At 75.2% G+C, this 115,343-nt stretch carries 99 protein-coding genes and 2 pseudogenes (1 of these 101 running past the window's edge); 53 read left to right on the top strand and 48 right to left on the bottom strand.

The window, feature by feature from the left end; all coding sequences use genetic code 11:
• On the top strand, positions 1–542 hold the 3' portion of the coding sequence (locus ND486_RS00505) for a glycosyltransferase (RefSeq protein ID WP_251782284.1). Its footprint begins 346 nt before the window's first position; only the last 542 of its 888 coding nucleotides appear in the window; its start codon lies off the left edge, out of view; it ends in the stop codon at positions 540–542.
• Here ND486_RS00505 and ND486_RS00500 read toward each other — a convergent pair.
• Positions 530–1,990, bottom strand: coding sequence for a hypothetical protein (locus ND486_RS00500; protein ID WP_251782283.1), 1,461 nt, complete (start codon positions 1,988–1,990; stop codon positions 530–532). The genes ND486_RS00505 and ND486_RS00500 overlap by 13 nt on opposite strands.
• A gap of 228 nt (positions 1,991–2,218) precedes the next feature.
• Between ND486_RS00500 and ND486_RS00495 the strand changes: the two genes are divergently transcribed.
• Positions 2,219–2,389: a hypothetical protein gene (locus ND486_RS00495; RefSeq protein ID WP_251782282.1), complete on the top strand. Its 171-nt coding sequence runs from the start codon at positions 2,219–2,221 to the stop codon at positions 2,387–2,389.
• A gap of 114 nt (positions 2,390–2,503) precedes the next feature.
• Here the strand turns inward: ND486_RS00495 and ND486_RS00490 are convergent, their stop codons facing one another.
• On the bottom strand, positions 2,504–3,106 hold the full coding sequence (locus ND486_RS00490) for a TetR/AcrR family transcriptional regulator (RefSeq protein ID WP_251782281.1): 603 nt from the start codon (positions 3,104–3,106) through the stop codon (positions 2,504–2,506).
• 91 nt (positions 3,107–3,197) lie between these two features.
• Between ND486_RS00490 and ND486_RS00485 the strand changes: the two genes are divergently transcribed.
• The 3 genes from ND486_RS00485 (at position 3,198) to ND486_RS00475 (ending at position 6,084) form a co-directional block, all read left to right on the top strand.
• Complete coding sequence (locus ND486_RS00485; protein WP_251782280.1) at positions 3,198–3,638, top strand: hypothetical protein; 441 nt, start codon at positions 3,198–3,200, stop codon at positions 3,636–3,638.
• A gap of 11 nt (positions 3,639–3,649) precedes the next feature.
• Positions 3,650–5,308 carry a GMC oxidoreductase gene (locus tag ND486_RS00480; RefSeq protein WP_251782279.1) on the top strand — a complete coding sequence of 553 codons (1,659 nt, stop codon included), beginning with the start codon at positions 3,650–3,652 and terminating at the stop codon, positions 5,306–5,308.
• 143 nt (positions 5,309–5,451) lie between these two features.
• Entirely contained in the window at positions 5,452–6,084 is a 633-nt protein-coding gene (locus ND486_RS00475; RefSeq protein WP_251782278.1) for an MmpS family transport accessory protein, read from the top strand.
• An 86-nt stretch (positions 6,085–6,170) separates the two neighbouring features.
• On the opposite strand, the gene ND486_RS00470 is transcribed toward ND486_RS00475, so the two are convergent.
• Positions 6,171–7,382 carry a cytochrome P450 gene (locus ND486_RS00470; RefSeq protein WP_251782277.1) on the bottom strand — a complete coding sequence of 404 codons (1,212 nt, stop codon included), beginning with the start codon at positions 7,380–7,382 and terminating at the stop codon, positions 6,171–6,173.
• A gap of 128 nt (positions 7,383–7,510) precedes the next feature.
• On the opposite strand from ND486_RS00470, the gene ND486_RS00465 reads away from it, so the two are divergent.
• The gene (locus ND486_RS00465; protein WP_251782276.1) at positions 7,511–8,563 is read left to right on the top strand and encodes a YncE family protein; all 1,053 of its coding nucleotides are present in this window, start codon (positions 7,511–7,513) and stop codon (positions 8,561–8,563) included.
• A 13-nt stretch (positions 8,564–8,576) separates the two neighbouring features.
• Here the strand turns inward: ND486_RS00465 and ND486_RS00460 are convergent, their stop codons facing one another.
• The 4 genes from ND486_RS00460 to ND486_RS00445 all read right to left on the bottom strand — a co-directional run bounded on the left by ND486_RS00460 (position 8,577) and on the right by ND486_RS00445 (position 11,636).
• A complete protein-coding gene (locus ND486_RS00460; RefSeq protein ID WP_251782275.1) occupies positions 8,577–9,152 on the bottom strand; it encodes a TetR/AcrR family transcriptional regulator in 576 nt (191 codons plus the stop codon).
• On the bottom strand, positions 9,149–9,694 hold the full coding sequence (locus tag ND486_RS00455) for a DUF4334 domain-containing protein (protein WP_178373588.1): 546 nt from the start codon (positions 9,692–9,694) through the stop codon (positions 9,149–9,151). Before ND486_RS00455 ends, ND486_RS00460 begins: the two co-directional genes overlap by 4 nt.
• 45 nt (positions 9,695–9,739) lie before the next feature.
• Positions 9,740–11,032, bottom strand: coding sequence for an MFS transporter (locus ND486_RS00450; RefSeq protein ID WP_251782274.1), 1,293 nt, complete (start codon positions 11,030–11,032; stop codon positions 9,740–9,742).
• Positions 11,033–11,105: 73 nt separating this feature from the next.
• Positions 11,106–11,636, bottom strand: a complete 531-nt coding sequence (locus tag ND486_RS00445; protein ID WP_251782273.1) for a hypothetical protein — start codon at positions 11,634–11,636, stop codon at positions 11,106–11,108.
• Positions 11,637–11,728: 92 nt separating this feature from the next.
• On the opposite strand from ND486_RS00445, the gene ND486_RS00440 reads away from it, so the two are divergent.
• The 5 genes from ND486_RS00440 (at position 11,729) to ND486_RS00420 (ending at position 15,364) form a co-directional block, all read left to right on the top strand.
• Positions 11,729–12,598: an alpha/beta fold hydrolase gene (locus ND486_RS00440; protein WP_251782272.1), complete on the top strand. Its 870-nt coding sequence runs from the start codon at positions 11,729–11,731 to the stop codon at positions 12,596–12,598.
• A 31-nt stretch (positions 12,599–12,629) separates the two neighbouring features.
• Entirely contained in the window at positions 12,630–13,163 is a 534-nt protein-coding gene (locus ND486_RS00435; RefSeq protein WP_251782271.1) for a hypothetical protein, read from the top strand.
• A complete protein-coding gene (locus ND486_RS00430) occupies positions 13,163–13,906 on the top strand; it encodes an enoyl-CoA hydratase/isomerase family protein (protein WP_208819147.1) in 744 nt (247 codons plus the stop codon). Before ND486_RS00435 ends, ND486_RS00430 begins: the two co-directional genes overlap by 1 nt.
• Positions 13,907–13,915: 9 nt before the next feature.
• Positions 13,916–14,941, top strand: a complete 1,026-nt coding sequence (locus ND486_RS00425) for a DUF4185 domain-containing protein (protein ID WP_251782270.1) — start codon at positions 13,916–13,918, stop codon at positions 14,939–14,941.
• Between the two features lie 81 nt (positions 14,942–15,022).
• Positions 15,023–15,364, top strand: coding sequence for a hypothetical protein (locus ND486_RS00420; RefSeq protein WP_251782269.1), 342 nt, complete (start codon positions 15,023–15,025; stop codon positions 15,362–15,364).
• Here the strand turns inward: ND486_RS00420 and ND486_RS00415 are convergent.
• On the bottom strand, positions 15,327–15,722 hold the full coding sequence (locus ND486_RS00415; protein ID WP_251782268.1) for a hypothetical protein: 396 nt from the start codon (positions 15,720–15,722) through the stop codon (positions 15,327–15,329). The two genes, ND486_RS00420 and ND486_RS00415, sit on opposite strands and share 38 nt — an antisense overlap.
• Before the next feature lie 130 nt (positions 15,723–15,852).
• Between ND486_RS00415 and ND486_RS00410 the strand changes: the two genes are divergently transcribed.
• The gene (locus tag ND486_RS00410; RefSeq protein ID WP_251782267.1) at positions 15,853–16,515 is read left to right on the top strand and encodes a VTT domain-containing protein; all 663 of its coding nucleotides are present in this window, start codon (positions 15,853–15,855) and stop codon (positions 16,513–16,515) included.
• Between the two features lie 82 nt (positions 16,516–16,597).
• Here the strand turns inward: ND486_RS00410 and ND486_RS00405 are convergent, their stop codons facing one another.
• From ND486_RS00405 to ND486_RS00380, 6 genes are all read right to left on the bottom strand, one after another.
• Entirely contained in the window at positions 16,598–17,395 is a 798-nt protein-coding gene (locus tag ND486_RS00405) for a molybdenum storage protein subunit alpha (protein ID WP_251782266.1), read from the bottom strand.
• Entirely contained in the window at positions 17,392–18,219 is an 828-nt protein-coding gene (locus ND486_RS00400; protein WP_251782265.1) for a uridine kinase, read from the bottom strand. The genes ND486_RS00405 and ND486_RS00400 overlap by 4 nt, the downstream gene beginning before the upstream one ends.
• A 377-nt stretch (positions 18,220–18,596) precedes the next feature.
• Positions 18,597–19,394 (bottom strand): ABC transporter ATP-binding protein, encoded by a 798-nt coding sequence (locus ND486_RS00395; protein WP_251782264.1) that lies wholly within the window; start codon positions 19,392–19,394, stop codon positions 18,597–18,599.
• Positions 19,391–20,512: an iron ABC transporter permease gene (locus ND486_RS00390; RefSeq protein ID WP_251782263.1), complete on the bottom strand. Its 1,122-nt coding sequence runs from the start codon at positions 20,510–20,512 to the stop codon at positions 19,391–19,393. Before ND486_RS00390 ends, ND486_RS00395 begins: the two co-directional genes overlap by 4 nt.
• The gene (locus tag ND486_RS00385) at positions 20,509–21,705 is read right to left on the bottom strand and encodes an ABC transporter substrate-binding protein (RefSeq protein WP_251782262.1); all 1,197 of its coding nucleotides are present in this window, start codon (positions 21,703–21,705) and stop codon (positions 20,509–20,511) included. The genes ND486_RS00390 and ND486_RS00385 overlap by 4 nt, the downstream gene beginning before the upstream one ends.
• 23 nt (positions 21,706–21,728) lie before the next feature.
• Positions 21,729–22,928 carry a cysteine desulfurase-like protein gene (locus tag ND486_RS00380; protein ID WP_062395801.1) on the bottom strand — a complete coding sequence of 400 codons (1,200 nt, stop codon included), beginning with the start codon at positions 22,926–22,928 and terminating at the stop codon, positions 21,729–21,731.
• Positions 22,929–23,036: 108 nt separating this feature from the next.
• Here ND486_RS00380 and ND486_RS00375 point away from each other — a divergent pair, with 108 nt between their 5' ends.
• The 4 genes from ND486_RS00375 (at position 23,037) to ND486_RS00360 (ending at position 27,108) form a co-directional block, all read left to right on the top strand.
• Complete coding sequence (locus ND486_RS00375; RefSeq protein ID WP_251782261.1) at positions 23,037–24,365, top strand: Ig-like domain-containing protein; 1,329 nt, start codon at positions 23,037–23,039, stop codon at positions 24,363–24,365.
• Between the two features lie 129 nt (positions 24,366–24,494).
• The gene (locus ND486_RS00370; RefSeq protein ID WP_251782260.1) at positions 24,495–24,935 is read left to right on the top strand and encodes a tautomerase family protein; all 441 of its coding nucleotides are present in this window, start codon (positions 24,495–24,497) and stop codon (positions 24,933–24,935) included.
• A gap of 77 nt (positions 24,936–25,012) precedes the next feature.
• Positions 25,013–25,594 (top strand): TetR/AcrR family transcriptional regulator, encoded by a 582-nt coding sequence (locus ND486_RS00365; RefSeq protein ID WP_251782259.1) that lies wholly within the window; start codon positions 25,013–25,015, stop codon positions 25,592–25,594.
• Positions 25,595–25,665: 71 nt separating this feature from the next.
• Positions 25,666–27,108, top strand: coding sequence for an MFS transporter (locus ND486_RS00360; RefSeq protein ID WP_251782258.1), 1,443 nt, complete (start codon positions 25,666–25,668; stop codon positions 27,106–27,108).
• Between the two features lie 18 nt (positions 27,109–27,126).
• Here ND486_RS00360 and ND486_RS00355 read toward each other — a convergent pair whose 3' ends face one another.
• Positions 27,127–28,731, bottom strand: a complete 1,605-nt coding sequence (locus ND486_RS00355; RefSeq protein WP_251782257.1) for an AMP-binding protein — start codon at positions 28,729–28,731, stop codon at positions 27,127–27,129.
• 575 nt (positions 28,732–29,306) lie between these two features.
• On the opposite strand from ND486_RS00355, the gene ND486_RS00350 reads away from it, so the two are divergent.
• The gene (locus ND486_RS00350; protein WP_251782256.1) at positions 29,307–30,593 is read left to right on the top strand and encodes an acyl-CoA dehydrogenase family protein; all 1,287 of its coding nucleotides are present in this window, start codon (positions 29,307–29,309) and stop codon (positions 30,591–30,593) included.
• 3 nt (positions 30,594–30,596) lie between these two features.
• Here the strand turns inward: ND486_RS00350 and ND486_RS00345 are convergent, their stop codons facing one another.
• Entirely contained in the window at positions 30,597–31,088 is a 492-nt protein-coding gene (locus ND486_RS00345) for a MarR family winged helix-turn-helix transcriptional regulator (RefSeq protein ID WP_062395807.1), read from the bottom strand.
• Positions 31,089–31,130: 42 nt separating this feature from the next.
• Entirely contained in the window at positions 31,131–31,901 is a 771-nt protein-coding gene (locus ND486_RS00340) for an enoyl-CoA hydratase-related protein (RefSeq protein WP_251782255.1), read from the bottom strand.
• Positions 31,902–31,952: 51 nt separating this feature from the next.
• On the opposite strand from ND486_RS00340, the gene ND486_RS00335 reads away from it, so the two are divergent.
• The 3 genes from ND486_RS00335 (at position 31,953) to ND486_RS00325 (ending at position 35,287) form a co-directional block, all read left to right on the top strand.
• Positions 31,953–33,092, top strand: a complete 1,140-nt coding sequence (locus ND486_RS00335; protein WP_251782254.1) for an MBL fold metallo-hydrolase — start codon at positions 31,953–31,955, stop codon at positions 33,090–33,092.
• Between the two features lie 218 nt (positions 33,093–33,310).
• On the top strand, positions 33,311–33,655 hold the full coding sequence (locus ND486_RS00330; protein WP_251782253.1) for an Lsr2 family protein: 345 nt from the start codon (positions 33,311–33,313) through the stop codon (positions 33,653–33,655).
• Between the two features lie 96 nt (positions 33,656–33,751).
• Positions 33,752–35,287, top strand: coding sequence for an acyl-CoA synthetase (locus ND486_RS00325; RefSeq protein WP_251782252.1), 1,536 nt, complete (start codon positions 33,752–33,754; stop codon positions 35,285–35,287).
• Between the two features lie 76 nt (positions 35,288–35,363).
• On the opposite strand, the gene ND486_RS00320 is transcribed toward ND486_RS00325, so the two are convergent.
• On the bottom strand, positions 35,364–36,605 hold the full coding sequence (locus ND486_RS00320; RefSeq protein ID WP_251782251.1) for an MFS transporter: 1,242 nt from the start codon (positions 36,603–36,605) through the stop codon (positions 35,364–35,366).
• Positions 36,606–36,720: 115 nt separating this feature from the next.
• On the opposite strand from ND486_RS00320, the gene ND486_RS00315 reads away from it, so the two are divergent.
• The gene (locus ND486_RS00315) at positions 36,721–38,232 is read left to right on the top strand and encodes a long-chain-fatty-acid--CoA ligase (protein ID WP_251782963.1); all 1,512 of its coding nucleotides are present in this window, start codon (positions 36,721–36,723) and stop codon (positions 38,230–38,232) included.
• Between the two features lie 48 nt (positions 38,233–38,280).
• Positions 38,281–38,925 carry an MOSC domain-containing protein gene (locus ND486_RS00310; protein ID WP_251782250.1) on the top strand — a complete coding sequence of 215 codons (645 nt, stop codon included), beginning with the start codon at positions 38,281–38,283 and terminating at the stop codon, positions 38,923–38,925.
• Here the strand turns inward: ND486_RS00310 and trpS are convergent.
• Positions 38,897–39,964, bottom strand: coding sequence for a tryptophan--tRNA ligase (trpS, locus tag ND486_RS00305; RefSeq protein ID WP_178373567.1), 1,068 nt, complete (start codon positions 39,962–39,964; stop codon positions 38,897–38,899). The genes ND486_RS00310 and trpS overlap by 29 nt on opposite strands.
• Before the next feature lie 184 nt (positions 39,965–40,148).
• Here trpS and ND486_RS00300 point away from each other — a divergent pair, with 184 nt between their 5' ends.
• The 6 genes from ND486_RS00300 to ND486_RS00275 all read left to right on the top strand — a co-directional run bounded on the left by ND486_RS00300 (position 40,149) and on the right by ND486_RS00275 (position 49,153).
• A complete protein-coding gene (locus tag ND486_RS00300; RefSeq protein ID WP_251782249.1) occupies positions 40,149–41,306 on the top strand; it encodes a GTP-binding protein in 1,158 nt (385 codons plus the stop codon).
• An 11-nt stretch (positions 41,307–41,317) separates the two neighbouring features.
• Entirely contained in the window at positions 41,318–42,754 is a 1,437-nt protein-coding gene (locus ND486_RS00295) for an aspartate aminotransferase family protein (protein WP_251782248.1), read from the top strand.
• Between the two features lie 106 nt (positions 42,755–42,860).
• The gene (locus tag ND486_RS00290; RefSeq protein WP_251782247.1) at positions 42,861–43,850 is read left to right on the top strand and encodes an ABC transporter substrate-binding protein; all 990 of its coding nucleotides are present in this window, start codon (positions 42,861–42,863) and stop codon (positions 43,848–43,850) included.
• 128 nt (positions 43,851–43,978) lie between these two features.
• The gene (locus ND486_RS00285; RefSeq protein WP_251782246.1) at positions 43,979–45,385 is read left to right on the top strand and encodes a uracil-xanthine permease family protein; all 1,407 of its coding nucleotides are present in this window, start codon (positions 43,979–43,981) and stop codon (positions 45,383–45,385) included.
• A 217-nt stretch (positions 45,386–45,602) separates the two neighbouring features.
• Positions 45,603–47,345, top strand: coding sequence for an ABC transporter ATP-binding protein (locus tag ND486_RS00280; protein WP_251782245.1), 1,743 nt, complete (start codon positions 45,603–45,605; stop codon positions 47,343–47,345).
• Positions 47,342–49,153, top strand: coding sequence for an ABC transporter ATP-binding protein (locus ND486_RS00275; protein WP_251782244.1), 1,812 nt, complete (start codon positions 47,342–47,344; stop codon positions 49,151–49,153). Before ND486_RS00280 ends, ND486_RS00275 begins: the two co-directional genes overlap by 4 nt.
• Positions 49,154–49,385: 232 nt before the next feature.
• Here the strand turns inward: ND486_RS00275 and ND486_RS00270 are convergent.
• Positions 49,386–49,490 (bottom strand): annotated as a pseudogene (locus tag ND486_RS00270) (MbtH family NRPS accessory protein); the annotation flags it as partial.
• A 38-nt stretch (positions 49,491–49,528) separates the two neighbouring features.
• The gene (locus tag ND486_RS00265; protein ID WP_251782243.1) at positions 49,529–50,911 is read right to left on the bottom strand and encodes a lysine N(6)-hydroxylase/L-ornithine N(5)-oxygenase family protein; all 1,383 of its coding nucleotides are present in this window, start codon (positions 50,909–50,911) and stop codon (positions 49,529–49,531) included.
• A 662-nt stretch (positions 50,912–51,573) separates the two neighbouring features.
• Here ND486_RS00265 and ND486_RS00260 point away from each other — a divergent pair.
• Positions 51,574–52,923, top strand: coding sequence for a GGDEF domain-containing protein (locus ND486_RS00260; protein WP_251782242.1), 1,350 nt, complete (start codon positions 51,574–51,576; stop codon positions 52,921–52,923).
• 9 nt (positions 52,924–52,932) lie between these two features.
• Here ND486_RS00260 and ND486_RS00255 read toward each other — a convergent pair whose 3' ends face one another.
• From ND486_RS00255 to ND486_RS00225, 7 genes are all read right to left on the bottom strand, one after another.
• Positions 52,933–53,562: a TetR/AcrR family transcriptional regulator gene (locus tag ND486_RS00255; protein WP_251782241.1), complete on the bottom strand. Its 630-nt coding sequence runs from the start codon at positions 53,560–53,562 to the stop codon at positions 52,933–52,935.
• A gap of 32 nt (positions 53,563–53,594) precedes the next feature.
• A complete protein-coding gene (locus ND486_RS00250; protein WP_251782240.1) occupies positions 53,595–54,746 on the bottom strand; it encodes an acyl-CoA dehydrogenase family protein in 1,152 nt (383 codons plus the stop codon).
• Between the two features lie 28 nt (positions 54,747–54,774).
• Complete coding sequence (locus ND486_RS00245) at positions 54,775–55,536, bottom strand: 3-hydroxyacyl-CoA dehydrogenase (protein WP_251782239.1); 762 nt, start codon at positions 55,534–55,536, stop codon at positions 54,775–54,777.
• Positions 55,537–55,571: 35 nt separating this feature from the next.
• Positions 55,572–56,720, bottom strand: a complete 1,149-nt coding sequence (locus ND486_RS00240; protein WP_251782238.1) for an acetyl-CoA C-acyltransferase — start codon at positions 56,718–56,720, stop codon at positions 55,572–55,574.
• Positions 56,721–56,969: 249 nt separating this feature from the next.
• Entirely contained in the window at positions 56,970–58,343 is a 1,374-nt protein-coding gene (locus ND486_RS00235; RefSeq protein WP_251782237.1) for a dicarboxylate/amino acid:cation symporter, read from the bottom strand.
• A gap of 203 nt (positions 58,344–58,546) precedes the next feature.
• Complete coding sequence (locus tag ND486_RS00230) at positions 58,547–59,872, bottom strand: MFS transporter (RefSeq protein WP_251782236.1); 1,326 nt, start codon at positions 59,870–59,872, stop codon at positions 58,547–58,549.
• Entirely contained in the window at positions 59,869–61,089 is a 1,221-nt protein-coding gene (locus ND486_RS00225) for a M20 family metallopeptidase (protein ID WP_100877496.1), read from the bottom strand. Before ND486_RS00225 ends, ND486_RS00230 begins: the two co-directional genes overlap by 4 nt.
• 119 nt (positions 61,090–61,208) lie before the next feature.
• Between ND486_RS00225 and ND486_RS00220 the strand changes: the two genes are divergently transcribed.
• Positions 61,209–62,237 (top strand): Lrp/AsnC family transcriptional regulator, encoded by a 1,029-nt coding sequence (locus tag ND486_RS00220; RefSeq protein ID WP_251782235.1) that lies wholly within the window; start codon positions 61,209–61,211, stop codon positions 62,235–62,237.
• Between the two features lie 6 nt (positions 62,238–62,243).
• Here ND486_RS00220 and ND486_RS00215 read toward each other — a convergent pair whose 3' ends face one another.
• The 8 genes from ND486_RS00215 to ND486_RS00180 are packed head-to-tail and all read right to left on the bottom strand — an operon-like array spanning position 62,244 to position 75,755.
• Positions 62,244–64,025, bottom strand: a complete 1,782-nt coding sequence (locus ND486_RS00215) for an acyl-CoA dehydrogenase (RefSeq protein ID WP_251782234.1) — start codon at positions 64,023–64,025, stop codon at positions 62,244–62,246.
• Positions 64,026–64,071: 46 nt separating this feature from the next.
• On the bottom strand, positions 64,072–65,172 hold the full coding sequence (locus tag ND486_RS00210; RefSeq protein ID WP_251782233.1) for an FAD-dependent oxidoreductase: 1,101 nt from the start codon (positions 65,170–65,172) through the stop codon (positions 64,072–64,074).
• Positions 65,169–67,400 (bottom strand): hypothetical protein, encoded by a 2,232-nt coding sequence (locus ND486_RS00205; protein WP_251782232.1) that lies wholly within the window; start codon positions 67,398–67,400, stop codon positions 65,169–65,171. Before ND486_RS00205 ends, ND486_RS00210 begins: the two co-directional genes overlap by 4 nt.
• The gene (gene sbnA / locus ND486_RS00200; protein ID WP_251782231.1) at positions 67,400–68,455 is read right to left on the bottom strand and encodes a 2,3-diaminopropionate biosynthesis protein SbnA; all 1,056 of its coding nucleotides are present in this window, start codon (positions 68,453–68,455) and stop codon (positions 67,400–67,402) included. The genes ND486_RS00205 and sbnA overlap by 1 nt, the downstream gene beginning before the upstream one ends.
• Positions 68,456–68,486: 31 nt before the next feature.
• A complete protein-coding gene (gene sbnB, locus ND486_RS00195) occupies positions 68,487–69,530 on the bottom strand; it encodes a 2,3-diaminopropionate biosynthesis protein SbnB (protein WP_251782230.1) in 1,044 nt (347 codons plus the stop codon).
• Positions 69,527–70,504 (bottom strand): TauD/TfdA family dioxygenase, encoded by a 978-nt coding sequence (locus ND486_RS00190; RefSeq protein WP_062395838.1) that lies wholly within the window; start codon positions 70,502–70,504, stop codon positions 69,527–69,529. Before ND486_RS00190 ends, sbnB begins: the two co-directional genes overlap by 4 nt.
• Before the next feature lie 17 nt (positions 70,505–70,521).
• Positions 70,522–73,065, bottom strand: coding sequence for a non-ribosomal peptide synthetase (locus ND486_RS00185; RefSeq protein ID WP_251782229.1), 2,544 nt, complete (start codon positions 73,063–73,065; stop codon positions 70,522–70,524).
• Positions 73,062–75,755: a Pls/PosA family non-ribosomal peptide synthetase gene (locus tag ND486_RS00180; RefSeq protein ID WP_251782228.1), complete on the bottom strand. Its 2,694-nt coding sequence runs from the start codon at positions 75,753–75,755 to the stop codon at positions 73,062–73,064. Before ND486_RS00180 ends, ND486_RS00185 begins: the two co-directional genes overlap by 4 nt.
• Positions 75,756–76,244: 489 nt before the next feature.
• Between ND486_RS00180 and ND486_RS00175 the strand changes: the two genes are divergently transcribed.
• Positions 76,245–77,726: an alkaline phosphatase D family protein gene (locus tag ND486_RS00175; protein WP_285898046.1), complete on the top strand. Its 1,482-nt coding sequence runs from the start codon at positions 76,245–76,247 to the stop codon at positions 77,724–77,726.
• Between the two features lie 15 nt (positions 77,727–77,741).
• Here ND486_RS00175 and ND486_RS29480 read toward each other — a convergent pair whose 3' ends face one another.
• Both ND486_RS29480 and ND486_RS00165 read right to left on the bottom strand, forming a co-directional pair.
• Positions 77,742–78,908: an acyl-CoA dehydrogenase family protein gene (locus ND486_RS29480; protein ID WP_251782226.1), complete on the bottom strand. Its 1,167-nt coding sequence runs from the start codon at positions 78,906–78,908 to the stop codon at positions 77,742–77,744.
• On the bottom strand, positions 78,901–80,112 hold the full coding sequence (locus tag ND486_RS00165; protein ID WP_251782225.1) for an acyl-CoA dehydrogenase family protein: 1,212 nt from the start codon (positions 80,110–80,112) through the stop codon (positions 78,901–78,903). The genes ND486_RS29480 and ND486_RS00165 overlap by 8 nt, the downstream gene beginning before the upstream one ends.
• A 149-nt stretch (positions 80,113–80,261) precedes the next feature.
• Here ND486_RS00165 and ND486_RS00160 point away from each other — a divergent pair, with 149 nt between their 5' ends.
• Positions 80,262–80,411, top strand: a complete 150-nt coding sequence (locus tag ND486_RS00160) for a hypothetical protein (protein ID WP_208825523.1) — start codon at positions 80,262–80,264, stop codon at positions 80,409–80,411.
• 16 nt (positions 80,412–80,427) lie between these two features.
• Positions 80,428–83,052 carry an ATP-dependent RNA helicase gene (locus tag ND486_RS00155; RefSeq protein WP_251782224.1) on the top strand — a complete coding sequence of 875 codons (2,625 nt, stop codon included), beginning with the start codon at positions 80,428–80,430 and terminating at the stop codon, positions 83,050–83,052.
• A gap of 175 nt (positions 83,053–83,227) precedes the next feature.
• On the opposite strand, the gene ND486_RS00150 is transcribed toward ND486_RS00155, so the two are convergent.
• Positions 83,228–83,836 carry a class F sortase gene (locus ND486_RS00150; protein ID WP_251782223.1) on the bottom strand — a complete coding sequence of 203 codons (609 nt, stop codon included), beginning with the start codon at positions 83,834–83,836 and terminating at the stop codon, positions 83,228–83,230.
• 226 nt (positions 83,837–84,062) lie between these two features.
• Complete coding sequence (locus ND486_RS00145) at positions 84,063–84,452, bottom strand: excalibur calcium-binding domain-containing protein (protein ID WP_251782222.1); 390 nt, start codon at positions 84,450–84,452, stop codon at positions 84,063–84,065.
• Between the two features lie 134 nt (positions 84,453–84,586).
• Here ND486_RS00145 and ND486_RS00140 point away from each other — a divergent pair, with 134 nt between their 5' ends.
• Positions 84,587–85,561, top strand: coding sequence for a threo-3-hydroxy-L-aspartate ammonia-lyase (locus ND486_RS00140; RefSeq protein ID WP_251782221.1), 975 nt, complete (start codon positions 84,587–84,589; stop codon positions 85,559–85,561).
• Between the two features lie 81 nt (positions 85,562–85,642).
• Here ND486_RS00140 and ND486_RS00135 read toward each other — a convergent pair whose 3' ends face one another.
• Both ND486_RS00135 and ND486_RS00130 read right to left on the bottom strand, forming a co-directional pair.
• Positions 85,643–86,950 carry an MFS transporter gene (locus ND486_RS00135; RefSeq protein WP_251782220.1) on the bottom strand — a complete coding sequence of 436 codons (1,308 nt, stop codon included), beginning with the start codon at positions 86,948–86,950 and terminating at the stop codon, positions 85,643–85,645.
• Between the two features lie 208 nt (positions 86,951–87,158).
• A complete protein-coding gene (locus ND486_RS00130) occupies positions 87,159–88,175 on the bottom strand; it encodes an alcohol dehydrogenase catalytic domain-containing protein (protein ID WP_251782219.1) in 1,017 nt (338 codons plus the stop codon).
• Between the two features lie 70 nt (positions 88,176–88,245).
• Here ND486_RS00130 and ND486_RS00125 point away from each other — a divergent pair, with 70 nt between their 5' ends.
• Entirely contained in the window at positions 88,246–88,893 is a 648-nt protein-coding gene (locus ND486_RS00125) for a TMEM175 family protein (RefSeq protein WP_251782218.1), read from the top strand.
• Positions 88,894–88,896: 3 nt separating this feature from the next.
• Here the strand turns inward: ND486_RS00125 and ND486_RS00120 are convergent, their stop codons facing one another.
• Positions 88,897–89,277 carry a VOC family protein gene (locus ND486_RS00120; RefSeq protein WP_251782217.1) on the bottom strand — a complete coding sequence of 127 codons (381 nt, stop codon included), beginning with the start codon at positions 89,275–89,277 and terminating at the stop codon, positions 88,897–88,899.
• 195 nt (positions 89,278–89,472) lie between these two features.
• Between ND486_RS00120 and ND486_RS00115 the strand changes: the two genes are divergently transcribed.
• Complete coding sequence (locus ND486_RS00115) at positions 89,473–89,859, top strand: DUF6319 family protein (protein WP_307799818.1); 387 nt, start codon at positions 89,473–89,475, stop codon at positions 89,857–89,859.
• Positions 89,860–89,886: 27 nt separating this feature from the next.
• Here ND486_RS00115 and ND486_RS00110 read toward each other — a convergent pair whose 3' ends face one another.
• Positions 89,887–90,591, bottom strand: coding sequence for an IclR family transcriptional regulator (locus tag ND486_RS00110; protein ID WP_238590040.1), 705 nt, complete (start codon positions 90,589–90,591; stop codon positions 89,887–89,889).
• A 41-nt stretch (positions 90,592–90,632) separates the two neighbouring features.
• Positions 90,633–92,057, bottom strand: a complete 1,425-nt coding sequence (locus ND486_RS00105; protein ID WP_251782216.1) for an APC family permease — start codon at positions 92,055–92,057, stop codon at positions 90,633–90,635.
• 210 nt (positions 92,058–92,267) lie between these two features.
• On the opposite strand from ND486_RS00105, the gene ND486_RS00100 reads away from it, so the two are divergent.
• The 9 genes from ND486_RS00100 to recD all read left to right on the top strand — a co-directional run bounded on the left by ND486_RS00100 (position 92,268) and on the right by recD (position 108,497).
• Positions 92,268–93,794, top strand: a complete 1,527-nt coding sequence (locus ND486_RS00100; protein WP_251782215.1) for an APC family permease — start codon at positions 92,268–92,270, stop codon at positions 93,792–93,794.
• Positions 93,791–95,692, top strand: a complete 1,902-nt coding sequence (locus ND486_RS00095) for a primary-amine oxidase (protein ID WP_251782214.1) — start codon at positions 93,791–93,793, stop codon at positions 95,690–95,692. The genes ND486_RS00100 and ND486_RS00095 overlap by 4 nt, the downstream gene beginning before the upstream one ends.
• 516 nt (positions 95,693–96,208) lie before the next feature.
• The gene (locus ND486_RS00090; protein WP_062395851.1) at positions 96,209–96,694 is read left to right on the top strand and encodes a peroxiredoxin; all 486 of its coding nucleotides are present in this window, start codon (positions 96,209–96,211) and stop codon (positions 96,692–96,694) included.
• Between the two features lie 40 nt (positions 96,695–96,734).
• Positions 96,735–97,334: a TetR/AcrR family transcriptional regulator gene (locus tag ND486_RS00085; RefSeq protein ID WP_251782213.1), complete on the top strand. Its 600-nt coding sequence runs from the start codon at positions 96,735–96,737 to the stop codon at positions 97,332–97,334.
• A gap of 100 nt (positions 97,335–97,434) precedes the next feature.
• Entirely contained in the window at positions 97,435–98,094 is a 660-nt protein-coding gene (locus tag ND486_RS00080; protein WP_251782212.1) for a heme oxygenase (biliverdin-producing), read from the top strand.
• Positions 98,095–98,157: 63 nt separating this feature from the next.
• Positions 98,158–99,579, top strand: coding sequence for an SDR family NAD(P)-dependent oxidoreductase (locus tag ND486_RS00075; protein ID WP_251782211.1), 1,422 nt, complete (start codon positions 98,158–98,160; stop codon positions 99,577–99,579).
• Positions 99,580–99,625: 46 nt separating this feature from the next.
• Positions 99,626–103,003, top strand: coding sequence for an exodeoxyribonuclease V subunit gamma (gene recC, locus ND486_RS00070; protein ID WP_251782210.1), 3,378 nt, complete (start codon positions 99,626–99,628; stop codon positions 103,001–103,003).
• Positions 103,000–106,485, top strand: a complete 3,486-nt coding sequence (locus tag ND486_RS00065) for a UvrD-helicase domain-containing protein (RefSeq protein ID WP_251782209.1) — start codon at positions 103,000–103,002, stop codon at positions 106,483–106,485. Before recC ends, ND486_RS00065 begins: the two co-directional genes overlap by 4 nt.
• On the top strand, positions 106,482–108,497 hold the full coding sequence (gene recD, locus ND486_RS00060; RefSeq protein WP_251782208.1) for an exodeoxyribonuclease V subunit alpha: 2,016 nt from the start codon (positions 106,482–106,484) through the stop codon (positions 108,495–108,497). The genes ND486_RS00065 and recD overlap by 4 nt, the downstream gene beginning before the upstream one ends.
• A gap of 24 nt (positions 108,498–108,521) precedes the next feature.
• Here the strand turns inward: recD and ND486_RS00055 are convergent, their stop codons facing one another.
• Positions 108,522–109,349, bottom strand: coding sequence for a DedA family protein (locus ND486_RS00055; protein ID WP_251782207.1), 828 nt, complete (start codon positions 109,347–109,349; stop codon positions 108,522–108,524).
• A 164-nt stretch (positions 109,350–109,513) separates the two neighbouring features.
• Here ND486_RS00055 and ND486_RS00050 point away from each other — a divergent pair, with 164 nt between their 5' ends.
• From ND486_RS00050 to ND486_RS00025, 6 genes are read left to right on the top strand one after another with little or no spacing between them, the layout of a single operon-like run.
• Positions 109,514–110,104, top strand: a complete 591-nt coding sequence (locus tag ND486_RS00050; protein ID WP_073574529.1) for a GNAT family N-acetyltransferase — start codon at positions 109,514–109,516, stop codon at positions 110,102–110,104.
• A 16-nt stretch (positions 110,105–110,120) separates the two neighbouring features.
• Complete coding sequence (locus ND486_RS00045) at positions 110,121–110,597, top strand: NUDIX domain-containing protein (protein ID WP_374231374.1); 477 nt, start codon at positions 110,121–110,123, stop codon at positions 110,595–110,597.
• A gap of 9 nt (positions 110,598–110,606) precedes the next feature.
• A complete protein-coding gene (locus ND486_RS00040) occupies positions 110,607–110,861 on the top strand; it encodes a Rho termination factor N-terminal domain-containing protein (RefSeq protein ID WP_062395855.1) in 255 nt (84 codons plus the stop codon).
• 12 nt (positions 110,862–110,873) lie between these two features.
• Positions 110,874–111,647 carry a 5-formyltetrahydrofolate cyclo-ligase gene (locus tag ND486_RS00035; RefSeq protein WP_226357582.1) on the top strand — a complete coding sequence of 258 codons (774 nt, stop codon included), beginning with the start codon at positions 110,874–110,876 and terminating at the stop codon, positions 111,645–111,647.
• Positions 111,644–112,159: an O-acetyl-ADP-ribose deacetylase gene (locus ND486_RS00030; RefSeq protein WP_251782205.1), complete on the top strand. Its 516-nt coding sequence runs from the start codon at positions 111,644–111,646 to the stop codon at positions 112,157–112,159. Before ND486_RS00035 ends, ND486_RS00030 begins: the two co-directional genes overlap by 4 nt.
• Before the next feature lie 4 nt (positions 112,160–112,163).
• A complete protein-coding gene (locus tag ND486_RS00025) occupies positions 112,164–112,673 on the top strand; it encodes a gamma carbonic anhydrase family protein (RefSeq protein WP_251782204.1) in 510 nt (169 codons plus the stop codon).
• Between the two features lie 226 nt (positions 112,674–112,899).
• Here ND486_RS00025 and ND486_RS00020 read toward each other — a convergent pair whose 3' ends face one another.
• Positions 112,900–113,556 (bottom strand): maleylpyruvate isomerase family mycothiol-dependent enzyme, encoded by a 657-nt coding sequence (locus tag ND486_RS00020; protein ID WP_251782203.1) that lies wholly within the window; start codon positions 113,554–113,556, stop codon positions 112,900–112,902.
• 10 nt (positions 113,557–113,566) lie between these two features.
• Positions 113,567–114,262: an FCD domain-containing protein gene (locus ND486_RS00015; RefSeq protein WP_251782202.1), complete on the bottom strand. Its 696-nt coding sequence runs from the start codon at positions 114,260–114,262 to the stop codon at positions 113,567–113,569.
• An 86-nt stretch (positions 114,263–114,348) separates the two neighbouring features.
• Between ND486_RS00015 and ND486_RS00010 the strand changes: the two genes are divergently transcribed.
• The gene (locus tag ND486_RS00010; protein WP_251782201.1) at positions 114,349–115,158 is read left to right on the top strand and encodes a (Fe-S)-binding protein; all 810 of its coding nucleotides are present in this window, start codon (positions 114,349–114,351) and stop codon (positions 115,156–115,158) included.
• Positions 115,155–115,343, top strand: a pseudogene (locus ND486_RS00005) ((4Fe-4S)-binding protein); the annotation flags it as partial. The gene ND486_RS00010 and the pseudogene ND486_RS00005, both read left to right, overlap by 4 nt.

Genomic DNA, 115,343 nt, shown 5'->3' with positions numbered 1-115,343 from the left:
ACGCCGTCAGGGTGCTGCGGTCCGCGGCCGGGACTCGGCCGAAGCTCGTGCTCGGCGCCTGCCGGGTGCTACTGCCCGACGGCTCCACCATCGTGCATCGCAGCAAGCCGTTCCTGCAGGACTGGCGGACACTACGCCGCCGGCTTGACGATCCGTTGCTGGGAGCAGTTTTCGCGGTCCACGGAGGGCTGGTGCACCAGTCCCTAGTGGCGGCGGTCGGCGGCTTCGACGAGTCCCTGCGCTACGCCGAGCTCACGGACTTCGTGCTGCGGGTGGTTGGGGGGCTGCGCCCGGACCAGGTGGGGCACGTCGACCGGCCCACCTATGTGTATCGCAGGCGCGCCGGGTCGCACTCAGCCGACAGGGACGCGCTCGAACGGGCCCGCCGGGACGTCCTGCGCCGCTACGGCCTGACCGCAGGCCTTCGGACCCGCGCCGGTTTCCGGGAGCGCTGCACTGCGACCGGCGCCCGGCTCTACGACGTCCGGTTGTCCGACAGCGCCGTCGGCGCACTGCCGGTCGTACCGGCTCAGAGTCCGTGACGGGGCAGCCACCGCACCGTGGATCCGGTCTCGGGCAGGTCGAGGTGGCTGCCGCGGACTAGATCGTCGAACCGGGTGCCCCAGTGCCGCGGTTCGGGCCCGAGATTACGTCGGCGCAGCTCATCGAGCACACGGGCGGTCAGGTACCGGATGTGGTCGACGGCGAGGTCGCGCACCAGCGGCTCTTCGTGATGGGCACCGGCGGGGCCGAGCAGGTCATCGTCGTGGATCGTCACCTCGACGACGTCGGTGTGTTCCCGCAGCCGCCGGGCCAGGGACTCCAGTACCGTGACCGCCTTGCCGATGTCGGAGTCCCACGGGGCGGCTAGCGCCGTGGCCGCGAAGGTCGTCATCCGTGGTCCGTAGGTCACCACCACGACCGGCGCGGCCCCGTCGGCGACCGAGTCGAGCACATCGGCGCGCAGACGCTCCATGACGTCGTAACGCTGGGCTACCGCCCAGACAACCCGGTCAGACCGTTCACGCAGACGCTGCCGGGCGAACGCCTCCTTGGCCTCGGTCGCCCCGGCCTCGGGTAGGCCGATGTAGCGCAGGTCCCAGCTGGCGAAGCGCAGGGCGTCGGCGAGTAGGGCGGCCATGAGCTCGGCGTGTGACCAGGGGGCGCCGAGGACGAGCAGGCGCGGCACGCGGGTGCCTGGTGACGGAGCGGGTGTCCGGACCCCGTCGACCGACCCCGCCCCGGACGACCCCGCCTCTCGGTCATCGTCGATGGTGCGACCACGTTCCTCCACGGGCACCTCGATGAACAACGGCCGGTCGCCCAGGTGTGAGAACTCCGCCGGTAGGCGGTTGCGCCACTTGAGCCCCAGCCGTCGCCACAGCCCCTCCGTGACGACCTCCTCCCGCAGGTAGCGTCGCCGGTCCCCGGGATCGGCGCGCTCCAGAACGCTGGTGGTGAGCCGCCGGGTGCTGTCGATACGTTCAATGGGTTCCAGCACGATCCAGGAATGCAGGTGGATCGGGACGGTCGTTCCGCGCACCACCGGCCACACCGTCATCCGGTAGTCGAGCTGGCGGTGCAGGATCCGGTCGACCACCAGCGCCTCACCTGCGGTGGACAGTCCGTTCTCCGACAACACCTTGCGCATTCGCCGGTAAGCGAGGCGGATGTCGCGGGCGACGGCGCCGAGCGTGGGGGCCAACTGATCATCAGCCGCCAGGACGCCGGCCGCAGCCCACAACGTCCGTTCCTCCACTGCAAGGACCTTCGCGAACGCGGGAATGTACTCCAGCATGGACTGCTTCGGCATTTCCTGGTGGTTGAACCAGGTGTAGAAGGTCGCCCTGCCGACCACCGGATCGATGCCCATAGCGCATGCGGCGACCCGTCGGTATAGATCGTTAACCGAGAACCGGTCGGCCAGTGGATGCCCCTCCGACGTGGCGATCCGCAGTATATGGTCCCGAAGTCGCACCACGTCGGCCATCATCAGACATTAGCATGATCATTCTTTCTGCGGATGTCCGAATTCCTGCAGAGACGTCCGCAGAATCGGACCACAACATGGCGGCGTCCGCCCTGCGGGCGATTGCGTCCGACCCCGCATGCAGATCGGCTCGGCGTCCGGAAATCCGCACACACCGTGCAGCCTCACGGTATGGGCTCCGTCCACGCCACCGGTCATCGTGGACCCACTGAGGAGAGGGGGTCGGTCATGTCGATCGTCCGGGAGGTCGCGGGATTCCTGTTCACACTGGCGCTGATCGCGTTCCTGTGCGGCGTGGTCCTGGGGTTCTATCTCGGGATCAGAGCGGGCATCGGGGCCGGCGAGGCGACCGCCACTGGGTCGGACCTGCTGTGGTCGGTCGCCCTGGTCCACACCTGAGCAGACCGGGGCGCAGCTGGACACCCCGGTTGAGCTCTCCGACATCCGATGGAGAACCCGGTGGGTGAGCGCCCGCTCACCCGTGCCAGACTGCCGTCCGTGGCTCGCTGTGGATCATGGCCCGCCGGGCGGCCCGCCGTCCGCGGCCAGCGCGGCGAGCCCGGTCGCGAGCGCGTGCACCATGCGGCTGTACAGGTCGGGCGGCGCCTCGCCGGGCACACCGAGGCGGTACTCCCGGACGAGGCCGTGGAACAGCGCGATCATCGCGGTCGCCAGCTCGTCGTCCGGTACGCCGAGGTCCACCCCGCCGGCCGCGCGGCCGCGCGCCACCATGGCCGCGGCCTCGTCGCGGACCCTGCGGTGGTGGTCGGCCACGGCCGCGCGCATCGCCGGGGTGCGCATCGCCACCGCCCAGCTCTCGGCGTCGAGCAGGGTCGCCGGGCGCGAGCGGGCGGTCTCCAGCAGCACCGCCTCCAGCTCGGCCAGCCCCTGCTCGGGGCCCGCATCCATACCGGACCGCACCCGGTGCAGGTCGCCCTCCAGGTGGCCGGTCATCAGCGCCCGGAACAGGTCCTGCTTGCTGCCGAAGCGGCTGTAGATCGACCCCACCGACACCCCGGCGGCGCGGGCGATCTCGTCCACCGAGGCGCCGTCGTAGCCCCGCTCGGCGAACACGTCGGCCGCCGCGGCCAGCAGGGCCGCCCGCGTGCGCGCCACGCCGTCGTCCCGTGTCCCCCGGCGCCTGCCCCCGGGCGTCGCTCCCGTCACGTCGTCCCCCCGTCCGCTCCCCCAGGTCCCGGAGGTTCCCATGCGGTCGCGCAGTCTGCTGCTGTCCGTGCTCGTCGGCGTGATCGTCGCCGGAGCGGGGGCGGGTGTCGCGTCCGCCTCCACCTGTGACGACGCCTGCCGGGTCGACGGTGCCCGCGCCTACGTCGCCGCGCTCGCCGACCACGACCCGTCGACCGTGCCGTTCCACCCGGACGCGACCCGGGTCGAGGCGGGGCTGCCGACCGGGTTCTCCGGCGACCAGCTGCGCGCCGACCTGCGGTTCGGCCCGCAGTACCGGATCATCCGCGCCGTCTCCGACGAGACCTACCGCGTGCGCGGGGACGGCGTCGTCGACGCGGAGTTCACCCTGTCCGTCGGGGCGGGTCCGGTGGGCCTCACGACCGCGCGGGTGCACGAGACCTTCCGCTACGACGACGGCCTGATCCGCGAGATCGTCGCCGACATCCGGATCGGGGGCTGAGCCGGATGCGGGTGACCAGCCGCCGGGGGTTCCTGACCGGGGCCGCGCTCGGTGCCGCCGCGCTGGGTGCCGCCGGGACCGCGACCGCCGCGCCGGCCCTGCTGCGCCGCGAGGTCACCGCGATGTCCGCGCCGGCCGTCGTCGTCGGGAGCGGGCTCGGCGGGTCGATCGCCGCGGCCCGGCTCGCCGAGGCGGGCGTGCGCACCCTGGTCCTCGAACGCGGCCGCCGCTGGACCACCCCGGCCGCCGACACGTTCCCGCCGTTCCTGCGCCCGGACCGCCGCTCGTCGTGGCTGACGCCCGCGCCGGTGTTCCCCGGCCAGCCGCCGACCCTCTACCGGCCCTACACCGGCCTGTTCGAGAAGGTGTCCGGGCGCGGGATGAGCGTGCTCTGCGGGGCGGGCGTCGGCGGGTCGACGCTGGTCTACGCCGGGGTGTGGATCCGGCCGGACGCGGCGGTGTTCTCCGCGGCGGTCCCCGGCATCGACCACGACGAGCTCGCCGCCGTCCACTACCCGCGCGCCGCCGCCCGGGTCGGGGTCTCGCCGATCCCCGACGACGTCCTGGCCCACCCCGCGCACGTCGGCACCCGGCTGTTCCTGGAGCAGGCCCGCCGCGCCGGGCTGACCGCGCAGCTGCTGCCCAACGCGACCGACTGGGACGTCGTGCGCGCCGAGTTCGCCGGGCGGGCGACGCCGTCGATGTCGGTCGGCGAGTACTTCACCGGCGTCAACTCCGGGGCGCGGCTGTCGGCGGACAAGAACTACCTGCGCGACGCCGAGGCCTCCGGACTGGTCACCGTCGCCCCGCTGCACCGCGTGGCCGACCTGCACGCGGTCGGCGGCGGCCGCTACCGGCTCGACGTCGAGCGGATCGACACCGACGGCGTCGTGCGGGAACGGATCGCGCTCACCACCGGCGCGCTGTTCCTCGCCGCCGGGTCGACCGGCACCTCCCGGCTGCTCGTGCGGGCCCGCGAGACCGGGACGCTGCCCGACCTCACCGCCGACGCCGGCCGGTTCTGGGGCAACAACGGCGACCGCATCCAGCTGCGCGTCGGCGTCCCCGACCCGGCGGGCGGGCCGCAGGCCGGACCGATGGCGGCCGGCATCCGCCCGCCCACCGACGACCGTGCGGAGGCGGTCACGCTCACCTTCGGCCCCGCGCCGCTGCCGTTCGACGTCCGCGCGATGTCGCTGCCCGGGTTCGGGGCCTGCGACCCGGTGGGCGAGTTCCGCTTCGACGGCACCACCGGCGAGCCCGTGCTGCACTGGCCGGCCGACGGCGACGCCGACGCCCAGCGCACCGTCCGCGACCTCACTCAGCGGTTGATCGCCCCGGATGCCCCGGTCGGCGCCGGCCTCGGACGGGTCGTCTCCGACGTCGCCTCCCGGCTGCCCGCAGGGCTCTCCGGCCTGGTCGCGCGTGCCGCGGACGCACCCTCCGGGGTCCTCGACCTGGGGGCGGCGGACCCGGTCACCTGGCACCCGCTGGGCGGCGCGGTGCTGGGCCGGGTCACCGACGACCGGGGACGCGTGGCCGGGCACCCGGGACTGCACGTCGTCGACGGGGCACTGGTGCCGGGGACGACGGGGAGCACGAACCCGTCGTGGACGATCGCGGCGATCGTGGAGCGGGCGATGGACGGGATCCTGGCCGACGGGCTGTGAGCCCGTCGGACGCGCAGTCCGGCGACCGGCGCCCACCCGCAGGCGTACCCGATTCTGATGATCCACCCCGGGCAGGACGTAACGGACCATCAGGATCGTCCCGACAGACCGACAGTCGGTTCGGTGCAGGGAGGCACAGGGGAATGGGCGGAACGGATCAGCCGGGCGGAGTCGACGAGCGGTGGGCCGCGCTACGCGCCGACGCCCGCTCCGCCATGCCCGCCGCGGCGACGGCAGCCCCGACCCGGGCCGGTGGCGGAGAGAGCCGAGGGCGATGGCAGCGGACGCGGCGCTGGGTCCGGGGCGGGGTCGCGGTGACCGTCGTCGCCGCCGGGGCCTTCGCCGCGGGGTGGGTCACCGGCATCGGCGGCCTCGACGTGCTGTCGTCCTCGATCTCGGCCCAGCGCCCCTCGCCTGCTCCGGCCGCGGCACCGGTGGCGGCCGACGAGCCCGCTGACGCCGAGCCTGCCGCGTCGGAACGGAGCGCCCGCCCGTCGTCGTACACCTACGAGATCACCGGCAACTACCCCGTGAGCATCTCCTATCTGGACGGTCGCGGTGAGGACGTGCACCTCTCACGGACCGATGCACCCTGGACGCTCGAGGTGCCGACGGCCGACTGGGGCGAGGACGCGAAACCCCGCCTCCTGGTCAGGAGCGTGTCCGACCGGGGCGACGCCCGGGTGTCCTGCCGCGTGATCGATTCCTCCAACCAGGTCATCGCCTCCGACGACACGGCCGAGGCGAACGCGGCGGCGTTCTGCTGGATCTTCTGACCGGAGGCGACGCGGCGCCTTCCGACGGTCCGCGGCACCCCGTGCGCGGGTCGCCGCGCGAGGTCACGGGGTGCCGCGGCACCGGCTCACCAGGTGACCGGCAGCGCCCGCACTCCCCCGGTGACCTGCTCGGCCCGCACGTCCAGGTCCTCCGGGGCGACGGCGAGCCGCAGCCCGGGCAGCCGCCGGAACAGCCGCGCGAACACCGTCGCGAGCTCGGTGCGGGCCAGGCTCGCACCGATGCAGAAGTGGCCGCCGTAGCCGAAGGACACGTGCGGGTTGGGCCGGCGGGTCGGGTCGAAGGCGTCGGCGTCGTCGAACACCTCGGTGTCCCGGTTCGCCGACGCCGTCGAGATCATCACCGCGTCACCGCGGCGGATCGTGACGTCCCCGGCCTCGATGTCGGCGTGCGCGTAGCGCAGCAGCCCGAGCCCGCCGGGGGCCGACATGCGCAGGACCTCCTCGACGGTGCCGTGCAACCGGCCGTCGACGTCGGCGACGAAGGCGTCCCGGCGGGCGGTGTCGGTGAGCAGCAGGAGCACACCGAGGTCGATGCGCCCGACGGTGGTCTCGTGCCCGGCGAACAGCAGCCCGGCGGCGAGCCGGGTCAGCTCGGCCTCCCCGAAGCCGGGGTCCTCGGCCTGGGCCCGCACGAGGTCGGTGACGACGTCCTCCCCCGGGGTCTCCCGCTTCGCCGCCGCGAGCCGTCCCATGTAGCCGCGGAACTCGGTCATCGCGGTCTCGGCGTCGCCGCCGGAGCGGATGGTCGCGACCCGCTCGGACAGCCCGCTGAAGTAGCCGCGGTCGGCGAAGGGCACGCCGAGCAGCTCGCAGATGACCAGCACCGGGAGCGGGAACGCGAGGTGGCCGTGCAGGTCCGCGACGCCGTCGGGGGACGTCTCCCTCGCGGCGACGAGGTCGTCGAGGCAGTCGTCGACCAGCTCGCCGACGTGGTCGCCGAGACGCCGCATCCGCTTGGCCGAGAACGCGGGCACCAGCAGCCTGCGCATCCGGTCGTGCTCGGCCTTCTCGGTCTCCACGGTGCCGGTGGGGCCGGCCAGGACCGCCGCCTCGGACACCCGGGCCGCCTGCTCGGGTGCGGGGTGCGAGCGGCCGAGCCGCGGGTCGGCGAACAGGGAGCGCGCCTCGGCGTGCCGGGTGACCAGCCACGCCGGGTCACCGACCGGGGTGCGCACGGGCACGATCGGCCCCTCGCGACGGAGCACCGCGTACAGCGGCGCGACGTCGATGACGTTCGGACGGTCGAAGGGCAGCTGCGGGGCCTCGGTCGTCGTCACGGCGGAACTCCCTCGTCGTCATGATCGGGACAACGGAACGGTAGCCATCTATCGTTTCGCAGCGCAACCGGCAGGCGCACTCCTCGGCCGACGCGCGGGCATCCGACGGGGGCGCGATGCTGGACCCCATGGCGACAGGGAAACGCATGCAGCGGGCGGCCGTCCTGGCCCTGGCCCTGTTCGCGGTGGGCTGCGCCGCACCGCCCGACGGCCCGGCCGCCCCCGGGCGGGCGGGCACCCCCGCCCGGTTCGCCGAGCCGCTGCCGCCACCGGCCGAGCCGGGCGTCGCCCCGGCGGTGACGGCCGCCCCACCCGGCCGGATCGTGCCCGTCGGCGCCGTCCCGGAGGGCATCGTCGCCGACGGGCCGACGCGCCGCGTCGCGGTCGGGGTGCGGCAGCCCGACCGGCTCGTGCTGCTCGACGCCGACTCCGCCGCCGTCGTCGGGCGGGTGCCGCTGCCGGGCGTGCTGCGCCACCTGCAGCTCGCCGGGCCGGGCGGGCCGGTCCTGGTCCCGAGCGAGAGCGCGAACGGCCTGCTGCGCGTCTCGCTGCCCGGTGGCCGGGTGTCGCCGGAGGTGATGACCGGCCCGATGGCGCACGACGCGACCGGGACGGCGGCCGGGACCGTGTTCGTCGCCAACGAGGCGGGTGGCAGCGTGTCCGTGGTCCGCGGGGACCGGGTGGTGCGCCAGCTGACCGACGTCACCCAGCCCGCCGGGCTCGCCCCCGTCGGCGACCGGGTCGGGCTGATCGACGTCCGCGAGAACACCCTCACCGTCTACGACGCCGCCACCGGCGACGGCATCCGCGAGCTCCCGGCCGGCGACGGCCCGACCCACCTGGTCGCCGACCGGCACGGCCGCATGATCGCGACCGACACCCGGGGCGGGCACCTGATCGTCTTCGACCCGGCGGGCACCCCGGCCGAGGTCGGACGGGTGGACCTGCCCGGCGAGCCCTACGGGATCGCCTACGACCCGGTCCGGGACCGCGTGTGGGTCACCGCGACCGGGGCGAACCTGCTCGTCGGCTACGACATGACCGACCCGACGCCGCGGGAGGTCGCCCGGATCCCCACCGTGCGCCAGCCGAACACGGTCGCGGTCGACCCGGACACCGGACGCCTGTTCGTCACCGGCACCGCCGACGGTGTCGTGCAGGTCGTCGACGGGCCCGCCTAGGAGCGCCCGGAGCTCACGCGCGGGCCCCGAGGGCCGGCAGCAGCACGTCGTCGCAGACCGACCGCAGGTACCCGGCGTCGGCGACGGCGGCCGGCCCGTCGAGCAGCGTCGGCGCCACCACCGCGCCCGCCAGCAGGTAGGGCAGGTGCCGGGCGGCGGGCGGGTCGGCCGGCAGCTCCCCGCGGGCGACGGCCCGCGCCACCACCGCGCGCAGCGCCTCGACCTGCGGCAGCAGGCGTGAGGACAACGCGGCCGGCAGGGCGGGGTCGCACTGCCCGGCCCCGGCCAGCCCCAGCACGATCGGCACGTCGACCGCGGCCCGCGCGGCCAGCTGGTCGACGACCGCGGCGAGGTCCCCGGCCAGCGACCCGGTGTCGATCCGGTCGATCGCGAGCGGGCTACCCGCCGAGACGGCCTCCACGACGAGTGCGGCCTTGTCGCCCCACTGCCGGTAGAGCGTGGCCTTGCTGGTGCGGGTCGCCGCGGCGACGGCCTCGACCGTGGTCGAGGAGTAGCCGCGTTCCGCGACGAGGTCACGGGTCGCGGCGAGCACCTCCCGGCGGCGCTCGTCCGGGAAGCGGCTGGTCACTCGCGACGCAGGAAGAACAGGAACGGGTGGGTGAGGCCGCGCATGTCCATGGCACCGAGGACGGTGGCGTCGTCGACGCGCCGGAAGACGTCGTGGATCGGCAGGTCGTCGTAGCACATGGTGGCGCTGGCGACCCCGCGGTACTCGGTGGTGCGCAGCCGCGCCTTCGGGGCCCGGGTGGCGAGCGCGGGCCCCGCGGTGCGGGCGATCCGCGCCAGGGTCGCGTTGCGCAGCGCGGCCGGGTGGCGCAGCAGTGCGGGCAGCGGGACCAGGGCGGGGTTGAGCGAGAACCGGCCGCCGCGGGGGTGGTCCATGACGAGCGGGTGGACGTCGTCGACGCCGTCGAACCGCTTGCCGTGCCAGCCGAAGCGCCCCAGCAGCCCGTCCATCGGGTTGCCGGTGGGGATCTCGCCACCGGACCAGTCGCCCAGCATCTCCTCGACCCCGACGGCGGGCAGCGCGTCGAAGAACCCGAGGCCCTCCTCGAGCGTGGCGCCGTGCGCGAGGTGGCGCAGCGTGTCGGCCGGTGCGGTGCTGGTCATCGCGAGCTCCATCGAAACGGCATCGTTTCGATGGAGCCTACCCGGTCAGCGCAGGGCGGAGCCCTTCGTCTCCGGCAGGGTCAGCACCGCGACGAAGGAGATCACCGCCCCGACGGCGACGTAGACGAAGAACAGGATCGCCAGGTCCGCCTCCTGCAGCGAGGCGATGACCAGCGGCGCGGTCCCGCCGAACACGGCGACGGTCAGGTTGTACCAGGCGCCGATGCCCAGGGCGCGGACCTTGGTCGGGAACAGCTCACTCATGATCGCCGGCGCGACCGAGGTCATCGCCGTGTAGAGCCCCAGCCCGACGACGAACACGACGAACATGTTCCAGAAACCGGGCCCGATCAGGAACGACAGCGGTACGACGAGCACCGCGGTGGCCGCGGACCAGACCAGCATCTGCGGCTTGCGGCCGTACCGGTCGGCGGCGGCCCCCATCGGGTACTGCAGGAGCACGAAGATCGCCGTGGCGATCGACAGCGCGAGGAACACCTCCGTCGCGTCGGCGCCGCGGGAGCGGGTCGCGAACGGGGTCAGCGCGGAGAAGAACGTGTAGTAGCAGAGCGTGTGCAGGATCGTGAAGCCGACGAGCTGCGCGACCGCCTTCGGGTGCTCACGCAGGGTCAGCATCAGCGGGTTGCGGATCCGGGCCGCGGACTCCTTGTTGTCCTCGAACTGCTCGGTCTCGCTCATCTGGCGCCGCATCCAGAGCCCGATGATCCCGAGCACCCCGCCGAGCAGGAACGGGATCCGCCAGCCCCAGGAGGCCAGCTGGTCCTCGGTCAGCGTCGCGGCCAGCACGAAGCCGGTGAGGGAGGCGAACAGCACCGCGGTGCCGGTGGAGATGTAGAAGAACGACGAGTAGCGCCCGCGCCGCTCGCGCGGGGCGATCTCGGCGAGGTAGGCCGAGGCGTTGGAGACCTCGCCGCCCAGCGACATGCCCTGCGCGATGCGCGCGAGCAGGAGCAGTACCGGCGCGAACCAGCCGATCATCGCGAACGTCGGCAGCAGGCCGATGACGAACGACCCGCCCGCCATCAGCAGGATGGTCACCAGCATCGCGGTGCGGCGGCCCCTGAGGTCGGCGAACCGGCCCAGCAGCAGACCGCCCAGCGGCCGGAAGAAGAAGGCGAGCGCGTAGGTCGCGAGCGTCGAGATGAGGGCCAGCGCCGCGTTCTCGGGCGGGAAGATCTGCGTCGCGAAGTAGATCGAGAACGTCGCGTAGATCGTCCAGTCGTACCACTCGACCGCGTTGCCGATGGACGCCGCGACGAGCGTCCGGACCGGGAGACGGTGACGTTCCGTCGTTCCGGTGGTGGGTGCCTGGGACACGGTTCCCCCTGACGTGTCGGCCGAACGGTCGGCGAACGGTAACCGTTACAGCCCGACAAATCGACCGGACTGGTCAGGAGAGGACCAGGCCGACGATCGTCGCGGTCCCGAAGACGAGCGTCACCACGTGCCCGAGCACGGCGAGCCCGCGGCGGCCGCGGCGGGTGCCGAGCACCACCGCCGTCGTCCAGGGCAGGTAGCCGAGCAGGGCGACGCCGAGGAACGGCAGGGTCAGTGCGGCGAGCACCCCGGTCGTCCCGGTGGGCACCGCACGGTCACCGGCAGGGGTCAGCTGCGCCGCGACGACCTCCCCGGCCGACGAGTCCGGCGAGGCGTCGACGGCGATCGGGTCACCGCCGGCGTCGGGGAGGAACAGGCCGTTGCAGTCGTAGCGGCCCTCCCCCAGGTCGGTGCAGTCGGTGACCTCCAGGACCCCGGGCGCGCCGACCGAGCCGGTGGCCAGGCGCAGGTCGTCGACGGCGAACCAGCCGCACGCGAGCGCGAGCAGCAGCCACAGCGCCAGCAGGAACCCCATCCAGCCCGGGGTGGGGGTCTCCGGGTCGTCCCAGTCGACCTCGACGTCGGGGTTCCGGCGCTCACTCACACGCGCGAGTATCGCCGTCGCGCCCCGGGCACCCCATCATCATTTCTCGGTACACCGAGCCGCCCGTCCCACGATCCCGGAGGGTCCCCGCGATGCCCCTGTCCGCCGCCACCGACGGCTTCCGACTGGCCTACGACCGTCACGGCGAGCCCGGCGCGCCGCCGGTCCTGCTGCTGCACGGCTGGCCGGGCGACCGGACGGACATGACCGCCGTCGCCGAGCGGCTGACCCCCGCGCACGACGTCGTCGTCCCGGACCTGCGCGGGTTCGGCGGGTCCGACTCCCACGACCGCGACCCGGCCGAGCAGTACTCGGCGGCCGCGCAGGCGCGCTCGCTGACGGCGCTGCTGGGCGAGCTGGACCTGTCCGAGGTGGTCGTCGCCGGCTACGACGTCGGCAGCCGCGTCGGCCAGCAGGTCGCGAAGGACCGGCCCGACCTGCTGCGCGCGCTCGTGGTCACCCCGCCCGCGCCGGGGGTCGGGCGGCGGATCCTCGCGGAGCGGCCCGTGCGCGAGTTCTGGTACCAGTCCTTCCACCAGCTCGACCTGGCCCGCGAGCTCGTCGACGGCGACGCCCGTGCCGCCCGCGCGTACCTGCGCCACTTCTGGTCGCACTGGTCCGGCCCGGAGTTCACCCCCGACGACGAGCGCCTCGACCACCTCGCCGTCGCGTACGGGGCGCCGGGCGCGTTCGTCGCGTCGATCAACTGGTACCGCTCCGGCGGCGGCGCGGTGGCCCGCTCACTCGCCGAGACCACACCCGACCCGGCCGACCGCGTCACCGTCCCGACGACGTTCCTGTGGCCCGAGCACGACCCGCTGTTCCCGCGCGACTGGTCCGACCGGGTCGGGGAGTTCTTCGCCGACGTGACCGTCACCCCCGTCGACGGCGTCGGGCACTTCGTCCCGGTCGAGGCGCCGCAGGTGTTCGCCGACGCGGTGGCCGCGGCGGCCGCCCGGTAGGACCTGTCGTCGCGGCCGCCGCTGTGGTCCGATGATCGTCGTGGTCCGGGGATGGCGGTGGATCGGCGGAGCGGCGGTCGCGGTGCTGGCGCTCCTGGCGCTGCTGTCCTGGGTGCGCTGGGCCGGGCTGCCCGCGGACGTCGCCGTCCCCGCGACCACCGGCGGTCCCGTCGCGGTCACCGGGCCCGGGACCCGCTGGGTGTACCTGGAGACCCGCAGCGGCTACGGCTCCGCCGACGCGCTCCCGACGGTGACCGGCCCGTCCGGCCCGGTGCCGCTGGTCCCGGCGACGATGGACGAGACCTACTCCGTCGGTGCCCGCTCCGGCTTCCTGATCGGGTCCTTCGAGGTCGACGAGCCGGGCGTCTTCACGCTGTCCGCCGCGCCCGGGGCACGCGGGATCGGGGTCGCGCTGGTCGTCGCCGCGGCCGGGATCGCCCCGCTGATCCTGGCGATCCTGACGACGGTCGCGGCCGGCGTCGGCGCGATCGTGCTGCTGGTGCTGGTCCTGGTGCTGCGGCGACGCCCCCCACGCACCGCCCCGCCGCCGTGGACGGTGCACTGATGGGGACTCCGCGGGTGCACGACGACGGCGCGGTCCGGACGGTCACCCTGGACCGTCCCGAGGCCGCCAACGCACTGCACCTCGACGACGTCGACGCGATCACCGGGGCCGTCACCGACCTCCCGGACCGGGTGCGGGTCGTGGTGGTCACCGGGGCCGGGGACCGCGCGTTCGGCGCCGGGATGCACCTCGACGTGTTCCGCGACGCCGCCCCCGGCGACGGTCGCGCGATCATCACCCGGCTCGCGACCTGCCTGCGTGCGGTGCGCACCGCACCGGTGCCGACGATCGCCCGGCTGAACGGCGCCTGCCTCGGTGCGGCGTTCGAGCTGGCGCTGGCCTGCGACCTGCGCGTCGCCCACGCCGGGGTGCGGGTGGGGCTGCCCGAGGTGCGCCTCGGGATCCCGTCGGTGGTCGACGCGGCGCTGCTGCCCCGCTACGTCGGTGCCGCACTCGCCCAGGAGATGGTCCTGACCGGCAGCGTGCACCGGGTCGACGAGCCCGGGACGGCGCCGCTGGTGAACCGGCTCGTCGACTCCCCCGCCGGGCTCGACGCCGCCGTCGACGACCTCGTCGCGACGCTGCTCGCCCCGACCCGCGAGGTCCTGTCGGCGCAGAAGGAGCTGCTCGAGACCTGGCGCGAGCAGGGCATCACCGGCTCGGTGGAGGCGAGCGTCGACACCTTCGCGGAGGTGTTCGCGCTGCCCGCGACCCGCGACGCGATCGCGCGGTACCGCCCGTAGGGTCGCGCCATGGCCGTCACGACCAAGATCGCCGACCTGACCGGGCCCGGGTACACCGACCGGTTCGGGATCGGCGGCACCGACCTCGGCATCCTCGCCACCGCCCCGGACGGGCGCCTGGTCGCCGTCTTCGGCGACACGTTCGACCGGGCCGGTGTCGGCGGGCCCGGCTGGCGCTCCCCGGTCGTGCTGTTCGCCGACCCCGACGACGTCCGCGGCGGCCTGCGCTGGACCGGCTCCGGCGGCGACACGGCCGACTACGCCTGCCGCCTGGTCAGCAAGCCGGCGACGAACTGGTTCCGGCTGCACCGGCGCGTCACCACGATCCTGCCGGCCGACGTCATCACCGTCGGCGACACGATGTACCTGCACGTCATGGCCAACAAGGGCCTCGGCAACGTGCTGTGGAGCGAGATCGTCGCCTCCCGCGACAACGGCGTCACCTGGCAGCGGACCGGCTGCGACTGGCCCGGCGACCACCACGACGGCCTGTTCCAGCAGCTGACCTGGTGCGACGGCGGCGACGGCTACGTCTACGCCTACACCACCGGCTTCCAGCGCCGCGACGGCCTGCTGCTGCACCGGGTGCCCGCCGACCGGATCAGCGACCGCGACGCGTGGGAGCCGTGGGGCTTCGCCGGGGAGCGCTGGGACTGGGGCAACCCGCCGACGCTGACCCTCCCCGGCGCGTTCGGCGAGCTCAACCTGCGCCGGGTGCCCGGCCCGGACGGTCGCGAGCACCTGCTGCTCACCGTCTTCGACGCCGGGAACTACCGGATCGACACACTGCTGCTCGACCGCCCGAACGCCGACCTGCACCGCGCCCCGCGGACCACGGTGCTCACCGGCTGCGGCTGGGACGACGAGGACCACGCCACCGGCCGCGTCGCACAGCTCTACGGCGGCTACGTCGTCCCCGGCTCGACGCTCGACGACCTGCACCTGGTCGTCAGCCAGTGGAACACCACGACCAACTGGCCCTACCGGGCGATGCAGTTCCGGACGGACGTCACGGAGCTGCTGCGTACGGAGTAACCCCAGGCCCGGCGTCATGAGAAGTGGGTATCTCCCGGCCGTGACCGCATCCGGACGGGGGCTCCGCTCGTAGGGGACTCCATGAGCTCGGAGCACGACGGGACGCGCCCCTTCACCGCGACGGTCGTCGTCGGTGGCTGTCCCCTCACCGCCGAGGAGCTGCGCGTGCTGGCGCGGACGCTGCCCGAGCTGTCCCGGGTGCGGACCGGGCGCCACGAGGGCGGGCTGTTCCTGCAGGCGCGCCTCGACGACGTCGACGGCGCCGCCGCCGTGCGACGGCTGCGCCGCGCGGTGCCGCGGTTGCTGACCGGGTTCCCCGGTGTCGTCGTCGCGGCCGGCCCCGGGCCGGCGCCCCGGTCGCGGACGCCGTGGTGGCGCCCGGTGGTCAGCCCGGTTCCCGCTCCCCGGGCGGCAGGAGGCTGAAGTACCAGCGGCCCGCCTCCTCGGTGACCGACAGCGTCACCAGCACCGGTCCCGAGCGCACCTCGACCCGGTCCGGCCCGGTGGGCAGCACGGCGGGCGCCCCGGCCGCCTGGAGGCGTTCGACGTAGTCGTCGACGAAACCGCGGTCCGGGGCGTCGAGCAGCAGCTCGTGCAGCCGGGCGCCGCCACCGTCGGGGCTCCGCAGCGCGGCCTCGCCCCGCTCGTAGAGCGCGGCCCGGTCGTCGGCACCGCGCTCCCCCGCCGCCGCGATCAGCGTGACGGTCCCGACGATCCAGGCCCCGACGAACGCGACGGCGATCCACCCCAGCAGGGTGCGGGTGCGCGCCGGACGTCTCATCAGGCCGAGACTGTGTCACACCGGACACCGTCGTCCGCCGCGCACCGGTCGCCGTTCACCGGTCCGTGCCGGTGCTCACCCGAACCCCGCGGGTACCCGTACTCGTAGACCCGGGTGGAGGTGGTCGACGGTGGCCCGATGGTGGCGGCCCGTGCTGCTGGTGACGCTGGTGGCCGCGGGCTCCGCGGTACTGCTGGTCACCGGCTGGCCGACGGTCGAGGGCGTCCGTGCGACGACGGCGTCCGCGGGCTGGGCGGCACCGGTCCTGTTCACCCTGCTGTTCGTCGGGTTCACCCTGGTCCCCGCGCCCGCGACCGTGATGGGCATCGCCGCCGGGGTCCTGTTCGGCCTGCCCGTCGGCCTGGCGACGACGATGACCGCCGTCGCCGTGGGCTCGCTGATCGGCTTCGTGCTGTCGCGGACGCTGGGCCGCGAGGTCGTCGCCGGGATCGGCAGCGCCCGCATCCGCCGTCTCGACGCGCGGCTGCGCCGGGGCGGCCTGTGGGCCGTCGCCGGGGGCAGGCTGCTGCCGGTGATCCCGTTCCCGGTGCTGAGCTACGCCTGCGGGCTGACCGCGATCCGGCTGCGTGACTACCTGGCCGGGTCGGTGCTCGGGGTGGCGCCCTCGGCGGTGGCGTTCGTGACGATCGGCGCCTACGGCGGGGACCCGGCCTCGGTGCCGTTCGTGGCGGCCGTCGCCGGGCTGGTGCTCCTGACGGCCGCCGCACTCGTCGCGGGTCGGCGCCGACGCCGCGCCGCGCCCCCTCCGGTTCCGCCGGTCCCGGTGGGCTGAGCGGACGCCCCCTCGTCGATCGGTACCTCGGCGCTGCCCGATCCTGCTCCGACCGCGCCGAGGTACCCGAACGGTCCCCGGGTCAGGCCGAGACGACGGTCCCCACGTGCTCCCCGGCGAGAGCCTTCGTCAGGTTCCCGGCGACGGTCCCGTCGATGATCTGCACCGACCGGACGTGCCGGGCGCGCTGCAGCGTGCGCAGCGCCTCGCGGTCGATCGGCAGGGTCCGGGCGGCGTCGGCGAGCAGGTCGGCCGCGGACGCCTCGCGGACCACGGTGTCCCCGTCGAGTACGCCGCCGACGTCGCGGACGTAGGTCAGCGAGGCAGCGCCCCACGCGTCGGCCAGCAGCAGCGCGCCGGTGTCGGTGCGGTGGGCCGGGATCTTCCCGGCCGCCGTCGGCAGCTCGTGCACGCCGTAGGGCGGGTAGCCGTTGGTGACGGCGGCGTTCGACGCGGCCAGGTGCACCGGCAGCTGGTGGGCGACGGTGTCGTGCCCGAGGTAGGCGACGCCCTGCTCGGCGAGCAGCGCGGCGACCAGGTGCCCGTTCTGCTCGGCCTCACGGCCGGCGATCTCGGCGAGCGCGCCGGTCGGCAGGCCCAGGTCGAGGCCGACGCCGAGCGCGTGCCGGGCACGGATCCCGGCACCGGTGGCGATCAGCAGCGGGTCCCCGGAGATCGCGGCGCGCAGCTCCTCGACGAGCGGCAGCAGCACGTCGCGGCCGCGGTCGACGATGGAGCGGCCGCCGAGCACGACCACGCGCAGGCGGGGCAGCATCCGGATGACCGGCTGCTGCTGGTCGACGGGGCGGACCTGCTCGCGGTCGAGCAGGGTCTGGCGGGCCAGCGGGGACTCGACGTCCTTGGGGTGGGTGGTGCTCATCGGGCGTCTCCCGCGGTGATGATCGTGCCCACGTGCTCGCCGGCGAGCGCGCGGGTGAGGTTGCCGGGCTTGAGACCGTTGACGATCTGGATCGAGCGGACGTGCGTCGCGTGCCGCATGAGCTCCAGCACCGGGCGCTCGACGATCAGGTCGGGCAGGTCCCGCTCGACGAGCTCGTCGACGGTGATCTCGGGGATCAGGGTCGCCGACGGGTCGTTCTTCGGGTTCGCGGTGTAGAGACCGTCCTCGTCCTTGACGAAGATCATGTTCTTGCAGCCGTAGGTCTCGGCGACCAGGTAGCAGCCGGCGTCGGTGCGGTAGGGCGGGATGACGCCCTCGTCGGGCAGCGGCTGCCACATCGCGTACGGCGGCATGCCGGCGAAGATCGCCGCGCGGACCTCGGACAGCGACAGCGGCAGCGCGTCGAACCCGCCCCCGGCGACGACCGGCACCCCGTGCCGGGCCATCAGGTAGCCGAGCATGGTGGCGTTCTGCCCGGCGACGGCGCTGCCGACCGAGCTGAGCACACCGGTGGGCAGGCCGAGCCCCGCGGCCAGGGAGTACGCGTGCCGGGCCCGGGTGCCGCCGCCGGTGCCGATCAGCAACCGGTGTGCGGACCGGGCCTCCAGCAGCTCCTCGACCAGCGGGAACACGGCCTCGCGGCCGCGGTCCATGAAGCTCTGGCCGCCGACCTTGACCACGGACACGTCGGGCAGGACCCGGGTGTCGGGGGTCCGCTCGGTGGCCGCGGCGAGCTCCGGGTCGTCGAGCGACCGGGTCAGCAGCAGCGACTCGAGCTCGGCCGCGCTCGCGGCGTGCGTCATCGCATCTCCTCGTGTTCCGATGCGCGCACCCGGGCGGGCGGCGCGGTCCAGCGCGAACCTAGCGACTCCGGGTCGCGTCGTGCCCGACGACGCCACGGACACCCCGACCGGGCTGCGGCACCGGGCCCGGGCGCCGCGCCGTCGGCGCGGCCGGTCGTGCACGACCGGCCCGCATCCGCTGATCGCGACGCCGCCCGGGTGATCCATGCCACTGTCCGGCGCCCGTTCCGCAGCTCCGTCCCCTCCCGCACTCAGCCCCCGCACCCGCGGTGCATCCCCACCACGTGCAGCGCCGCACAGGTTCCGGTCCCGCCGCACGGGTCCGGGCGTGTGCGGCGGGCCCGGAACCTGTGCGGCGCGGGTCCTGTGCGGGGGTCTCAGGCGCGGAGGCGGAAGGTGCCGGTGGGCGCGTCGAAGGCCAGCTCGTCGGTGTCGAACGCCGCCCCCACCGCCCCGGAGGCCGCCAGCTCACCGGGCGTCCCGGTGTGCAGCGCGCCCGCGCCGTCGAGCAGCCAGGCCCGGTCCGCCAGACGCAGTGCCGGCTCCAGGTCGTGGGTGGACAACAGCACCGCGAGGTCCTGCTCCCCCGCCAGCCGGCGCAGCGTCCCGAGCAGCGCGACCCGGGAGGAGACGTCGAGGAACGCGCTCGGCTCGTCGAGCAGCAGCAGCGAGGGCTGCTGGGCCAGTGCGCGGGCGACCATCATCCGCTGCCGCTCGCCGTCGGACATCCGGGCCAGCGGGCGTCCGGCCAGCGGGCCGGCGCGGACCGCGTCGATCGCGGCGTCGACGGCGGCCTCGTCGTCGGCGGTGAGCACGCCGGTGGCGCCGGTGTGCGGCAGCCGCCCCAGCTCGACGACGTCGCGGCCGGTCAGCTGCCCCGGGTCCGGCCGGTCGGTCAGCACCACCCCGACCCGGCGGGCCCGCTCCGGTGCGCGCAGCCCGAGCAGGTCGGTGCCGTCGAGGGCGACCGTGCCGCCCAGCGCGGGCAGCAGCCCGGCGAGGGTCCGCAGCAGGGTGGACTTGCCCGCGCCGTTCGCCCCGAGCAGCACGGTCAGCTCGCCCCGTGCGGCGACGGCGTCCACCCCGGACAGCACCGGGCGCACCCGGCCGCGGCGCAGCGCCCCGCCCTCGGCGTACCCGACGTCGAGCCCGGACAGCACCAGCCCGGCGCTCACCAGGCCGCGCCCAGGCGTCGGGAGCGCAGGAGCACCGCGATCACGACCGGTGCCCCGACCAGCGAGGTCACCACGTTCAGCGGGATCACCGTGCCCAGCCCCGGCGGGTTCGCGACGACCGCGCAGGCCAGCCCGACCAGCGCACCGGTGAGGGCGGTGGCCGGGACGAGCACCCGGTGCCGCGAGGTGCCGACCGCCATCCGGGCCAGGTGCGGCACGGCGATGCCGAGGAACCCGATCGGCCCGCAGAACGCGGTGACCGTCCCGGCCAGTACGGCGGCGACGAGCAGCACGACCAGCCGCACCCGGGCGACGTCGACACCGGCGGTGCGGGCGTAGTCGTCGCCGAGCAACAGCCCGTCGAGCGGCTTGGCCAGCACGATCACCGCCAGCAGCCCGGCCGCGACGATCCCGCCGAGGACCGGCAGCTCGCCGCGGCCGACGCCGGACACCGAGCCGAGGCCCCACATCAGGTACTGCTGCGCGGTGCGCGGGTCGGTCCAGACCAGCAGCAGGCTGACCACCGAGGTGACCGCCGACCCCAGCATCACGCCGATCACGAGCAGCGCGGTGACCGACCGGGCGAACCGCGACAGTGCCAGCACCAGCGCGAGCACGGCGGCGGCACCGACCGCCGCGGCCGCGACGGTCGTGAGCCGCCCCCCGACGACCGGTGCGGCGCCGAGCCCGCCGGTGGCGAACGCGGCGGTCCCCGCGGCCGCACCGAGCGTGGTCACCAGCGCGACGCCCAGCCCGGCCCCGGCGCTGACCCCGAGCACGTAGGGCTCGGCCAGCGGGTTGCGGAACAGGGTCTGGGTGAGCAGCCCCGCGGTACCCAGCCCGACGCCGACGGCCGCCGCGGTCACCGCCCGCGGGACCCGCAGGTCGGTGACGAGCAGGTCGAGCCGGGCGTCGGGGGTGCCGATGCCGAGCAGCGCCGACAGCGTCCGGTCGAGCCCGATCACCACCGACCCGGTCGAGACGGCCAGGGCGAACAGCACGACGACACCGGTGGCGAGCACCGCCAGGACCAGCGGCGCCCGGCGTCCCGAGCGTTGCCCGGCCCGGTCCGGGACCCGGGTCGCCGGAGCGGGCGACGCCGGCGCGGCCGGCCTCATCCGGCGGGCACCTGCCGGTAGTAGGTGAACGCGTGCCCGGGCAGGGCCTGTGGGTGCAGGATCGCGACGAGGTCGGCGAGGATCTCGTCCTGGTGGAGCGCGCCGCGCTCGTAGAGGGCGTTGCCGCCGTCGGCGGTGGTGGCCCTGTCGCGGGTCCACAGCTGCCCGCCGGGGCGGGCCGCGGCGAGCGAGGACAGCCGCGGGTCGAGTGTCGCGACGTCGGCGGTCGTGGCGAACGGGCCGTCGGCGAGCCAGATGCGGGCGTCGCCGTCGTCGGCCAGCACCCGCTCCAGCGACTGCGCCTGGGTGCCGGTGCCGGGCATCCCGGCGCCCAGCCAGGTGGCGCCGGCGTCGCGGAACAGGATGCCCGCGGTCGACTCGGCGGCCGGGACGTTCCAGGTGCCCTGGTAGGGCTGCCCGGCGACGATCGGGGTCGGCGGCAGGCCGCGCACGCGACCGGCGAGGTCGGTGTAGCGGCCCGCGATGCCGTCGAAGACCTCTGCGGCGCGGGCGTCCTGCCCGGTCAGCGCACCGACGACCTTGATCCACTCGGCCTGGCCGAGCGGGCCGGTCTCCAGGTAGTCCGCCCAGCCGACCACCGGGATCCCGGCGGCGGCCAGCGCCGGGAAGGCCGGGTCGTCGGTCCCCGCCGACAGCACGACCGGCGGCGCGGCGGCGACGACGGCCTCGGCGTCGATCGTGGAGTTCGGCGCGAAGTCGACGGCGGCACCGGACTCGACGCGACCGCGCACGGCCGGGTCGGTGACCAGCGCGGCCCCGCCGACGCCGGTGATCCGGTCGAGCCCACCCAGTTCGGTGATCATCGGTAGCTGGGTGGTCGAGCCGGCGAAGATCCCGCTCACCGGGGTGTGCACCACCGGGGCCCCGGCGAGCGCCGCGGGCAGCGCCGGGTCGCCCTGTCCGCAGCCGACGAGCACGACCGACTGCGGCTGCCCACCCGGGAAGGGCGTGCGGACGGTCAGGACCCGGTAGCCGTCGCCGCCGGTGATCGTGACGTTGGTGGCGTGACTGAAGGCGACCGTGTCGTCCGGGGCGGATGCGGCGCCGGGCACGCAGTCCTGTGCCGCCGCTCCGGTCCCACCGGGGGCCTGCGGTGCCGCGGCGGGTGCCGAGCACCCGGCGACGAGGGACAGTGCGAGCAGGGCCGCGAGGACCCACCGAGGACGCGTCACCTGAACAGTCTCACATATGTGGATCAGGCCCCGACGAAGTCGGAGAGCCCGTCCAGGAGCCGGTCGACGTCGGCGTCGTCGGTGTAGCAGGCGAGCCCGATCCGCAGGGATCCGGTGTCCCCCAGGCCGAGCCGCCGCGAGCACTCGAGCGCGTAGAACGACGAGGCGGGCGCCGCGATCCGTCGCTGCGCCAGGTGCCGGTAGGCGTCGGCGGCGTCGCGGTCGTCGAAGGTCACCAGCAGGGTCGGGGTCCGCCGGGCCGCCCGGGAGCGCACGGTGACCCCGGGCAGGGCGGCGAGGTGGGTCTCGATGCGCTCGCGCAGCGGCCGCTCGTGCTCCTCCACCGCGGCCATCGACGCCTGCAGCCGCGCCCGGCGGTCCCCGGTCGCCGACGGGTCCAGGGCGGCGAGGAACTCGACGGCGGCGGTGGTCCCGGCGAGCAGCTCGTAGGGCAGGGTGCCGAGCTCGAAGCGCTCGGGCACCGCGTCGCTCGACGGTGCCAGCTTCGCCGGGTGCAGGGTCTCCAGCAGCGCCGGGTCGGCGGCGAGCACCCCGCAGTGCGGGCCGAGGAACTTGTAGGGCGAGCAGGCGTAGAAGTCGGCGCCGACCGCGGCGACGTCGATCGGGGCGTGGGCGGTCAGGTGCACGCCGTCGACCATGAACAGCGCCCCGGCGGCATGCACGGCTGCCGCGATCGCGGGCAGGTCGGGGCGGGTCCCGACCAGGTTCGACGCCCCGGTCACCGCGACGAGCCGGGTGCGGTCGGACAGCAGCGGCGTCACGTCGTCGAGCTCGGTGGTGGCGGGGTCGAAGTCGAGCCACCGGACCGTCACCCCGGCCGCCTGCGCGGCGGTCACCCAGGGGCGGATGTTCGCGTCGTGGTCGAGGCGGGTCACGACGATCTCGTCGCCCGGCGACCAGGTCGCGGCCAGCGTGCGGGCGAGGTCGAAGGTCAGCGCGGTCATGCTGCGCCCGAACACGATCCCGCGCGGGTCCGCGCCGAGCAGGTCGGCGGTCGCGGCGCGGGCGCCGAGCACGATCGCGTCGGCGGCGCGCTCACCGCTGGTGACCGTCCCGCGGTTGGCCAGCGGGGAGGTCATGGCGGCGGCCACCGCCCCGGCGACGGAGTCGGGGACCTGGGAGCCGCCGGGCCCGTCGAAGTGGGCGATCCCGGCGCGCAGGGCGGGGAAACGGCTGCGGACGGCGGCGACGTCGTAGCTCATGGCCGGAACCCTGTCACGTCGGCGCACCGGACGCGCCCGGGCAACGATCACATGTCGTCGGGGTGTCGTACCGCCCGTGTGGGTGACACGCGGGCCATCATCCTCGGCATGTCGAGGTCCTGGGAGCGCTCGCGCGGGCGCCACACCCCACGCCGGCGGCGACGGTCGGTGCACCGCCGCACCTGGGCGGTGCTCGCGACCTCGCTGGTCGCACTGGTGGTCCTCCTCGCGGGCGGGACCGCCGCGATGGCGGGCGGCCGGATCGGCGGCACCGTCGGCGGCGGCGTGGACTCGCTGGCCCGCAACCTCGCCGGTGCCGTCGACCGCCTCCGTCCGGCCCCGGCCGTGCCGCCCGCACCCCCGGTCCCCGAGGTCCTCACCAGCGTCCCGGCCGGCGGCGCCCCGGTCGCCCCGCGCAGCCCGGTCCGCACCGAGGTCAGCACCGGGACCCTCGACGACGTCGCGCTCACCGCCGACTCCGACGACGGACCGGTCACCGTCGCGGGCACTCTGTCCCCCGACGGCCGCAGCTGGACCGCCACCGAGCCGCTGGACCTCGCCACCACCTACCACTGGTCGGGCAGCTGGGTGCTGGGCCCGCAGGACCGGCGCCCGGTGCCCCCGGCCCCGTTCACCACCGTCGACCCCGACGACACCGTCGACGCCACCATGAACATCCGCGACGGCGGTGAGATCGGCATCGGCGCCCCGGTCGTGCTCACCTTCGGCGAGAAGCTCCCCGACGCCGCGAAGGCCACCGTCGAGCGGGCGCTGCGTGTCACCGCGTCGCGGGAGGTCGAGGGCGCCTGGGCGTGGCTGCCCGACACCGCCGAGGGCTCGCGGGTGCACTACCGCCCGAAGGCCTACTGGCCCGCGCACACGCAGGTCCACGTGCGGGGCGCGCTGCGCGGCCTCGACCTGGGCGACGGCACCTTCATGACGAAGGACCTGGACCGGACCTTCACCGTGGGACGCAGCCAGATCGTGAAGGCCGACACCCGCAGCCACGCGATCGTCGTCGTCCGCGACGGCACGGAGGTCGCCCGCTACGACGCCTCCTACGGCCTGGAGTCCGACCCGCGCCGGGTGACCCGCTCCGGCATCCACGTGGTCATGGGCAGGTCGGAGAAGGTGCTGATGAGCAACCCCGACTACGGCTACGTCGACGAGCCCCAGTTCTGGGCGGTCCGGATCTCCAACAACGGCGAGTTCATCCACGCCAACCCCGCCTCGTCGTGGGCACAGGGCAACCGCAACGTCAGCCACGGCTGCATCAACCTGTCCACCCGTGACGCGAAGGAGTTCTTCGCGGGCGCCGTGTTCGGCGACCCGGTCGAGGTGACCGGCAGCTCGCAGCCGCTGACCGCCCGCGACGGCGACCTCTACGACTGGACGATCCCCTGGGACGAGTGGCGCTCGCTGAGCGCACTGTCCTGACCGCCCCTCCCCCGGTCTCCCGGTGGACCACCCGCCGGGAACACCTCCGCACAGAACCGGACCGTCTGGTCCGGGACCGATCGGTCCGCTATGGTCGACCCCGACCCGGCACCGACGGAAGGCCTCCCCATGCCCCTCTGGACCGTCCACCACAGCGCGGACTGCCTCGGCCCCGACGACCGCCGGACCCTGGCCGAGGGCATCACGGGGATCTACTCCGTGCTGCCGTCGTTCTATGTCGGCGTGGTGTTCCAGGCGGCCGAGCCCGGCGCCCTGTTCATCGGCGGAGCCCCCCGGGAGCGGTTCGTCCGGATCCAGGTGGACCACATCGCCCGCACCCTGCCCGACGCGTCCGCGCGCGACCGCCTGATCGGGCGGGTCGGCGACCTCCTGACCCCCTTCATGGCCGAGCGCTCCCTGGACTGGGAGCTCCACGTCGACGAGACCTCCCGTGACCTCTGGCTCATCCAGGGGCTGCACCCACCGGGCCCCGGGACCCCGGGCGAGCGCCTGTGGGCCGAGCGCGGCGCACCGGTCCCCTACGACGACGTCGCCGCGAGCCGTCCCTGATGCCGGCACCCGGAGCGGGACCGGCCGGCCCCGGCACGACGGCGCACGCGGACCGATCGGTCCGTTACCATCGACGGATGGCTCGCACCCCCGCCCCGGGTACCCGGGAGCGCATCCTCACCACCGCGTCGCGGCTGTTCTACGCGCACGGGGTCCGCGCGATCGGGATGAACCGGATCATCGACGAGGCGGGTACCGGGAAGAACCTGCTCTACCAGCACTTCACGACCAAGGACGACCTGGTCGCCGACTACCTGACCCGGGTCCGCGAGCGCCGGTCGGACGCGATCCGCCGGGCCCTCGACGCCGCGGGCGACGACCCGCGCGCACGGCTGGTGGCCCTCGTCGCCGAGATCGGGGACCTGGTGACCCGCACGGGCTCCCGGGGCTGCGCCTTCCGGAACTACCTCGTCGAGTTCCCCGACGGCACCGCCGGGGACGCCCCCGCCGCGGTCGCCCGCGGGCACCTGGCCGACGTCCGGGCGATCGTCGCGCGGCTCGTCGGCGAACTCGGGGCCGACGACCCCGACCGGCTCACCGGCGAGCTCTGCCTGATCACCGACGGGCTGTTCATGCAGGCGGCCCACCGCGACGCGGCCGACGTCCGGCGTGGCGCCGACGCCGCCGTGGCGCTCACCCGCCGCCTCGTCGGCGCCTGACCACCCGTCGCACCACCCCGCACTGTCCGCACGTCACCCCGGACCGATCGGTCCGCCTCGAGAGGACGACCATGCCCGCCCCCAGACCCGGTGTCGTCCTGCTCATCACCTCGGCGGCGGCGTTCCTGTCCAGCCTCGACCTGTTCATCGTCAACATCGCCTTCCCCGACATCCGTGCCGCGTTCCCGGGCACCGACCTCGGGCAGATGTCGTGGGTCCTCAACGGCTACACGGTGGTGTTCGCGGCGTTCCTCGCCCTCGCCGGGCGGCTGGCCGACCGCGTCGGCCACAAGCGGATCTTCCTGGTCGGCCTCGCCGTGTTCACGCTCGCGTCGGCCGCCTGCGGGGTGGCACCGAGCGTGTGGTCGCTGGTCGCCGCACGGACGGTGCAGGCGGTGGGCGCGGCCCTCGTCATGCCCACCTCGCTGTCGCTGCTGCTCACCGCCCACCCGCCCGAGCGCCGCAGCCGGGCCGTCGGCGCCTGGGCCTCGATCGGCGCCGTCGCCGCGGCGCTGGGACCTCCCCTGGGCGGGCTGCTCGTGCAGGCGTCGTGGCACTGGGTGTTCCTGGTCAACGTCCCGGTGGGGCTCGTGGCGCTGGTGGCCGGGGCGCGGACGCTGCGCGAGTCCGACCTCGAGCGCACCGGGATGCCCGACCTGCTCGGCGCCCTGGCACTGGTCGTGGGCATCGGCGCACTCGCCTGGGCCCTGGTCCGCGTCCCCGACCGGGGCTGGCTCTCCACCGAGGTGCTCGCCGCCGCCGGGGTCGCGGCCCTCGGTCTCGTCGCCGTCGTCGTGCGGTCGCGGCGGCACGCGGTCCCGGCCCTGGACCTCGCGGTCGTCCGGGTGCCGTCCGTGGGGTTCGCCGCGCTGACGATGGTGGCGTTCACCTGCGGTTTCGCCGGCATGCTCGTCGTGAACGTCCTCTACCTGACCGGCACCTGGGGCTGGACGGCGCAGGCCGCGGGCCTGGCGCTCGCACCGGGGCCGATGGTCGTGGTGGTCGTCTCGCGGCTCGCCGGGCGGCTCGCGGCGCGGATCGGGGTCGGTCCGACGGCGGCGCTCGGCGCCCTGTCCTTCGCGGCCGGGCCCCTCTGGTGGCTGGCCCACCTCGGTCTCACCCCCGACTACGCCGTCGGCATGCTCCCCGGCCAGCTGCTCACCGGGCTCGGGGTCGGGCTGATCCTGCCCACGCTCTCCTCCGTGGTCGGCTCCGCCCTGCCCGCCCCGCAGTGGGGCTCGGGGTCGTCGCTGATCAACACCGCGCGACAGGTCGGGTCGGTGCTGGGGGTCGCCCTGCTCGTCTCGGTGATCGGCGCGCACACCACCGGTCTGCCGTCGGAGTTCGGCGCGGTCCGGGCCGGGTGGGTCCTCCTGGCCGGGTCGGCCGGCGTCGCCGCGCTGCTGGCGCTCGTGCTCGCCGTGGCCGAACGGCGGCCGGCGCCGGTCGTCGACGGCGGGGTCCCCGGTCTCGCGCCGGTACGCCCGGGAGCGGAGGGCGCCGGCGCACCCTGACAGGTCACCGCCGCCCGGTCACCGGATCCGGCGCTCCTGCCCGGCCCACGCCTCGTCGCGCAGCACGAACTTCTGGATCTTCCCGGTGGAGGTCTTCGGCAGCTCGGCGAAGGTGACCCGCTGGGGGGCCTTGAACCGCGCCAGCCGCCCGCGCACGTGCTCGACGATCTCGTCCTCGGTGGCGCTCGCGCCCTCGCGCAGCGTCACCCACGCGGCCGGGACCTCGCCCCACCGCTCGTCGGGGACGGCGATCACCGCGACCTCCAGCACGGCCGGGTGGTCGGCGATGGCCTGCTCCACCTCGACGCTGGCGATGTTCTCCCCACCGGAGATGATCACGTCCTTCGAGCGGTCACGGAGCTCGACGTAGCCGTCGGGGTGCATGACGCCGATGTCGCCGGTCCGGAACCAGCCGTCCGGCGCGGCGTCGCGGGTGGCCTGCTCGTCGTCGAGGTAGCCGAGCATGACGTTGTTGCCGCGCAAAGCGATCTGGCCGGTCGTCTCCCCGTCGGCGGGGACGTCGGCGCCGTCGTCGTCGATCACCCGGACCGCACAGGCGATCATGTTCCCGACGCCCTGGCGGGCCTTCATCCGGGCCCGGGCGTCGGCGTCGAGGTCGTTCCACTCCGGACGCCAGTCGCAGATCATCGCCGGGCCGAAGGTCTCGGTGAGCCCGTAGAGGTGGGTCACCTCGAACCCGAGCTCGGCCATCCGGCGCAGGATCGCCGGGCTCGGCGGTGCTCCCCCGGTCGCGACGGCCACCGGGGTCTCCACCGGCCCGGCCTCCGGCGCGTAGGCGATCATCGACAGCACGGTGGGGGCGCCGTTGAGGTGGGTGACGCCCTGGTCGCGCACGAGCTCCCAGATCCGGGCCGGCTCGACCTTCGGCAGGCAGACGTGGGTGGCGGCGGCCGCGGTGACCGCCCAGGGGAAGCACCAGCCGTTGCAGTGGAACATCGGCAGCGTCCACAGGTGCACCGACGACGCGGTCAGCCCGGTGTGGCCGACCATCGCGAGCGCCTGCAGGTAGGCGCCCCGGTGGTGGTACATCACGCCCTTCGGGTTCCCGGTGGTCCCGGACGTGTAGTTGATCGACAGCAGGCCGCGCTCGTCGGCGGGCCGCACCGCGGTGGGCTCCCCCTCCTCGACGAGGCGCTCGTAGTCCGGGCCGACCCGCACCGTGTGCGGCGGGGCATCGAGGCGGGTGACGACCTCGGCGACGAGGTCGTCGAACACCGGGTCGGCCACCAGCACCGAGGCGTGGGAGTGCTCCAGGATGTAGGCGACCTCGCCCGCCGAGAGCCGGGTGTTGACCGCGACCAGCGCCGTCCCCGACCACGGGACCGCGTGCGCCGCCTCCAGCCCGACGTGGGTGTTCGGCACGAGGACCGCGACCGGGCGCCCGTCGTGCAGCGCGGCGAGCGAGCCCGCCAGGCGCCGGCAGCGGTCGCGGAACTCGGTGTAGGTGAACCGCAGGTCGCCGTCGACGACCGCGACCCGGTCGCCGTGCGCCGCCGCTGCCCGGTCGAGGAACGCCGTGGGGGTCAGCGGCTCGTAGGACAGGTCCACCAGGTCGGCCGGGACACCCGCCGGGTGGACGGGGACGGGAGCCTCGTCGGTCATCCCCCGAGCCTCCCCGCCGGCGCCCGGGCACGCAATCGCCCCGCCCGCCCGGTGACCCGCCGTCCGCGCACGGTGGTCCCGCCCGCACGGTGATCCCGCCCGCACGGTGGTCCCGCCCGCACAGTGATCCCGCCCGCACGGTGATCCCGTCCGCACAGTGATCCCGCCCGCACGGTGATCCCGTCCGCACAGTGATCCCGCCCGCAGCGTGATCGCGAGCCCGCGCGTGATCCGCCGTCCGCGCGGTGATCCGCTCCGCGCGCGCGTCCGGACGCGCGCGCGGAGCGGATCTGCGCGCGCATCGCCGATCACCGGTTCGGCCGGCCACCGACAACCGGCTCCGTCGACAACCGGCTCCGACGATCACCGCGCCGTCGGCCACCGGCACCACCGACCACCGGCCCCGTCGATCACCGCACCGTCGGCCACCGGCACCACCGACCACCGCACCGCCGGCCACCGGCACCACCGACCACCGACCCCGTCGACCACCGGCTCGGCGGCGGCCCTGTCCACGTCGTGGCGGGCTGGGTTACGTTCGCAGTGGCAACGAGGCTCGTCGGGAGGCGGACGCGATGGCGTGGGACTTCAGCACCGATCCGGAGTTCGAGGAGAAGCTGAAGTGGATGCGCGGCTTCGTCCGCGACGAGATCATCCCACTCGAGACCCTCGACCTGGACCGGGAGACCTTCGCCCGGATCACCGCCCCGCTCAAGGAGCAGGTCAAGGAGCAGGGCCTGTGGGCCGCGCACCTGCCCCCGGAGCTCGGTGGCGGCGGGTTCGGCCAGGTCGCCCTCGGGCTGATGCACGAGATCCTCGGCCAGTGCCGCTACGCGCCGGGGGTGTTCGGCAACCAGGCCCCCGACTCGGGCAACGCCGAGCTGCTCGCGATCGGCGGGTCGCCGGAGCAGAAGGAACGCTGGATGCACCCGCTGCTGCGCGGTGAGCTGCGGTCCTGCTTCTCGATGACCGAGCCCGGCGCCGGTGCGGACCCGACGATGCTGTCCACCCGGGCCGTGCGCGACGGCGACGACTACGTCATCAACGGCCACAAGTGGTTCTCCTCGAACGCCACCGGCTCGGACTTCCTGATCGCGATGGTGGTGACCGACCCGGACGCGCCCCCGTACCAGCGGGCCTCGATGATCGTCGTCCCGACCGACACCCCGGGGGTCGACGTGGCCCGCGACATCCCGGTGATGGACCACCCCGACGTCGGCGGCGAGATCTACGGCGGCCACGCCGAGGTGTTCTACCGCGACGTCCGGGTGCCGGCGACGCACCTGGTCGGCAACCCCGGCGACGGCTTCAGGCTCGCCCAGCAGCGGCTCGGCCCGGGGCGCATCCACCACGCGATGCGCTGGCTGGGCCAGTCCCGGCGGGCGTTCGACATGCTGTGCGAGCGCGCGGTGTCGCGGACGGCGAGCGGCACGCGGCTCGCCGACAAGCAGATGGTGCAGGACATGATCGCGCAGTCCGCTGCGGACATGGCCGCGGCGCGGCTGCTGACCCTGCACGCGGCGTGGACGATGGACCAGGTCGGCGCCTCGAACGCCCGGATCGAGATCGGGATGATCAAGTACTGGGGCGCGAAGGTGCTGCACGACGTGATCGACCGCGCGATCCAGGTGCACGGCTCGCTGGGCTTCTCCGGGGATCTGCCGCTGGAGCAGATGTACCGGGCGGCCCGTGCCGCGCGCATCTACGACGGCCCCGACGAGGTGCACAAGGAGTCCGTCGCACGGCGCATCCTGCGCGGCTACACCCCGGTGGAGGTCCCCACCGAACACGTCCCGACCCGCACCGAGGCCGCGCGCCGGAAGTTCGCGGAGTACCTGGACACCGCGGCGGCGAACGCCTGAGCCTCAGGCCGGCGTGGACTTCTGCGCCGGCCCGGCGGCGAGGTCGGCGCGGTAGTCCGCGACCAGCGCGTTCATCGCGGTGAGGAAGCGGGCCGCGGCGGCGAGCTCGTCGTCGTCGAAGCCGGCGAGCACGGCGTCCATCCGGGCGCCGAGCGGGCCGAAGAACGCCCCGCCGACCTCGGCGGCGTTCTCGGCCTGGCGCAGGGTCACCCGCCGCCGGTCGGTGGACTCGCGGCTGCGGCGCACGTGGCCCGCGCGCTCCAGGCGGTCGACGAGCGCGGTCGTCGCACCCGTGGACAGCCCGAGCCGGGCGCCGAGGACGCCCGGGGTCAGCGGTTCGCCCGCGGAGTCCGCGCGCATCACCGCGAGCAGCGCGTGCAGGTCGGTGGGGTGCAGCCGGTGCCGCCCGGCGAACTCCTGGCCGAGCAGCTCGGCCTCGCCCGCATAGTCCTGCAGCAGCGCGACCAGGTCCTCACGTCGCGTCCGGGCAGGCATGCCGACGAGCCTAGTCGCGTGCGGCGACACACCGGGCGCGGGTCAGCGCCCCGTCCAGCGCGGCGGGCGCTTCTCCAGGAAGGCCGCGATGCCCTCGGTCCTGTCCGCGGACCGGTCGATCGCCGCCGAGGCGATCTCGGTGGCGTTCCAGCCGCGCTCGTCCGGCTCGGACACCACACGTTCCAGCGCGCGCAGCGACACCGACACCGCCAGCGGCGAGTTCTCGCACACCGCGGCCGCGAGCGCGAGCGCCGCGGCCTCCGCTCCGCCCGGCTCGACGAGCTCGGAGACCAGGCCCAGGGTGTACGCGCGCTCGGCGTCCAGCGGTCGCCCGGTGACCAGCAGCTGCTTGGCGATGTTGAGCGGCAGCGGCCGCGGCGCCCGGAACAGCGCCCCGCAGTTCGCGACCAGGCCGCGGGCGACCTCGGGCAGCCCGAACCGCGCCGTCGTCGACGCGACGACCATGTCGCAGGCCAGCACGATCTCGAACCCGCCGCCGTAGGCGACGCCCTCGACGGCGGCGATCAGCGGGCGCCGCCGGTCTCGCCGGACGACGCCGTAGTTGCCGCCGCGGGGCGTCGGCCCGCCGGAGCCCGCCGCCAGGTCGGTGCCCGCGCAGAACGCCGTCGCGTCCCCGGCGAGCACACCGCACCACAGGTCCGGGTCGTCGTCGAGGGAGTTGAGCGCCTCGTCGAGCCCCGCCGTCATCGCCGCGTCGACGGCGTTGCGCTTGTCCGGCCGCGTCATCCGGATCAGGAGCACGTGCCCGTGCCGCTCGGTGGTCACCCGTGTCCCCGCCATGCCGTCCGTCACGATCGTGACTGTAGGTGGGGAGCGGGCCCGGCCGTTCGTACTGTGGTGATCGTGTCCCGCAGCAAGCGCGTCCCGACCGCGGCCGTCCTGTCCGTCCCGCTCGCCCTGACCGGGGCCCTCACCGCGCTCGGCGTGCACGTGCGCCGCAACATGGGGGCCCGCGCCGGCGAGCTCCACCGGATCGCCTCCGGGTCGCCGAACGCCGTCGACGGCGTCTTCGCCAACACCGAGCCGGGTCTGCCACGGGCCAAGGCCTCCGCCAGGATGATCCTGAACATGCTGGTGGGCCGCCGATCCGAGGGCGTCGCGCCGGCCACGGTGCCGCTCGCGCCGCTGCGGACCCCCGACGAGCCCGCCGGGCTGGCGGTGACCTGGCTGGGTCACGCCGGGGTCCTGCTGGAGATCGACGGCCGACGGGTCCTGGCCGACCCTGTCTGGTCGGAGTACGCCTCCCCCGTGCCGCGCTTCGGGCCACGCCGCCTGCACCCGCCCGTCGGGCCGCTGTCCGCGCTGGGGTCCCCGGACGTCGTCGTGATCAGCCACGACCACTACGACCACCTCGACCGTCCGACGGTCACCGCGCTGGCCCGCGACACCTCCGCGGTGTTCGTCGGCCCGCTCGGTGTGGGCGCGCACCTGCGGGCCTGGGGCGTGCCCGGGCACCGGGTCGTCGAGCGCGACTGGGAGGGCGTGGTGACCGTCGCCGGCCTGGAGCTGACCTGCCTGGAGACCCGGCACTTCTCCGGGCGCGGGCTGCGCCGCAACACGACGCTGTGGGCCGCCTGGAAGGTCGCGGGGCCGCGGCACACCGCCTACCTGGGCGGGGATACCGGGGCCACCCGGGCACACGCGCGCACCGGGGCCGCGCACGGCCCGTTCGACCTGACGGTGCTGCCGATCGGCGCCTACGCCGACCTGTGGCCCGACATCCACGCCGACCCGGAGCAGGCCGTCGCCGCGCACCGCGAGCTGGGCGGCCGGGTGCTGCTGCCGATCCACTGGGCGACGTTCAACCTGGGCTTCCATCCGTGGGACGAGCCCGCTGAGCGGGCCCGCAAGGCCGCCGCCGACCAGGACGTGGTCCTGGCCCTGCCGCGCCCGGGCGAGCGGATCGACCTGACCGGCGTCACGACCGTCGACGAGGCTCGCGCCGCGGTTCCCGCCGAACCGTGGTGGCCGACCGCGCGCTGATTCACGTCACGTTCACCACTGACCCTTTTCGCCCATTCCCGTCGCCCGGACGCCGTATCCCCCGACCCGAAACGACGGTGCCGGACTATTTCCGGGCAGGGGTTCGACAGGTCGGTTCGGCATCCTTTATCGTTCTGCCCGAAGAATCGGTTCCGGCTCCGACCGGGCGATTCCCGTCTCCGGCCGATCCGGTGATTCCCCGTGGAAGGAATGACGACGTGGCGCAGCAGACGACCATCACACTGGTCGACGACCTCGACGGCACCGAGGCCGACGAGCAGGTGGAGTTCTCCGTCGACGGCCGCGCCTACGAGATCGACCTGTCCACCAAGAATGCCGAGAAGCTGCGGGAATCGTTGGCGCCCTACGTAGCGGCCGCCCGTCGCGGGTCCGGTCGGCGCAGTCCCGCTTCCGGCACCTCGTCGTCGAACGGTTCCAGCTCCTCGGAACGCGCCGCGAACCGCGCCGTGCGGGAATGGGCGGTGGCCCAGGGCATGAAGATCTCCGAGCGCGGGCGTATCCCGTCCTCGGTTCTCGAGGCCTATCAGAACGCGCACTCCTGACCGCTGCCGCCGCCGGGGTCGCCCCGGATGGCAGGATCGGGCCGACCAGAGACGTGCGCCGGGCGATCCGCGGCGCGCCCCGACGGAGAGGCCCCGATGTACCCAGGCACGCACGCCGCCACGACCCCCGACAAGCCGGCCGTGATCATGGGGGGCTCGGGCGAGACCCTGACCTTCCGTGAGCTGGAGGAGGGGTCCGCCCGGCTCGCGAACCACCTGCGTGCGGCCGGTCTGCAGCGGGGCGACGTCGTCGCGCTCGTCGCGGAGAACACCGCGCGGGTCTACGAGGTCTACTGGGCCGCCCAGCGGTCGGGTCTCTACATCACCGCGGTGAACCACCACCTCTCCGCGCCCGAGGCCGCCTACATCGTGCGGGACTGCGGCGCGAAGGCGCTCGTCGTCTCGGCCGGTGTCGCCGGTCTGGCCGCGGCGATCGAGGACCACGTCGACACCCCGGTGCGGCTGGCCTTCGGCGGTGAGATCCCCGGGGCGTCGCGCTACGCCGACTACGACGAGACCCTCGCCGCGGTGCCGGCCGAACCGCCGGCCGACCAGCCGCGCGGGGCGGACATGCTCTACTCGTCGGGCACCACCGGCCGCCCCAAGGGCATCAAGCCGACGCTGCCCGACCGGCAGGTCGACGAGCCGGGCGACACCTACCAGGCCCTGTTCGGGTCGATGTACGGCTTCGACACCGACACCGTCTACCTGAACCCGGCCCCGCTCTACCACGCCGCGCCGCTGCGGTTCACCGCCACGGTGCAGGCGCTCGGCGGCACCGTCGTGGTGATGGAGCGCTTCGACCCCGAGAAGGCCCTGGAGCTGATCCAGCGGTACTCGGTCACCCACTCGCAGTGGGTGCCGACGATGTTCGTGCGGATGCTCAAGCTCCCGGAGTCCGTCCGCGCCTCCTACGACGTGTCCTCGATGCGGGTCGCGATCCACGCGGCCGCGCCGTGCCCGGTGGACGTCAAGCAGGCGATGATCGACTGGTGGGGTCCGGTCCTGCACGAGTACTACGCCGCGACCGAGTCCAACGGCATCACCTTCATCGACTCGGCGCAGTGGAGCGAGCGACCCGGATCGGTCGGGCGCGCCGGGCTCGGCACCATCCGGATCGCCGACGACACCGGCGCCGTACTGGCCCCTGGCGAGATCGGGACGGTCTACTTCGAGCGCGACGTCCGGCCGTTCGAGTACCACAACGACCCGGGCAAGACCCTCGCCGCGACCCACCCCGAGCACGAGAGCTGGACCACCACCGGGGACCTGGGCTACCTCGACGAGGACGGCTACCTCTTCCTCACCGACCGCAAGGCGTTCATGATCATCTCGGGCGGGGTGAACATCTACCCGCAGGAGGTCGAGGACGCCCTCGCGCTGCACCCGAAGGTGCTCGACGTCGCCGTCATCGGGGTGCCCGACGACGAGATGGGCGAGAAGGTCAAGGCCGTCGTCCAGCCCCCGGAGGGCGTCGACGCCGGCCCGGAGCTGGAGCGCGAGCTGATCGACTTCGTGCGGGAGCGGATCGCGCACTACAAGGCGCCCTCGTCGGTGGACTTCACCGACTTCCTGCCGCGGACCCCCACCGGCAAGCTGGTCAAGCGGGAGCTGCGCGACCGCTACGTGTGACGCCCCACCGTGCTCCCAGGGTCACTTTCGTGGCGCTCTAAGCCACGAAAGTGACCCTGGGAGCACACAGCGCGGGTCAGGTGGCCCGGCGGGCGTAGCGGGCGCGGGTACGGGCGGCGACCAGCGCGAGCGGCACCGAGGCCACCAGGGCGGCGGCGAACAGCGGGGCGAAGCGCCCGGCATCGGCGAGCGGGGCACCCAGCGCGGTGCCGGCCGAGCTGCCCAGGAACAGCAGCGTCGCGAACAGCGCGACGGCGGTCGCGCGGGCCTGCGGGACGACCTCGGTCGCCCAGGTCTGCAGGGTCGAGTGCAGGAACGCCCACGCCCCGCCCAGGCAGAGCCCGGCCGCGGCGATCGTCACCGGGTGCACGACGACCAGCGGGAACACCCAGGCGACGACGAGGAACCCGCCGCCGACGGCGGCCAGCGCGGCCGGTCGCAGGCGCCCGACCAGGCGTCGCACAACCCGGGAGAACAGCACCGCGCCGACGCCGTACCCCCCGGCGGCGAGCCCGGCCAGCGCGGCGGAGCTGCCCCCGGCCTGCAGCGACGGGGCCAGGTAGGTCAGCACCCCGAGCACGACGGCTCCCTCGACGAAGGCGAGCACCAGGACCAGCCGCGCCCAGCGGTTCCCGGCGACCGCGGCCAGCGGGCGGAGCACCGCGTCGACGACCCCGCGCGAGGTGGTGCGGGCGCCGTCGGGTTCGGGCAGCGCCCGCAGCGCGACGAACAGCACCGCGCAGCCGGCCGCCGTCGTACCGAGGACGACGCGCCACCCCGCCAGGTCGGCCAGCAGGCCCGCCCCGGCCGTGGCGACGGCGGTGCCGAGCGCGGTCGCGGCGAGCAGGTCCGACAGGGGCCGCTGCCGGACCGCGGCGGGCCAGGTGTCACCGACGTACACCAGCGCCGCCGGGATCAGCGCCGCCGTGCACGCGCCGGTGACGACCCGGGCGACGACCAGCACCGCGAGGGTCGGCGCCAGCACCGAGGCGACCCCGCCCAGCACCGCGCCGACCAGGGCCAGGCGCATCACCCGGACCCGGCCGATCCGGTCGGACAGCACCCCCCACACGACCTGCATGAGGCCGTAGGCGAGGAAGTAGCCCCCGGCCGCGCCGGCCGCCGCGGCCAGCGGCGCCGAGAACGACGCGGCGATCGGGACCAGCAGCGGCGCGATCGCGAACCGGTCGACGGTGCTGGTCAGCGACGCCAGCTGCAGCAGCCGGAGCCGCCGGGTGCCGTCGGGGACGGCACCGCCGGGATCGGCTCCCTCGGGGCCGGCTCCGTCGGGGTCGGCTCCGTCGGGGGTCGTGCTCACCGGCGTCACCCTGCACGGCGGGCCGTGATCTTGCCCCACCGGGGTGAGCGGGACCACAGTGGCAGGGCAGTCGAGGCTCGGGAGGCCACCGGTGGGCACGATCACGGGACACGGGATGACCGCGGCGGACGTCGTCGCGCGGCACGCACGGACCACACCGGACGGGCCGGCGCTCGCCGACCCGCGGACGTCGCGGACCTGGGCGCAGCTCGACGACCGGGTGTCCCGGCTGGCGACCGTGCTCGCCGACCGGGGGGTCGACCGCGGGGACCGGGTCGCGGTGCTCGGGCTCAACTCCGTCGAGCTCGTCGAGAGCTACCTGGCGGTGCTGCGCCGCGGCGCGATCTGCGTGCCGCTGAACTTCCGGCTGACCGCGGGCGAGGTCGCCTTCCAGCTCACCGACTGCACCCCCACCGCCGTGCTCTGCGACGACGGGTTCGCCGCGACCGTGGAGGCCGCGCGGGAACAGGCGCCGTCGGTGCGGACGGTGCTCACCCTCGGCGAGGGCTTCGGCGCGCTGCTCGCCGGGACCGACCCCGGCGACTGGGGCGACGACGTCGCCGACGACGAGCCCGCCTACATCATGTACACCTCGGGCACGACCGGCCGCCCGAAGGGCGCGGTGCTGACCCACCGCAACCTGATGCTGCACGCGTTCCTGTCGATCACGCACCTGGGCACCGCGGGCGACGACCGGGTCTCGCTGTCCGGGGCTCCGCTGTTCCACATCGCCGGGCTGTCCGGCATGCTCCCGACCCTGATCGCGGGCGGCCGGGTGATCATCCCACCGTCGGGCGGGTTCGACCCGGTCGCGACGGTCGACACCCTGGAGCGGGAGCGGGTGTCGTCGTGCTTCTTCGTCCCGGCGCAGTGGCAGGCGATCTGCGCCGTGCCCGGCATCGCGCAGCGGGACCTGTCGGCGCTGCGCCGGATCACCTGGGGTGCCGCCCCCGCGTCGACGACGCTGATCCGCACCATGATCGACACGTTCCCGCAGGCCATGGTGGTCACCGCGTTCGGGCAGACCGAGTGCAGCCCGGTCACCTGCGCGCTGCGGGGCGAGGACTCGGTGCGCAAGATCGGCTCGGTGGGGACGCCGATGGTCGGCGTCGAGGTGCGGGTCGTCGACGCGGACATGAACGACGTGCCGCGCGGCGAGGTCGGCGAGATCGTCTACCGCGGTCCGACCGTGATGCGGGAGTACTGGGGCCGCCCGGAGGCGACGGCCGAGGCGTTCCGCGGCGGCTGGTTCCACTCCGGTGACCTGGTGCGCGAGGATCCCGACGGCTTCTACTACGTCGTCGACCGCGCCAAGGACATGATCATCTCCGGTGGGGAGAACGTGTACAGCGCGGAGGTCGAGGAGGTGCTGGCCGCGCACCCGGGCGTCGCCGACGTCGCGGTCGTCGGGGTGCCGGACCCGCGCTGGGGCGAGACCCCGCTCGCCGTGGTCGTGCCCGCCGACCCCGCCGCCCCGCCGGACCTGGACACGCTCACGGCGTGGTGCGCCGACCGGCTGGCCCGCTACAAGCAGCCGAGCCGGCTCGCGCTGGTGGAGGTGTTACCGCGCAACCCGTCGGGCAAGGTGCTCAAGACCGAGCTGCGCCGCCTCCACGGGTCCGTGTGACACGAACCCGCTCGCGTCGGCGGCGGTGGGACGCCTAGCGTCGCGGGGGTGTCCGTCGTGGAGTCCGTGAACACCGGGGTGTCCCGTCCGATCCTCGCCAAGGCGGGGGCCTCGGGCATCGACAAGCGGCCGGTACCCGGTCCGGTCCGGGTGGACGTCCCGGCGCCCGCGGCGAGCGGGCTGGCCGGCGACACGATCTGCGACGCCGACCACCACGGCGGCCCGGACCAGGCCGTCTACGCCTACGCCCGGGAGGACCTGGAGTCCTTCGCCGCCGAACTGGGCCCGCTGCGGGCGGGGATGTTCGGGGAGAACCTCACCACCCGCGGCGTCGACGTGTGCGGCGCGGAGCTGGGCGAGCGCTGGCGGGTCGGCGGGGTGCTGCTGCAGGTGACCGCGCCGCGCATCCCGTGCCGGACCTTCGCGGCGCACCTGGAGCGGGCGGGCTGGGTGAAGCGGTTCACCGCAGCCGCCCGCCCCGGCGCCTACCTGAGGGTCCTGTCCCCCGGCGAGATCCGCGCCGGCGACGCCGTGACCGTCGAGCACCGGCCCGGGCACGGCGTCACCGTCGCCGACGCGTTCCGGGCGCTGCTCGCCGAGCCGGCCCGGCTCCCGGACCTCCTGGCCGCGGGTGAGCACCTGCTGCCGAAGATCCGGGAGACCGTCACGAAGCGGACCGCGTCCCGGCGCTGACCCGGCCGTAGCGCATCCCCATGGCCGTGCGGACCGCGTCGAGTGTCTCGTCGGCCAGCGCGTTGGCGCGGGCGTTGCCGCGGGCCAGCACGTCGTCGACGAGCCCGGGGTCGCGGGCCAGCTCGGCGCGCCGCGCGCGGTGCCCGGCGAGGTGGTCGTTGACCGCGTCGGTGGTGAGCCGTTTCAGCGCGGCGGCCCCGTCCAGGGTCGCGGCCAGCTCGTGCGGGTCGCGGCCCAGGCACAGGGCCGCGGTCGTGAGCAGCCCGTACACCCCGGGCCTGCCGTCCGGGTCGACGGTGATGCGCCGCTCGGGGTCGGTGCGGGCGCGGCGCACGAGCGCCGCGGTCTCGTCCGCGGTCGCGCCGAGCGGGACGGCGTTGCCGCGGGACTTGGACATCTTGTGCCCGTCGAGCCCGGGCAGCTCCGGGGTGTCGGTCAGCATCGGCTCGGGCGGGGTGAACACCGGGCCGTAGCGCTCGGCGAAGCGCCGGGCCAGCACCCGGGTGAGCTCGATGTGCGGGAGCTGGTCCTTGCCCACCGGCACGAGGTCGGCGCGGCAGGACAGGATGTCCGCGGCCTGGTGCACCGGATAGGTCAGCAGCAGCCCCGACAACGCGCGCCCGGACGCGGCGTGCTCGGCCTTCACCGTCGGGTTGCGGTGCAGCTCGGCCTCGGTGACCAGCGACAGGAACGGCAGCATGAGCTGGTTCAGCGCGGGCACCGCGGAGTGGGCGAACACCGTCGTGCGGTCCGGGTCGAGCCCGGCGGCGAGCTGGTCGAGCACCGCGCCGCGGACGTGGTCCGACAGCCGGTCGGCGACGTCACGGTCGGTGATCACCTGGTAGTCGGCGAGGATCACCAGCACGTCCACTCCGGACCGTTGCAGCCGGACGCGTTCGGAGATCGTGCCCACCAGGTGCCCCAGGTGCAGCGGGCCGGTCGGCCGCTCCCCGGTCAGCACCCGGTGCGACGACGGGTCGGCGGCGACGGCGGCACGCAGCGCGGGCATCCGGGCGACGGTGGCGGCGAGGGAATCCATGATCAGCTCCTGGGAACGGGGAGCTGCACGAGACACACCGGTCGCCGCCGGGCTGCTCGGGCAGCCCGGGATGACGGTGACGTGCGTCTACGCGGCTGCGGGGAGCAGCCGCCACCAGACCGGACGGGAGGTGCGCACGGGGGCACCCTACACCGCCGTTATCGACAATGGTTATCGTGAATGTATGGCCGACCGTCGCGTTCCCGTCACGATCCTGTCCGGCTTCCTCGGCGCGGGGAAGACGACGCTGCTGGAGCACCTGCTCGCGAACCGCGACGGCAGGCGGATCGCCGTCGTCGTCAACGACATGAGCGAGGTCAACATCGACGGCGCGCTGGTCGACCTGCACCGCAGCCAGGAGAAGCTGGTCGAGCTCACCAACGGCTGCATCTGCTGCACGCTGCGCGAGGACCTGCTGACCACGGTCGGCGAGCTGGCCGCGGAGGGGCGCTACGACCACGTCGTCGTCGAGTCGACCGGGATCTCCGAGCCGATGCCGGTCGCGGCGACGTTCGAGTGGACCTTCGACGACGGCACCGCGCTCTCCGACGTGGCGCGGCTGGACACGATGGTCACCCTCGTCGACGCCTCGACCTTCGAGACGCTCCTGACCAGCGAGGACTCCCTCGCCGACCGCGAGCTGCAGGCCGCCGAGGGCGACGAGCGGACCCTGTCGGACCTGCTCGCCGACCAGGTCGAGTTCGCGGACCTGCTGGTGCTCAACAAGACCGACCTCGTCGCGCCGCACGCGCTGGGCCGGATCGAGGCGCTGCTGTCACGGATGAACCCGGGCGCACGCCGGGTCCGCGCGGTGCGTGGCGACGTGCCGGTCGCCGACCTGCTCGACACCCACCGCTACGACCCGGCGGCGGCGTCCGCGACACCCGGCTGGGCGCAGGAGCTCAACGGCAGCCACACCCCCGAGACCGAGGAGTACGGGATCGCGAGCGTGACCTGGCGGGCCGGACGCCCCTTCCACCCCGCCCGGCTGCTCGACGCGCTCGGCGAATGGCCCGGCCTGCTGCGCAGCAAGGGCTTCTGCTGGCTGGCGACCCGGCCCGACGTCGCGGGCCTGTGGTCGCAGGCCGGCCCGAACATGGCCCTGGATCCGGCGGCGCCGTGGTCGTCGTTCGACGGGCCGCGCGGGCAGGAGATCGTGTTCATCGGGCTCGGCCTGACCCGCGACGCCGTCACGGCGCGCCTCGACCCGGCCCTGCTCACCGACGACGAGCTGCTCGCCGGGCCCGGCTCCTGGCGCGACCTGGACGACCCGCTGCCCGCCTGGGACCTCGACGACCTGCACGACCACGGGATCCACGAGCACACGCCCGTGGCCGGGTAGCGTCCGGGCACGTGCCCGACCTCTCCCCGGACGAGTTCCGAGCCCTCGGCCACCTGTTCGTCGACGCCGTCGCCGACGCCCGCGCCGGGATCGAACGCCACCCGGTCCGCGACGTCGTCGAGCCCGGCACCGTGCGGGCCCGCTTCCCCCGCGAGGCGAACGAGGACCCCGAGCCGCTCGCGGCGTTCCCCTCGCTGGTCGAGGCCGTCACCGGTGACGCCGACACCCGCTGGCAGCACCCCGGGTTCCACGCGTTCTTCCCGGCGAACGCCTCGCTGACCTCGCTGCTGGGTGAGCTGCTGTCGGGCGGCGCCGGGGCGCAGGGCATGCTCTGGTCGACCTCGCCGGCGTGCACCGAGGTGGAGCAGGCGGTCACCGACCAGCTGGCCAGGGCGCTCGGGCTGGACGAGACGTTCACCCACGACGGCGGCGGGGGCGGCTCGATCCAGGACTCGGCGTCCTCGGCGGCGCTGGTCGCGCTGACCGCCGCGCTGCACCGGGCCGCGCCGGACCCGGACTCCGGCTGGCGCGTGCGCGGGGTGACCGGCCGGGAACGCGTCTACGTCACGGCCGAGACGCACTCGTCGCTGGCCAAGGCGGTGCGGGTGGCCGGGCTCGGCTCCGACGGGCTGCGGACCGTCCCGTGCACGCCGGGCTCCCGGGCGATGGACCCGGCCGCGCTGGCCGACACCCTGGCCGCGGACGTCGCCGCAGGGCTGGTCCCGGTGCTGGTGTGCGCGACGGTCGGGACGACCTCGACCGGGTCGAGCGACCCGGTCGCGGCGCTGGTCACGGCGGCGCGGCCGTACCGGGCGTGGGTGCACGTCGACGCCGCGTGGGCGGGCGTCGCCGCGCTCTGCCCGGAGCACCGCTGGGTGCTCGACGGCGTGAACCCGGGCCCGGGTCCCGGCGTCGACTCCTTCTGCACCGACGCCCACAAGTGGCTGCTCACCGCGTTCGACGCCTCGCTGCTCTGGGTGCGCGACGCCCGCGCGCTGCCGGCCGCGCTGTCGATCACCCCGGCCTACCTGCGCGACGCGCACTCCGACTCCGGCGCCGTCGTGGACTTCCGGGACTGGCAGGTCCCGCTCGGGCGTCGGTTCCGGGCGCTGAAGCTGTGGGCGGTGCTCCACGGACAGGGGCTGTCCGGGCTGCGGTCGCACCTGCGCGGGCACGTCGGCCTCGCCGCCGAGCTGGCCGAGCGGGTCCGCGGGCACGACGACCTGGAGCTGGCGTGCGCGCCGGTGCTGTCCCTGGTCTGCCTCCGCTCGCGCTCCGGCGACGCCGCGACCACCGCGCTGCTGGAACGCGCCAACGCCGACGGACGGGTGCTGCTCACCGGCACCGAGGTCGACGGGCACCCGGTGGTGCGGGTGGCGTTCGGCGGGGTCACCACCGGCCGCGAGCACCTCGACGTCGTGTGGGATGTCCTGTCTGCCCGATCGTGACCGCCGTGGGTAAGGTTCGCCTGTCCACCCAGAAGGGTGTACTGACCTGATCCCCCGGCGCCCGGTGCACCCCGCCCGCACGGGTCCCGTCGAAAGGACCGCCCCCATGCCCCGACCCCTGCTCCGCGCGCTCGCCGCGTGCGTGGTCCTGCTGCTGGCACTGGCCGGCTGCTCCTCCGGGGGCTCCGGCGACGCGGCACAGCCCGCCCCCGCCGACGACGCCCCCACCGGGGCGTTCCCGGTCACCCTCACCCACGCCTTCGGGCAGACGACGATCCCCGCCGCGCCGCAGCGGGTCGTGACCGTCGGCTTCAACGACGCCGACTTCGCCCTCGCCCTCGGCGTGAAGCCGGTCGGGGTCCGCGAGAACATCGGCGACTACGACTACGCGAAGCGCCCCTGGGCGCAGGAGGCACTCGGCGGGACGCAGCCGCAGCTGCTGACCGGGTCCCAGATCCCGGTCGAGCAGGTCGCCGCACTCCAGCCCGACCTGATCCTCGGCGTCTACTCCTTCATGGACCAGGCGACCTACACCGCGCTGTCGCAGATCGCGCCGACCGTCGCCCAGGGCACCCCCGACGGCACGAACGCCGCGGGCTGGGAGGAGCAGACCCGCATCACCGGGCAGGCCACCGGGCGCACCGAGCAGGCCGAGCAGGTCATCGCCGCGACCCGCGCGAAGTTCGACGAGGCCAAGGCGGCCCACCCCGACTTCGCGGGCAAGAACCTGAAGATGGACTTCTTCATCGAGGGCGTCCCCTACGACATGGGAACCGACGACCTGCGCGCCCAGATCTTCGCCGGCCTCGGCTTCACCGTCCGGCCGGACTCGCAGACCCTCTCGCTGGAACGCCAGGGCGACCTCGACAGCGACGTGCTCGTGGTGCTGGGCCGTTCCCGCGCCGAGTCCGAGGCCGACCCGGTGTTCCGCGCGATCCCGGCGGTCCAGCAGGGCCGCGTCGCCTACCTCGGGCCGTTCGAGACCGAGTTCGCCGCCGCGCTGGGCTACTCCAGCCCGCTGTCGCTGCCCTACGCCATCGACTCCGTCGCGCCGCAGCTCGACGCGGCGCTGCAGGGCCGGGCCCCCGGCAGCTGAGCCGGCGCCCGCGCACCGGTGCCGTGAACGTCACGTCACCGGTGTGCGCAACCCCTTGTCCCGCCCGGCCGCGCCGACGACTGTGATCGCGGCCCCGTCAGGGCGGCGGGCCACGGTGAGGGGGCTCGGTGACTTCGACGCGGGAACGACGGCGCGGCTGGACCGTGGTGCACGGCGGCAAGGCCCCGCCGCCCGGCGAGGTCGTGGGCCCGCACGAGCGGCTGTCCTGGCCGCGCACCGTCGGCCTCGGCGGCCAGCACGTGATCGCGATGTTCGGGGCGACGTTCGTCTTCCCGGTCCTCATGGGACTGAACCCGAACATCGCGATCCTGATGTCCGGCGTCGCGACCGCGCTGTTCCTGCTGATGACCCACGGCCGGATCCCCAGCTACCTGGGGTCCTCGGCGTCGTTCGTCGGCGGGGTCGCGGCGATCCGCGCCCAGGGCGGGGACTCCGCGGCCGTGACCGGCGCGATCGTCGTCGCCGGGGTGGTGCTGCTGCTGGTCGGCGTGGTCGTGCACCTGGTCGGCGCCCGCGTCGTGTCCCGGCTGCTGCCACCCGCGGTGACCGGCGCCGTCGTCATGCTGATCGGGTTCAACCTCGCCGGGGTCGCCTCGACCGTCTACTGGCCACAGGACCAGTGGGCCGCGCTGGTGACGATGGTCGTGGTGATCGCCGCCGCGGTACTGCTGCCGGGGTTCTGGGGCCGGATCGGGGTGCTGATCGGCCTGGTCGCCGGGTTCGCCTTCTCGCTGCTGCTCGACGCCACGACCGGCCCGATCACCGCGCCCGACGCGAGCGGGGACGTCGGCACCCGGATGCGGGTCGACCTGTCCGGGGTCGGGTCCGCGGACTGGGTGGGCCTGCCGCCCGCCACCCAGACCGGTCCGGACGGCATGGAGATCGCCGGCTGGCACTGGCCGACGTTCTCGTTCGCCTTCGCGCTCCTCGTGCTGCCCTCGGTGATCGCGCTGATCGCGGAGAACGCCGGGCACGTCAAGGCCGTCGAGGGGATGACCGGCGAGCGCCTCGACCCGTACCTGGGCCGGGCCCTGGCCGCGGACGGCGCGGGCACCACGCTGGCCGGCCTGGTCGGCGGCTCCCCCACCACGACCTACGCGGAGAACATCGGCGTGATGGCCGCGACCCGCGTCTACTCCACCGCCGCGTACTGGGTGGCCGCGGCCGTCGCGGTGCTGCTGGGGTTCTGCCCGAAGTTCGGGGCGCTGATCGTCGCGGTGCCGGGCGGGGTGCTCGGCGGGCTCACCGTGGTCCTCTACGGCATGGTCGGGCTGCTCGGGGCGGCCATCTGGATCCGCAACGGGGTCGACCTGGCCCACGCCGCGAACCTGGTGCCGCTGTCCGCCGGGCTGATCATCGGCATCGGCGGGGCGAGCCTGTCGGTGGGCGGGTTCGAGCTGTCCGGGATCGCGCTGGGCACGATCGTGGTGCTCGTCGGCTACCACGCCCTGCACGCGCTGCTCCCCGCCGACCGGCGCCCCTCCGGCGACGGGGACGGCGGGCCGCTCGGCTGAGGCCCAGGCCGCCGCGCCGGGTCGGACGAGGCCGGGCGGATCGCGCTGCGCCGGACGCCCGCCGCACGGCGGTGGTGCCGGCGCCGGGCCCGGTCGGCCCGGGCGACGTCGGCGTGCCCGTCCGCGACGACGGGCGACGGACGGTGCGCGCCCCGGAGAGCGGCGGACCACACCCACCGTCCTGATCGCCGCGCGTCGGTGAGGTTAGCCTCCCTTCATGACCGAGCGCAGGGGCACCGGTGACACACAGGTCACCGCACGGGAGGTGGTCCGCAGCACCATCAGGTCGTTCCGCGGCCGGGTCGCGGCGGCGACCGTGCTGCTGTGCGGGCACCAGGTCGGAGAGGCACTGGTACCGGTCCTGGTGGGCGTCGTCATCGACCGCGCGGTCGCGACCGGCGACGTCGGCAGCCTGGTGATCTGGCTGCTCGTGCTGGCCGCGGACTTCGCGATGCTGTCCTACAGCTACCGGTTCGGCGCGCGGCAGGCCCTGCACGCCGACCTGCGTGCCGACGCCGGGCTGCGCACCCGGGTGGCGGCCCGGCTGCTGGACCACCGCGGCGGCGCCGAGACCGGAAGGCTGCCCGGCTCGATCACCTCGATCGCCGTGGCCGACGCCAAGCGCGTCGCGATGATGAACTTCTGGATCCCCACGGCCGCGGCCGCCGCGGCCGCGCTCGTGGTCGCCACCGTCGCGCTGCTGCGGATCTCGCTCCCCCTGGGCCTGCTCATCCTGCTCGGCACCCCGCCGCTGCTGTGGCTGATCGGCCGGGTCGGCCGGCCGCTGGAGCGGCGCAGCGGCGCCGAGCAGGAGCGGGCCGCGCGCGCCGCCGGCACCGCCGCCGACCTGGTGTCCGGGATCCGCGTCCTCAAGGGACTGGGCGCCGGGCCCGCCGCCGCCGAGCAGTACGCGGCCAGCAGCCGCACCGCCCTGGGCGCCACGCTGCGGGCGACCCGCGCCGAGGCCGGCTTCCTCGGCACCGTCCAGCTCGCGAACGGCCTGTTCCTCGCGGTCATCGCGCTCGTGGGCGGTCTGCTCGCCCTCGACGGGTCCATCACCGTCGGCAACCTGGTCTCCGCGGTCGGGCTCGCCCAGTTCCTCGTCGGGCCGCTGCAGACCCTCGGCATCGCCGGGGCGCGCCTCGCCCAGGCGCGGGCCTCGGCCGGGCGGATCGCCGAGATCCTCTCCGCGCCGCCCGCCGTCGGCCCCGGTCGCGACGGCCGGGATGCCGGCCCCACCGCCGACCCCACGGACCCCGCCGCCGCGCTGGCGGTCGCCGGGCTGCGGCACGGCCCGCTCGACGGCCTCGACCTGCACGTGCCCGCCGGTCAGCTGCTCGGCGTGGTCGCCCCCGACCCGTCCGCGGCGACCGCGCTCGCCCGCTGCCTGGCCCGCGACGTCGCACCCGACGAGGGGCGGATCCTGCTCGGTGGCACCGGCGTCGACGACCTCGCCCCGGCCGCCACCCGGTCCACGCTGCTGGTCGCGGCGCACGACGCGCACCTGTTCACCGGCACCGTCCTGGACAACGTCACCGCCGCGACCGGCGACCGGGCCCCGGGGTCCGCGACGGTCGCGGCGATGGCCGCGGCCCGCGCCGACCAGGCCGTCGAGGCCCTCCCGCAGGGCGCGGACACCCCGGTGACCTCGCGCGGCAGCTCACTGTCGGGCGGGCAGCGCCAGCGGGTCGCACTGGCCAGGGCACTGGCCGCCGACCCCCCGGTCCTGGTGCTGCACGACCCCACGACGGCCGTCGACGCCGTCACCGAGTCCGAGATCGCGGCCCGGCTGCGCGAGCACCGCACCGGCCGCACGACCGTGCTCCTCACCACCAGCCCGGCGCTGCTCGCGGTCACCGACCGCGTGGTGGTGCTGCGCGAGGGCCGCGTCGTCGCGGACGCGACGCACACCGAGCTGATGACCGACGACACCGACTACCGCAGGGTGGTGACCGGATGACCACCGGGACCGAGCCGTCCGGCCCCCGCCTGCTGCCCGTCGCCGACGGGCGCCGCACCCGCGCCGTCCTCGGCGAGCTGCTGGCGCCGCGCCGCGGGACCGCCGTCACCGCACTCGTCGCCCTGGTCGCCGGGGCCGCGGTGAGCCTGGTCGCGGCACCGCTGCTGGGCCGGATCGTCGACCTCGCCGCCCGAGGGTCGGAGCCGTCCGCGCTGACCGCGCCGGTCGTCGCCCTGGCCGGGGTCGCGGTCGTCCAGGGTGTGCTCGCCTTCGCCGGGATCGCGCTGGTCGCCCGGGTCGGGGAGACGATGCTGGCCCGGCTGCGGGAGCGCTTCGTCGCCCGCGCGCTGGACCTGCCGCTGGACACCCTGGAGCAGGCCGGGTCCGGTGACCTCACCTCGCGCGTCACCGACGACGTCAAGGTCGTCGGCGAGGCGGTGCGCGAGGCGCTGCCCGAGTTCGCCAGGGCCGCGCTGATCATCGGCCTGACCCTGGTCGCGCTCGCCGCACTGGACTGGCGCTTCCTGCTCGGCGCGCTGCTGGCGGTGCCGATCCAGGTGGTCACCGCCCGCTGGTTCCTGCGCCGCTCCGGCCCGCTCTACGACGACGAGCGCATCGCGGGCGGGGCCCAGCAGCAGCAGCTGCTCGACACCGCGGCCGGGGTGAGCACGGTGCGCGCGTTCCGCCTCACCGACGACCACCTGGACCGGGTCCGTGCCCGCGCCGAGGCCGTCGCCGGGATCGGGCAGCGGCTCGTGGTGCTGCAGACCCGCTTCTTCGGCCGGCTCAACGCCGGCGAGGTCCTCGGTCTGAGCGGGGTGCTGGTCGCCGGGTTCGTGCTGGTCGGCAGCGGCAGCACGACGATCGGTACGGCGAGCGCGGCGGCGCTGTACTTCATCAACCTGTTCACGCCGATCAACATCATGCTGTTCCAGCTCGACGCCGCCCAGTCCGCGGTCGCCGGGCTGCGGCGCATCGTCGGCGTCGCCGAGATCGACCCGCCCGCACCGCCGGCGGACCCGGCGGTGCCCGCCGACGCGCGGGTGCGGGTGCGCGGTCTGACCCACTCCTACGTCGACGGCCACCCGGCACTGTCCGGGGTGGACCTCGACCTGGCACCCGGCACCCGGGTCGCGCTGGTCGGGACCAGTGGAGCGGGCAAGTCCACGCTGGCCAAGCTCGTCGCCGGGATGCACACCCCGGACGCCGGGTCGGTCGAGATCGGCGGCGTGCCGCTGGAGCGCATCGACCACCGCGCCGGGCGGGCGCCGGTGGTCCTGGTGACCCAGGAGGTGCACGTGTTCGCCGGGCCACTGGCCGAGGACCTGCGCCTGGCCCGTCCGGACGCCACCGACGACGACCTGCGCGCCGCCCTGGCCACGGTCGGCGCGGCGCCCTGGGTGGACCGGCTCCCCGACGGGCTGGAGACCGTCGTCGGGGACACCGGGCACGCGCTGACCGTGGTGCAGTCCCAGCAGCTCGCCCTGGCCCGGCTGGTGCTGGCCGACCCGTCGGTGGTGATCCTCGACGAGGCGACCGCCGAGGCGGGCAGTGCCGGCGCGGCGGAGCTGGAGCGCGCCGCCGACGCCGCGCTGGCCGGCCGTACCGCCGTCGTCGTGGCGCACCGGCTCAGCCAGGTCGCCGACGCCGACCTCGTGCTGGTGCTCGAGGACGGGCGGACCGCGGAGACCGGCACGCACGCCGAGCTGGTCGCCTCCGGCGGCCGCTTCGCCCAGCTGTGGCAGGCCTGGACGGGCCTGCGCGGTGAGCCGGTCCGGCCCGCCGCCGACCGAGGTGGGGTCTCGTGACCGCCCGCTCGTCGAGCCCGGCGTGGGTGAGCTGCTCGCGGTGCTCCCCCGAGCCGCACCGCACCGCCACGGCGTCCGGCGGGCCCACGACCTGCCGGGCGAACGGTTCCGGTCCGGTCACGGGCACACCGTCCGGCAGCGGTCCCGGGCGCGGGCCGGACGGGGACGGCGGCGTCCGGGTCACGGGAGGCGCTCCCGGGCTGGTGCGGGACGGCCGGCGCGGGACGGCTCAGCCGGCGGGGACCTCGGCGGGCGCGGGCCACAGCGAGTGCCGACCCTCGTCGTCGACCAGCACGTAGGAGCTGCCCTCGGGGGCGTCGACGGGGTTCGTGGACACGGCTCTCCCCGGGACCGGCGGAACGGACGGGGCAGCGCTCAGACGACGACGGGCGTCGGCGCCGTCGACGGCACGGGGGCACCGGTCAGCGAGGCGACGACCTCACCGGACCGGACCGCGATGTTGGACAGCAGGGTCGAGGTGATGCCGTGCGTGTGCTCGGTCGGTCCCTGCAGGTAGAAGCCGGCCCGCACCGCGGTGCCGTCGGCCAGTGCCGTGGTGCCGAGCCGGTAGTCGCGGTGCACGTCGAGCCGGCCGCGGGCGTCGCGGGCGCAGGCCTCGTCGAGGCCGCCGGACAGCAGCCACAGCGGGTCGGCGGGGCGGTAGCCGGTCGCGTAGACGACGGCGTCGGCGGTGATGACCTCGCGCGAGCCGTCGATCAGCGACTCGACGGCCAGCTCCACCCGGTCCCCGACGTCGACCACGTCGGCCACCCGGGACACGTTGCGGAAGCGCAGGCGCTCGGTCCCGGCGACCCGCTCGTGGTAGTGGGTGCGGTAGAGGCCCTCGATGAGCTCCGGGTCGACCACGGAGTAGTTGGTGTTCGCGTGGTAGCCGAGGATGCGGTCCTTGACCTCGTCCGGCGCGGTGTAGAAGTCGTCGACGGCGGCCGGGTCGAAGATCCGGTTGGCGAAGGAGGTGTCGTCGGCGGGGCTGTAGCCGTAGCGGGCGAACACCGCGTGCACCTCGGCGGTCGGGAAGGTGCGGTGCAGGTGCTCGACGGTCTCGGCGGCGCTCTGCCCGGCGCCGACGACGGCGAAGCGGGTCGGCTCGGTCCCGGCGAGCTCGCGTGTGCGGAACAGCAGGTCGCGGTTGTGCCAGACGCGGCCGCCCACGGTGATCCCGCGCGGCAGGACGGGGGTGAGCCCACAGGCCAGGACGACGTTGCGGGCGCGCAGGCGCTCCACCCGGTCCCCGGTGCGGACGACGACGTCGACGAGCTCCACGCCGTTCCCGCCGCGGACCGGCTCGATCTCGACGACCTCGCTGCCGTAGTCGACCGTCACCGCCGACCCGGCGGCCGCGCTGATGTCCCCCAGCCGTGCCGCGGCCCACTCCAGGTAGTCGTGGAACTCACGGCGGGTCGGGAACGACGAGCCGTAGTTGATGAAGTCGGCGAGCCGGTCCCGGTCGTGGAGGTAGGACAGGAAGGAGAAGCCGCTGGTCGGGTTCCGCAGCGTGACCAGGTCCTTGAGGTGCGAGACCTGCATGGTCGCGTCCTCGAGCAGCATCCCGCGGTGCCAGCCGAACCGCTCCTGGCGCTCGACGAAGCGGGCGCTCACCCGCGCGTCGGCCGGGACCGTCGCGTTGTGCTCGAGCAGGGCGATGGCGATGCCGAGGTTCGACGGCCCGAACCCGACCCCCACCACGTCGAGTACCTCCGGGGTGGAGTGGGGGTTCGCGTTCGCGGGGTTCGCCATCACGGTCCTTTCGTTGCTTCGGCACGCCTCAGATAAGGCGAGGCTAACTGCAACACGAAGGTGGATGTCCCGCCTAGGGGGTGATCGTCGAGGCCCGGCCGCGAGGGGCCGTCCGCACTGGTCAGCGCTCTGACGTGACGCAGGTGTCACCCATTGGGAGTACACGGCGTCACGGTGCACGTACCGCCGCACGAGGGTGTCGCACGCCCCGTCCGCGCGTCATCAGATCTGATGAGAGGGCCTCCCCTGCCACCCGGGGCGTGAGCGCGCCGGCCGGTGGCGACCCCGGCCGCGCGACGGCGCGGAACGGCGGCGCCGCGCGGGACGGTCGTGTCCCGCGCGGCGCCGATGACGGTTCACCAGTCCCAGTTGCGCACGAGCGATCCCCCCTCGACCGGAGTGCTTCTCCCCGTCCCGGAACGGACGCCGTTGCGCTCCGCACGTGAGGACGCACGGCGTGCTCCACGATCGAGTGATGACGTGGCCAGAGTAAGCGACGGACAACGCTCCGTCACGATTTAACGTGGACCTGAGGCGTTCGCCGTCGGTTCCGGGCCGTTCGGCGCGGATTCCGGCCACCGGGGGACGAACGGCAAAGGCTTGCCTTACCCGCGGGTAGCCTCGGTCCATCCCCTGACGCAGTAGACGAACAGGCAGGCGACGTGACCTCTGGCCCGGTGGCACCGCGCCCGGCTGGGCGCCGCCGTCGTGCGCCGGACGCCCGGTCGCTGCTCGGCCTGCCGCTGCGCCCGCTGCTGCTGGTCCTGGTCGTGGAGGCCGCCGCGGTGTCCGCGGTCGTCGCGGGCCTGCTCACCGGGGACCTGCCGGGACGGACCGAGGTGCTGCTCTGCGGGCTGCTGGTGCTGGTGGCCGCGGCGCACACCGAGCTGTCGGTCAACGCCGAGCGCCTGCGGCGCCGGATCGCCGCGACCCGCTACATCAACATGACCTCGGTGTGGACCTTCGCGGCCGCGCTGCTGCTGCCGCCGGGACTCGCGACGGTCGTCGTCGTCGTCATCTACCTGCACCTCTACCTGCGGGTGGCCCGCCCGAGCGGCACGCCGCCGCACCGCCAGGTCTACAGCGCGGCCACGGTGCTGCTCGCCGTGCACGCCGTCGCGGGGCTGCTCGCGCTGGTCGACGGCCGGGCCGGGGCGCTGGCGACCCCGCAGAACGCGGCGCTGGTGCTGGGCGCGCTGGTCGCCTACACGACGGTGAACACGCTCCTGGTCGTGTCGGTGCTGCGGCTGACCGCACCGGGCTCGCGGTTCCTCGCGATCCTGCTGGGCGGCGACATCGGCCTGGAGCTGGCGACGCTGTCGATCGGCGGGCTGGTCGCGGTCGTGCTCGCCAACACCTCCCCCTGGTTCGCGTTGCTCGCGGTGCTGCCGCTGCTCGTCGTCGAGCAGACCACCCTGGTGCGCCAGCTGGAGGCGCAGGTCGACACCGACGCCAAGACCGGGCTGCTCAACCCGGCGGCGTGGCGCTGGCGCAGCCGGCAGATGCTGGAGCGCGACACGCGTACCGACCGGGCCGCCGCGGTGCTGATCCTCGACCTCGACCACTTCAAGGCGGTCAACGACCGGCACGGCCACCTGGCGGGCGACGACGTGCTCCAGGCCGTCGCCGACGTCCTCACCGCCGAGGTCCGCGACCAGGACCTGGCCGGCCGGTTCGGCGGCGAGGAGTTCGTGGTCGCACTCGGCGGGATGCGCGCCGACGACACCCCGGCCGCCCGTGCCCGCGAGGTCGCCGAGCGGATCCGGCGGGGCGTGCGCGCGCTGCAGGTCGACACCGCGACCGCCGGGCTGGTCACCGGGCTGTCGGTGTCGGTCGGGGTCGCGACGACGCCCGACCACGGCACGGACCTCGACGGCCTGCTGGCCGCCGCGGACGCCGCGCTCTACGAGGCCAAGCACGCGGGCCGCGACCGGGTCGCGGTCCGGCGCCCCGCACCACCGGTCGCCGCCGAGGGCGCGACGCCACCGTTCGGGCTGAGCTTCGGCACCTGAGGCGCCGGGTCACGGCCCCAGCAGCACCCGCGCCAGGTCCTTCCACTGGGGCAGCATCGCGTCGCCCGCGGGATCGCGCGGGTCGAAGGTGTAGGTCAGCGCGGTCCCCCGCATCGAGGTCAGCAGCAGGTCGCGCAGCTGCTTGAACCGCGGGCGGCCCGCCAGCTCGTCGCCGAACATGCGGGCCATCGACGCGCGGATCGCCGCACCGAGCCGCTTCTCCTCGGGACGCAGCGCCTCGGCGATCTCGGAGTTGGACCGGGCCGCGGTCCACAGCTCCACCGCCGCCCAGAAGTGCGGCTCGGAGAAGCTCTCCCACAGCAGCTCGATGACCCGGTCGGCGCGTTCGAACAGGCCGACCTGGTCGGCTTCGAGCACCCGTCGCACGCGCTCCTCGGTGTCGGCGACGCGTTTGACCGCGAGGTGCTGCGCCGCCGCGACCAGCAGCCGGTCCCGGCTGGGGAAGTGGTGCAGCAGCCGGCCGCGCGAGACGTCGGCGGCCGACTGGATGGTCAGGGTCGTGGATCCGGAGTAGCCGCCGTCGATGAGGCAGGCGACGGCGGCGTCCAGGATCCGGGCGCGGCTGTCCGAGGACCGCTGCGCCCGGCTCCTGGCCACCGGGGTGGGTTCGGTGTTCATGATGTGGTCATGATCGCCTGTCGGTCATCGGCTCAGAGTCCCAGACCCCGGCCGATCACCTCCTTCATGATCTCGGTGGTGCCGCCGTAGATCCGGGTGATGCGGGCGTCGGCGTAGGCCTTGGAGACCGGGTACTCGCTCATGTAGCCGTAGCCGCCGTGCAGCTGCAGGCAGCGGTCGGCGACCCGGCCCTGCAGCTCGGTGCACCAGTACTTCGCCTTCGAGGCGTCGACGGCGGTGAGCTCGCCCGCGTTGAGCGCGCGGACGCAGTCGTCGACGTAGTGCTCGGCGAGGTCGATCTCGGTGTCCATCTCGGCGAGGGCGAACTTGGAGTTCTGGAACGAGCCCACCGGCGAGCCGAAGGCCTTGCGCTCCTTGACGTAGGCGAGGGTCCCGTCGAGCACCGCCCGCGCCGCCGCCACACCGGCGATCGCGATCGACAGCCGCTCCTGGGGCAGCTTCTCGACCAGCTGGACGAAGCCCTTCCCCTCCTCGGGCCCGAGGAGGTTCTCCACCGGGACCTTCACATCGGTGAAGGACAGCTCCGCGGTGTCCTGGGCGTGCATCCCGAGCTTGTCGAGGTTGCGGCCCCGCTCGAAGCCCTCCATCCCGCGCTCGAGCACGAGCAGGCTCATGCCCTTGTGCTTCTGCGACGGGTCGGTCTTGACCGCGACGACGATCAGGTCGGCGTTGATCCCGTTGGTGATGAAGGTCTTCGCGCCGTTGACGACGTAGTGGTCGCCGTCGCGGATCGCGGTCGTCGACATCGACGCCAGGTCCGAGCCGATGCCGGGTTCGGTCATGGCGATGGCGAGGATCGTCTCACCGCTGACGACGCCCGGCAGCCAGCGCTGCTTCTGCTCGTCGGTGCAGTAGGTGAGCAGGTAGGGCAGCACGATGTCGTTGTGCAGGGTCAGGCCGAGGCCGGACCCTGCGGCGCCGACACGCAGCAGCTCCTCGCTGATGACGGCGTTGAACCGGAAGTCCTTGACCCCGCCGCCGCCGAACTCCTCGGGCGCGTCGATGCCCAGGAAGCCGTTCGCACCGGCGGTGGTGAACAGCTCCCGCGCGACGGCGCCGTCACGTTCCCACTGCGCCTCGTGCGGGACGATCTCCTTCCCGACGAAGGCGCGGAACGCCTCCCGGAAGTCCTCGTGGTCGGACTCGTAGAGCGTGCGCTTCACGGCGCCGCCTCCCCTCGGGTGGTGGTGACTAGCGGGGCTGCATCCGGATGGCGCCGTCGAGACGGATCGTCTCGCCGTTCAGCATGGGGTTCTCGACGATGTGTGCGGCGAGCTTGCCGTACTCGGTGGGCCGGCCCAGTCGCGACGGGTGCGGGACCTGCTTGCCCAGCGAGGTCTTGACGTCCTCGGGCAGGCCGGCCAGCAGCGGGGTCTCGAACAGGCCCGGGGCGATGGTGTTGACACGGATGCCGAGGTCGGCCAGGTCGCGGGCGATCGGCAGGGTCATCCCGACGATGCCGCCCTTGGAGGCCGAGTACGCGGCCTGCCCGATCTGGCCCTCGAAGGCCGCGACCGAGGCGGTGTTGACGATGACGCCGCGGTCGCCGTCGACCGGCTCGGCCTTGGCGATGCGCTCGGCGGCCAGCCGGATCACGTTGAACGTGCCGATCAGGTTGACCGAGACGACCTTGGTGAAGTCGGCCAGCGGGAACGGGCCCTTCTTGCCGTAGGTCTTGATGCCGTTGCCGATGCCGGCGCAGTTGACCGCGACGCGGACGGTGCCGAGCTCCTCGGCGGCGTCGAGGGCGGCCGAGACCTGCTCCTCGTTCGTGACGTCGGCGGCGACGAAGCGGACGTTCTCGCCCAGCTTGTCGGCGACGGCCTCCCCCTGCGACGACGGGAGGTCGATGATGACGACCTTCGCGCCGAGCTCCACGAACTTCTCGGTGGTGGCCAGGCCGAGGCCGGAGGCGCCGCCGGTGACGACGGCGACGGAGCCGTTGATGTCCATGTTCTGTCTGTTTCCTTCCGGGTGGGGAGCGGGTGTCAGAGGAGCTCGAGGATGGTGGCGTTGGCCTGGCCGCCGCCCTCGCACATGGTCTGCAGGCCGTAGCGGATGCCGTTGTCGCGCATGTGGTGGACCAGGGTGGTCATGATCCGGGCGCCGGAGCCGCCGAGCGGGTGCCCGAGCGCGATCGCGCCGCCGTCGGGGTTGAGCCGGTCGGCGACCCCGGCGTCGTCGCCGGCGATGTCGGCCAGCCAGGCCAGCGGCACCGGGGCGAAGGCCTCGTTGACCTCGAAGGCGCCGATCTCGTCGAGCGACAGGCCGGAGCGCTTGAGCGCCTTCTCCGTCGCCGGGATCGGGGCGGTCAGCATGATCACCGGGTCGGCACCGGCGAGCACCGCGGTGTGCACGCGGGCGATCGGGGTGAGTCCGAGCTCGCGCGCCTTCTCACTGGTGGTCATGAGCAGCGCGGCGGAACCGTCGGAGATCTGCGAGGAGTTGCCGGCGTGGATGACGCCGCCCTGGTCGGCGTCCTTGAACACCGTCGTGAGCTGGGCCAGGCCCTCCAGGGTCCCGCCGCGGCGGACGCCCTCGTCGGCGGTGACGCCGGCGATCGGGGCGATCTGGCCGTCGAACCGGCCGTCGTCCTGCGCGGCGGCGGCGCGCTCGTGCGACTGCAGGGCGAACTCGTCGAGACGCCGACGCGAGAAGCCCCACTTCTCGGCGATCATCTCGGCGCCGACACCCTGGTTCGGCGCGACGCCGTAGCGCTCGGCGAAGTCGTTGCCCAGCGGGTCCTGGTCCTGGCGCGAGGAGCCCATCGGGACCCGGGTCATGGACTCGACACCGCCGGCGACGGCCACGTCGTAGTGCCCGGCGATCAGACCGGCCGCGGCGAAGTGCACGGACTGCTGGCTGGAGCCGCACTGGCGGTCGACGGTCACGCCGGTGACGGTCTCGGGGAACCCGGCGGCCAGGGCGGCGTTGCGGCCGATGTCGAACGTCTGCTCGCCGCTCTGGGACACGCAGCCCCAGATGACGTCCTCGATCTGTGCCGGGTCGACGCCGGACCGCTCGACCAGGCTGCGCAGCACGTGGGCCGACAGGTCGGTGGGGTGGATGCCGGCGAGGCCGCCCTTGCGCTTGCCGACCGGGCTGCGTACAGCCTCGACGATGACTGCGTCTCGCACGGTGTCCGCTCCTTCGCGACGGTGGACGGCGCCCGGACGGGGCCGTCGGCTCGCCACGACGGTAGCAGGAAACAGTCAGCGTTGACTGCCACGGAGCGGTGCGACCCGGGTCACGCCGGCCACGGAGCTCCCTCGACCGGCGCGCCACCGTCCACCGGTACCTCGGCGCCGCCGGGGCGGCGCCGAGGTACCGGTCGGTCCCGGACCGGCGGCGCGGCACGGGCGCGGCGGGCCGGTGCGGGACCGGGGTCAGGCGGAGGTGGCCGACACCCGACCGGCCGTCGCACCCTCGGCGGAGGCGGTGGCCGCGGTGACGTCGGCGGCCGCGGTGGCGTCGGCGGGCTCGGCCGCGTCGCGCCCGAGGATCCCCTCCTGCGCCGCGACGAGCGTCGGCACGGTGATCTGCCCGGCGACGTTGGTGGCGGTGCGCATCATGTCGAGGATCGGGTCGATGCCGATCACGACCGCGATCCCGGCCGCGATCACCGCGGGCGGCATCCCGACCGCGGCGAGGGTCAGGGTCAGCATGGTGAACCAGCCGGTCGTCCCGGCGGTGGCCAGCGCCCCGAACACCGCGACGGCGACGATCACCAGGTACTGCCACGCCGCGAGCTGCACCCCGGAGATGTGCGCGATGAAGATCGTCGCGAGCGCCGGGTAGACGGCGGCGCAGCCGTCCATCTTGGTGGTCGTGGCCAGCGGGACGGCGAACCCGGCGTAGTTGCGGTCCACGCCGAGGTCGATCGCGGCCTGCCGGGACATCGGCAGGGCGGCGCCGGACGAGCGGGAGACGAAGGCGAACTGCAGCACCGGCCAGGTGGTGCCGAAGAAGCGGCGCGGCCCGATCCCAGCCACGACCTTCAGCAGCAGCGGGTAGACCCCGAACAGGACGATCGCGCAGCCGAGGTAGACGGTGACGATCAGCCCGGCGAGCGAGGAGACGACGCCGCTGCCGTAGGTGGCGAACGCGGTGCCGATCAGGCCGAGCACGCCGATCGGGGCGAGCACGACGATCCAGCGGATGACCGTCAGGACGATCTCGAACGCCGAGCGGGAGAACGCGACGAACGGCTCGGCCTTCTCCCCCAGCGCGTAGGCGGCGGCGCCGACGAGCAGCGCGGCGACGACGACCTGCAGCACGTTGTCGTCGGCGAACGCGGCGACCGGGTTGTCCGGCACCAGGGTCGACAGCAGCGCCTCCCACGATCCCGCGGTCCTCGCGCCCACGGCCTCGACGTCGGCCGGGTCGGCGGCGATCGTGACGCCCTCACCGGGCCGCCCGATCAGCCCGATCGTGATGCCGATCAGTACCGCGACCAGGGAGGTCCCGGCGAACCAGGCGACGGTGCGCCCGCCGAGCCGGGCCGCGGTGCGGCCGCCGCCGAGGTCACGCAGGCTGACGATGCCGACGACGATCGCGAGGAACACCAGCGGCGCGACCGTGAACTGCAGCAGGCCGGTGAACAGCCCGCCGACGGTGTCCAGCGTGGTCGCGAGACCCGCGGACCCGGTGACCCGGGCGGTCAGCCCGAGCAGGGCGCCGAGCACGAGCCCGGCGACGGTGAGCAGTGCGAACACGCGCGGGCGCTGCCAGGCGCGTGCGGCACGGACGACGAGTGACACGGGTTCCCCCAGGAGGTGCGGTACGGGTGTGGGCGGCGGTCAGCGCCGACAGCCCGTGGCGGGACGGCGGCACAGGTCGATCACCCGCCGGCTCACCAGCCACACACCCGTCCCCCGCACAGGAGCGAGCAACGCACCCGTTCGCCGCGTTCTTCCCGCCGGACGGAGGCACGCAGCGTGACCCGTACCTCCGTCCTGGGCCGTCACCGCACCGGTGGGGTGGTCGCGTGCGCGGCCGGCTCGGCCCCGTCGCGGCCCGCGGTCGCGAGGTCGATCCCCCGGGTCTCGGGCAGCAGGTACACCGTCAACCCGGACACCAGCAGCAGCACGATCGCGTAGCCGAGGAACAGGCCGGGCCTGCCGATCTCGGCGAACAGCGTCTGCAGGTAGGGGGCGGTCCCGCCGAACAACGCGACCGCGATCGAGTACGGCACGCCGAGCCCGGCGGCGCGCACCCCGGTCGGGAACATCTCGGCGTAGAGGGCGGGCCCGACGGCGCAGCCCGCCCCGATCAGCGCGAGCGCGACGGTCATCGCGACGAACAGCGTCGGCCCGTCGTGGATCATCGCGTCGAGCGGGAACAGCGCCAGGACGAGCACCGCGCCGGGCACGAGCAGGGTGCGGCGGCGGCCGAACCGGTCCGAGGCGGCGCCCCACAGCGGCAGCAGCACCATGAACACCGCCAGCGCACCGGCGCCGGCCCACAGCGCCGCCGCCGGGTCCACCCCGCGCGCGGTGATGGCGTACGCCGGGGCCGCGACCGACCAGACGTAGTAGACGACGGTCAGGCCGCTGGTCAGGAACACCACCCGGGCCAGCGCCTTCGGGCGGGCCAGGACCTGGCGCCACAGCGACGGGCGGCCGGGGGTCGCGGCGCGGGCCTCCTCCTCCCGTGCGTAGGTGTCGGACTCACGCATCCGCAGCCGCATGACCAGCGCGTACAGCCCGAACAGCCCGCCCAGGACGAACGGCACCCGCCAGCCGTAGGCGGCCATCTCCTCGCGGGTGAGCACGCTCGACAGGACGGCTCCGAGCACCGTCCCGACCAGGATGCCCGCGGTGCCGGAGAAGTAGATGAGGCTCGACCACAGCCCGCGCCGTGCGGGCGGGGCCATCTCGGCGAGGTAGGTCTGTGCGGCGGGCAGCTCGCCCCCGTGCGCGAGGCCCTGCGCCAGCCGGGCCAGGACCAGCACGACCGGTGCGGCGATGCCGATGACGGCGTGGGTCGGGACGAGCCCGATCACCAGGCTGCCCACCGCGGCGGTCGCCACGCACAGCGCCATCGACAGCTTCCGGCCGCGGCGGTCGGCGATCCAGCCGAACAGGAAGCCGCCGAACGGGCGGGCGACGAACCCGACGGCGAACACCGCGAGCGTCTTGAGCAGGGCGGTGCCGGTGTCGTCGCCCGCGAAGAACTGCGGGGCGAAGAACGCCGAGAACGTCGCGTAGACGTTCCAGTCGAACCACTCCATGGCGTTGCCGGCACCGATCCCGAGGATCGTGCGACGCCGCTCGGTGCGCTCGGTCATGCCGCCACCCCCGCGGCCGGGGCGAGGCGGGTGGTGGCGAGCGCGGCGTACAGCGCGGTCGCGTCGGCGAGGACGCCGTCGTCGAAGCGGGCGAGCGGCGAGTGGTTCATCGGTGCGGTGTCGGGGTCGGCGCCGGGTGGGCAGGCGCCCATCCCGAGGAACGCGCCCGGGACGGCGGCGAGCACCCGGGAGAAGTCCTCGGAGCCGCTGACCGGGTTCGGCGCGAGCCGGAACCGGTCCTCGCCGAGCAGCTCGGCGCACACCCCGGCGGCGAACCCGGCCTCGTCGGCATCGTTGACGGTGCGCGGGTACTCGTCGGTCCAGACGACCTCGGCGCGGACGCCGTGCGCGGCGGCGACACCGTCGCAGACCTCGCGGACCAGCACCGGCAGCGTCGCGGCGTGGGCGTCGGAGAAGCTGCGCACGGTCGCCTCGAAGCGGGCGGTGTCGGGGATGACGTTGCGCCGGGTGCCCGCGGCGACGACGCCGACGGTCAGCACGACCGGGTCGAACATGTCGAAGCGGCGGGTCACCATCGTCTGCAGGGCGGTGATCATCTCCGCGGCGGCGGCGATCGGGTCCCGGGCGGTGTGCGGGTTGGAGCCGTGACCACCCGCCCCGTGCACGACGACGTCGAGCGCGTGCGAGGCGGACAGGAACACCCCGGGCCGGGTCGTGACCAGCCCGGCGGGCATCCGGTTGGCGAACACGTGCAGGCCGTAGGCGTGGTCGACGCGCCGTCCGGCGGCGGTCAGGACGCCCTCGGCGAGCATGTGGCCCGCGCCGTCGAAGCCCTCCTCGCCGGGCTGGAACATGAACACGACGTCGCCCGCGAGGTGGTCCCGGTGGGCGCTGAGCAGCCGTGCGGCCCCGGCCAGCGCCGCGGTGTGCAGGTCGTGCCCGCAGGCGTGCATGGTGCCGGTCCGCGCAGCGAAGTCCTCGCCGGACCCCTCGGCGACCGGGAGACCGTCCATGTCGCCGCGCAGCAGGACCACCGGGGCGTCCGCGCCGGCGCCCGGGGCGGTGCCGCGCAGGACGGCGGTGACCGACGTCGTCGTCGTCCCCTCGGTGATCTCCAGCGGGAGCCCCTGCACCGCGGCCAGTACCCGGTCCCGGGTCCGGGGCAGGGCCAGCCCGACCTCGGGGTCACGGTGCAGCTCCCGGCGCAGGTGCACCAGGTCCGGCTGCAGCGACCGGGCGTCGTCACGAAGATCCACAAGCGTCCCCTCGGGTCGTACCGGCGGGCCACGCTGCCCGCCGGAGGTCCTGCCCGAGTCTCGGAGCCCGCGCGTTACGGCACGTAACATCGACGGATCCGATCCGGATCGGGGGCCCCGTGGACGGAACCGACCGTCATCCGCTGTCCGAGGACGACTTCGCGCTCGTCCACGCGCTGCAGCTGCACCCGCGCGCGAGCTGGGCCGGACTCGGCCCGGTGCTCGACGCGGCGCCGGTGACGCTGGCCCGGCGCTGGGCCCGCCTGCAGGGGTCCGGGCACGCGTGGATCAGCTGTTATCCGGTGGTCGGCGAGGACGCCATGCAGGTGGCGCTGGTCGAGGTGGACTGCGCGCCGGGGCGGCTCGCCGGGGTCGTCGCGGCGCTGGACTCCGAGCCGTCGGTGATGACCATCGAGTACGCCGCCCGCGGCCGGGACCTGCTGCTGACGGTGAACGCGGCGTCGTTCACGGAGCTGTCGGGGCTGGTGCTGGACCGGATCGGACGGGTGGCCGGGGTCGCGTCGGTGCGCACGCACCTGGCGTCGCGGGTGCACCGGGAGGGCAGCCGGTGGCGGCTCGACGCGCTCGACACCCGGCAGGTCGCGGCCGTGCGCGCGCTGCGCCGGGCGGACACGACACCGCAGGCGGCGGGTGTCGACCTGCGGGGGCCGGTGTACGCGCCGCTGGTGCGGGAGCTGTGCGCCGACGGCCGGGCGAGCGCCGCGGAGCTCGCGGACCGGGTCGGGCGGCCGGCGTCGACGGTGCGCCGGCAGCTGTCGGCGCTGGTGCGCTCGCGGGCACTGGTGTTCCGCTGCGAGGTCGCACAGCTGCTGACCCGGTGGCCGATCTGCGTGACGTGGTGGATCCGGCTGCCGACCGCCGCGGTCGAGCACGCGGTGCGCCGGGTCCGGACCGATCCGCGGGTGCGGCTGTGCCTGTCGCTCACCGGGCCGGAGAACCTGCTGCTCACCGCCTGGACGCACTCGCTGGGCGAGCTGGTCGGGATGCAGTCGGCGCTGGAGCGGTCGCTGCCGCAGGCGCAGATCGTGGACACCTCGGTCATCCTGCGGACCCGCAAGCGGATGGGGTGGCTGCTGCACCCCGACGGCCGGGCCACCGGGGCGTGCGTCCCGGTGTTCCCCGGCTGAGGAGGGTCAGAGCCAGGCGTCGCGGACGTCGAGCGTGGTCCGGTCCAGCGACGCGAGCAGGTCCAGCTGCGGGCCGGTGCGGGGCAGCTCGTGGCGCACGAAGTAGCGGGCCGCGGCACGCTTGCCCTCGTACAGGTCGCCGTCGCGACCCTCGGCGGCGAGCGCCTGCTCCAGCCAGATCCAGGCGAGCACGACGTGCCCGACGGCCTCCAGGTAGACCGTGGAGTGGGCGACCGCCAGCGCCGGGTCGTCCTGGCCGTGCACGATCCCGGTCACCTCGACGACCCGGTCCACGGCCGCCGCGACGGCGTCGGCGTGCGCGGCGAGTTCCCCGCCGACCGCGCGTCCGCGCTCCACGGTCTGCCCGATCGTCTCCCGCAGCAGCGTCAGCCCGGCGCCGCCCTGCATCACGACCTTGCGGCCCAGCAGGTCCAGGCCCTGGATACCGTGGGTGCCCTCGTGGATCGGGTTGAGCCGGTTGTCGCGGTAGAGCTGCTCGACGTCGTGGTCGCGGGTGTAGCCGTAGCCGCCGTGGATCTGGATGGCGAGGTCGTTGGCGTGCAGGCACCACTGCGACGGCCAGCTCTTCGCGACCGGGGTCAGCACCTCCAGCAGCAGGTGCGCCCGGCGGCGTTCCCCGTCGGTCCCCGCCGTGCGCTCCTCGTCGAGGAGCCGCCCGCAGTACAGGTTCAGCGCGAGCGCACCCTCCACGTAGGACTTGCTCGCGAGCAGCATCCGGCGCACGTCGGTGTGGGCGACGATCGGCACCTGCGGGCTCGCCGGGTCCTTCGCCCCGGCCGGGCGGCCCTGGGTGCGGGTACGGGCGTGGTCGAGGGCCAGCAGGTAGCCGGCGTAGCCGAGTGCGGTGGCACCCGCCCCGACCCCGACCCGGGCCTCGTTCATCATGTGGAACATCTGGGCGAGACCGGTGTGCGGCTCCCCCACCAGGTAGCCGACGGCGCCCGCCTCCCCGCCCGGGGTGGCGCGGCCCTCGCCGAAGTTCAGCACCGTGTTGACGGTGCCGCGGTAGCCCATCTTGTGGTTGAGCCCGGCGAGGGCGATGTCGTTGCGTTCGCCGTTCTCCAGCACCCGGGGCACCACGAACAGCGAGATGCCCTTCACCCCGGCCGGTCCGCCGGGGATCTTCGCCAGCACGAGGTGGACGATGTTCTCCCCCAGCTCGTGCTCGCCGCCGGAGATCCACATCTTGGTGCCGGTGATCCGGTGCGTGCCGTCGTCGCGCGGCTCGGCCCGGGTGGTGACGTCGGCCAGCGACGACCCGGCCTGCGGCTCGGACAGGCACATCGTGCCGAAGTAGCGGCCCTCCACCATCGGGCGCACCCAGGTCTGCACCTGCTCGGAGCTGCCGTGGGTGAGCAGCAGGTTGGCCGCGGCGACGGTGAGCATCGGGTAGGCGGCGGTGGCGACGTTGCCGGCGTGCAGCCACACGAAACACGCCTGGACGACGACGGCGGGCAGCTGCATCCCGCCGACCCGCTCGTCGAGCCCGGCGCCGACGATCCCGGTGTCGCCCAGCACCTTCAGCGCGGCGCGGACCTCGTCGGGGAGCGTGACGCGCTCGCCGTCGAACTCGGGCTCGCGGGTGTCGGAGACCTTGCGGTGCGGCGCGAAGTGCTCGGTCGCGACCTGTGCGGCGAGGTCGACGACGGCGTCGATGGTGTCGCGGTCGTGCTCGGCGTAGCGCTCGCGGTCGCAGAGCTCGACCACCCGCAGCCAGTCGTGGAGCAGGAAGTCGAGGTCGGCACGGGAGATCAGCTGCGCTCGCACGGCACCCACGATCGCACCCCGGGGCGGGTCCGGGGAAGCGGGCCGCTCAGCCCCCGGCCGCGAGCGCCGGGGCGAACGCCGGCGACCCGGACCGGCCGGTCCGTACCAGGTCGGCGACGAGCTCGCCGACGGCCGGGGCGTACTTGAAGCCCTGGCCGGAGAACCCGCCGAGGACGACGGTGCGCGGCTCCCACGGGGCGAGCGCGACGATCCCGCGGCGGGTCGGGGTGTAGCCCTCGACGTAGGACTCCAGCCGGGCGGGCCGGTCGGACATGCCGGCCAGGCGGGCGGCGACCGCGCCGGCCCAGTCCCGGGTGTAGCCGGCCTCGACCAACGGGTGGTGGTCGGCCGGCGAGTGGACGCGGGGCTGCGGCTGCTGGTGGTTGATCTTGACGGTGGCGCCGTCGACGGCGGGGAAGAACGTGTGCACCGGTGCCGCGGTGTGGATCCCGGGCGGGAAGACCGCGGGCGCGAACCGGGCGGGGTCCCGCACCCCGAACCAGCTCAGCACGACACGGCGCTGCTCGATCCCGGTGACGCCCGGGACGAGACCGGCGCCGTGACCGGTGGCGATCACGACGTGGTCGGCGACGGTCTCGCCGTCGACGGTGTGCAGCACGACGCGCCCGCGCCGCCTGCCGATACCGACGACGGTGACGCCCTCCCGGACGGCCGCTCCGGCCCGGCGGGCCTCCGCGACGAGCCCGCGGGTGGCGGTGCCGGCGTCGAGCAGCCCGCCGCCCGGGTCGAGCACGGCCACCTCGTCCGCGCCGAGCAGGTGCGCGGGCCAGCGCGCGGCCGCCGTGGCCGCGTCGAGCACGGTGGTCCGGCCCGGCAGCGCGACCGCCCGGACCCGCGGGTCGTCGCGGGGGCCGAGGGTGAGTGCGCCGCAGGCGGTGAACGGCGCGCCGGGCAGTCCGGTCCAGAGCTCACGGCTGCGGTCGAGCAGGCGGACGTGGTCCGGCCCGGTCGCGACGGCGGTGCGGAAGATCCGCGTCCCGCCGCCGGAACCGCCGTCGGGGTGGCCGACGCGCCCGGACTCCAGCCCGACGCAGGACACCCCGGCGCGGGCCAGCGCGAGCAGCGACGCCGCGCCGAGCACACCCAGCCCGACGACGGCGCACTCGACCGACCCGGCCCGCCTCACGGGTGCTGCGACCGGATCCGGGCGTCCGCGGGCAGCGGCACGCGGGCCGGGTCCCGGGGCAGGCGTCCCGGCCAGACCAGGCAGAGCAGCGGCGGCGCACCGACCGCCCGCAGCGCGGCGACGGCCGTCACGACGTCCTCGGTGGTCGTCGCGGCGGTCTCGACGACGAGCACGCTCGGCCCGCCGTCGCGCACGCTGCACAGGTCCTCGTGCGCGAGCCGCGGGACCCGCAGGGCCCGCACGACCGGCGTTCCGGGGGCGACGGTCGTCGCCGGGGCGCCGGGGGTGAGGTCGTGGAACTCGCGCCGGTCCCCCACCAGTGCGGCCGCCTTGACCAGCTCGGACGCGACGTCACAGGCGGGCTCGCGGGTCAGCTGGACGACGGTGAGGCGGTCGACGTGGCGCAGCAGGTCGCGGTAGGCACCGGCCAGGCGCGGCACCGCGTCCGGGGCGGTGCCCGGGGCGAGCACCGGCACGTCGAGCCGGGCCCGGAGCCGGTCCTCGGGGTGGGCCTCGGGCAGCAGTCCGCGGCCGCGGCGGACCGCGGGCACCCCGAGACCGGCCAGCAGCAGCGCCGCACCGGCGCCGACCCCGGCCGCACCGCCGACCCACCACGCGGTCGGGACCTCCGGCGCGACGACCGGATCGGGCCCGTCGACCACGACGGTGACCTGCCCGGTCCGGTCGGCCAGTGTCCGGCCGAGCTGCTCGGCGACCGGGTCGGTCCCGGTGGTGCCGGAGCTGCCGGTGGCCTGGGCGTCGGCGGCCCGCCGGTCGATCTCGGCGCGCAGCGGCTGGGTTCCGCCGGTGGTGACGGCGGCGTCGAGGGCGCCGATGCGCTCGCGCAGCGCGGTGACCGCGTCGTCGGCCAGCGCGGTGGCGGTCGCGTCGTCGGTGCCGGAGGCGCGGACGGCGACCACACCCGGTTCGGGTGCGGTGAGCACGAGGCGCCCGGCGACGTCGGTGACGGTGGAGCCGGTCAGCTGGGCGACGCGATCGGTGAAGGCGGCGCTGCCGGCCGCGGCGAGTGCGCGGGTGGTGGCCGGCCCGGGGTCGGCGGTGCCGACCGAGCCGACCTGCACCGACGTCGTCGCGACGGTGGGCGGCGGGAGGAGCACGGCCAGGCCCGCCGCGCCCGCGGCCGCGAGCAGCACGGCTCCGGTGACGGGCGCGCGGCGACGGCGCAGGGTCGCGCCGATCTCCGCCAGGGCGCCGTTGCGGTCCGCCCCGGACGGGACGGGTGCCGGGGCCGCGGCCGGGACCGGCGCGGCCGCGGGGCTCGTCGACGGGGCCGTCGCCGCGGTCCGGTCCGGCCGGGGCGCCCCGGGCGGGGCCGGACCGTCGAACCCGGCCGGCAGCGCCGGTCCCGACCCCGTCGGAGCCGGACGCGAGGGTGCGACCGGGGACCACTGCGGGGCCGGTGCCCGGGCGGGCGCGGACGTCGTCGGCGGCACCAGCGGTGTCGCCGGGGTGGCCGGCGACGGGCGGGACGGCACCGCCGGGGCCGGGGCGCCCGGCGGGGTGGACCGGGTGGGCAGGGCCGACGAGCCGGTGACCGGCGCCGTCCCCGTGACCGCCGACGCCGCGACGGGCGTCGTGGCCGACACCGCGCCGTGCCCACCGTTCGCGCCGTTCACCGGAGCCGGGGCGGGGCTGCCGGTCGCTCCCGCGACGGAGCCCGGGGCCGCGGGCACGGCCCCGGTGCGGGGTGACGTCGGCAGCGACGTCGGGGTCGCGGTGCGGTGGGCCCCGGCGCGCGGTCGCGTCTGCACGGTGTCCTCCGCACCGGAGGCGCCGGGAGCCCCGGACCCGTCCGGTGTGCCGGGCTCCGCCGACGAGGCGGCGGGCTCGCCCCGGGTCACCGCGCCCGGCGGCGGCAGCAGCCCCCGCCGCCGCGACCGGGCCCGCTCGGGCGCGCCGGAGGGCGACGGCTCGGCGGGACGCGACGCTTCGGCCGGACCCGACGGCTCGGCGGCGCCGGTACCCGGCGACGCCGGGTCGGCGTCGCGCACCGGGACCGGCCCCGCACCGGCCGACGACGGGGTGACCGCCGGCAGCGCCGTCGTCGCGGAGACGTCGTCGACGGCACCCGGGGCACCGTCGGCCGCCTCCTGCGGCGCACCCCCGCGGCGGTAGGGCGTCGGCCGCGACGGCGCCGACCCGGCCACCGCCTCCGCCGCGCGCCGCGGCGGGACCAGCGGGGCCCGCGGGGTCCTGGTGCGGGCCATCAGCGGGACCCCGCGACCAGGGCCGGGCCACCGGGCAGGATCTCGGTGACCACGCCGGCGGGGGTGACCTCGGTGATCGTGGCCTCGCGCGGCTGCGGCATCCCGGCCGCCGCCTCGGGGCCGAAGTGCTCGGCCAGCCACGACGGCCGGTAGACCGTGTCCAGGTAGCGCTCCCCCATGTCCGGGGCGAGCGCGACGGCCGTGGTCGTCGCGTCGCCGTGGCGGCGCAGCCAGTCCGCGGCCCCCGCGACGACGGTGCCGGTCGACCCGCCGAACAGGAACCCGCGGCGGGCCAGGGCGTGGCACGCCTCGAGCGTGTCGGGCTCGGCGACGTGCACGACGTCGTCGATGTAGGACTCGTCGAGCGCCTCCGGGCGGACGCTGGTGCCCAGCCCCGGGATCATCCGGGGCGTCGGCCGGTCACCGAAGGTGACCGACCCGGCCGCGTCGACCGCGACCACCCGGACCGGCCGCGGCCGGGACCGGAAGTAGCGGGCGCAGCCCATCAGCGTGCCGGTCGTGCCCGCGCCGACGAAGACCACGTCGAGCTGCGGGAACGCCGCCTCGATCTCCGGCCCGGTGGTGACCAGGTGCGAGCCCTGGTTCTCCGGGTTGGCGTACTGGTTGAGCCAGACGTAGCGGTCGTCGCCGGCGACCAGCGAGCGGACCAGCGCGATCCGGGTGGCGAGGAAGCCACCGGCGGCGTCCGGGTTGTCCACGACGCGGACCTCCGCGCCGAGGGCCTCCATCAGCCGGTGCGTGGCCGGGTTGCAGCGCGGGTCGGTGACGCAGACGAACCGGTAGCCCCGGCTCGCCGCGATCATGGCGAGCGCGACGCCGAGGTTGCCCGAGGAGGACTCCACGAGCACCGATCCGCGGTGCAGCAGGCCGCGCCGCTCGGCGTCGGTGACCATGCCGAGCGCGGCTTTGAGCTTGACCGATCCTGCGAAGTTGAAGCCCTCGCACTTGAGGTAGAGCGACAGTCCGAGGACCCCGGTCAGGTCGACGTACAGGTCGTCGGTGTTGAAGTCTTCGGGTGCGGAGATGACGGTCATCGTCGACCCCTCGTGTACCAGTGGTGGCGGCTCAGCCGTGCCGGCTCAGCTCGTGGAAGAAGTCGTCGACGGTGTGCAGCTCGCCGGCGCGGGCGACCTCGGCGTGGACGAACCGTCCGACGGCGAGGTCGAGGACCCCGAGGCCGAACGGGGAGAACACGACCGTGCGGTCGGTGGGGACGGCCAGCGTGCCGTCGAGCACCTGGTCGAGGGTGCCGTCGACGAAGTCGCGGTTCCCGGTGGCCTGTTCGGCCAGGTGCGGGGAGGTGTCGGCCTTGAGGCAGTGCTCCACGTCGTCGAGGACGTTGAAGGCGCTGAGCACGACGTCCGCGGACAGGTCGCGCAGCGACACGTTCAGCACCAGCGGGTGGTGGTCGAACCAGGCGGGGTCGTGCACGTGCGGGGTGCCCGCGACGGTCGCGAAGATCACCAGGTCGCTGCCGCGGACCAGCGACTCGGCGGAGTCGTGGATCCGGACCGCGCCGGGCGCGGTGCGCTCGACGTGGCCCCGGAACCCCTCCGCGGAGTCGGCCGACAGGTCGAACACGCCGACCTCGTCGAAGGTCCAGCCGGTGCCGACCAGGAACTGGTGGATGTAGCGGGCGATCAGCCCGGTCCCGACGAACCCGACACGACGCGGGCGGGCCCCGTCGCGCGAGAGCCGGTCGGCCGCCGAGGCCGCCGACGCCGCGGTGCGGGTCGCGGAGATGATCGAGCTCTCCAGACAGGCGTACGGGTAGCCGGTGCGGGGGTCGTTGAGGATCAGCACCGCCGAGGCCCGGGGGACGCCGCGGGCGACGTTCTCCGGGAAGCTGGAGATCCACTTGATGCCGTCGACGCCGGTGTCGTCACCGGTGCCGCCCAGCGACGCGGGCAGCGCGATGATCCGCGACGACGGCCGGTCGGGGAACCGCAGGAAGTACGACGGCGGGTTCACCGTCGCGCCGGCGCCGTGCACCCGGTAGGTGTCCTCGACGAGCTCGACAAGCTCCTTCTCCCGCCCGCCGAGCGCCCGCGCCACCTGGGCGCCGGAGATCACGGAGAAGGCGGGGACGGACTCGGCCGGGGCGTTCATCGGGCTCCCTCGAAGGCGGGGACGGCGACGCCGTCGGTCATGGCGACGACGACGTGCCGGTCACCGGTGTAGGGGTCGCGGCCGTGGGCGAACCGCAGGTTGTCCACGACCAGCAGGTCGCCGTCCTGCCAGGGCTCGCGGACGGCGTGCCGGTCGTGCGCGGCGTTGATCTCGTCGACGACCGCCTCCGGCACCGGGGAGCCGTCGCCGAAGCGGGTGCTGAACGGCAGCCCGTCCGGGCCGTGCATCTCCAGCAGGAACTCGCGGACCTCGGGGTCCATCGCGAACTCCGACAGGAACGCGATCTGGTTGAACCAGACCCGCTGCCCGGTGACCGGGTGCATCAGCACGCCGTGCCGGCGCTGGCGGGTGCGCAGCCCGCCGTCGGGCGTCCAGACCGTGTCGATGGCGTTGGCCCGGCAGTAGCGCTCGACGGCGTCGCGGTCGGCGGTGCCGAACGCCTGCTCCCAGGAGGCGCCGATGTCGTCGCCGTAGGAGCGGGTGAGGATCCAGCCCTCGCGCTCGACGCGGTCGACGAGTGCGGGCGGCAGGTCCGCCGCGACCCGGCTGGTGTCGACCAGTGGCGTGGCGCCGCCGGTCTCGGGTGCACGCAGGCAGGCGAACAGCAGCGTGGCGGGCGTGTCCAGGACGTAGGACAGCTCGTGGTGGGCGCACATCGGCTGGCGCGCGGGCCACGGGGTGGCCGAGTAGACGCCGTCCGACAGCAGGGTCCGGGCGGCGATCGCCTCGCGCTCGACGTAGCTGCCGGTCCCCAGCCGGGCGGCCACACCGGCGACGTCGGCGACGGTGCGCAGGCCGAGCCCGCGCACCAGCACGACACCGTGGTCGTCGAGCAGGTCACGCAGCGCGTCGCCGTGGCGCTCGGTCCAGCCGGCGGCGTCGCCGCCCGGGCCCGCGTCGAGGACGGGCGGTCGTCCGGGGTGCGGGCGCACCCCGAGCAGTGATCCGGTCATGTCTCCCCCTGTGGTGGTCAGCGCTGGTCGGCCGGGAGCAACCCGGCGAGGTCGGTGAGGACGGGATGGTCGAGCACCTGGCGGACCGTGACGGCCCGGCCGAGTGCGATCACGAGCTTCACCGCGGACAGCGAGCTGCCCCCCAGGTCGGCGAAGTCGTCGTCGGGGCCCACCGATCCGGCGGGCAGGTCGAGCACGCGGGTGACGGCGTCAACGACGCGGCGCTGGGCCGCGGTGAGTTCGCCACCGGCCGGGCCGGCCGACGCGCTCCCGGCGACGGCGGCCTGCGCCGCGGCCGCGGTCGCGTGCGCGGTGAGGGTCTTGCGGTCGATCTTGCCGTTGGCGGTGACCGGCAGCGGGTCGAGCCGGTGGACCGTCGGCGGGACCATGTAGGCGGGCAGGCTGCGCGCCAGCCGGGTTCGGACCTCGGGCGCGTCCGGGCCGTCGCCGGCGTGGTAGGCGACCAGCTGCGGCCCGCCCGCGGTCGTCGCGACGACAACGCAGGCGTCGCGGACGCCGGGCACCGCCAGCAGCGCGTTCTCGATCTCGCCGATCTCGATCCGGAACCCGCGGATCTTGACCTGGTTGTCGCGGCGGCCGAGGAACTCGAGCTGCCCGTCGGGGCGCCAGCGGCCGTGGTCGCCGCTGCGGTAGAGCCGCTCGCCGGGCCGGTGCGGGTCCGAGCCGAACGCGGCGGCGGTGCGGTCGGGGTCGTTGACGTAGCCGCGGCCGACGCACACCCCGGAGAACACGATCTCCCCGGGCGCGCCGAGCGGGACCGGCGCCAGGTCGGCGTCGACGACGTAGACCTTCACCCCGGGCACCGGGGCGCCGAGCGGGACCCGGCCGTCCGCGGGAGCCTCGCGCAGCACGGCGTGGTTGGTGTCGTCGGAGGTCTCGGTCAGGCCGTAGGCGTTGACCAGCGGGACACCGGGCAGCACCCGGAACCAGCGCTGCACCAGCTCGGTCTTGAGCGCCTCCCCGGTGGCCGAGACCATCCGCAGGTCGGGCAGCGCCGTGGGGTTCTCCTCCAGGTAGGTCAGCACGACCTCGAGGTAGCTGGGCACGAGCTGGGCGACGGTGACCCGGGACCGCACCAGGGTGTCGACGAAGCGGCGGACGTCGAGGATCACGTCCTGCTCGACGAGCAGGGTCCGCCCACCGGCGAGCGGACCCGCGACGAGCTGCCACAGCGAGATGTCGAAGCACTGCGGCGCGGTCTGGGCGACCACGCAGCCCGGCTCCAGCTCCAGGTCCTCGATCTTGGCGAGCAGGTGGTTCAGCATCCCGGCGTGCTCGCACATCGCGCCCTTGGGCTCGCCGGTGGAGCCGGAGGTGAAGTACAGGTAGGCGAGTCCGTCGGCCGGGACGTCGGCGGTGGGCGCGGGGCCGTCGGCGGCGGCGACCGCGTCCGGCACGGTCAGCACCGTCGTCGCGACGCCGGCCTCGTCGAGGTGGGCGCGGGTGGCGTCGGTGGTCAGCGCGATCCGGCACCCGGCGCGGGTGAGTGTGCGGGCGATCCGCTCGGCCGGGAAGTGCGGCTCGACCGGCAGGTAGGCGCCACCGGCACGCAGGACGGCGAGCACCGCGACCATCCAGTCGAGGTCGCGGTCGCACACCACGGCGACGACGTCCTCGGGCGCCAGCCCGGCGTCGAGCAGGGTCGAGGCGACGCGGGCGGCCCGGTCCTCCAGCTCGGCGCGGGTGAGGGTGACCCCGGCGTGCTCGGCGACGACCTCGTCGGGGGCCGCGGCGGCGCGGTCGGCGAGCAGCTCGTGCGGGCGGCGGTCGGGCAGGTCCCGGGGCCGGCCGGCGAGGTCGCCGAGCTGGGCGTCGCGCTCGGCCCGCCCGACCAGCGCCGACGGGCGCACGGGCGCGTCGGGGTCGGCGGCGGCGAGCGCCAGGGCCGCGACGTGGTAGCCGGCGATCCGGGCGGCCGCGCCCTCGTCGAGGAGGTCGAGACGGTGGGTCAGGCGCAGGGTCCCCCCGGACACCGCGACGTGCAGCCCGGCGGCACCGGGCCCGTCGCCGGTGGTGGTGTCCGGGTCGGCACCACGCTCACCGGTCCGGTCCAGCGCGCCGGGGGCGATCTCGGCGCCGCGCAGGTCCGCGCCCGGGTCGAGCACCGTGCCGAACGACGGCACCGCGGTCCCGAGCTCGGCGGCCAGGCGTCCCAGGTCGGGCTCGGGGTGGGCGCGCAGCCCGGCCAGGGCGTCGGCGGCCGCGGTGACCAGCGCGGACCAGCTGCGGGCCGTGTCCAGGCACACCGGCAGCGGCGTCGCGCCGGTGCGGGCCGGGACCCCGGCGGTCACCTCGGTGTCGCCGGACAGGGCCGCGAGGACGGCGGCGTGCGCGGCGAGCAGCACCGCGCCGGCCTCCACGCCGGTCACCGCGGCGACGGCGGCGACCGCGTCCCGCGGGATCGGCTCGGTGTGCACGGCGGTCCCGGGCCGGGACGTCGCCGTCCAGGACGGGGCCGGGGTGGCACCGCCGGTGAGCAGGACCCGGGTCCAGTACTCGCGGGCGGTCGTGGTGGCGAGGTCGGCGAGCGTGCCGGTCATCGTGCGGTCTCTCCGTTCAGCAGCGGGGTCGGGGCGGGGCGGGAGCGCGGGGCGGCGGCCGGATTGCCCTCCCAGACGGCACCGGCGGGGACGTCCTCGCCCTTCATGAGGAAGGCGTCGCAGCCGATGCGGGCGGCGTCGCCGACGACGGCGCCGTAGTGGACGAAGGCGCCGACGTCGAGACAGGCGCCGGTGCCGACGGAGATGAAGTCGGACTTGAAGGTGCCGTCCTCCTGCGAGTGGCACTGCAGCACCGACCCGGCGTTGAGGACGACGTCGTCGCCGATGCGCACGAGCGTGCGGTCGGTCATGCCGCAGCCGTCGTCGAAGACGCGGCGGCCGATCTGCACGCCGAGCGCGCGGGTGACGAGGTTCTTGAACGGGGTCCCGGCGAGCATCCGGTCCCAGCCCTGCACCACGAGCTTCCAGTAGCGCTCGTGCCACCAGAAGTACGGGTCGTAGACCGAGCAGAAGCGCGGCCGCAGCCGGCGGCGCCCGGCGACGGCGAGCCGCTCGACGGTGATCGTGTACGTCATCGTGAACAGCAGCGACACGAGCAGCTGCACCCCGACCGCGATCGGGCCGAGCGGCACGATCAGCGTCGCGACGACGAGCGAGAGCAGGGTGATCCCGAACAGGGCGCCCCAGCGGACCGCCAGGGCCAGCGCGATCGACCGGCGGTTGTAGCGGTTCTTGGCGCGCAACCGGTCGTGCAGGTCGAGCCCGGTGTGCAGGTGCCCGAAGGTCGAGTCCCGGGCGACGGTGCGGGGGATCTCGAACGGCGGCGACCCGAGCAGCCCGACGCCGGTGCGCACCGGGCCGTCGGTGGGGACGAGCGTCTTGGTGGCGATCAGGCAGTCGTCGCCGACCCGGGAACCCGCGGTGTAGACGATCCTGTTGCCCAGGAACGAGTTCGACCCGATCCGGGTCCGGTTCACGACGAATGCGGTGTCCGAATAGTCGACATTGACGATGGACAAACCGTCGGCGACCATCGTCCCGGTTCCGATCGAGCTGGCGTACGGCGTCTCCTGCTTCACCGCGGTACCGAAATTCGTTCCCGTCTGCGGGGTGCGCCGGAGATCGTGTCCGATGATCCGGAGATAATCGACGATGTAGGAGCTGTCGCCGAGCAGATACGTGAAGAACCTGATGTTGGTGATCCGTAACACGGTGCGCTGCAACGTGTATCGCAGACCGTAGAGCGGATACACACGCCCCTCGGTGAGGCCGGCCGAGAGCACCCGGGCGACGACGGTGGCACCGATCAGCCCGATGACCATGCCGCCGAACATCAGGACCGTGGTGGTCGCGAGCGCCTCGACCCACATCCTCCCGGACAGGACGTCCGCGGTTCCTGCCGACAACACCGCGGCCACGGTCGGGATCCGCTCCAGCACCGCGTCGAGCACGCCGGTGCCCAGCGGCAGCCAGACCAGCAGCAGCCAGCCGAGCTGGCCCACCGCGTAGCCGGCGCGCCGGCCCGGCCCGACCGGGGCGGACACCGCGGCACCGGGGTCGCCGCCACCCGGGCGGGCGGGTGTCCCCCACCAGGTCTGTCCGGCCGGGACGACCTGGCCGGTGTGCAGCGAGGAGGCGTGGGCGAGCCGTCCGCCGTCGCCGATCTCGGTCCCGATGTCGATCACCGACGCCTCGCCGACGACGACGCGGGCACCGATCGTGACCCGGCCGGTCCGGATGATGCCCGGCTCGGCGCGGTAGCAGGACAGGATCGAGTCCTTGCGCAGCACGGTGTTCGCGCCGATCGTGAGCAGGTCCGGGCAGGCCGGGATGGTGCGCGCCAGCATGACCACGCCGGGCCCGATCCGGGCGCCGAGCAGGCGCAGGTAGAGCGGCAGCAGCGGCGAGCCCGCGGCGACCAGCAGCAGCGGGTTGGTCCGGACCAGGGTCCTGGCCAGCCAGAACCGGTAGTACGACGCGCTCCACAGCGGGATCTCGCGTTCGGTCCAGCGGCCGACGAGCAGCCACTTCGCGGCGATCGGGAGCACCGCGAACACCGTGAAGGCGACCGCCACCGCGGCCAGCGAGCGCAGGTAGAAGTCCACCAGCCCGGTACCGAGGGCGATCCACTGGTACACCGCGCCGAGCAGGGTGCCGTAGGCGAGGGTGAACACGACGAAGGTGAGCAGCTGCGCCGCGCCGCACAGCACGTAGGCGCGGGTGGTGCCGGTCGGGACCGGCTGCGCGGGCGGTGCCTCGTCCGGCACGGGACCGGCGTCGCCGGCGAGGGCGACGGCCAGGCCGGCGGCGGTGGGGTGGGCGTAGACGTCGGTCATCGCGACGTCGGGCAGGTCGTCGCGGCGGCGGACCCGGGCGCAGAAGCGGGTCATCGTCATGGAGTCGGCACCGAGGTCGGTGAACACGTCGGCGTCGGCCCCGACCTCGGCGCCGACCAGCTCGGCGAGGATCGCCCGGTAGCCCTCGCGCACGTCGTCGACGGTGCGGACGGGGCGCGCGACCGACGGGGCGAGTGCCGCGGCCAGCCCGGCCACGGTGGGGTGGGCGTAGACGTCGGTCATCGCGACGTGCGGCAGGTCCGGCCGCTGCCGGACCCGCGCACAGAACCGGGCGAGGACCATCGAGTCGGCACCCGCGTCGACGAAGAAGTGGTCGTCCGGCCGCACGGGTGCGTCGAGCAGCTCCGTGATGATCGCTGTGAACGCGATCACGACAGCGTGTTCCGACTCGGACACCGTGCGCGATTCCTGTTCGCGCACAGGCCCGGCGGTCATCACCCCGTCTTTCGACACCATCGCCATCCCCCGGCAGTACGAGCGTGTACGGGCAGAATCGTCGACCATTTCCAACGCGTTACATAGTCATTTTTTATGATCGGCCGACCCCCGGCTCACACCGTTTCCGGGGCACAGCGGCACGATTCCGACCGCGACGTCGAGGGCGTCGCGGTCGCGGGCCGCGATGCGACGCGATCCCGATGAACTGTTTTCGTGACTCGACGAGCGGAGGTTCGACGTGAGCCTGGATGTGATGCAGCTCACTACATATCAGCCGTCGGTGCGGGCGTGCCGCGGAGGACCGGGGGTGCACCCGGCCGGTTCCGGCCGATCGCCCGTGGCCGGGCACGCGCGGTGATTCACTCGTCCGGCGACACCGGCCCCGGCGCGTGCGCACCGCCGCCGGGGTCGCCGGGGCGGAGCATGGACGGTTCTCCCCGACCACCACGCACAGGAGGACGTGTGACCGCACTGCCACGCCGCAGCGTGCTGCTCGGCACCCTCGGGGCCGCGGTCGCCGGGCTGGTGCCGGCCACGCCCGGCGGTGAGCCCGCCGCCGTGCCCCGCTGGTTCGCCGGTGCCCTGCGCCAGGCGACGACGCCCGACCCGTTCACCCTCGGCGTCGCCTCGGGCGACCCGTCGCCCGACGGGATGGTCCTGTGGACCCGGCTCGCCCCCGAGCCCGACGCCGAGGACGGCCGCGGCGGCATGCCCGACCGGGCCGTCGAGGTGGAGTGGGAGGTCGCCGAGGACGAGCGCTTCGCCCGCGTCGTGTCGCGCGGCACCGAGACCGCCACCCGCGAGCTCGCGCACAGCGTGCACGCCGAGCCCGCGGGGCTCGCCCCGGGCCGCGAGTACTTCTACCGGTTCCGTACCGGTGGCCACCTCTCCCCCGTCGCGCGCACCCGGACCGCTCCCGCGGCGGGGGCGGCCGCCGCCTCACTGACCATCGCGACGGCGTCGTGCGCGAAGTTCGGGGCGGGCCACTTCACCGCCTACCGCGGGCTGGCCGCCGACGCCCCCGACCTCGTCCTGCACCTGGGCGACTACTTCTACGAGACCGACCGGGGCGAGGTCCGCGACCCGGGACCGCCGGAGCCGAAGACCCTCGCCGGGTACCGCCGTACCCACGCCCACCAGCGCTCCGACGAGGACCTGCGCGCCGCGCACGCCGTCGCGCCGTGGGTGGTCGTGTGGGACGACCACGAGGTCGTCAACGACTGGGACGGCGCGACGCCCGACCGGCGCCGTGCCGCGGCCCAGGCGTACTACGAGCACATGCCGCTGCGCCGGGCCTCGGTGCCCGACGGCCCGGACATCCAGCTCTACCGGCGGCTCGCGTGGGGCTCGCTCGCCACCTTCCACGTCCTGGACACCCGTCAGTACCGGATGCGCGGCTCGATGCTCGGCGCCGACCAGGAACGCTGGCTGCTGCGCGGGCTGGCCGACTCCGCCGCGGGCTGGGACGTGCTGGCCCAGCAGGTGTTCTTCGCCCCGCGCCGGGGCGGCAAGTCCGGCACCTGGGGGGAGTTCACCGGGTCCCGGGAGCGGGTGGTCCGCGGCTGGACCGAGGCGGGCGTGCGCAACGCCGTCGTCCTCACCGGCGACGAGCACGTCCACCACGCCAACGAGATCCCCGGTGCCGACGAGCGGATCGCCGGCACCGAGCTCGTCACCACCTCGGTCACCTCCGGCGGCGACGGCGACGGCGACGCGAAGTCCGGTCGCAGCGGCAGCTCGGTGTGGTCGCTCGACCGGCGCGGCTACGTGCTGGCGACGTTCACCCCCGCGCAGATGCGCGCGGACTTCCGCACCGTGTCCCGGGTCAGCGAGCCCGGTGCCACGGTGCGCACGGCGGCGTCGTTCGTGGTGCCGGACCGGGAGCCGGGCCTGAACAAGGTCTGACCCGGCCCCCGGCGCTCAGCCGGTCGCGACCCGGGGCTCGCGGACGTCGTCGTCGAGGGTGTCCAGCACCAGTGCGGCGATGCGCTCGCGGTGGGCCTCGGCGGACCCGAGCAGCGCCGCGTCGGCGACGGCGCGCTTGTAGTACAGGTGCGCGACGTGCTCCCAGGTGAAGCCGATCCCGCCGTGCAGCTGCACCGCGTCGGCGGCGACCCGGTACGCCGTCTCCGAGCAGGTGGCCTGCGCGATCGACACGGCGAGGTCGGCGTCGTCGACGCGCGGGTCGTCGACCGCCCAGGCCGCGTGCAGCGCCGCGGTCCGGGCCTGTTCGACGGCGACGAGCATGTCCGCGCACCGGTGCTTGACCGCCTGGAACGACCCGATGGGCCTGCCGAACTGCAGCCGCTCCTTCGCATAGGCGACGGTCAGGTCGAGCAGGCGGCGGGCGATACCGGCCTGTTCGGCGGCGAGCAGCGCCCCGGCGGTGCGGAAGGCGTGCCGCAGCGCGCCGTCGGCGTCCGCGCCGGTGGCGAGCACGGTGCCGGTCGCCCCCTCGAGGACGACCCGGGCGACCGGGCGGGTCACGTCGAACGAGCCGCACCGCTGCACCCGCACCCCGTCGGCGCCGGGGTCGACCACGGCCAGCACCGGGCCCTCGGGGCCCGCGGCCGCGACGACCAGCACGTCCGCGGCGCCCGCGTCCGGGACGTGCTCCACCGTGCCGGTGAGCCGGTCGCCGTCGGCGGTGACACCGGCCGCGGTGGCGCCGTCGTAGGGCTCGGTGAGCCGGGCGACCAGGGCCGCGGTGCGCGAGCCGTCGGCCAGCGCGGCGAGCAGCGCGTCGCGCCCGTCGCCCGCCGGGGCCGCGACCAGCGCCGGGACCGCGAGCGCGACGGTGCCGAGCAGCGGCCCGGTCACCAGCGCCGCACCCAGCTCCTCCGCCGCGACGGCCTGGTCCACACAGGTCCCGCCGGCGCCGCCGAGGTCCTCGGGCACCGCGAGGGACAGCGCGCCGAGCTCGGTGCCGAGCCGGGCCCACAGTGCCCGGTCGAACCCGTCGGTGGTGTCGACGAGCCGGCGCAGGGTGGCCTCGTCGTGCTGGCGCCCGGCGAAGCGGTGCAGCGCCGCGCGCAGCTCGCGCTGCTCGTCGGTGACGTCGAACTCCCGGAGCTCCTGCTCAGCCACGGGGGACCTCCTTCCAGGGGCGGTCGGAGTCCGACCGGGGCTCGCCGGGCAGACCGAGGACGCGCTCGCCGAGGATGTTGCGCATGACCTCCGAGGTGCCGCCCTCGATGGTGTTCGCGCGTGAGCGGAGGAAGCGCTGCTGCACCGTGGAGTTCGGGTCGGTGTGCACCCGTGCGCGGTCCATCGTCCAGTCGTCGTAGAGCAGCGCGTCCGGGCCGAGCAGGTCCATGCAGAACTCGTAGACGTCCTGGTTCAGCTCGGCGCCGACCAGCTTGGACACCGACCCCTCCGGACCGGGCTGTCCGGCGCTCGCGGTGCGCCGCGCGCGGGCGAGGGTGAGGCGGTGGGTCTCGGCGCGGGTCCACAGTGCCGCGAGCCGGTCGCGCAGCACCGGGGTGTGCCGGTCGGGGTGGGCCCGCCACAGGCCGAGGGCCTCGCCGATGACGCCGCTGCCGCGCCTCCCGGTGACCCCGCCGATGGCGGTGCGCTCGTTCATCAGGGTGGTGATCGCGACCTTCCAGCCGGCGCCGACCTCCCCGAGCCGGTGCGCGTCGAGGACCCGGGCGTCGTGCAGGTGGACCTCGTTGAACTCGGCCTGCCCGGTCATCTGGCGCAGCGGGCGGACGTCGACGCCCGGCTGGGTCATGTCGATCACGAAGTAGGTCAGGCCGCGGTGTTTGGGCTGCTCGGGGTCGGTGCGGGCGACGAGCATCCCCCACCGCGCGACGTGGGCCAGGGTCGTCCAGACCTTCTGCCCGTTGACGACCCACTCGTCGCCGTCGCGGACCGCGGAGGTGGCCAGGCCCGCGACGTCGGAGCCGGCGCCGGGCTCGCTGAACAGCTGGCACCAGATCTCCTCGCCGGTGGCCATCGGCCGCAGCCAGGCCGCCACCTGGTCACGGTCCGGGCCGTACTCGACGACGGTCGGCGCGCCCATGCCGTAGCCGATCGGGTTGACCGCGAACATCCGCTCGCCGCCGGCGTCGGTGACGATCTGGTCGACCACCGGCTGGAGCCCGCGGGACAGGCCGAGCCCGCCGAGCCCCTCGGGGTGGTGCACCCAGGCGAGCCCGGCGTCGTAGAGGGCGCCGAACAGTTCCTCGCGCGGCACCGACCGCGGGTCGTGGGCCTCGACCACCTCCCGGGCGGCCTGTGCCACGCGGGCCGCGTCGGATGCCGGTCGGGTCGTGGTGGGCGAGCTCATCGCACCTCCGGAAGGCGGGCCTGACGGTCGTCGTCGACGTCGCTCCGAACCTAGCCGTCATCAGTTTCGGGGACCACGGTTAACGGTTCCTGGTCCGTGCGCGACATCAGGTTCGTCCGTCTGACGCAGTCCGAACCGCAGGAGCAACGATGCCCGCCACCACCGCCGCCACCCACCGTCCCGCGGCCCCCGTCCTCGACGAGACCGCGCTGCCGGGCTGGGTGCTGCTGCTGATCACCGCCGGACTGGCCGCCGCCGTCGTCGTGATCATGGTGCTGTCCTACAGCGGGCTGGCCTGACCCATACTCGGGAGTGATGCCCCCACTCCCCGACCTGCCGGTCCGCGCCGTCCTCGACGAGCTGCGGGCGGCGCTGGACGACCGCGGCGCCGCCGTGCTCGTCGCCCCGCCCGGGACCGGCAAGACCACCCTCGTGCCGCTCGCCCTGGCCGGGCTCGACGGCTCCGGCCCGGCACCCGGGGGCACGGTGCTGGTCGCCGAGCCGCGCCGGGTCGCCGCCCGGGCCGCCGCGGCCCGGATGTCGTCGCTGCTGGGGACCGAGGTCGGTGGGCCGGTCGGCTACCGCGTCCGCGGCGACGCCCGCACCGGGCCGGGCACCCGGGTCGAGGTCGTCACCTCCGGCCTGCTGCTGCGCCGCCTCGCCGGGGACCCGGAGCTGGCCGGGGTGTCCACCGTCGTCCTCGACGAGGTGCACGAGCGTCACCTCGACGCCGACCTGCTGCTCACCCTGCTGCTCGACGCCCGCGACGGGCTGCGGCCCGACCTGCGGCTGCTCGCCACCTCCGCGACCCTCGACGCGGCCCGCCCGGCCGTACTGCTGGGCGACGACGACCGGCCCGCGCCGGTGCTGGAGGTCGCCGCCCGCAGCTACGACGTCGCCGTCGCCCACGTCCCGCCCGCCCGGGCCGGTCGCGGCGGGATCGAGCGGATCGAGAACACCGTGGCCCGGACGTGCGTGCGGGCGCTCGAGCACGGCAGCGTGCTGGCGTTCCTGCCGGGCGTCGCGGAGATCGGGCGGACCGCGTCGGCGCTGCGCGAGCTGGGACCCGACGCCGACGTCCTCGCGCTGCACGGCAGGCTGCCCGCCGCGGAGCAGGACGCGGCGCTGCGCGACGGGCCACGGCGCCGGATCGTGCTCGCCACCGCCGTCGCCGAGTCCAGCCTGACCGTGCCCGGTGTCCGGGCCGTCGTCGACTCCGGGCTGGTCCGGGTCCCGCACACCGACCACCGGCGCGGACTGTCCGGCCTCGTGACGCGGCGGGTCTCGCGCGCGGTCGCGACCCAGCGCGCGGGCCGCGCCGGCCGGGAGGCACCCGGCGTCGCCTACCGCTGCTGGCCCGAGGGAGAGGTCCTCGCCGACGCCCCGGACCCCGAGATCCGCACCGCCGACCTCACCGCGCTCGCGCTGGACCTCGCCGTCTGGGGCACTCCCGACGGCAGCGGTCTGCGCTGGTGGGACGCCCCGCCGCCCGGTCCGCTGGCCGCCGGACGGACGGTGCTGACCGCACTCGACGCGATCGACACGCGAGGCGCGGTCACCGACCGGGGACGGCGGATCTCCGCGCTGGGCCTGCACCCGCGCCTCGCCAGGGCCCTGCTCGACGGCGTCGCCGCCGGTGGGGACCCGCGGGAGGTCGCCGGGATCGTCGCCGTCCTCGACGACGACACCCTCGCCGGTCCCGCCGACGACCTGACCGCCGCGCTGACCCGGCTGCGCTCCGGCGACGCCCCCGGCGCCGGGCGGTGGCGTGGGGACCGGGACCGCCTGACCGGTGCACTGCGCCGCGCCCGCGCCTCGTCCCCCGCGGTCGCCGCCCCGCCGACCGCCGCCGTGTCGCCGGGCACCTCGCCGGGAGCCGGGGCGCGCTCCGGCCCGGCCGCCGCGGCCCCGGGCCGTACGCGCGAACAGCCCGGGCGCGCCGCGGGGGCCCCGGGCGGCGAACTCGTCGCGCTGGTCACCGGGCTCGCCTACCCCGAGCGGCTCGCCCGGCGCCGCGACGCCGCGGCCGGGGTGTTCCTGATGACCGGTGGCACCGCCGTCGAGGTCCCGCCCGGCCCGCTGCGCGACGCCGAGTGGCTGGCCGTCGCCGTCGCCGACCGGCGCCCCGGGCAGACCCACGGCCGGGTCCGCCTCGCCGCGACCACCGACGCCGCGACCGCGCTGCGCGCCGCCGCACCGCTGCGGGTCACCGGCTCGGAGGCCGTCTGGAGCGACGGCGACGTCCGCGCCCGCACCGTCGACCGGCTCGGCGCGATCGTGCTGTCGGAGAAGCCCGACCGCTCCCCCGACCCCGGCGCCGTCCGTGACGCGCTCGTCGCCGGGCTGCGTGCCGAGGGCACCGGGCTGCTGCGCTGGACGGCGGGGGCGGTCTCCCTGCGCGAGCGGTTGGGCTTCCTGCACCGGGTGCTGGGCGCACCGTGGCCCGACGTGTCCGAGGAGGCGCTGCTCGACTCGGCCGCCGATCCCGCCGGGTGGCTGGCCGGTCCGCTCGCCACCGCCCGGCGACGCTCCGACCTGGCCCGGGTCGACGCCGGCCCCGCGCTGCGCCGCCACGTCGCCGCGTCCGTGGGCGGGCTCGCCGGGCGGATCGACGAGCTGGCCCCGGAGCGGCTCACCGTCCCCACCGGGTCCCGGATCGCACTGGACTACTCCGGCGCGGCCCCGGCCCTGCCGGTGAAGGTCCAGGAGGTGTTCGGGTGGACCGGCTCCCCGGCCGTCGCCGACGGGCGGGTCCCGGTGGTGCTGCACCTGCTCTCCCCCGCCGGGCGTCCGACGGCGGTCACCGCGGACCTGGACTCGTTCTGGGACAACGCCTACCCGCAGGTCCGGGCCGAGCTCCGCGGGCGCTACCCGAAGCACGCCTGGCCCGAGGACCCGCGCACCGCGACACCGGGACGGGGCACCGGGCGCCGGAGATGAGCCCCGCACCCCGCACCCCGGAGCTCCGCCGGCGCGGCGGCCCTGTCGCCGAGTTGCAGCTCAGCGGGAAGTGTGGATCTCCACAGCCCGCTGAGCTGCATCTCGACGAGCGCGGGACGACGGACCGCGACGGCGCGTAGGGCCCGGGCCTCGCTCCGCGGGACAGCCGGGCCGCTCAGCGGACCTGGTCGGCGAACACCACGACGTTGTCGACGTAGCTGCGGGCCGACCGGTCGAACACCCCGCCGCAGGTGATCAGTCGCAGGCCCGCGTGGTCGAGATCGCCGTAGACCTCGGCGGTCGGGAACTCCGCCTTGGGGAAGCGCCCCACCCGGCGCACGGCGAACACCACCGACGTCCCGTCGGCGCGGTCGACGCGGATCTCGTCGCCGGGCTCGAGGGTGTCCAGGTCGGCGAAGGCGCCGGGCAGTCCCTTCCAGTCGACGTGCGCGGTGAGCACGGCGGGACCGACCTCCCCCGGGGTCGGTGCGCCGGTGTACCAGCCGACCGTGCCCGCATCCGCGGGGACCTCCATCGACCGGTCCGCGGCCAGCCCCATCGGCCGGGGCACGGTGTCGAGCCCGAGCCGGTCGACCCGTAGCCGGACCGGCTCGGACCGCACCAGCGGCGCGGGCCCCGGCGGCAGCAACGCCCCCGGCGCGGGCGCCGGAGCGGGCACCGGGACGGAGGCGACGGCCGTCGCCCCGGGCTCGGGTGCGCCCGCGGGGTCGGCGAGCAGCAGCGCGGCGGTGAGGACACCGACCGGCGCCAGCACCCGCGTCACCCGGCGCAGTGCACCGGCTCGTCGCCGCGCCCGCCGCCCTCGGTCCGGGCTCCCGCGCCGCACCGTCCCGGCCCGGTCCCCGGCCACCGTTCCGCGCCCGGCGTGGTCCCCGGCCACCGTCCCGCGCCCGGACCGGTCCCCGGCCACGGGGCCGCGCCCGGCCCGCGCACCGGGCGGTGCGGCGGGTCCGGGCACCGGGAGGACGGGACCGGGCACGGTGCCGGGGTCAGCCGCGGCGACCGGTGGCGACGCGCCGCACCGCGACCGCGCCGATGCCACCGGCGACGACGGCACCGAGCGCCAGCGGCAGCACGTCGGCCGGGCCGCCACCGGCCTCGACGCCACCGACCGGCGTCGCGGTGACCTGGGTGGAGTCGTCGGAGGCGGCCTCGACCGCGGCCGGGGACGCCGCGCTGCCGTAGTCGTGGTCCTCGCAGGCCTGACCGTCGTTGTCGCGGTCGAGTCCGTAGGGGTCACCCGGGGTCAGGGCCGCCTGGGCGTCGGCCTGGCTGGCGAAGTCCTTGCAGTCGCGGTCCTGGGCGAAGGCCGTACCGGCCAGCGGGAGGGCGGCCGCGGTCGCGAGGAGCACGGCGGCGGACAGGGAGCGGAGGCGCATCGGGGTGTCCTTCCGGGGAACGTGGGGGGAGCCACGCAGGTAGCAGCGATCCGGACGTGTCGGTCGTTACACCCGATCGTGAATGGATCCGAACGGACTTGAACCGGCTCCGCCGGGCGGCGGAAGGTGGTCCGGTGAACGCTCTCCCCACCCCCGACGACGTCCGTGCCGCGGCAGCGATCCTGCGCGGCCACGCCCACCGCACCCCCGTCCTCACCTCCCGGCTCACCGACGCCGAGCTCGGCGCACAGGTGTTCGTGAAGGCGGAGAACCTCCAGCGCACCGGGAGCTTCAAGTTCCGCGGGGCGTTCCACACGCTGTCCCGGCTGTCCGCGGCACAGCGGCGGGCGGGGGTCGTCGCGTTCTCCTCGGGCAACCACGCCCAGGCCGTGGCGCTGGCCGCGCAGCTGCTGGAGGTCCCCGCGACGATCGTGATGCCGCACGACGCCCCGGCCTCGAAGCTCGCCGCCACCCGCGGCTACGGCGCCGAGGTCGTCGGCTACGACCGCTACGCCGAGGACCGCGCGGCCATCGCGACCGCGCTGTCGGAGGAGCGTGGGCTCACCCTCGTCCCGCCCTACGACCACCCGCACGTCATCGCCGGGCAGGGCACCGCGGTGCTGGAGCTGCTGGAGGACCACGGCCCGCTCGACGCGCTGTTCGTCTGCCTCGGCGGGGGCGGGCTGCTCTCCGGATCACTGCTCGCGACGCAGGCCCTGTCCCCCGACGCCCAGGTGTACGGCGTCGAGCCCGAGGCCGGCGACGACGGCCTGCAGTCCCTGCGCGCCGGGCACGTCGTGCGCATCCCGCAGCCCCGCACGCTCGCCGACGGCGCCGCCACCACCCACCTCGGCGACCACACGTTCCCCGTGATCGCGCAGCTCGTCACCGACATCGTGACCGTGCCCGACACCGCCCTGGTCGAGTCGATGGCGCTGTTCGCGGCGCGCTACAAGGTGCTCGTCGAGCCGACCGGGGCGCTGGCCTTCGCGGGCGTGCGGGCGGCCGTCGCCGCGGACCCGCAGCGGTGGGCGGGGACGCGGATCGGCGTCACGATCTCCGGTGGCAACGTCGACCTGGACCGCTTCGCCGCCCTCGTCACCGGCTGACCGCGCCACCGGCCCGGGCGGCACGACACGGAGGGGCCCCGTCCGGACGGTCCGGACGGGGCCCGGTCGGGGCGGAGGGTCTCAGCGCCGGTCGTGCTGCAGCGCGTCCTCGGCGATCACCGCCTCGGTCGGCAGCCCGGGCACCTCCCGGACGGCCTCCTCGGCGGCGGCGCGCTCGTGCGACGGGCCGGGCTGCTCGGCCTCGGCGTCGGCGGCGTCCAGGTCACGGCGGATCGTCGAGAGCAGCGCCACTCCCACCAGCACGACGACCGCGGCGATCAGGAACGGCACCGAGGCACCGACGGCCGCGGCCATCAGACCCGCGGCGAACGGGGCGAGGCCGCCACCGATGAACCGGACGAACCCGTAGGTGGCCGACGCGGTCGGGCGGGGCACCGGCGAGATCGACATGACCGCCGTCGTCACCAGGGTGTTGTTGACGCCGACCACGATGCCGGACAGGACCACCGCGACGATCACCACGGCGGGCACGTCGTCGAACAGCCCGATGGCCGCGAGCAGCACCGCGATGCCGACGAGCGCGCCGTAGAGGGTGCGCGCGGTGCCGAAGCGGTCCTTGAGCCAGGGCGCACCGAACACCGCGAAGGCCGCGACGAGCAGCCCCCAGCCGAAGAACACCGCACCGAGCGAGATCGGGTCGAGCCCGCCCATCAGGAACGGTGCGTAGCCGAGCAGGGTGAAGAAGCCCCAGTTGTAGAGCAGCCCGACCCCGCTGGTGGTGGCGAGCGCGCGGTGGCGCAGGGCGGCCAGCGGTTCGGAGAGCCGTGCCTTGTGGGTCGGGACCGGCGTCGGCTCCAGCAGCACGACGGTCGCGACGAGCGCGATCAGCATCAGCACCGAGACGCCGAAGAACGGGCCCCGCCAGGAGACGTTGCCGAGCAGGCCGCCGAGCAGCGGACCGGTGGCGATGCCCACGCCGAGCGCGGTCTCGTAGAGCACGATCGCACCGGCGAAGCCGCCCGAGGCCGAGCCGACGATCACCGCGAGCGAGGTTGCGATGAACAGCGCGTTGCCCAGGCCCCAGCCGGCCCGGAAGCCGACGATGCCCCAGATCCCCGACGACGCCCCGGCCAGCGCCGCGAACACCACGATCAGCGCGAGGCCGGTGATGAGGGTCCTCTTCGCGCCGATCCGGGACGACACCCAGCCGGTCACCAGCATCGCGATCGCGGTCACGACGAGGTAGCTGGTGAACAGCAGCTCGACCTCGGCGTGCGTGGCGTGCAGCTGCCCGGACAGCGACGGCAGGATCGGGTCGACCAGCCCGATGCCCATGAACGAGATGACGCAGGCGAAGGCCACCGCCCAGACGGCCTTGGGCTGGCGGAACGGGCTGGGGGCGTGCGCCGCACCGGATGTTCGGGACATGTCATCGCCTTCCCCCGGGAACGGACCCCGGAGAGATCATGGACGTATCGGACCTGCCGAACATTGCATCACGCAACGCATGTCATGAGCAATGCGAACGACCGTGACCGTGCCCATGTCCCGCTGCGGTCGGGGAACCCGCCGTCGTCGCGATCGCGCTCGGCGGCCTCGGCCCGGTCGCCGGCGTCGGGAACGCCCTGCCGGGCGCCTACCTGTTCCGCTGACCGGTCCGCAGCACCGGCTTGCCCGGAGCCCGGTCCGGTGACTCCAGGTGCGCGTGCGCGGCGGCGACGGCCGCGACGCCGTCGTCCAGGTCGAAGACCCGCTCCACCAGCGGGGTGAGCGTGCCCGCGGCGAGCCCGGCGCGGGCGAACGCCTCGGCGCGGGCCAGCACCGCCGCGTCGCCGGTGACCTCGCGGACGTGGAAGCGGCGCAGCCACACCGGCGCGTACCCGGCCGCGGGCAGCGGTGTCGGCTCCCCGGACAGTCCGCCGTGGACGATCACCGCGCCGCCCGGGGCGCAGGCCCGCACCAGCCGGGCGACGCCGGGCCCGCCCTCGGCGTCGAGGACCAGGTCGGCACCGCCGCCGAGCGCGGACCGCAGCGTCTCGGCGTCGGGCGTGCCGGTCAGCACCTCGGCGGCCCCGGCGGAGCGCAGGACCGCGGCGTGCCGGTCGTCGGGGACGACGGCGACGGCGTGCACCCCGAGGTGCCGCGCGACCTGCAGCGCCGCGGCCCCGATGCTGTTCGCCGCGGCCGTGACGACGAGCCGGTCCCCCTCCCGCAGCCGGACGGCGTGACGGGTCATGCCCCACACGGTCAGCAGCGGCATCCACAGCGCGGCGGCGCCGTCGTCGTCGAGACCGGGCGGGCGGGCCAGCAGCGACCGGACCGGTACGACGGCCTCGTCGGCGTAGACCGGGTGCTCGTTCTGCGACGACGCCGGGATCACGCACACCTCGTCGCCGGGCGCCCAGCCCGTCACCCCCGGACCGGTCCCGAGCACGGTGCCCGAGCACTCGCTGCCCAGGCCCGCGGGGAGCACCGGGGCGTCGAGGTAGGTGCCGCGGCGGAAGTTCACCTCGGAGCGGTTGAGCCCGACCGCGTGCACCCGGATCCGCACCTCCCCCGGGCCCGGGTCGCGCAGCGGCAGCCGCTCGATCCGCAGCACCTCCGGGCCGCCCGTGGCGTGGAAGCGGACGGTGCGCACGAGCGGGGACGTCACGACGGACCAGCCTAGGTCCGTGGCGGCCGGTGGGGCACGATGAGCGCCGTTGCACGGGGAAAGGACAGGGATGCGGCGTCGGGTCGAGGTCGGGCTGGAACGGATCACGTTCTTCAGCGACGGGGTGTTCGCCATCGCGATCACGCTGCTGGTGCTGCCGCTGACCGACGCCGAGATCGGCCCGGGCCCGGTCGCCCCGCAGCTGGTGGAGCTGCTGCCGCGGATGCTCACCTTCGCGCTGAGCTTCGCGGTGATCGGGCGGTACTGGACGGTCCACCACCAGCTGTTCGCCCGCTTCGACCGCGCCGACGCCCGGATGATGACGCTCAACCTCGGCTACCTGTTCGGCATCGCGTTCCTGCCGTTCCCGACGTCGCTGCTCGGCGGGCACGGCGACAGCACCGCGGCCGTCGTGCTCTATGCGGCCACGCTGGTCGTCATCGGCTCGTTCTCCGCCGCGATGTGGGCCTACGGCTCCTACCGCGGCCGCCTGACCCGCGCCGACGTGACCCCGGACGAGGCCCGCCACACGCTGGTCAACGGGCTGGCGCCGGTGGTGTCGTTCCTGCCGTCGCTGGTGATCGCCCCGCTGAGCCCGACCTGGGCGATGCTGTCCTGGCTGCTGACCGTCCCGGTCTCGGCCGTCGCCGAGCGGCTGTTCCCCGCGCACCGCGCGGCGCGGGCCCGCGCGCAGGCGGGCACGCCGGACACCGCGTGAGGCTCAGACCTCGTTGCTGATCTCGACGAGGTTCCCGTCCGGATCGCGCAGGTAGACGCTGAGCAACGGACCCCGGGCCCCGGTCCGCTCGACCGGCCCCTCCTCGACGGCCACGCCGGCCTCGGCCAGCTCGCGCCGGACCTGCTCGATCGGGTCGAGGGTGATCAGGCACAGGTCGGCGCTACCCGGAGTGGGCCGCTCGGCCTTCGGCTCGAACTCCCGCCCCGCCTCGTGCAGGTTGATCTTGCTCGGGCCGAAGGCGAGTGCGCGGCGCCCGCCGCCGAACTCGACGTCCTCCATCCCGAGCACGCGGGTGTAGAAGGCGACGGTGGCGTCGACGTCGGCGACGGTCAGCACCAGGTGGTCGAGGTGGTCGATGCGCATGACCGCGATGCTGGCAGCCGGGCCACCCGGACGCAGATCCTCCTGTGGGTGACCGCCACCGCCCCGGACCGTGACCGGTCGTCCGACGTCGACACCCACACGGACCACTCGGGCGGGTCGCTACCGGCGAACGGGCGTTCGTGAATCACCCTTGTACCTGGCCGTGCAGCCGAGTGGAGAGGGACGAGGACGCACGTGGACGACGAGCTGACGACCGGCGGGGAGACCCCGCCCGCGGACACCGCGAGCACCCCGGCGCCCGAGCCGCCGAAGCGGAGGCGGGGCAGGCCACCGGGCTCGACGGCCCGCACCACCCGGGTCGTGACCATGACCCTGACCGTCAGCGGTTCCGCCGACGGCGACTGGCAGGCCGAGCTGAAGCAGGGCACCACGTGGGTGGCCCGCGGCCTGCCGGTGACGGCGTCGGCGGTGTCCGCGGCGGCTGCGGCGCTGCACGCCGACCTGTCCGGCCCGGTCGACGAGCTCATCGAGGGCGCCCGGTCGGCGAAGGCCGCGCGGGTGGCGGAGCTGGAGGCCGAGCTGGAGCAGGCCCGCAAGGACCTGGCCGAGCTGGAGCAGTGACCACGCCGGGGTGACCGGCGCGGTGGCTCAGCCGAGCAGCGGCCCCAGTGTCGTGGCGTGCTCGCGCAGCAGGGTGACCAGCTCGGGGTCCGGGTCGGCGACCCGGGTCGCCGGGCCGGACAGCGCGAGACCCGCGACGAGCGCCCCGTCGGCGGGCGAACGGACCGGTACGGCCAGGCACCCGCGGTCCGGGCGCAGCTGACCGGTCTGGGTGGCCAGGCCGTCGCGGCGGACGGCGTCGAGGACGGCGTCGAGCGCGTCCGGGTCGGTGACGGTGCGGTCGGTGACCGGTCGCAGGTCGCGGACCAGGGCCCGCCAGTCGGGCTGCTCGGCGAGCAGCAGCCTGCCCAGCGCGGAGGCCTGGGGCAGCCGGGCGAGCAGGTCGGCGTCGCTGGGCGGGTGGTCCGGGTCCGGGTCGAGGACCTGCAGCCGGGCGCCGTCGAAGATCGCCAGGTGCACGCCCCACCGGACGCGGCCGCGCAGGTGGTCGACGACGGTGCGCGCGGCGGTCGGCAGCCGCGGGACCGCGACCGGGGACAGCCGCGCGGCACGGCGCCCGAGCGCGAAGCCGCGCAGGTCGGGCAGCCGGACCAGGTACTCCTCGCCGACGAGCAGGTTCAGCACCCGGTAGGTGGTCGCCGGGGGCAGCCGCAGCGCCGTCGAGATCTCCTTGGCGGTGACCCCGGGTCCGGCCGCGACGACCTCCTCGAGCACCGCGAGCGCGGTCCGCACGGCCCGTGGCTGGCGTCCGCTGATCGGCGCCGGGTCCACCGTCACCGGGCCCGCCCCCAGACGTCGGAGGCGACGGTCTCGTCGTAGACGCCCAGGCCGTGCAGCCGCCCGCGGCGGCGCAGCACGACGGCCCACACCGCACCGGCCCCGAGCGCCGCGGCGAGCGCGATCCCGGTGGCCGGGGCGGCGACGACGAACGCGACCAGGGCCGCGACCAGCGACGGGACGGCCACCACCGCGGTCGCGACCGCGGCCGGGGTCAGCTCGCCGATGCGGCGCAGGAACGCCGGCGCGGCCAGGCAGACCAGCACGTAGCCGACGAGGAACCCGACCGTCGCGACGCCGAGCAGCGCGGCGAGCACCGTCCCGACGGGGACGCCCAGCGCGACCGGGACGGCGACCGCGAGCGTCGCCGCGGGCGCCCCGAGCCCGACGGCGACGTGCGGGGTCCGGAACCGGCGGTGGGTACGCCCCAGCGGGCGGGGCACGACGCCGTCGCGGGCCAGGGCGAACAGCACCCGCGACAGCGCGGTGGTCGTCGCGACCGCGCAGGCGAGGAAGGACAGGACGAGCGCGGCGTCGAGCAGCGGGGGGATCCAGGACCAGCCGCGGGCGACGGCGAGGACCTGCACCGGCTGGGTCTGCCCGGCGAGCCCGCCCGGGACGGCGGCGAACCCGGCGACCTGCACCGCGGCCGCGAAGACGTAGAGCACCGCGGTCACCGCCGCGGTCGCCGTGACCGCGCGCGGCACCGACCGGAACGGGCGCCGGGCCTCGGCCCCGAGCGAGGTCGCCACCTCGAACCCGATGAACGCCGCGAGCGCGGGCACCACGCCCGCGGCGACCGCTCCCGGGCCCGCGGGCGGGACGGGCGCGCCGGGGCCGGGCAGCGGGCCGCCGACGAGCAGCACCACGAACACCCCGACCAGCACCGCGACCGCGACCGCCTCCACCAGCAGCACCACCCGGGCCGCGGGGCGGACCCCGCGCACGACCAGCGCGGTCACCACCGCGCCGACCGCGACGGCGAGCAGTGCCGACGCGAGCGGCCCGGTCGCCCACGGCCCGCACAGCGGCCCGAGGTAGGCCACGGCACCCGCGATCGCCGCGCCGCACAGCAGCAGGTACCCGGCCAGCGTCGCGATCCCGGCCGCGAACGCCGGTCCGGCGCCGAGGCCCTGCGCGGTCAGCGTGTAGATCCCCCCGGGTGCCGCCATCCGGCGGGTGAACCGGGCGACCGAGGCGGCGACGAGCAGCGCGAGCACACCGGCGACGACGAACGACCACACCGTCCCCGCCCCGGCCATCCCCGCGACGATCACCGGGGTGGCCGCCATCGCCGCCGAGGGTGCCGAGCCGGCGATCGACTGCGCCGCGACGTCGGCCGGGCCCACCCGTCGCCGGGCCAGACCGTGCACCGGTGACCGGTCACGCAACGACGTCACGACGCCCCCTCCCGCCCTCACCGGTGATCCTCGCCCGCGGACACTAGCTCCCCGTGTCGACGCCATGACCAGCGACGACGGGTCGAACGAGAAAAACTCCGGAGCCGTTCCCGCAGCGCGGGAACACCACCGCCGGTGATTCGCACCACATGGGATCCGGCGTTGTGCACGGTCCGCGGCACCGGCCACCGTCCCGGCACCCGACGTCCGCCTCGACCGCCAGGAGGAACCGTGAGCGCACCCGCGCCCCGCCCGTCACCACCGTCGCCGTCCCCGGAGCCCGCGGACCGGCACCGTCTGCGCGGGACGCTGGGCGCCGGGTCGATCGTGTTCATGGTGGTCGCCGCGGCCGCGCCGCTGACCGTCGTCGCCGGGACGGTGCCGCTGGGACTGGCCGCGGGCAACGGTGCCGCGTTCCCGATGACCTTCGTGCTGTGCGCGGTGGTGCTGCTGCTGTTCGCGGTGGGCTTCTGCGCCATGTCACGGCACGTGCCGGGTGCCGGCGCGTTCTACGCCTACGTCGCCCGCGGGCTCGGTGCCGCGCCGGGCCTGGGCTCGGCCTTCCTCGCGCTGGTCACCTACACCGCGGTGCAGGCCGCGGTGTACGGCTACCTGGGCGCGACCGTCGACGCGCTGGTGCAGCACTACGGCGGGCCCACCCTGCCCTGGTACCTCTACGCGGCCCTGGCGCTCGTCGCCGCCGGGGTGCTCGGCTACCGCCACATCGAGCTGTCCGGGCGGGTCCTGGGCACGCTGCTGGTCGCCGAGGTGGCGATCGTGCTGGTGTTCGACGCGGTCGTCGCCGCGACCGGCGGGCTCGGCTCCGGCCGCTCGACGGCGCTGTTCGTGCCGTCGCAGTTCCTGTCCGGCTCGCTCGGCATCGCGATCATGTTCGCGATCGCGTCGTTCATCGGGTTCGAGGCCACCGCGGTGTTCCGCGACGAGGCCCGCGACCCCGGGCGCACCATCCCCCGCGCCACCTACCTGGCCCTCGTGCTGATCGGCGCGTTCTACACGCTGTCGTCGTGGGCGGTCGTCTCCGCCTGGGGCGACGACGGCGCCGTGGCCCGCGCGACCGAGGACCCCGGGAACATGATCGTCGCGACGATCACCGCGGTGCTCGGCCCCGTCGGCGGCGACCTGGCCCAGGTCCTGCTGGTCACCAGCCTGTTCGCGGCGCTGCTGTCGTTCCACAACGTGCTCTCGCGCTACCTGTTCGCCCTCGGCAACGCCGGCTCGATGCCCGCCGCACTGGGCCGCAGCCACGCCCGGCACGCCTCGCCGCACGCCGCGTCGGCGGCCCAGTCGGGCACCGCGCTGGCGCTGATCGCGGTGTTCGCGGTGACCGGGATGGACCCGGTGACCCAGGTGTTCGCCTGGATGGCCGGGACCGCGACCCTCGGGGTGCTCGCCCTGATGGCGCTGACCTGCGCCGCGGTGCTCGTGTTCTTCCGCCGCTCGCGCGTCGACACCCGGTTCTGGCACACCGTCGCGGCCCCGGCCCTGGGGCTGGCCGGTCTGCTGGTCTGCCTGTGGCTGACCGTCGCGAACTTCCCGACGCTCATCGGCGGCTCCCCCGCGCTGGCCACCGCCATCGGCGGGGTCCTGGTCGCCGCGTTCGTGCTCGGAACGGTCCTGACCCGGTTCACGGGTGACCGCCCCGGGACCTTGCCCTCGCCCGACGCACCCGGAACCGTCACCGGGCACGACACCGGGCACGACACCGCCGGAACCGACCTCCAGGAGGAGACCCGATGACCGCCGTCCAGGAGCCGCGCACCACCGCGAGCCACCCGCTGGCCCCGACCACGGAGGCCGAGGTCACCGTCGTCCGCGAGGTCCTCGCCGCGGCCGGGCTGCTCACCGAGCACGTCCGCTTCGCGTTCTTCGCCCCCGAGGAGCCGCCCAAGTCCGAGGTCCTCGCCCACCCCGACGGCGCCGACGCCGAGCGCAGCTTCCGCGCGGTGCTGCTGGACCTGGGCACCGGGCGCTCCCACGACACGGTCGTCTCGGTCACCCGTCGTGAGCTGGTCTCCTGCCGCGAGCTGGAGCCCGAGCGGGAGGGCCAGCCGCCGATCATCGACTCGGAGTTCGAGTTCATCGAGGACGTCCTGAACGCCTCGCCGGACTGGCTCGCCGCGCTGGAGAAGCGCGGGCTGGAGCCCGCCTCGGTGCGCGCCGTGCCGCTGTCGGCCGGCGTCTACGACATCCCCGGGGAGAAGGGCCGCCGCCTCGCCCGCGCCTTCGGGTTCCGCCAGGATCACGAGGCCGACCACGCCTGGGCACATCCCGTCGACGGGCTCGTCGCCTACGTCGACCTCACCGCCCGCACGGTCGACCGGGTCATCGACACCGGCGTCGTGCCGGTGCCCGCGACCAGCGGGAACTTCGACGACCCGGCCGTACAGGGCGAGCACATGACCTCGCTCAAGCCGATCGAGATCACCCAGCCCGAGGGGCGCTCGTTCACCGTCACCGACGGCCGGGTCCGCTGGGGCAAGTGGGACCTGCGCGTCGGGTTCAACGAGCGCGAGGGCCTGACCCTGCACCAGATCGCCTTCGACGAGCGCCCGATCTGCTACCGCGCCTCGGTCGCGGAGATGGTCGTGCCCTACGCCGACCCGGCGCCGGTGCGGTTCTGGCAGAACTACTTCGACTGCGGCGAGTACATGTTCGCCCGCTACGCCGACTCCCTGCAGCTGGGCTGCGACTGCCTCGGCGACATCCACTACCTCGACGCGGTGGTCGCCGACGACCTGGGCAACCCGCGCACGATCAGCAACGCCATCTGCATGCACGAGGAGGACCACGGCGTCCTCTGGAAGCACACCGACATCTTCACCGGCGCCCGTGAGGTGCGCCGCCAGCGTCGCCTGGTGATCTCGTTCTTCACCCCGATCGGCAACTACGACTACGGCTTCTACTGGTACCTCTACCTCGACGGCACCATCGAGCTGGAGTGCAAGGCGACCGGCATCGTGTTCACCTCCGGCACGCCCGGCGAGTACGCCACCGAGGTCGCGCCCGGCCTGGGTGCGCCGTTCCACCAGCACCTGTTCTCCGCGCGGCTGGACATGACCGTCGACGGCACGGCCAACGCCGTCGAGGAGGTCGAGGCGGTCCGCGTGCCGATGGGCGAGGGCAACGCCCACGGCAACGCGTTCGCCCGCTCGGCCACCCGGCTGACCCGTGAGTCGCAGGCCCAGCGGGACGCCGACCCGGGGTCCGGGCGGGTCTGGCACGTGGTGAACACCGAGCGGACCAACGCCCTGGGACGGCCGGTCGGCTACGTCCTGCACCCGCACGGGCAGCCCACCCTGCTGGCGGACCCGGCGTCGTCGATCCACGCGCGGGCGACGTTCGCCTCGAAGGCGCTGTGGGTGACCCGCTACGACCCGGCGCAGCGCTACCCGGCCGGCGACTTCGTCAACCAGAACCCGGGCGGGGACGGGCTGCCGTCCTGGGTCGCGGCGGACCGCGACCTCGACGGCCAGGACGTCGTGCTGTGGCACACCTTCGGGCTGACCCACTTCCCGCGGCCGGAGGACTGGCCGGTCATGCCGGTCGACTACACCGGCTTCGTCCTGAAGCCCGCCGGGTTCTTCGACCGCAACCCCACCCTCGACGTCCCGCCGGCGCCCACGAGCTGCCACTGACCGTCCGCCCCACTCCGAGCCGGCGCCGCACGGGCCGTGTCGCCGCCGCACAGGTTCTGTCCTGCGCGGCGCGTCCACGACGTGTGCGGCGCCGGTGTCGTCGGCGACCGAGTGCCGCGCCCAGGCGGGAGGCGGTCGCGGTGAAGGGGGTCAGGTCGGACCAGGTCCGGCGGACGACGGCGAACCCGGCGGCACGGATGCGGTCCTCGCGCAGCTTCTCCTCCCACAGCACCTGCGCCGGGTCCTGGCCCGGGCCCGCCGATCGGCCGTACGTGATCCGGCCGTCGAACTCCCCGACCACCCGGTGCTCCGGCCACGCGACGTCGGCCCGCCCCGTCCCGGCGCCGCACGGGTTCCGAACGCGCCGCACGGGTCCGACCCTGTGCGGCGGCGCCCGAACCTGTGCGGCGGTGCCCGGCGACAGGACGGGGTGTGACGACGGCGCGGGGCCGGGCGGGGCGGTGGCGGACTAGGGTCGGTCCCGACCGCTCCACCCCGCAGCACCAGGAGGAACCCGTGGCTCTCGCCGCCGGTGACCAGATCCCCGACGTCACCCTGATGACCCCGTCCGCCGAGGGCCCGAAGCCCGTGCAGAGCGCCTCGGTGCTCGGCACCGGCACGGTCGTGCTGTTCGGTGTGCCCGGCGCGTTCACCCCGGCCTGCTCCGACACCCACCTGCCCGGCTACGTCCTGCGCCGCGACGAGCTCAAGGCCAAGGGCGTCGACACCGTGGCCTGCACCTCGGTCAACGACGCGTTCGTCCTGGAGGCCTGGGCCGAGTCCCGCGGCGCCGGCGACGCGGTGCTCATGCTCGCCGACGGCAACGGCGACTTCGCCAAGGCCGCCGGTCTGGACATGGACGGGTCGAAGTTCGGCCTCGGCACCCGGTCGCAGCGCTACGCCGCGATCATCACCGACGGCGTCGTGCGCTGGATCGGCGTCGAGCCGGTCCCGCCGACCGTCGAGATCTCCGGCGTCGAGTCGGTGCTCGCGCAGCTCTGAGGTTCCGGGCCGACCGGCACGCGGGCCTACACTGGCCCGCGTGCCGAAGGTCCTGGGCTCGCTGGCGACGCACCGCGAGCAGGTGCGCGAGCGGGTGTTCGACGCCCTGCGCGTGCAGCTCTACGAACGCGGCTTCGACACGGTGACCCTGTCCGGGGTCGCCGCGGCCGCCGGCGTGGGGCGCTCGGCGCTCTACAACCACTTCCCCGACCGCCAGGCCCTGCTCGTCGCGTTCGTCGAGCACGAGGCGGAGCGCTACGTCGCCGAGCTCGACGCCGCGCTCGCCGAGGCCGCGGACCCCCGTGAACGGCTCGCCGCCTTCGCCCGGCTGCAGCTGCGCCGCCTCGCCGAGTTCCACCTACCGCCCGGCCAGGCGCTGGCCGGTGCCCTCGACCCGGCCGCCTACCGCCGGATCGCCGCGCACGCCGACCCCATCTCCGACCGGCTGGTGGCGGTGCTGCGCGAGGGCGCGGCGCAGGGCTGCCTGGTCGACGACGACCCGCGGGTGCTCGCCGCCGTCGTGGCGGGGGCGCTGTCGAGCAGGCGGATCGTCGACGTCGACCCGGCGGAGCTCGACGCCACGATCGCGACGGCGGTCGCGGCCGTGCTGCGAGCGGTCTCGACGGTTGCGCGCGACTGAGGCTAGCCTTACCCGCGTCGGGGCCCTACCATCGTGATCTGACACGGTGTCAGATCCGGCGCCGTGCCGTCGCACCAGACGTCACGTCACGGGAGGGCCGATGGACGCCACGACCCCCATCACGGGCACGCTGTCCGCCGATCTCCGCCAGGCCACCTGGGCGGTGCACGAGCGGGCCCACCGGTGCAGCTACTTCGGGGCGCTGTTCGACGGTGATCTCCCGTTGGACGCCTACACCCTGCTCGCGGAGCAGTACGTCGCGATCTACACCGCGCTGGAGGAGGCCGGGGACGCCCTGGCCGCCGACCCGGTCGCGGCCCCGTTCGTGATCGACGAGCTGCGCCGGGTGCCCGCCCTGCACGCCGACCTCGACGCCCTCGGCGGCGGGGTCCCGCGGGTCCTGCCCTCCACGGCGGCCTACGTGGCGCGGCTGCGCGAGGCCGCTTCGGACCCGGCGCTGTTCGTGGCCCACCACTACACCCGCTACCTGGGTGACCTGGCCGGCGGCCAGGTCGTCGGGAAGATCCTGCAGCGCACCTACGGCATCGACGGCCCCGGGCGGCTGTTCTACGACTTCAGGGCCCTCGGCAGCCCGTCGGCGTTCCGGACCCGCTACCGCGCCCTGCTCGACGACGCGGCCTGGACCCCGGCGCAGCGCGAGCGGCTGCTCGCCGAGGCGGTGCACGCCTTCGAGCTGAACATCGCCGTCCTCACCGAGATGGCGCAGGAGGTCGGGCTCGCGCAGCCGCTGGCGTCCTGAGCCGGAATCGGGGGAACTAGGATCGACGCCCGTCCCCCGACCACCGATCCCAGGAGTGTCCCGGTGTCCAGCCCCGGCATCGACCCGGACGAGCTCGCGACCGCGCTGAAGGTACTGGCCCGGGTCGACGAGCTGCCACCCGAACACCCCGACGCCGTGGTCGTCCGGCGGGCGACCGCGGGGATCTGGAAGTCGGTGCGGCTGCGGCGCCGCGCCGAGAAGCGGCAGGCCGAGAAGTCCTCCGACGAGGCCGTCACCGCCGCCACCGCGACCGGCGCGGCCGGGCGCATCGACGACGAGACCGCCGGCATCCCGCTGGTGTCGACCACCCCCGGCGCGACCGCGGGGACGCTGCACCGCGCCCGCGGGTGCTACGTCTGCAAGACGCGCTACACCGTCGTCGACGCCTTCTACCACCAGCTGTGCCCGGACTGCGCCGCCGCGCACCGTGCCCACCGCGACGCCCGTACCGACCTGTCCGGGCGCCGCGCGCTGCTCACCGGCGGCCGCGCCAAGATCGGGATGTACATCGCGCTGCGGCTGCTGCGCGACGGTGCCCACCTCACCATCACCACCCGTTTCCCGCGCGACGCCGCACGCCGCTTCGCCGCGCTGCCCGACTCGGCGCAGTGGCTGCACCGGCTGCGGGTGATCGGGGTCGACCTGCGTGACCCGGGCCAGGTCGTCGCCGTCGCCGACGAGGTCGCCGCCGCGGGACCGCTGGACATCCTGGTCAACAACGCCGCGCAGACGGTGCGCCGCTCCCCCGGCTCCTACTCCGCGCTGGAGGCCGCCGAGCACGAGGAGCTGCCCGCGGGCGAGCTGCCGGAGATCGTGTCGTTCACCAGCGCCCCGCGCGAGCACCCGCTCCTGCTGGCCGGGGCGGTCCCGGGCGGGCGCGACCTGGCCGCGCTGGCGACGACGGCCCGGTCGGCGTCGCCGGAGCGGATGGCCGCCGGCACCGCGGTCGACGCGGGCGGGCTGCTGCCCGACACCGCGGCGGTCAACAGCTGGGTCGACCACGTCCAGCACGTGGACCCGCTCGAGCTGCTCGAGGTGCAGCTGTGCAACCAGACGGCGCCGTTCGTGCTGGTGTCGCGGCTGCGCCCGGCGATGGCGGCGTCGACGGCGCGCAACAAGTACGTCGTGAACGTCTCGGCGATGGAGGGCGTGTTCGGGCGCGGCTACAAGGGCCCCGGGCACCCGCACACCAACATGGCGAAGGCCGCGCTGAACATGCTGACCCGCACCAGCGCGGGCGAGATGTTCGCGACCGACCGGATCCTGATGACCGCGGTGGACACCGGCTGGATCACCGACGAGCGCCCGCACCCGATGAAGCTGCGCCTGGCCGAGGAGGGGTTCCACGCCCCGCTCGACCTCGCCGACGGCGCCGCCCGGGTCTACCACCCGATCGTCGCCGGGGAGGCGGGCGAGGACCTGCACGGAGTGTTCCTGAAGAACTACCGCGTGTCCTCCTGGTAGAGGGGTCCACCCGTCACTGTCGGGGGGCGCCGCTACCGTGCGGTCCGTGCTGGAGATCCATCGGGCCGAACGCGCCGACACCCTCGTCGAGGCGCTCGCCTGCGTCCTGGCGGCCGGCTCGGACGACCCGTTCGCGGCCGAGACCGTCGCGGTCCCCGAGCGCGGGGTGGAGCGCTGGCTGGCCCAGCGGCTCGCGCACCGGCTCGGTGCGGGGACGGGCGCCGGCGGGGTCTGCGCGAACGTCCGGTTCCCGGCGCCGGCCGCGCTGCTCGGCGGGGTCGTCGCGCACGTCACCGGCACCGACCCGGCGACCGACCCGTGGTCGCCCGGCCGGTCGGTGTGGCCGCTGCTGGAGCTGATCGACGAGGCCGTCGCCGAACCCAAGGACGACCGGTTCACCGCGCTCGCCGCGCACCTGGAGCGTGGTGGGCACGGCCGCCGCTACGCGCTCGCCCGCACGCTGGCCGGGCTGTTCGGCTCCTACGCCACGCACCGTCCCGAGCTGCTGCGCCGCTGGCGCGCCGGGGAGGACGCGGTGCACGCCGACCTGGTGTGGCAGCCGGAGCTGTGGCGCCGCCTGCACGCCGCACTCGGTGTCCCCGGTCCCGCCGAGCGCCTCGACGACGCGGTGGCCCGCCTGCGCGGGGGCGCCGACCCGGGCCCCGAGGTCGGGCCGCGGCTGTCGCTGTTCGGCCCGACCCGGCTGGCCGCCGAGCACCTGACCGTCCTGGAGGCCCTCGCGGCGCACCGGGAGGTCCACCTCTGGCTGCCGCACCCGTCGCCGGCGATGTGGGACGCGGTACGTGCCGCGCGGACACCGGGGGTGCCCTCGCGCGCCGCCGACACCAGTGCCGGGGCCGTGCGTCATCCGCTGCTGCGCTCGCTCGGCCGGGACACCCGGGAGCTGGCCCTGCGGCTCCCCGCGGCCGGGCCCGGCGTGACCGACACCCACCACCCGGCCCCCGCCGGGAGCGGCGCGCCGACCCTGCTGAGCCGCCTGCAGACCGCCCTGCGCGACGACGCCGTGCCGCCCGCCCCGGAGGACCGTCCCCTGCTCGACGCGGACGACCGCAGCGTCGCGCTGCACTCCTGCCACGGCCCGGACCGGCAGGTGGAGGTGCTGCGCGAGGTGCTGCTCGGCCTGCTCGCCGCCGACCCGGACCTGGAGCCGCGCGACATCATCGTCATGTGCCCGGACATCGAGGTGTTCGCGCCGCTGATCACGGCCTCGTTCGGCCTCGCCCCGGACGCGGACTCCCCCGACGGCGCGGGCCCCTCCCGCGAGGAGCTCCACCCCGGGCACCGGCTCCGGGTGCGCCTGGCCGACCGGGCCCTGCGCCAGGCGAACCCGCTGCTGGGCACCGTGTCGTCGCTGCTGGAGCTGGCCGGGTCCCGGGTCAGCGCCTCCCAGGTGCTCGACCTGGTCGCCTCCGCCCCCGTGCGCCGCCGCTTCCGCTTCGACGACGACGCGCTGGAGCGGCTGTCCGAGCTGGTCACCGCGGCCGGGGTCCGGTGGGGGCTCGACGCCGCGCACCGGCTGCCCTACCGGCTCGACGGGATCGAGCAGAACACCTGGCGGGCCGGGCTGGACCGGATGCTCGTCGGCGTCGCGATGGCCGAGACGCCGGGCGCCCCGGCCTGGCTGGGCACCGCGCTGCCGCTGGACGAGGTCGACTCCTCCGACGTGGACCTCGTCGGTCGGCTCGCCGAGTTCGTCGACCGGCTCGCGACCGTGCTCGGTGCACTGCGCGGCCCGCAGCCGCTGTCGGTCTGGGTGGACGCGTTGGTCGAGGGGCTGTCCGCACTGACCGACACCACCCCGACCGACGCCTGGCAGGCCGGGCAGGCCCGGGCGGAGCTGGCCGACGTCGTCGCCTCCGCGGGGCCGCAGGCCGCCACCGTCGACCTCGACCTGCCCGACGTGCGCGGCCTGCTCGCCGAGCGGCTGCGCGGGCGGCCCAGCCGGGCGAACTTCCGGACCGGCACGCTGACCGTCGCGACGCTGGTGCCGATGCGGGCCGTCCCGCACAAGGTCGTGTGCCTGCTGGGCTGCGACGACGGGGTGTTCCCCCGCGCCGGCGCCCCCGACGGCGACGACGTGCTGGCCCGCGACCCGGTCGTCGGCGAGCGGGACCCGCGCGGGGAGGACCGCCAGCTGCTGCTCGACGCGCTCTGCTCCGCCACCCGGCACCTGGTCGTGGTGTCCTCCGGCGCCGACGAGCGCACCGGCGCAGACCGGCCGCCGTCGGTGCCGGTCGGGGAGCTGTGCGACGCGATCGACGCCTGCGTGCGGACCGGGACCGGCACGCCCGCGTCGCAGGCGCTGCGGGCCCGGCACCCTTTGCAGCCGTTCGACCGGCGCAACTTCACCTCCGGCGCGCTGCTGGCCGCCGGACCGTTCAGCTTCGACCGGGCCGCGCTGCGCGGCGCCGAGGCCGCGGCCGGGCCGCGCACCGTGACCCCGCTGTTCGGCGCGGACCCGCTGCCTCCGCCGGAGGACCCGCCGGACGGGGTGGTCGAGCTCGACGAGCTGGTCGCCTTCGTCGAGCACCCGGTGCGGGCGTTCCTGCGCCAGCGGGTGCGGGTGCTGCCGCCGGAGGAGAACGTCGAGCCCGACGACGCGCTGCCGGTCGAGCTCGACGGCCTGGCCACCTGGAAGATCGGGGACCGGCTGCTGACCGACCGGCTCGCCGGGGCCGCACCGCAGGCCGTCGCGCGGGCCGAGACGCTGCGCGGTGACCTCCCGCCGGGCGGGATCGGGCACCGGGTGCTCACCGAGGTCGGCGGGCAGGTCGAGCCGCTGGTCGCCGTCGCCGCGGCGGTCGCGACCGGCGAGGCGGGCTCGCAGGACCTCGTCGCGCAGCTCACCGGCACACCCGAGGACGGCCGCGCCGTCGCGGGGACGGTGCCGGGCCTGCACGGCGACGTCGTGGTGCGCGTCGAGTACTCGCGGCTCAAGGCCAAGCACCGGCTGCGGGCGTGGGTCCAGCTGCTCGCGCTCAGCGCCGCGCACCCCGGCCGGTCCTGGACGGCGGTGACCGTCGGGCGCGGCCCCGGCGGCGCCGCCCGCTCGGTGCTCGGCCCGGTCGACCCCGGCCTGGCCCGCCGCACCCTGGCCGACCTGGTCGCGCTGCGCCGTGAGGGCCTGCGGGCACCGCTGCCGCTGCCCACCGACGCCGCCGCCGTCTACGCCCGCAACCGCGTCCGCGGGGTGGTCCCGGCCAACGCGTTCGCCGCCGCGGAGAGCGAGTGGTCGCGCTTCGAGCACGCCGAGGCCCCGCACCTCTACGTCCGGGGCGCCGCGGGCGGCCCGCTGGTCGCCCGTCCCGAGCCCGGGTCCGGCGGGGAGCCCACCCGCTTCGGGGAGCTCGCCGTCCGGCTGTGGGCACCGCTGCTCGACCACGAGAGGCAGGACGCGCCGTGACCACCACCAGCGTGTTGTCGGCACCGACCTTCGAGGTCGACGGGCCGCTGCCGTCCGGCACCGTCGTGCTGGAGGCGAGCGCGGGGACGGGGAAGACCTACACGATCGCCGCGCTGGCGACCCGCTACGTCGCCGAGGGCGTCGCGGACCTGGATCGGCTGATGCTGGTCACCTTCGGCCGCGACGCCACCCAGGAGCTGCGCGAGCGGGTCCGGGAGCGGCTGGTGGGCACCGAGCGGGCGCTCGCCGCCGTACTCGCCGGCGCCACCCCGCCGACGCCGGAGGCCGACCCCGTGGTCGCGCACCTGGCCGCCACCGACCCGGCCGAGCTGGAGCGGCGGCGGGCCCGGCTGGCGACGGCGTCGGCGTCGTTCGACGCGGCGACGATCGCCACCACCCACCAGTTCTGCATGCAGATGCTGGCCGGCCTGGGCGTGGCCGGGGACAACGACCCGGACGCCGAGTTCGTCGACCACGTCGACGACGTCGTCACCGAGGTCGTCGACGACTTCTACGTGCGCAAGTACGCCGCCCCGAACGCCGGCCGCCCGGCGTTCGACCGGGCCGCGGCCCTGGCGCTGGCCCGCCGCGCCGTCGGCGATCCGCAGGCCGAGCTGGAGCCCCGCGACGCCGACCCGGCCACCCCGGCCGCCACCCGGTACGGCTTCGCCTCCGCGGTGCGCCGCGAGGTCGACGCCCGCAAGCGGCGCTCGCGCATCTACAGCTACGACGACATGCTCACCCGCCTCGCCGCGGCGCTGCGCGACCCGGTCCGCGGCCCCGCCGCCCGGGACCGGCTGCGGTCGCGGTTCTCGGTGGTGCTCGTCGACGAGTTCCAGGACACCGACCCGCTGCAGTGGGAGATCCTCTCCCTGGCGTTCCACTCCGCCCCCGACACCACGTTGGTGCTCATCGGCGACCCGAAGCAGGCGATCTACGCCTTCCGCGGCGCCGACGTGCACAGCTACCTGCGGGCCGCCGAAGCGGCGGCGACCCGGCGCACCCTCTCGACCAACCGCCGCAGCGACGCGGCCCTGCTCACCGCGCTGGACGGGGTGTTCGGCGAGGCCGCCCTCGGGGACTCCGGGATCGTCGTGCACCCGGTCCGGGCCCACCACACCGGGCGGCGGCTGACCGCCCGCCAGGACGCCCCCCTGCGGCTGCGGCTGGTCGACCGGGACCGGCTCGACCTGACCGGGCGCGGGCTGGCCCGGGCCAAGGGCGCCCGCGCCGTGGTGGCGCGCGACGTCGCCGTCGACCTGTCGCAGCTGCTCGACGGCACCGCCCGCTTCGCGGGGGGACGACTGCGCCCCGGGCAGGTCGCGGTGCTGGTGCGCACCAACGCCCAGGGCCTGCTGGTGCGCGACGCCTGCGCCGAGGCCGGGGTGCCCGCCGTGCTCACCGGCTCCACCAGCGTGTTCACCACGCCGGTCGCCGCGGAGTGGCTGACGCTGCTGGAGGCCGTCGAGCAGCCACAGCGCTCGATGCGGCTGCGCGCCGCCGCGCTGACCCGGTTCGTCGGCCACACCGTCGCCGACCTGTGCGGGCCCGACGCCGAGAGGCTGGTCGACCAGCTCGGCGCGGACCTGCGGGCCTGGCACCAGGTCCTCGCCGAGCGCGGGGTCGCCGCCCTGCAGGAGGCCGTGTTCGCCCGCTACGCCCCGGCCGAGCGCCTGCTGCGCAGCCCCGACGGCGAGCGCGACCTCACCGACGTGCGCCACGTCGGCCAGGTCCTGCACTCGGCGGCGCTGGAACGCCACCTGGGCCCGACGGCGCTCACCGAGTGGCTGCGGCACCGGATCGGCGAGGCCGCCCGCGACACCTCCGCCGAGCGGAGCCGGCGGCTGGAGTCCGACGCCGACGCCGTCCAGATCGTGACGGTGCACCGGTCCAAGGGGCTCGAGTTCCCGGTGGTGTACCTGCCGTTCGCGTGGGACCGCTGGGTCGACGACCGGCCCGAGACGCTGCTCTACCACGACACCCCGGCCGGTGCCGGCGGCCAGCGCCGGCTGCTCGACGTCGGCGGGTCCACCGGGCCGGACCGCACCCGGCGCACCGCGCTGCACCAGGCCGAGGAGGCGGGCGAGGACCTGCGGCTGCTGTACGTGGCGCTCACCCGCGCCTGCAGCCAGGTCGTCGCCTGGTGGGTCCCGGGGACGACGACCGCGGCGGCGTCGCTGCACCGGGTGCTGTTCGGGCACGCCGGGCCCGGCGCGGAGCCGGAACCGACCGCGAAGGTCCCCGGCGACGCGAACGCGCTGGCGTTCCTGCGGGAGCGGCTCGCCCCGGCCGGCGCGTCGGTGGAGACCCTGCACGACCGCGACCCCGCCGACCGCACCCCGGTCCCGCCCGACGCGGGGCTGGCCGTCGCGACGTTCACCCGCACGCTGGACACCGCGTGGCGGCGCACGTCCTACACCGCGCTGACCGCGGCCGCGCACGCCGCGCACCACCCGCACCCGGCCGTCGACGCCGACCCGGAACCGGCCGCGACCGCGCCCGGGGTGCTGACCGAGCCCGAGGACGAGGGCATCGTCGACGAGCCCGACCCCGCCCCGCTGCCCGGTGCCGGCCCCAGCGGGGACGCCGCGGCGGGCGCGGCCGGCCCCGCGGCGTTCCCCTCCCCCATGGCCGACCTGCCCTCGGGCACCGGGTTCGGCACCCTGGTGCACGCCGTGCTGGAGCACCTCGACACCCGCACGGCCGCCCAGGGCGACGCCGCGCTGCGGGCCGAGGTCGTCGCCCACGTCACCGAGGAGCTGCGCCACCAGCCGGCCGACCTCGATCCCGACGAGCTCGCCGACGCGCTCGTCCCGGTGCTGCGGACCCCGCTCGGGCCGATCGCGTCCGGGCTGGCACTGGCCGACGTCGCGCCGGGCGACCGGCTGTCCGAGCTGGACTTCGAGCTGCCGCTGTGCGGCGGGGACACCCCGACGGGGCGGCTCACCCTGGCCGGGCTGGCCGCCGCCGTCCGCAGGCACCTCGGGCCCGGTGACCCGCTGCACGGCTACGCCGACCTCCTCGACTCCCCCGACCTCGCCGGACAGCAGCTGCGCGGCTACCTGACCGGCAGCATCGACTCGGTGCTGCGGGTCCGTGACGAGGCCGGGGAGCGGTTCCTCGTCGTGGACTACAAGACGAACTGGCTGGGCCCGGTCGGCCCGTCCGGGCGCGACCCGCTGACCGCGGCGCACTACACCACCGACCGGCTGGCCACGGCGATGGCCGACGCGCACTACCCGCTCCAGGCGCTGCTCTACGCCGTCGCGCTGCACCGCTACCTGCGCTGGCGGCTGCCCGGCTACGACCCGGACACCCACCTCGGCGGGGTCGGCTACCTGTTCCTGCGCGGTATGTGCGGGCCGGACACCCCGGTCACCGGGTCCGGGCCGCTGGCCGCGCCGTGCGGCGTCTTCGCCTGGCGGCCACCCGCCGCCCTGGTCGAGGAGCTGTCGGACCTGCTGGACGGAGGCACCCCGTGACGACGACCGCACCCCCCACCCCGGCGCCGACGGCACCCCCGGCCCCCGAGCGGGACCCGTTCGGTCCGCGGGCCGCGCGCACCGCGACCGGGGTGCTCGCCGCGTTCAACGAGGCCGAGATCCTCGCGCCGGGCGACGTGCACGTCGCCCGGCGGCTCGCCGCCCTCGGCGGGCGCGGCGACCCGACCGCCGCCGACGACCCGGCCGCCGCCGAGCCCGAACCGGTGGTGCTCGCCGCCGCCCTGGCCGTGCGCGCGATCCGCAACGGGTCGGTCTGCGTGGACCTGGCGAGCGCCGCGGCCACGACCGCGGGCGAGGGCGAGGGCGAGGTCGCCGTCGACGTGTCCGGGCTGCCCTGGCCGGAGCCTGCGACGTGGCGCGCGGCCTGCGCGGACAGCCCGCTGGTCGCCGTCGGCGAGGACGGTCCCGCCGGGCGGCCGCTGCGCCTGCTCGGGAACCTGCTCTACCTGGAGCGCTACTGGCAGGAGGAGGAGCTGGTCCGCCGCGAGTTCACCGCGCGCGCCGGGCCGGTCGCGACCGTCGACCCCGACCGGCTGTGCGCGGCGCTGGACCGGCTGCTCGGCGACCCCGGCGCCGAACGGCAGCGCCTCGCCGCCGCGGTCGCCGCGCTGCGGCCGGTCGCCGTGATCGCCGGCGGCCCCGGCACGGGCAAGACGACGACGGTCGCGGCCCTGCTCGCCGTCCTGCACGACCTGCACCGCGCGACCGCCCCGCCCGGGGCGCCGGGTCTGCGGGTGGCGCTCGCCGCGCCGACCGGGAAGGCCGCAGCCCGGCTGACCCAGTCCGTCGCCGAGGCCCACGGGCGGCTGCCGGAGACCGACCGGGCCGCCGTCGCGGGGGCGACGGCGTCGACGCTGCACCGGCTGCTGGGCTCGCGGGGCACCTCGGGCCGGTTCCGCCACCACCGGGGCAACCGGCTGCCGCACGACGTCGTGGTCGTCGACGAGACGTCGATGGTGTCGCTGACGATGATGGCGCGGCTGCTGGAGGCCGTCCGGCCGGACGCCCGGCTGGTGCTGGTCGGGGACCCGGACCAGCTCGCGTCGGTGGAGGCCGGTGCGGTGCTCGGCGACCTCGCCGCCGCGGGCGGCCGCGCCGAGCCCGCGCTGCAGGACGCGCTGAGCGCCTGCGGGGCGTTCCGCGTGGACCGGCCCGTGCCGGCCTCCGGCGCCGCGGGCACCCCCGCGCCCGCCGAGCCGGGCCCGCCCGCCGTGGTGCGCAACGGGGTGGTGCGCCTGGAGCGCAACTGGCGCTTCGGCGGCACGATCGCGGACTTCGCGGCGGCCGTGCAGGGCGACGACCCCGACGCCGCTGTCGCGCTGCTGCGCCGCGGCGCGGCCGACCTGTCCTTCGTCGACGGCGACGCGGCCGAGCTCGAGCCGCGCCGGCTGGACACGTTCCGCCAGGACGTGACCCGGGCCGCGGTGGAGGTGATCGGGGCCGCCGAGGCCGGGGACGCCGAGCGGGCCCTGCGGGTGCTCGACGACCACCGCGTCCTCTGTGCGCACCGCCGCGGCCCGCACGGGGTGACCCGGTGGACCGCGGAGATCGAGCGGTGGATCGAGACCGAGCGTCCCGGCTTCGCCGCCGAGGCCCCCTGGTACCCGGGCCGCCCGCTGCTGGTCACCACGAACGACTACGACCTGGGCCTGTTCAACGGTGACACCGGCGTCGTGGTCCGGGCCGCGTCGGGGCGCCGCGCGGTGTTCGCCCGGGACAACGCCCCGGTCGCGTTCGAACCGGCACGCCTCGGCGGCGTCGGCACCGTCCACGCGATGACGGTGCACCGCAGCCAGGGCAGCCAGTTCAAGCGGATCACCGTGGTGCTGCCGCCCGCGGACTCGCCGCTGATGACCCGCGAGCTGCTCTACACCGCCGTCACCCGGGCCAAGGAGTCCGTGCGGATCATCGGCACCGAGGAGGCGGTACGCGCCGCGATCGGCCGCCCGGCCGGGCGCGCGAGCGGCCTGCAGCAGCGGCTCGGGACCTGAGGTCCCGAGCCGGCGCGGGCACCGTCACGCGGCGGGCGGGGCCTGCTGCTTCTGCCTGCGGCCCGCCTGGACCGACACGAACACGACCAGCGCCAGGCTGATCCACAACGCGTACCTGTCGACGGCGAGCACCACGTCCACGGCGTCCTGCCCGAGACCGAACCCGAGCCCGGCGACGAGCCCGGTGATCAGCGCGGCGCCGATCGCGTCGAAGAGCAGGAACGTCGCGAGCCGCATCCTCCCCAGTCCGGCGACCGCGAACACCGCGGCGGCCGGGATGCCGGGGAGCGCGGCCGCGACGACGGCGATCGGCATCGCCCAGCGCGGCCAGCTGCGGATCCGGCCGACGAACCGCTTCGCGAGGTCACCGGGCGCCCACAGCGCGACGATCTTCTCGCCCCACCGGCGCCCGGCCAGCCAGAACAGCCAGTCGAACTTGATCATTCCGAACACCCCGGCGGTGATGACGACCCACAGGTCCGCCTCGCCGATCCGGGCGAACGCCGCGCCCGCCCCGACCGCGGAGAGGCTGCCGGTGACCGCGGCGAGCCACACCGGGTGCGACGCCAGCAGGAACGGCCGCAGCGGCATCGTCACCAGCATGAACACGAGCAGGCCGAGCGTGGAGAAGACGAGCACCTTGTCGCCGCGCGACATCGGGTGGTCCCACGGCATCGCATCGCGCCAGGCCTGCTTGCCCGCCTCGATCTCCTCCGGGCTGTAGTCGCGCCGCCACCACCGGGTCCGTGCGGGAGCCGCTCCGGGGTCGGCCGGGGCGGATCCGCCCCCGCGGTCCGCGGCGGACCCGCCGTCCCCCGCCGGTGCGGCCCGCCGGGTGTGGTCGCTCGTCATCGTCGTCCCCCTCGTCCGATGGCGTTCCATCGGAACACGACCCTAGGCGGGCCGGGGTCCGGCCGGATCCGCAGCGAGGACGAGATGCCGACCGTCCCCGTCCTCGTCCGGGCGGAGGAGGAAACCGTTCGGCGGCGGGCCGCGGCGCGGCTACGCTCCGGCCCGTGCCGCCGTCCGTCACACCGGCCGACGGGCCGTCGCTCGACGCCCCCGTCACCCTGCGCCCGTTGGTGCGGGCCGACCTGGCCCTCCTGCGGCGCTGGCTGGCCGCGCCGCACGTGCACCGGTGGTGGTTCCACGAGACCACTGACGAGGCGCTCGAACGCGACTTCGGGGCGGGACTGCGCGGCGAGGAACCGGGCGAGGACCTCGTCGCCGAGCTCGGTGGTGTCCCGGTCGGGCTGGTCCAGCGCGCCCGCTGGCACGACTACCCCGAGGAGGTCGCCGCGATCGCGCCGATCCTGACGATCCCGGACGGTGCGCTGACCGTCGACTACCTCATCGGGCCGGTGGAGCTGACCGGGCGCGGGCTGGGCCCGCGGATCATCGCCGCCGCCGTCGCCGAGGGCTGGGAGCGCTACCCGGAGGCGACGGCGGTGGTCGTCCCGGTCGCGGCGGGCAACCGGGCGTCGTGCCGGGCGCTGGAGAAGGCCGGGTTCCGCCGGGTCGCGACCGGGGAGCTACCCCCGGACAACCCGGCCGACCCCCCGCTGGCCCACGTGCACCGGCTCGACCGGCCCGCCCGTCTGGGATGATCCCCGCGTGCCTCCCGTGACCAGCGCCGGACTCCTGCTGCACCGGCCCGGGCCGGGCGGCCCGGAGGTGCTGCTCGGCCACATGGGTGGACCGTTCTGGGCCCGCAAGGACGACCACGCCTGGTCGATGCCCAAGGGCGAGCACGGCCCCGACGAGAGCCCGCTCGACGCCGCCCGACGCGAGTTCACCGAGGAGATCGGCGCCCCGCCGCCCGACGGCGAGCCGGTCGGGCTCGGGACGGTCCGCCAGTCCCGCAAGACCGTCACCGCCTTCGCGCTGGACGGGTCCGGCTTCACCGGCGCCGAGGCCGTCGCCGGCCGTCCCGACGACGGCAGCTGGGTCGAGATGGAGTGGCCGCCCCGCTCCGGGCGCACCCTCCGCTTCCCCGAGCTGGACCGCGCCGCGTGGTTCGACCTCGCCACCGCCCGGGAGAAGATCGTGAAGGGTCAGGTGCCCTTGCTGGACAGGTTGGCCGAGCTGCTCGGCGGGTAGTCGACCGCCATGGCGAGCAGCATCAAGGACGACGAGATGTACGAGCGCCTCCGCGAGGAGGGCAACTCCAAGGAGAAGTCCGCGCGGATCGCGAACGCCGCGGCCGCCGAGGGGCGCGGCACCGTCGGCAGGCGCGGCGGCGAGCACGGCGACTACGAGAACCAGACCAAGGACGAGCTCTACGCCCAGGCGCAGAAGGTCGGCATCCCCGGTCGCTCGGACATGACCAAGGACGAGCTGATCCGGGCCCTGCGCGAGCACTGACATCATCGGGGCATGAGCCGCCGTCACGACCACGACGCCGGGGGCGACCCCGGGACCCTCGCCCGCAAGGCGGAGCTGCGCGAGGAGGTCTGGACCGCGCTGACCGAGCAGAAGGCCTCCCGGTTCCCGGGGGCGCGGAACCGGATCTCGAACTTCGTCGGTGCCGAGGCCGCGGCCCGGCGGCTGCGCGAGCTGGACGTGTGGCGCGCCGCCCGCACCGTGAAGTCCAACCCGGACTCCGCCCAGCTCCCGGTGCGCCGGTACGCGCTGGAGGACGGGAAGACCGTGTACATGGCCGTCCCGAGGCTGGCCGAGGACGACCCGTTCTTCCTGCTGGACCCCGACCACCTCGCCGACCCGCCCCACCGCGCCGTGTCGATCAAGAACGCCACGCGGTCGGCCCGCCGGGTCGCCGTCGACGAGCTGGAGCCGGTGGACCTCGTCGTCACCGGCTGTGTGGCCGTCGGCGCGGACGGGGCGCGGCTGGGCAAGGGCGGCGGATTCGCCGACCTGGAGTTCGCGCTGGCCCGCGCGGCGGGACTGATCTCCGACGACACCCTCGTCGTCACCACCGTGCACGAGCTGCAGCTGCGCGACGCCGGCGTCATCCCGTGGGCGGACCACGACGCGCCGGTCGACCTGATCGTCACCCCGGACCGCGTCGTCGACTGCCGGGAGCACCGGCGGAACCGCCCCGAGGGGGGCATCGTGTGGGAGTCCCTGACCGAGGACAAGATCGCGGCCATCCCGCTGCTGGGACGGCTGCGCGAGGAGGCACGCGCATGAGGATCGTCTGCGAGCGCGGGGACATCACCGAGGCCCGGGTCGACGCCGTCGTCAACGCCGCCAACTCCGGCCTGCGCGGCGGGGGCGGCGTCGACGGCGCCATCCACCGGCGTGGCGGGCCCGCGATCCTCGCCGAGTGCGAGCGGCTGCGCGCCGGCGACCTGCCCGACGGGCTCCCCACCGGACAGGCCGTCGCGACGACCGCCGGGAACCTGCCCGCCCGCTGGGTGATCCACACCGTCGGACCGGTGTACGCGCGACGGGAGGACCGGTCGGCGCTGCTGGCGAGCGCCTACCGCGGGTCGCTGCGGGTCGCCGACGAGCTCGGCGCCCGGACCGTCGCGTTCCCCGCCGTCTCGGCCGGGATCTACGGATGGCCGCTCGACGACGCCGCCCGGATCGCGGTCGCCACCGTCCGCGAGGTCGCCGCCGCGGGCACCGCGGTGACCGAGGTCCGGTTCGTCCTGTTCAGCGACGACGTCCTCGCCGCGTTCGAGACCGCCCTAGGCTGACCGCATGATCACCGTGAACGGCCACACCCCGCAGGTCCACGAGCAGGCCTGGGTGGCGCCCGGCGCCGTGCTCGCCGGCGAGGTGAGCGTCGGCCCGGAGACCGGGATCTGGTACACGTGCGTGATCCGGGCCGACCTCGCACCGATCACCCTCGGCGCCCGCACGAACGTCCAGGACGGCTCGGTCCTGCACGCCGACCCCGGCTTCCCGGCGACGATCGGCGACGGCGTCACCATCGGCCACCGCGCGGTCGTGCACGGCTGTACCGTCGAGGACGACGTGCTGATCGGCATGGGCGCGGTGCTCATGAACGGGGTGCACGTCGGCGCCGGATCGCTGGTCGCCGCGGGTGCGGTGCTCACCCAGGGCACGGTGGTGCCGCCCGGGTCGCTGGTCGCCGGGGTCCCGGGGAAGGTGCGTCGCGAGCTCGGCGAGGCCGAACGGAACTCGATCCCGCTGTCGGCCGCCGCCTACGTCCACCTGCTGGGCCTGCACCGCGACGCGAACGCCTGACCCACCGGTCGCCGGTGCCCCGGCCGCACACGATCCGGTCCCCCGGTCACCGGTCCGCCGGGCCACCCGCGGCCCCGCACACCCGGTCCGCTCGCCGAACCGGAGAACTCGCGCCCGATCGCGCGCGCGTTCTCCGGTTCGGCGCGCATGAACGGGACGCGGGACCGGCCGCGGGAGCGACGCGTCGACCGGGCGACGGACGCGGGATGACCGGAGGACTGCGGCGTCAGCGGCCGGTCAGCCGGGCGGCGAGCGTCGCGACACCGTCCCCCGTCAGCCGGTCCAGCACGGCCGGGCGCCCACAGGCGGCCAGCAGCACGTCGACGCCGCGTCCCCGGACCTCCGCGCCCTCGCCCCGCGCGACCCCGGCGTCGTCGGCGACGAACCGCAGGCCCGCCATCCGGCGCCGGGTGGTGAACCCGAGCGGGACCGTCCCGACCACGAAGTCGAGCGCGATGCGCACGTCGACGGGGTCGGGGTCGAACGGCAGCCCGAGCGGGACGGTGACGTCGGCGGTGTGCACGATCGCGTCGGTCATCGGGCCCCGCGCCCCGATGCCGGGCGGGGCGAAGGAGCTGTCGGCCCGCTCCCGCAGCACCGCGACCATCTCGTCGACCGGCAGGCCCGCGGCCCGCCGGGCGTCCCGGTCGACCGCCCGGTCCAGGTTCCCCCGTGCCCGCAGCACCTGCACCAGGAACGACGGCACCGACGTCGTCAGTGCGGACACCAGGTGCCCGGCGACGGTCCGCACGTCCCACCCGGCGCACAGGCTCGGCGCCCCGAGCTGCGCGGCGTCGAGTGAGGAGACGAGGTCGGCGAACCCGCGACGGTACCGGGCGGACACCGCGACGACGGCGGCGTCGGGTAGGTCGGAGGTGGTCACGGCGCTGAGCCTAGGCAGGTCCGACCCGGCCGTGGAAGGCGCGGATGTGCGCCTCGATACGGTCCGCGGCCAGCGTTCCGTCGCCGTCGGCGAGCGCCGCGTGGATCTCCCGATGCTCGGCCCGCAGCCGCTCGCGCAGCGCGGGCCAGTCCCCCTGGGCCTGCATCGCGTCGAGCAGCATCCCGCGTACCGACTCCCGGATCGCCCGGGTCAGCTCCCCCACCAGGCGGTTCCCGGCCGCCGCGGCGATCGCGACGTGGAAGGCGATGTCGGCGTCGCTGAAGGCGGCCGGGTCGAGGTCGTCGTCCATGACGTCCAGCGCGGCCGTCCACTCCAGCAGGTCCGACGCCGAGCGCCGGCGCGCGGCCAGCCCGGTGGAGAACCGCTCGAACATGACCCGGGCCTCGGTGACGTCGTCCACCGGGAACGAGTCGACCGCGAGGTGCAGGGCCAGCACCCGGCCGAGTGCGCGCGCCGGGGCCGGCACGACGACCGTCCCGGAGTCGGCGCCGGTGCCCACCTGTGAGCGGATCACACCCTGGGCCTGCAGCACCCGCAGTGCCTCGCGGACCGCCTGGCGGGACGCGCCCAGCGTCGCGGCGAGCTCGCGCTCCGGCGGCAGCCGGTCCCCCGGGCGCCACTCGCCACTCGTCAGGCGCTCCTCGACGTGGGCGAGCACCATCTCGTGGGCGGCGGGAACACGCACGTCGTCCTCCTGCTTGTGTGTGGTCCGACCATACCGCTACCTTGGTCGGACCACACCCTCCGTCCCACCACTTCACCGGAGGCGCCATGCCGATCTCCCGGCCCCGCGTCGGCCTCATGGTCACGTGTCTCAACGACGCCCTGTTCCCGGACACCGGCAGGGCCGTCGTCTCCCTGCTGCGCCGGCTCGGTGTCGACGTCGAGTTCCCCGCCGCGCAGACCTGCTGCGGGCAACCGATGGTCAACACCGGCTACCTCGACGAGGCCGTCCCGCTCGTCCGCAACCACCTCGACGCCTTCGCCGGGTACGACGCGATCCTCGCCCCGTCCGGGTCGTGCGCGGGCTCGGTGCGCCACCAGCACCGCCTGGTCGCCCATCGCTCCGGCGACCCGGGTCTGGTCCGCGGCGTCGAGTCCGCACCGCCGGTGTACGAGCTGAGCGAGTACCTGGTCGACGTGCTCGGCGTCGTCGACGTCGGGGCCTACTTCCCGCACCGCGTCACCTACCACCCGACCTGCCACTCGCTGCGGATGCTGGGGGTCGGCGACCGGCCGACCCGGCTGCTGCGCGCGGTCCGCGGGCTGACCCTGCTCGACCTGCCGGGCTCGGGCGAGTGCTGCGGGTTCGGCGGGACGTTCGCGGTGAAGAACTCCGAGACCTCGATCGCGATGGGCAACGACAAGGCCCGCCACGTCCGCTCGACGGGCGCGGAGGTGCTGGTCGCCGGGGACAACTCCTGCCTGATGCACGTGGGCGGGCTGCTGTCGCGGCAGCGGTCGGGGATGCGCGTGATGCACCTGGCCGAGGTCCTGGCCTCGACCGAGCCGGTGATCGAGGCGCGCGACGAGCGCGCCGCGACCCCGCGCTCGGCGGGCAGCGCGGGGGTGCCGGCATGAGCGGCACGTTCCTCGGCACACCGGCGTTCCCGGCGGCGGCACGCGCCGCGCTGGAGGACTCCCAGCTGCGCCGCAACCTGGCCCATGCCACGTCCACCATCCGCACCAAGCGCGGCAGCGTCGTCGGCGAGGTCGACGACTGGGAGCAGCTGCGCCTGGCCGGTGAGGCCATCAAGAACCGGGTG

It is taken from the genome of Pseudonocardia sp. DR1-2, from assembly GCF_023717215.1.
Taxonomy (GTDB): Bacteria; Actinomycetota; Actinomycetes; order Mycobacteriales; family Pseudonocardiaceae; genus Pseudonocardia; species Pseudonocardia alni.
Note: the sequence above shows the minus strand (reverse complement) of the source record. Positions and strands in the feature narration are given on the sequence as shown.

Bases quoted from the DNA above. Each gene is read 5' to 3' on its own strand.
- ND486_RS00500 (WP_251782283.1), bottom strand. From the start codon at position 1,990: ATGGCCGACGTGGTGCGACTTCGGGACCATATACTGCGGATCGCCACG.
- ND486_RS00495 (WP_251782282.1), top strand. From the start codon at position 2,219: ATGTCGATCGTCCGGGAGGTCGCGGGATTCCTGTTCACACTGGCGCTG.
- ND486_RS00485 (WP_251782280.1), top strand. From the start codon at position 3,198: ATGCGGTCGCGCAGTCTGCTGCTGTCCGTGCTCGTCGGCGTGATCGTC.
- ND486_RS00475 (WP_251782278.1), top strand. From the start codon at position 5,452: ATGGGCGGAACGGATCAGCCGGGCGGAGTCGACGAGCGGTGGGCCGCG.
- ND486_RS00465 (WP_251782276.1), top strand. From the start codon at position 7,511: ATGGCGACAGGGAAACGCATGCAGCGGGCGGCCGTCCTGGCCCTGGCC.
- ND486_RS00455 (WP_178373588.1), bottom strand. From the start codon at position 9,694: ATGACCAGCACCGCACCGGCCGACACGCTGCGCCACCTCGCGCACGGC.
- ND486_RS00440 (WP_251782272.1), top strand. From the start codon at position 11,729: ATGCCCCTGTCCGCCGCCACCGACGGCTTCCGACTGGCCTACGACCGT.
- ND486_RS00435 (WP_251782271.1), top strand. From the start codon at position 12,630: ATGATCGTCGTGGTCCGGGGATGGCGGTGGATCGGCGGAGCGGCGGTC.
- ND486_RS00430 (WP_208819147.1), top strand. From the start codon at position 13,163: ATGGGGACTCCGCGGGTGCACGACGACGGCGCGGTCCGGACGGTCACC.
- ND486_RS00425 (WP_251782270.1), top strand. From the start codon at position 13,916: ATGGCCGTCACGACCAAGATCGCCGACCTGACCGGGCCCGGGTACACC.
- ND486_RS00420 (WP_251782269.1), top strand. From the start codon at position 15,023: ATGAGCTCGGAGCACGACGGGACGCGCCCCTTCACCGCGACGGTCGTC.
- ND486_RS00415 (WP_251782268.1), bottom strand. From the start codon at position 15,722: ATGAGACGTCCGGCGCGCACCCGCACCCTGCTGGGGTGGATCGCCGTC.
- ND486_RS00405 (WP_251782266.1), bottom strand. From the start codon at position 17,395: ATGAGCACCACCCACCCCAAGGACGTCGAGTCCCCGCTGGCCCGCCAG.
- ND486_RS00400 (WP_251782265.1), bottom strand. From the start codon at position 18,219: ATGACGCACGCCGCGAGCGCGGCCGAGCTCGAGTCGCTGCTGCTGACC.
- ND486_RS00390 (WP_251782263.1), bottom strand. From the start codon at position 20,512: ATGAGGCCGGCCGCGCCGGCGTCGCCCGCTCCGGCGACCCGGGTCCCG.
- ND486_RS00380 (WP_062395801.1), bottom strand. From the start codon at position 22,928: ATGAGCTACGACGTCGCCGCCGTCCGCAGCCGTTTCCCCGCCCTGCGC.
- ND486_RS00375 (WP_251782261.1), top strand. From the start codon at position 23,037: ATGTCGAGGTCCTGGGAGCGCTCGCGCGGGCGCCACACCCCACGCCGG.
- ND486_RS00370 (WP_251782260.1), top strand. From the start codon at position 24,495: ATGCCCCTCTGGACCGTCCACCACAGCGCGGACTGCCTCGGCCCCGAC.
- ND486_RS00365 (WP_251782259.1), top strand. From the start codon at position 25,013: ATGGCTCGCACCCCCGCCCCGGGTACCCGGGAGCGCATCCTCACCACC.
- ND486_RS00360 (WP_251782258.1), top strand. From the start codon at position 25,666: ATGCCCGCCCCCAGACCCGGTGTCGTCCTGCTCATCACCTCGGCGGCG.
- ND486_RS00355 (WP_251782257.1), bottom strand. From the start codon at position 28,731: ATGACCGACGAGGCTCCCGTCCCCGTCCACCCGGCGGGTGTCCCGGCC.
- ND486_RS00350 (WP_251782256.1), top strand. From the start codon at position 29,307: ATGGCGTGGGACTTCAGCACCGATCCGGAGTTCGAGGAGAAGCTGAAG.
- ND486_RS00345 (WP_062395807.1), bottom strand. From the start codon at position 31,088: ATGCCTGCCCGGACGCGACGTGAGGACCTGGTCGCGCTGCTGCAGGAC.
- ND486_RS00325 (WP_251782252.1), top strand. From the start codon at position 33,752: ATGTACCCAGGCACGCACGCCGCCACGACCCCCGACAAGCCGGCCGTG.
- ND486_RS00315 (WP_251782963.1), top strand. From the start codon at position 36,721: ATGACCGCGGCGGACGTCGTCGCGCGGCACGCACGGACCACACCGGAC.
- trpS (WP_178373567.1), bottom strand. From the start codon at position 39,964: ATGGATTCCCTCGCCGCCACCGTCGCCCGGATGCCCGCGCTGCGTGCC.
- ND486_RS00300 (WP_251782249.1), top strand. From the start codon at position 40,149: ATGGCCGACCGTCGCGTTCCCGTCACGATCCTGTCCGGCTTCCTCGGC.
- ND486_RS00290 (WP_251782247.1), top strand. From the start codon at position 42,861: ATGCCCCGACCCCTGCTCCGCGCGCTCGCCGCGTGCGTGGTCCTGCTG.
- ND486_RS00280 (WP_251782245.1), top strand. From the start codon at position 45,603: ATGACCGAGCGCAGGGGCACCGGTGACACACAGGTCACCGCACGGGAG.
- ND486_RS00275 (WP_251782244.1), top strand. From the start codon at position 47,342: ATGACCACCGGGACCGAGCCGTCCGGCCCCCGCCTGCTGCCCGTCGCC.
- ND486_RS00265 (WP_251782243.1), bottom strand. From the start codon at position 50,911: ATGGCGAACCCCGCGAACGCGAACCCCCACTCCACCCCGGAGGTACTC.
- ND486_RS00255 (WP_251782241.1), bottom strand. From the start codon at position 53,562: ATGAACACCGAACCCACCCCGGTGGCCAGGAGCCGGGCGCAGCGGTCC.
- ND486_RS00245 (WP_251782239.1), bottom strand. From the start codon at position 55,536: ATGGACATCAACGGCTCCGTCGCCGTCGTCACCGGCGGCGCCTCCGGC.
- ND486_RS00230 (WP_251782236.1), bottom strand. From the start codon at position 59,872: ATGACCGAGCGCACCGAGCGGCGTCGCACGATCCTCGGGATCGGTGCC.
- ND486_RS00205 (WP_251782232.1), bottom strand. From the start codon at position 67,400: ATGGCCCGCACCAGGACCCCGCGGGCCCCGCTGGTCCCGCCGCGGCGC.
- sbnA (WP_251782231.1), bottom strand. From the start codon at position 68,455: ATGACCGTCATCTCCGCACCCGAAGACTTCAACACCGACGACCTGTAC.
- sbnB (WP_251782230.1), bottom strand. From the start codon at position 69,530: ATGAACGCCCCGGCCGAGTCCGTCCCCGCCTTCTCCGTGATCTCCGGC.
- ND486_RS00190 (WP_062395838.1), bottom strand. From the start codon at position 70,504: ATGACCGGATCACTGCTCGGGGTGCGCCCGCACCCCGGACGACCGCCC.
- ND486_RS00185 (WP_251782229.1), bottom strand. From the start codon at position 73,065: ATGACCGGCACGCTCGCCGACCTCGCCACCACGACCGCCCGCGAGTAC.
- ND486_RS00175 (WP_285898046.1), top strand. From the start codon at position 76,245: ATGGACGGTTCTCCCCGACCACCACGCACAGGAGGACGTGTGACCGCA.
- ND486_RS00165 (WP_251782225.1), bottom strand. From the start codon at position 80,112: ATGAGCTCGCCCACCACGACCCGACCGGCATCCGACGCGGCCCGCGTG.
- ND486_RS00160 (WP_208825523.1), top strand. From the start codon at position 80,262: ATGCCCGCCACCACCGCCGCCACCCACCGTCCCGCGGCCCCCGTCCTC.
- ND486_RS00155 (WP_251782224.1), top strand. From the start codon at position 80,428: ATGCCCCCACTCCCCGACCTGCCGGTCCGCGCCGTCCTCGACGAGCTG.
- ND486_RS00145 (WP_251782222.1), bottom strand. From the start codon at position 84,452: ATGCGCCTCCGCTCCCTGTCCGCCGCCGTGCTCCTCGCGACCGCGGCC.
- ND486_RS00135 (WP_251782220.1), bottom strand. From the start codon at position 86,950: ATGTCCCGAACATCCGGTGCGGCGCACGCCCCCAGCCCGTTCCGCCAG.
- ND486_RS00125 (WP_251782218.1), top strand. From the start codon at position 88,246: ATGCGGCGTCGGGTCGAGGTCGGGCTGGAACGGATCACGTTCTTCAGC.
- ND486_RS00120 (WP_251782217.1), bottom strand. From the start codon at position 89,277: ATGCGCATCGACCACCTCGACCACCTGGTGCTGACCGTCGCCGACGTC.
- ND486_RS00095 (WP_251782214.1), top strand. From the start codon at position 93,791: ATGACCGCCGTCCAGGAGCCGCGCACCACCGCGAGCCACCCGCTGGCC.
- ND486_RS00080 (WP_251782212.1), top strand. From the start codon at position 97,435: ATGGACGCCACGACCCCCATCACGGGCACGCTGTCCGCCGATCTCCGC.
- ND486_RS00055 (WP_251782207.1), bottom strand. From the start codon at position 109,349: ATGACGAGCGACCACACCCGGCGGGCCGCACCGGCGGGGGACGGCGGG.
- ND486_RS00040 (WP_062395855.1), top strand. From the start codon at position 110,607: ATGGCGAGCAGCATCAAGGACGACGAGATGTACGAGCGCCTCCGCGAG.
- ND486_RS00035 (WP_226357582.1), top strand. From the start codon at position 110,874: ATGAGCCGCCGTCACGACCACGACGCCGGGGGCGACCCCGGGACCCTC.
- ND486_RS00030 (WP_251782205.1), top strand. From the start codon at position 111,644: ATGAGGATCGTCTGCGAGCGCGGGGACATCACCGAGGCCCGGGTCGAC.
- ND486_RS00025 (WP_251782204.1), top strand. From the start codon at position 112,164: ATGATCACCGTGAACGGCCACACCCCGCAGGTCCACGAGCAGGCCTGG.
- ND486_RS00010 (WP_251782201.1), top strand. From the start codon at position 114,349: ATGCCGATCTCCCGGCCCCGCGTCGGCCTCATGGTCACGTGTCTCAAC.